Here is a 109,450-nt window from a genome sequence, read left to right as displayed (position 1 = left end):
GCCCTTGCGCATCTTCTCCGCGGTGCGGAGCGCCTGCTCGTGGTCGATGGTCTCGGCGGCCTTCTCGACCAGCGAGACGATGTCGCCCATGCCGAGGATGCGGTTGGCGACGCGGGCCGGGTGGAACTCCTCCAGCGCGTCGACCTTCTCGCCGACGCCGACGAGCTTGATCGGCTTGCCGGTGACGGCGCGCATGGAGAGCGCCGCGCCGCCGCGGGAATCGCCGTCCATCCGGGTCAGCACGATGCCGGTGACGCCGAGCCGCTCGTCGAAGGCGCGGGCGGTGTTGACCGCATCCTGGCCGGTGAGCGCGTCGGCGACGAGCAGCACCTCGTGCGGCCTTGTCGCGGCCTTCACCTCGGCGGCCTCGGCCATCAGGCCCTCGTCCACCGTGGTGCGGCCGGCGGTGTCGAGCATCACCACGTCGAAGCCGCCGAGGCGGGCCGCGTCCATGGCGCGCTTGGCGATCTGCACCGCCGACTGGCCGGCCACGATCGGCAGGCTCTCGACGCCCACCTGCTTGGCCAGCACCGCGAGCTGCTCCATGGCGGCCGGGCGGCGGGTGTCGAGGGAGGCGAGCAGCACCTTGCGCTTCTCGCGCTCGGAGAGGCGCCGGGCGATCTTGGCGGTGGTGGTGGTCTTGCCCGAGCCCTGCAGACCGACCATCAGGATCGGCACCGGGGCGGGGGCGTTGAGATCGACGGTCTCGGCGTCGGTGCCGAGCATCGCCACCAGCTCGTCGTTGACGATCTTCACGACCATCTGGCCGGGCGTCACCGACTTGAGCACGACGGCGCCGACGGCCTTCTCCTTCACCCGGTCGGTGAAGCCGCGGACCACCTCCAGGGCGACGTCGGCCTCCAGCAGGGCGCGGCGCACCTCGCGCATGGCGGCGGTGACGTCGGCCTCGGTGAGCGCACCCCGGCGGGTGAGCCCTGAGAGGATGCCGGAGAGGCGGTCGGACAGGCCTTCGAACATGATCCTGACGCCCCGCCGTTACTGTTCGAGCCCGGCGCGCTCGACGCGGCGCGCCTGAAGGGCGGCCTCGAAGCTGCGCACCGCCTTGGCGAACTTGTCCCGGCAATCCGGGTTGCAGAAGCCCACCACGGCGCCGCTGTAGAGGGTCAGCGAATCGGCCGAGATCGGCTTGCCCGACCACGGGCAGCTCTCGTTGATCGCGTCCTCGATGTTCAAGGTCTGCTGATCTGGCGTCATGCGATTGCCTCGGCCGGCGGGGCCCGTCGCGGCGGATCGGCCCAACGCCCATCGCGCCCGAGGGCGCGGACGCGCTGTCGGGCGTTGACCTCCGGCCTCACGGGACCGGTCGGCTTGGCATCGGTCGATCTGCTACGGATCGGGAGGGCGGGGCGTAGCCGCGATGGGTTGGAAAGTCAATTTTTACGCTCCCGCACACCGACGAGGGCCGCGCCGCGAGGGAGGCAGCACCGTAGGCTTTACCGATCGTTAAGCATGTTCGGATTGTCATCGACGGGTATTCGCTCAGGACGCCGCCGATGTCGGAACCCGCCCGCTCCACACAGCCGATCGATGCCGGCGATCGCCCTGCGCCCGGTCCGCTTCGGGACTGGCTCGCCGCGATGAAGACGCAGAGCCCGGCCGAGGTGCGCGGCGAGGGACGGTCCGAGGAGCGACGGTCGGAGAAGGTCGCCCGCACCGGCGAGGCGACTTGGTCGCCGCGCATCGTTGACCCGGCCCAGCCGTCGTCGGCGGCGGGCGAGGACGCGGATCTCTCGGAGCTGATGGCCGAGAACCTGATGCTGAAGGCGAAGCTGCGTCTCGAAGCCGAGCGTCAGGACGAGCTTCAGGCGATTCTGGCGGAGGAGATCCGGTCGCTGCGCGAGCACATCCGCGAGGAGATCGGTTCGCTCGAGGATCTGCGGGCCGAGCAGGAGGACGTTCGCGCCGCGCGCGAGGACCTCCAGCTGGAACGCGAGCGGGTCCGGGCCGAGGCCGAGGCGATGCGGGCCGAGCGCGACCGTGCGACGGCCGAGCGCGACGCTCTGCGGGCCGAGACCCTGAGCCTGACCGGCGAGCGCGACGCGCTGCGGGAGGAGCGCGATCTGTGGCGGGCACGGACCGAGGCGCTGGCCCAGCCCCTGTTCCAGATGCAGAAGCGCTGATCGCGCCGCACATCCTTTAGAAAGCCGAAGGGCCACCCGAGAGGGTGGCCCTTCCATTGCCGAACCGTGATGTCCGGCGGAACTGTCCCGAGATCGGGTCTCTGACGCGTCTTAGAGCGACGCGCCGGAGGCGACGGTCCAGGTCCGAGAAGCCGAGACACACGGCTGATGACAATGAGACACTGGATCACCTCCTTTCGTTGGTTGCGGGTGAGGCGAAGGTAGGTGCCCGCGCCGGCCTTGTGAAGCCCCGCGGCTGCGCCCGTTTGTCCTCCCTGGCGCCGCGCTTCCCCGCTCCGGTCCCCGGGCGTATGACGGGCGCTCCCAGGTCAGCCCGAACCGCCTTGAACGCGCCCTTCACGAACCCGCAACGGCCCGCCGACGAGGCCGCGCTCGATCCCGACGCGATGCGCCAGCCGCTCGGGAGCGCGTGGTACTGTGTCGGTCAGTCCCGCGGACTCGCCCGAACGGGCCTGCGCGCGGTCGAGCTGAACGGCGAGCAGATCGTGATGGGGCGCGCTCCGGACGGCAGCCCCTTCGCGCTGCGCGATCGCTGTCCCCACCGCGGCATGGCCCTGTCGAAGGGGCGGTTCGACGGCGACGCGCTGATGTGCCCGTTCCACGGCTGGCGCTTCGGCACGGACGGGCGCTGCCGCGACGTGCCGACGCTCTCGGCGCACGATGCGGCCGATTTCTCCCGCATCCAGGTCCAGCGCTTTCCGGTCCGCGAGAGCGCCGGGTTCCTCTGGGTGAACCCGCATGTCGGACCCGACGTAGGGGACGTGCCCGCGGTGCCGGAGCTGGATTTCGAGCCGGCGGGATCCCTCGTGGTCGAACTCGTGGTCGAGGCGTCCTTCGATCTCACCACCCTGAGCCTCGTGGATCCGGGGCACGTCGCCTTCGTCCACGATTCCTGGTGGTTCCGGCCCTCGAAGCAGCTTCGCGAGAAGGTGAAAACCTTCCAGCCGATGCCCCATGGCTTCGTCATGACGAGCCACGCCACCACGACGAGTTCGCCGGTCTACCGCCTCCTCGGCGGCGTGCCCGAGGTCGAGATCGAGTTCCGCCTGCCCGGCGTGAGGCTTGAGCGTATCCGCGCAGGCGAGAAGCGGGTGGCGAACTACACCTTCGCGACCCCGTTGACGCCGAGCCGGACCCTGCTGACCAATGCCCTCTACTGGAGCATGCCGGCCCTGAACCTGCTCAAGCCCGTTGCGCGGCCGCTGATGCGCCAGTTCCTCACTCAGGACCAGCAGGTGCTCCAGCACGCGCAGGCCGGCCTGGACCGCAAGCCCACCATGGTCCTGTTCGGTCAGGCCGACCTGCCCTCGCAATGGTATTTCCGGTTGAAGCGCGAGGCGCTGGAATCCGCCCGTGACGGGCGGCCGTTCGCGAACCCGCTGGAGCGGCGGGAACTGCGCTGGCGCTCCTGAGGGCGCTCGCGGGAGAGCGGCGGCGCTGCCTCCACCCGCATGAGACGCGGGATCCCGGTGCGATCCCGATCCCAAGTGTCTGAACGCGAGCCGAGGAGTAGCGGCGAAATCCGATCTCGCCCGGCACTTAAGACCTTATTAACCATACATAGAGCAATCCTGACGAAGCATTACCTCTCATTGAGACGCTTCGCGCCGATGCCCCGCTTCTTCATCGATCTGCACGACGGCTCGCAGCCGATCCGCGATGAGGTCGGCTTCGACCTGCCGGACCTGTCGGCCGCGCGGTCCAAGGTCACCCGCATCATGTCGGCCATCGCCCGCGACATGCTGCCGGACGTCGAGCGTCAGGATTACGTCGCCTGCGTGCGCGACGGCGTCGGCAAGGTGGTTTACCGGGCGCGCCTCTCGCTCGCCGCCGAGGCGGTCGACTGAAAGCTTCCCTGAGGCGCCCGGCCGCGCCCCGGCGGAGCTTGACCGCTCCGGTGCGGCGGCCATCTGTGATCCATGAAACGGCGCAGCCTGCTCACGGTCGCCAGCGCGGCCACGGTGATGACGCTCGGCGGTGTCGGCTACGCCGCCCACCGGCGCGGCAGGAACCCGTATTACAGCGGGCCGACCTCCGATCATTTTGACGGACTGCGGTTCTTCCTGCCGGATCAGGCGACCGACAAGTCGCTGCCGGACGTTCTCCGCTGGCAGGCCAAGCGGCAGCGCGAGCCCTGGCCGAAGAGCTTCCCCAGCCCCTATCCCGCGGACCGGCCACCCGAGCGCGTTGCGGGCCTACGGGTTACCCTGATCGGCCACGCGAGCTATCTCGTGCAGGTCGCCGGCCGCAACCTCTTGATCGATCCGGTCTTCGCCAAGCGGGCGAGCCCGGTCCGCTTCGCCGGACCGAAGCGCGTCAACCCGCCGGGCATCGCCTTCGCAGACCTGCCGCCCATCGACGCGGTGCTCATCACCCACAATCACTACGACCATCTCGACGGGCCGAGCCTCGCCCGGATCTGGCAGGCGCATCAGCCTTTGATCGTGGCCCCGCTCGGCAACGACGCGATCCTGCGCGGCTATGACGACACGATGCACGTGGAGACGCGCGACTGGGGCCAGTCGGTCGACCTGGGGGAGGGGCTGCAGGTCCACTTGGCGCCGGCGAACCACTGGTCGGCCCGGGGCGTCAACGACCGGCGCATGGCCCTGTGGTGCGCCTTCGTGATCACCTCGCCCCGGGGCGTGCACTACCACGTGGGCGATACCGGCTTCGGTGACGGCGGCCTGTTCCGCGCAATCCGGAGCCATTTCGGACCTCCCCGCCTGGCGACGCTGCCGATCGGCGCCTACGAGCCGCGCTGGTTCATGCGGGCGCAGCACGTCAATCCCGCCGAGGCCGTGGAGGCCTACGGGCTGCTCGGCGCCGAGCAGGCGCTCGGTCACCACTGGGGTACTTTCCAGCTCACCGACGAGGGTATCGAGCGGCCGGCCGAAGCCCTGTCGGCGGCGCTGGGAGAAGCCGGGATCGCGCCCGAGCGGTTCCTGGCGCTCCGGCCCGGCCAAGTCTGGCAGGCGTGACGCTGTCGAGGTCACACGTCGTCTGGCTCGGCATGATGCGTGCATCATTCTGCATGCAGCATGGAGACGCGGCTCAGGGGGCGCCGCCGCGCGCCTGAGGGGCGTGCGCCGTTCCGTGCGGCGCATCCGCCTTCAGCCGAGAGACACGATGAACCCGATCAAGCCTACACGCCGATCCCTGGTGGCCGGGGGCGTCGCCCTGGCCGCGTTCGGGGCGGCGGGCCGGGCCCGCGCGCAGGGGGCGGTCCCCGGCAGCCTCACCTACGGCATCTCCATGACCGACCTGCCGCTCACCACCGGCCAGCCGGATCGGGGCGCCGGCGGTTACCAGTTCACGGGCCTGACCCTGTACGACCCGCTGGTGGCCTGGGAGCTCGATGTCGCCGACAGGCCGGGCAGGATGGTCCCCGGGCTTGCCACGTCGTGGGAGAGCGACCCGGCCGATCCCAAGGTGTGGACGTTCCATCTGCGCGAGGGCGTGGCCTTCCACGACGGCTCGGTCTTCGACGCCGACGCGGTGATCTGGAACTTCGACAAGGTGCTCAACAAGGAGGCGCCGCATTTCGACCAGCGGCAGGCCGCGCAGGTCCGCCCCCGCCTTCCGGGGGTGGCGAGCTACCGGAAGCTCGACGCGAAGACCGTCCAGGTGACGACCAAGACCCCGGACAGCCTGTTTCCCTACCAGATGCTGTGGTTCCTGATCTCCTCGCCCGCGCAGTACGAGAAGGTCGGGCGCGACTGGGCGAAGTTCGCCTTCGAGCCTTCGGGCACTGGGCCGTTCCGCATGGGCCAGCTGGTCCCGCGGGTGCGCCTCGAACTCCTGCCGAACGCCGGCTACTGGAACCCGAAGCGGGTGCCGAAGCTCGCCAAGCTGACGCTCACCTGCGTGCCCGAGGATCTCGCCCGGGTGAACGCGCTCCTGTCGGGCAACGTCGACCTGATCGAGGCGCCCGCGCCCGACGCGGTGCCGCGCCTGAAGGCCGCCGGCATGCGCGTCGTCGGCAACGACACGCCGCATGTCTGGAACTACCACCTGTCGATGCTGGAGGGCTCGCCCTGGCGGGACTTGCGCCTGCGCAAGGCCGCCAACCTCGCCATCGATCGCGCCGGCGTCGTGGAATTGATGGGCGGCCTCGCCCAGCCGGCGGTCGGACAGGTGCAGCAGTCGAGCCCGTGGTTCGGCAAGCCGAGCTTCCAGATCAAGACGGACGTCGATGCGGCCCGCAGGCTGGTGCAGGAGGCCGGCTACTCGGTCCAGAAGCCCGTGAAGGCCACCGTCCTCATCCCCACCGGCGGCACCGGGCAGATGCTGTCCCTGCCGATGAACGAGTACGTGCAGCAGAGCTGGGCCGAGATCGGCATCCAAGTCGAGTTCAAGACGGTCGAGCTGGAGGTGGCCTACACCGCCTGGCGCCAGGGGGCGGCGGATCCAAGCCTCAAGGGCGTCACGGCGGGCAACATCGCCTACGTCACGTCGGATCCGTTCTACGCGATCCTGCGCTTCTACGATTCGCGGCAGATCTCACCGAACGGCGTGAACTGGAGCCACTACCGCAACCCGGAGGTCGACGCCCTGTGCGACAAGGTCAAGGCGAGCCTCGATACGGATGAGCAGAACAGGCTGCTCGCGCGCATCCACGAGATTGTCGTGGACGATGCGGTACAGGTTTGGGTGGTGCATGACACCAATCCACACGCTCTGTCGCCCCGGGTGAAGGATTATGTTCAGGCTCAGCACTGGTTTCAGGACCTGGCGACGCTCGCCTGAACATCTCCGAAACATCGGATGCGGCGGCCAGGACGGGAGGCTGTCGGAACTATCCTTGAGGCGATCGGTTGGATCCCCCAACGTACGAAGGAGTGTTCCATGAAGACCCTGCTCGCCGGTGCCATCCTGGCCACCTCCGTCGCGACCGTGGTGCCCGCAGCCGCACAGCGCATCGACATCGGACCGAACGGACCAAGCGTGGATCTGCGCTCCCGCAGCCAGCGTGAGCGCGACTTCCGCCGCGAGGACTATCGCCGGGATCGCGCCTACGACGAGGACCGCTACTACCGGCGCCAGCGTTTCGAGGATGACCGACCCGTCGTCCGCCGCGGCTACGGATACTGATCCGATCTTCGGAGGATCATCCGAGGACTGCGCATACACAGGGGGGCCGGCATCCGCCGGCCCCTTTTTCTGTGCCCAATCGCGGACAGACATGGAACGCGACGCCACGGGATCAATTTCGCACTTGCAGCAAGGCTGGCCAGGGCCTAGGAAGATCGAGCATCAAGTTTCGGGAGCTTTTGGCAATGACCCTTCGTATCCTCAGTGGCTTCGCCGCGGCCGCCCTCGCCGTTTCCACCCTGGCGGTTCCGGCCGCGATGGCGAAGCCGACGGGCGGCGCGAGCGCCGTCAAGATGATCGACACCGACAACGACGGCACTGTGGACATGAAGGAAGTGGAGGCCGTGGCCTCGGCGACCTTCGATCGCCTCGAGAAGGATGCGGACGGCACCCTCGATGCCCGCGAGCTGAAGGGCCGTCTGAGCGCGGCCGGCGTGAAGCAGGCCGATCCGGACAGCGACGGTACCCTCGACAAGAAGGAGTACCTCGCGGCGGTCGGCGAGCGCTTCAAGCTGGCCGATCCGGATGGCGACGGCACCCTGGATGCCAAGGAGCTGAACTCGAAGGCCGGCAAGGCGCTCCTCGCCCTCATCAAGTAAGATCGCGCGGCATCCGCTCAGGATCGTTGTCGCGATCGAGGCCCCCGTGGATCCGTCCACGGGGGCCTCGTCGTTTGAAGGCGGCGGACGCGCCCCGCGATGGCCGGCCCTCAGGTCCTTCAGCCGCCGCGTCCGCCGTTCCGCCCGAGGAAGGCGCAGAGATAGCTGCCGGCGGCCGCGGCACGCTCCACGGCCAGCAGATGGGCCGCGCGCGGCAGCACGACGAGTTCGGCCTGGGTGATCCCAGCACAGATCTCCTCGGCCATCGCCGGGGGCGTAGAAGGATCATCGCGCCCGGCCATCACCAGGGTGGGCGCCGTGATCGCCGGGAGGGCGGGCCGCAGGTCCATGCGCCCGATCGCGCCGCAGCAGACCGCGTAGCCGGCCGGGTCACAGGCGAGGAAGCGGTCGCGAATCGCCTGGACGGCCTCGGGCGCGCGGCGGGCGAAATCCGGGGTGAACCAGCGCCCAAGCGTCGCCTCGACAACCGCGCCGGTACCGCCGGTCCGGACGGTCTCGGCGCGCTCGTTCCAGGACTGCGCGCTCGGCAGATGGGCGGCCGTGGCCATCAGGGTGGCGCTGAGCGGCCGCCCGGGATCGGCGCTCGCGAGCGCCTGCACGGTCATGCCGCCGAGCGACAGTCCCACCAGATGGGCGCGCGCGATCCCGAGGGCGTCGAGCAGCGCCGAGAGATCTCCGGCCAGATCGGCGATCTCCGTGGGCGCGTCGCGGGTCTGCGTGCCGCCATGGCCGCGGGTATCGTAGCGCAGCGTCCGGAACCGCCCGCCCAGTGCCGGCAGCAGCGGATCCCACATCTCCAGCGTAGCGCCGAGGGAATTCGAGAACGCGACGACCGGTGCATCCTCCGGTCCTTCGAGGATGTAGCGGAACTTGAGTCCGGCGATGGCGATCTGCGGCATGCGAAATCCTGTGTCGGGTCCGGACCGGCGCCTCGCGCCGGGACGAAGCCGGTTCCGTCCAGATAGGCGTCGCACCGGCGTGTCGAGGCTCCGTCCCAACGTTCCGCGCATGGACCTCACGATCGTGCGATCGGCCCGGTATGCGCGCGGGCGGACCTTCGCCGTCAACATGTGTCAGTGCGGCAGCGCGCGAATCCCCCGACAAGGCTCTTCAATCGCGGAAGGGAGCGAGGGATGCACGAGCCACCCGGTCGAGAGCCGGCGATCCGCCCGGCGGACTTCTGGGACACGGTTGCCGGGCTAGTCACCGCGAAGGTCGAGCCGGTGATCGGACGGGGTGAGAAGGTGCGCAGCCCCGTCATCGACTACCTGCGGGACCTGGAGTCCCTGGCGCGGCGCCAGTGCAGCAGCCGCGAGACGGTCCAGATCATCGCCTCCGGCCGGCGGCTGCTCGGGGACCGCAGCGAGATCGGCCCGCTCGACGGGCCCTTCGCGCAGAGCTGAGCGCGCCGGGCTCGCGCCCGTGTCAGACCGAGCCGCGCCGCGACGGTGCCGTCGCGGCGCGGGCGATCCGTGACCGGATCAGGAAGATCGCCGCCGCGACAGCCCAGGCCGTGCAGGTCGGCGCGACCCATTGCTCCAGGTTCGGGATCGACCAGCCGTACAGGAACTCGGCGCCGAGATGCGCCTGAACCGCGTCCCAGCCGGCATGTTTGATGTCGTGCTCGCGCTGCCCGGCTTCGCGGCCGTAATAGTAGGTCGAGACCAGGAGCGCGGCGGTGACTTCCGGTCGGGGGCCGCGCAGCGCGATCATGACGGTCGCCACGCCGGCGGTCTCGAGGATCGCCGTCAGCGCGTGGCTCGTCGCCGGGTTCGCGACCATGAAGGCGACGAGGGATCCGAACATGCACCCGCGCATATACGAACCCGGCCGGCGGATCAGCGGCAAAGTGCGGCCCGAATGGCCGTCGCAGCGTTGACGCTTCGCCGCATCGAGGAGTCCGTCGATGGGAGACGTGTACGATCTCAGCCGCTTCATCGCCGCACAGGAGGGCGTCTTTCCGCGCGCCCTCGCCGAGCTGCAGGCCGGGGAGAAGCGCAGCCACTGGATGTGGTTCATCTTCCCGCAGATCGCCGGCCTGGGTTCCAGCCCGATGGCGCGGCTCTACGCCATCGCGTCGCTGGACGAGGCGAGGGCCTATCTCGGCCATCCGATGCTGGGCCCGCGTCTGCGCGCCTGCACGGACGCGGTGAACGCGGTGTCCGGGCGCTCCGTCCACGCGATCTTCGGCGCGCCCGACGACATGAAGTTCCGCTCCAGCATGACGCTGTTCAATGCCGCGGCCCCCGACGAGCCGTCCTTCGCCGCGGCGCTGGCGCAGTATTTTGCCGGCTCGCCCGATCCGCTGACCCTTCGCAAGCTCGGCCCGGACTGAGGGAAAGGCCGTCATTCCGGGGCGCCGCAGGCGAGCCCGGAAGCCAAAGTCGCCGAAACTGCAAGGTCTTGGCAAGATCTTGGCAAGGTCCTGAGCGGTCGGCGGTTATGGATCCCGGGCTCCGCTGCGCGGCCCCGGGATGACAGGCTGATGCGGCTCGAGGAAGGGGAGCCCGAAGGAAATAAAGCGAGGGCCGCACGCGCTTTCGCGACGGCAATTCCACAGCTTCTGACGTTGAGGTATCCCGAAGAGGGTTGCGTTTCATAGGTCCGGGTTTGCGAAGCCGGTGGTCGCCGCATCATGCCCGACCGAACGTTTCGACACGGCCCCTACCGACCCCAGAGACCGACGCGCTCGGCGCGCGCCTGCTCCTCGGCGCCGAGCAGGTCCGGCGGCGCGTCCTCCGAGGCGCGCGCGCCGCCGGCCGCCAGGATCAGCGCGGCGAGGTCGTCGCCCTCGATCCGGCAGCGCGCCGTCGCGCTGTCCGACACGCCGGTGCAGACCACTTCGCGCCGCCGCAGGTAGCTCGCGAGCTGGCGGGCGAGGTGGCCGCGCTCGCCCTCGACGCCGAGGAGCCGGACCGGTCGGCCGCGCAGGTTCAGCGTCCCGGTGTCGATCACCTCGGGCACGCCCCGGATCTCCCCGGCCGGCGCGGGGCTGGCCGCGGAGGCCGCCGCCCGGGCCGGCTCGGCCCGCTCCGCCGAGGGGCGCGGCTTGCCCTTGGCGAGCTTGTCCGCGGCCCGCTGGACGAAGTCGTGGAAGATCCCCGCCGGCATCTCGCCGCCGAACATCCGGTTCATCGGGCTGTCGTCGTCGTTGCCGACCCAGACGCCGACCACGAGGTCGGGCGTCATGCCGACGAACCACGCGTCCCGAAAATCCTGGCTCGTGCCGGTCTTGCCGCCGATGATCTGGCCCGGCACCCGCGCGGCCCGGCCCGTGCCGGACTCCACCACCGCCTGGAGCGAGTCGAGCATCATCGTGCGCGGCTCCTGGGCGAGCGTCGCGCCGGCTGACGGGTCGGCGTGAACGTAGAGCGGCTGCGGAGTCCCGCCGCGGATGGCGTGGATCGCGAAGGCCTCGAGCGGCGTGCGGCCGGACAGGACCGAACCGTAGGCCCGGGTCATCTCCAGCAGGCTCACGGCGCCCGATCCCAGGACGAGGCTCGGCACGTTCGGGAGGTCCGACTGGATCCCGAGCTTGCGCGCGGTGGCGATCACCGCCGGGATGCCGACCTCCTGGCCGAGCTCGGCCGCCACCGTGTTGATGGACAGCGCGAAGGCGGTCCGGAGCGGTACCGACCCGCGATAGCGCCCGTCGTCGTTCTCCGGCTCCCAGTCGCCGATCTTCACCGGGCGGTCGACCACCACCGAGTCGGGCGTGTAGCCCTGCTCGTAGGCTGTCAGGTAGACGAGGAGCTTGAACAGGGAGCCGGGCTGGCGCTTGGCCTGGACCGCCCGGTTGAACTGGCTGTCCTCGTAGTCGCGCCCGCCCACCATCGCGAGGATCGCGCCGTCCTTTGACAGCACCACCATGGCGGCCTGGCCGACCTTGCGGCGCGTGCCGTCCTTGTCGAGGCGGCGGCCGACCACGCCCTCGGCCAGGCTCTGGAGGTCGAGGTTGAGGGTCGACCGGACCGTGATGTCGCCGTCCTTGCCGGCCAGCCGCTTCACGTCGCCGGCGATCATGTCGAGGAAGTAGTTGGTGCCTGGGGGCGCCTCGGGCGGCGTCTTGAGCGTGACGCTCTGCTTGCGGGCCGCATCGGCCTCGGCGGGGGTGATCGCCCCGGATTCCACCATCGCCTGGAGCACCACGTCGGCCCGCTCTTTCGCGCCGCCGAGGTTGCGGGTCGGGGCGAGCTGCGAGGGCGCGCGCACCAGCCCGGCCAGCATGGCCGATTCCGGGAGGTTCAGCGCCTTGGCGGGCTTGCCGAAGTAGCGCCGGGCCGCCGCGTCCGCCCCGTAGGCGCCGGCGCCGAAATAGGCGGTGTCTAGGTAGCCGAGCAGGATCTCGTCCTTGCTCATCGTCGCCTCGACGCGCAACGCCAGGAACGCCTCCTGCACCTTGCGCCAGAGCGTCTTCTCCTGGTTGAGGGAGGTCAGCCGCGCATATTGCTGCGTGATCGTCGACCCGCCCTCGCGAACGCCGCCGCCCGTGGCGTTGCGCCACGCGGCCCGCGCCAGCCCGCGCAGATCGATCCCCCAGTGGCTGTAGAAGCGCCGGTCCTCGATCGCCACGATCGCCTGGGCGAGGTGCGGCGGCAGGTCTGCGGCGGTGAGTTTCTGGCCGCGGAACGTGCCGCGGGTGGCGAAGACCCGCCCGTCGTCGGCCTCGACGGTGATCGCCCGCTGGCCTGTCTCGACCACGGCGCCGCCGAGCGGCGGCAGCGTCAGGAGAGCGGCGAGCAGGTAGAGCGCCAGGGCCACGGCGGGGGCCAGGACTGCGATGGCTGCAATCAGGAGGAGCGGTCGCCCGCGCAGACGCCGTGCGGCCGCGGGCAGCTCGCGACCGGCCGGCCGGGCCGTGCGAGACGCGGTGGGGGATACCGGCGGAGGCGCCGATGAATGCGCCGGCCCGGCGTCTGGCTCTGGCCGGGCGCGCACCCGCGCCATCAGGGTGCCGGACCGCGCGACGACACTGCGCCCGAGTCGCGCGAGGCCGAGGCCGGACGCGGCGATCAGAACCCACAGATGGCGGAAGAAGTCGAGCGCAGCCCGCCGGGCTTCCCGGGCCGCTAGGCGCGGGTCCGGAGCGGCGGGCCCGGATCCCGGATCTGACGATGTCGGCTCGGCGGCCGGGGCGCGTTCCGGCGCGTCGGGCTTCATCGCGTTGCAGCTTCCGGGACCGGATCGACCGGTCGACGGCGTGTCTTAAGCCTCATCCAGGCTCCTGTCCCGTGCTCCCGGCGACGAAACGCGCCGGCGCGGATCGCGCCGGATCACCGCGCGACCGGCGGGCTCGCCGCGCCGTGCCGGCTCCGCAGCTTGAACGCGAGGATCAGCAGGAGCACGCCGAACGCGAAGGTGTAGGAGCCGATCCACCACGTCAGCACCAGGGCCGACATGCCTGGATTGATGAGGAGCGCGGCCCCGAACAGGATCGAGACGAGCCCGCCGAGGACGAGCCACCAGCGTCCGTAATGCAGGTGCAGACGGAACGCCGCGGCGATCATCAGGCCACCGGTCACCAGCGCCCAGGTGGCCAGCAGCAGCACGAACGCCCAGACGGCCGCCGCCGGCACCAGCACGGCGGCGATGCCGACGATGATGTCGACGATGCCTTCCACGAGGAGGAAGCCCCAGCGCTCGTGCCGCTGGGCTGCCCGGACGGCGCCGACGATCGCGAAGACACCGTCGGCCAGCATGTAGGCCGCGAAGAAGAGCACCAGGGACAGGACGAAGGCGCCCGGCGCCACGAAGGCGATGGCACCGAACAGGATGGCGATGACGCCGCGCAGGGCGACGAGCCACCAGTTGCGGGCGAGGACCGCGCTCATGGCATCGAGACGCGCGGTGCCCACGAGCGGGACGCCGGAGGGTGAGGTGGCGGTCGGACCTGGGTTCGGGCTGCTGGTCATGGCTGAACTCCAAAACCTGATGGCCGTGAACGGCAAAGGTTCCGCCGCAGAACGCCGCACTGTGGCAACCGTTCCTCCGTCCAGTTCTTCAACTCGGGAACCTTGGGCCGGCGCCCGACTTTTGAAGGTCGAGGCGGGCGATGTGCAGCGCCCGGTCACCGTTAGGTGGCCGGCCCATCGGGCGACAATTTCCCATGTTTGACGAACAGCGGCAGGCCCCCGAGGCGGAGGCGCGTGCCCGGCCGGCCGATGGCCGGAGCGGCGCGGTCGACCGGGATGTCCTGGACCTCGGCAGGGAGATGCCGGCCCGGGACCGCGAGGCTGCCCGAAAGCCGGGGGGCGACGAAGCCGAGCCCGACGAGGATCAGGACGGTCAGGCCGACGAGGCGGGCGAGGAGGACGAGGACGAGCAATCCGACACGCGGCGCCCGAACATCCTGCGGCGCCACCCGTTCATGTTCCTGCTGTGCGGCCTCGCCGTGCTGGCCCTGTGTGTCGGGATCTTCTTTTACTGGCTCCTGTACATGCATCCGTACGAGAGCACCGACGATGCGTTCGTCGACGCGCGCAGCATCGCGATCCAGCCGAAGGTGGGCGGCTACCTGGTCGACGTGCCGGTCACCGACAACCAGCACGTCGAGGCCGGTCAGGTGCTGTTCCAGATCGATCAGCGGGATTACACCATCGCCCTCGAGCAGGCGAAGGCGCAGGTCCAGGCGGACGAGGCCGCGATCAAGAACATCGACGCGCAGATCCAGGCTCAGAACGCCAACATCGACGTGTCGAAGGCGCAGGTCGCCACTGCCGAGGCGGCGCTGAAATTCGCCCAGGAGGATGCGGCCCGCTACAAGGACCTCGCCGAGCGCGGCTCCGGCTCGATCCAGCAGTCGCAATCGGCGACCTCGACCCTGCAGCAGCGGCAGGCTGCGCTGCAGAGCGCCAATGCCAGCGTGGTCGCCGCACAGAAGCAGATCGGTTCGCTTCAGGCGCAGAAGGCCTCCACCGAGGCGCAGATCGCCCGCGACCGGGCGCAGGTCGAGCAGGCTGAGCTGAACCTCGGCTACACGACGGTCCGGTCGGTGCAGCCCGGCCGGGTCGTCCGGCTCACCGGCGGCATCGGCCAGCTCGCCCAGGCCGGGCAGAGCCTGTCGATGTTCGTGCCCGACGACATCTGGGTAACCGCCAACTTCAAGGAGACGCAGATCACCGATATGCGTCCCAACCAACCCGTCGATATCGAGATCGACGCCTATCCGGGCCGCAAGATCCACGGCACCGTCGCCTCCGTGCAGCCGGGCTCCGGCACCGCCTTCAGCCTGCTGCCGGCCCAGAACGCCACCGGCAACTACGTGAAGGTGACGCAGCGCATCCCGGTTAAGATCGTCGTCAACGACTGGCCGCAGGACGTCTCGATCGGCCCCGGCATGTCGATCGTCCCCACCGTCACGGTACGGTGAGCGCCATGGCCGGCGGAGCTGGCGCGGCCGCACCCGGGCGCAAGCCGAATTCCGGCAAGCGGCGGACGGGCAAGAGTGCCTCCGGCAAGGCGCCGGGCGGGCACAATCCCTGGCTGATCGCCGGCGTGGTTGCGCTGGCGACCTTCATGGAGGTGCTCGACACCACCATCGCCAACGTGGCGCTGCGCTACATCTCGGGCGGCCTCGCGGTCGGTCCCGACGAGGCGGCCTGGGTGGTGACGAGCTACCTCGTGGCCAACGCGATCACGCTGACGGCCTCGAGCTTCCTGGCCAAGCGCTACGGGCGCAAGGCCTTCTTCATGTGGTCGGTGGGCCTGTTCACGATCTCCTCGATCCTGTGCGGCTTCGCCTGGAGCCTCGAATCGCTCCTGTTGTTCCGGGTGCTGCAGGGGCTCGGCGGCGGCGGCATGGCGCCGCTAGCGCAGTCGATCCTGGCCGATTCCTTCCCGCCGGCGAAGCGCGGCCAGGCCTTCGCGCTCTACGGCGTCGCCATCGTGGTCGCGCCGGTGATCGGCCCGACGCTGGGCGGCTGGCTCTCCGACAACGCCTCCTGGCACTGGTGCTTCCTGATCAACGGGCCCGTCGGCGTGATCGCGCTGGGCCTGATGTACTGGCTGATCGAGGACAGCGAGGCGGCCAAGAGGGAGCGCCGCGCGCTGGTCCGCAAGGGCATCCGCTTCGACATCGTCGGCTTCGTGCTGGTCGCCCTGTTCCTCGGCTCGCTGGAGGTGATCCTCGACGAGGGCCAGCGGAAGGACTGGTTCGGCACCTCGACGCTGATGAACGTGTCCGGCGTGCTGATGATCATCTCGTTCGCGGCCATGATCCCGTGGCTCCTGAACACGAAGAACCCGGCGGTCGACCTGCGGCTCATCGGCACCCGCCAATTTGGGTCCTGCTTCGTCGTCATGATGTTCACCGGCGCGATCCTGATCTCGACTACGCAGTTCATTCCGCAGATCACGCAGGAATATTACGGCTACACCGCCACCCTGTCGGGCCTCGTGCTCGGCCCCGGCGGCATCGTCACGGTGGTGATGATGTTCCTGACCGGCCGGGTGTCGGCCTACGTGCAGCCGAAATGGCTGATCGCCACCGGCATGACCATCGTGGCGCTCGGCATGTACGACCTGACGCGGATCGACGGGAGCACCACCTTCTCGTTCTTCGCGTGGTCGCGCGTCTGGATCGGCATCGGCTTGCCGATGGTGTTCCTGTCGATCACCTCGGCCTCCTACGAGGGGATCCGCAAGGACCAGACCGACCAGGCCTCCGCGCTGATCAACGTCGCCCGCAACGTCGGCGGTTCGATGGGCGTCTCGCTGGCGCAGAACATCCTGGCCTACCGCAGCCAGTTCCATCAGAGCCGGCTGGTGGAGAGCGTCAACCCGGCGGCGCCCGCCTACCAAGAGACCATGCGGCAGGCCACGCAGTACTTCTCCGAGCACGGCTACGCGGGCGTCGAGGCCCAGAACCAGGCCACCGCGTGGATCGGCAGCGTGCTGAGCACCCAGGTGGCCTACTGGGCCTATATCGACGTGTTCTGGGTACTCGGCCTCGTCGCCGCCTGCGCGGTCCCGATCGCGCTGAGCCTGAAGAGCGTGAAGCTCGGCGGAGCGCCGGCCGGGCATTGAGGCGCCGGTTCCGGCTGTCTGTCCTTCCTGCGAGCTCGCGGATCCACACGTCTCACACCGCGCCAACGGGAGCCGCGAAGAAAGCCCCTCTTCCCGCGCGCGGGAAAAGGGGGAACGTCGCGTGTCTCAAACCCTGACGTGTGAACCCGCTAGCGCCCGCTGGAGGAGGCCCTGCGCGTCACGCGGCACTCACACACCGTCCGGCGGCAGCGCCTCGGTCACCTCGACGCGGCGATTGCCGGCAGCGGAGGGCGTCTCTTCGCTCGTGGCGACGTCGGCCTGAGCCGGCGCCTTGTCGAGGGCCTCCGCCACCGCCGACACGCCCTGGTAGCGGTTCAGGCGCCGGTCGATCATGCCGTCGATCCGTCCGTGCAGTTCCGCCACGGTGAGGCTGCGGCGCTTGCCACCCGCCTTCTCGGTGAACAGGCTACGGTTGGCCCGGGCGGCGCTGCGGAACTCGCGCCCCGCGACCTCGTCGGGCTTCTCGGAGGAGAGCGACAGGAAGCGCCCGGCGCTGGCGGTACCGAGGAAGTGGGCGAGGTAGAGCTCGGTCGTGGTCAGCGCCCGGCCGACGCGGGCCTCGATGCGCTCGCGGTCGCGCTTGATCAGCTCGGCCGCCATCAGGGCGGCCACGCGCGGGTCGTTGCGCAGGCCGAGCACCCGGGTGCGCATGTTGCCGGCGACGGTGATCGCGGAGCCCCGGCCCTTCACGGCGGCGGCCTCGTCGGCGAGCCCGTAGCGGGCGCCGTAATCGCGGATCATCTCCAGCCACGTCCGGGCCACGAACTGGAACAGGCCCTGCGCCGAGGAGGTCGCGGCCTTCGCGTCCGTGTCGAAGCTCGATTCCTTGTCGGCCAGCGCCATCATGTAGACGGGATCGACGCCGGCCTCGTCGGAGGCCTTCACGATCGTGTCGACGACCTTGCGGGGGACGCTGCGCTCGCCGAAGCGCACGGCGGCCTCGCCCTGCTCCTCCGTGACGCGCGGCAGGGTCGCGAGATCCTCTTGAATCAGCGCCGTGGTGGCCGGCTCCTGCTCCGGAACGGGCAGGCCGTTCCAGTCGGATGCGGCCGACGCGGTCTCGGCCGGCGTCTCCTCGGCGGGGGCTTGATCGAGCGTCGACCGGAGCGACAGTCCCTCAGCCGAAGTGTCGGCCGTGGTCCAGGCCTCGGCGGCCAGCGCCTGGGCGGCGCGCGGGCTGGTGTCGACCCGATCGTGGGCCTGCGCGGCGGGCGCGAAGTAGGCGGGCGCGAAGGCCGCCTGCGGCAGGCCAAACCCGGCGACGAGGCCCAGCGCCAGCGTTCCCGGAAGGCGCCGGATCCCGCTCCGGCCTGTGCGGCGACGTGACCGGCGCTCCGTCTTGCGCCCGGCCCGCGGCAGCCACGCCACGGCTTCATCCTCGAAATGGCTCGCGTTCGGCACGAGTCGGCTCACGTCGTCGGCGCGACGCGCCGGCTCCGGGATAACCCCCATCACTGGTCCTCTTCAGATTGGTCCTTGTGTCGGCCCGGCGTCTGGCGTCCGGGTTCCTTGAAGCGGCGGCCGTATCGGCGCCGGCCGTGACCAGAATGGGACGGCGCCGTGATCCAAGCGTGGCACGGTAAGCGGAGGATTAACCCTGCCCCTTAAGGCCGCGTTAACGCCGCGATCCGGTCACGCCCGGTGCAACGGAGGCGCAAAGTTGTCGCATTCGGCTTGGAACGCCGCACCGCCGAGCCAGTTAGGTACGGCCCGGGGGGGCAGACCTTTTGGTCTCAGGACACCACCCGTCAGACGCCACCCGCGTCCCCACAAGGACACCAATTTCCGATGAGCATGCAGTCCGGTCGCCGCGTCGGTGTCGCGTTCGTTGGCATGGGTGGCGCCGTCGCCACCACCGCCATCGCCGGCATCGAGATGATCAAATCCGGCTCGAACCGGCTCGACGGGCTGCCGCTCGCCGGCCTCTCCGTGGCGGGCATGGCCGACTACAAGGATCTCGTCTTCGGCGGATGGGACCTCAACGGGGACGATCTCGCCTCGGCCGCCAGTGGCCACGGGGTGCTTTCGAAGGACGACATCGAGAACGGCGCCCAGGTCCTGAAGGGCATCACCCCCTGGCCGGCGGTCGGCAGCGCCAAGTTCTGCAAGAACATCGACGGCCAGAACCGCATCGTCGCCAAGGACCATCGCGAGGCGGTCTCGGTGATCGCCAACGATCTCCGCCGCTTCCAGAAGGAGAGCAACCTCGACGACGTGGTCGTGGTGAACCTCGCCTCCACCGAGCGCTGGCCCGACCTCAACGATCCGACCCTGAACTCCACGGCCGCCTTCGAGAAGGGCCTGGACTCGAGCGACGAGGCGATCTCGCCGGCCATGCTCTACGCCTACGCGGCGATCAAGAGCGGCATCCCCTACGCCAACTTCACCCCGAGCGTGGCGGCGGACGTCCCGGCGCTCCTCGACCTCGCCAAGGAGCTGAACGTGCCGGTCGCCGGCAAGGACGGCAAGACCGGCCAGACCATGATGAAGACCGTGCTGGCCCCCGCCTTCAAGGCGCGCGCGCTGCATGTTGACGGCTGGTTCTCGACCAACATCCTCGGCAACCGCGACGGTCTGGCCCTGAACGACCCGAACTCGCTCCAGTCGAAGCTCAACACCAAGGGTACGGTGCTCGACTCGATCCTCGGCTACCCGGTCGAGGACCACCTCGTGCACATCCACTATTACCGGCCGCGCGGTGACGACAAGGAAGCCTGGGACAACATCGACGTCACCGGCTTCATGGGTCAGCGCATGCAGGTGAAGGTGAACTTCCTCTGCAAGGACTCGATCCTGGCCGCCCCGCTGGTGATCGAGATCGCCCGCGTCCTCGACCTCGCCAACAAGCGCGGCGATGGCGGCGTCCAGGAGCAGCTCTCGACCTTCTTCAAGGCCCCGATGGTGAAGAACGGGCACGGCCCGGAGCACGCCTTCGGCAAGCAGGAGCAGATGCTGCGCGACTGGCTGGGCGTGCACTGAACGAAGGCTGAGGTCTCAGCACTGCACGAACTCTCCTCGCCCTTGCGGGGAGGAGTTGGAGGTGGGGGTGGTTCAGGACCAGGCGGAACGGTGCCTTCTGCACCACCCCCACCCCTGACCCCTCCCCGCAAGGGGGGAGGGGATCCGCGTGCGCATGCCCCAAGGTCGGCGGTTCTGCATGTGGTCCCCGTCCGAACCGCGACTGACTGCCTGAAAGAAACGATGCTCAGCGAGAACCACCCGTCGCAATCCGGTGCCGCCGCGCCCGAGGCGTTGCGCGACCTGCTGGTCGAGATGAACGACCTCAAGCGCGTCCGCTCGGCCGGCCGTCAGGGCTCGATCGCCGAGCGGCTGTTCGCGCAGGGCTGGAGCCTGCTGACCGGCGGTGCATCGTCCGACGACGTTGCCCTCGACATCACCGCCGTGACGCTGGCGGCGACCCGCCTCTGCGACCTCGACGCGGCCTTCCTGACAGCCGCCGGCCTGTCGGAGGAAGCGGCGTCCGCCGTGCTGGTGGCAGGCTTCGACGCCGTCACCGGCGACCTCGATCCGGATCTCCGGACGCGGCTGCGCGCGCGGCTGGCACCGCGGCCTCTGGGCCAGCCCGGCCCGCTTCCGAGCTTCGTCGGCGCCCTGGCGCAGCAGCCGCGGGCGGGCGTGACCTGCCCGGGCCGCGCCCGGATCCTGCTGGAGCCGCCGGAGAACCACGCCGAGCACTGCCTCATCGTGGCGGTCTACGGCGTCTGCCTCAGCCCGTTCTACCGGGCCGATCCCGGCGCCGTGTTCCTGGCCGCGATGGCCCATCATTTCCACAACGCCGCGATGCCGGATGCCGGCTTCACCGGAGAGATGCTGCTCGGCGACCATCTCGGACCGATCATGGCAACCACCACGGCCTGGGCACTGGCCGAACTCGCCGAGCCCCTGAAGGCCCAGGTCGAGCGCGCCCGCGCGATCCTGCCGGACGACGCCACCGCGGAGGGCCGCGCCTTCCACGCGGCGGATTGCATCGACCGGGTCCTGCAGATCGCCCAGCATCTGCGCGGGGCCTCGACCACGATGGGGATGGTGCTCGACGAGTGGGAACTGGTCCATGCCGGCCCGGTGAAGGGTTTCCACGATCGTGTCCTCGCCGACATGCGCATCCCTTGATCGCCGAACCCGGCCGCCCATCTGCCCCGGCGGTCCCGAGAGCCATGATCCCGTTCCCACTCCGATCGCCGGTTACCGGCAACCCGCTGAAGGCCGACGGCCCGCACGCCCTGCGCGACGCGGAGACCGGCGCCCGCTGGCCCGTGATCGACGGCATCCCGTATCTGCGGGTGAACCGAGAGGCTCTGGTCGAGCGGGTCCTCGCTCATCTCGACGCGGGTGAGCCCGACGAGGCTCTCGCCGCCCTCTTGGTCGATCAGGATGATTGGTGGAATGGGCCGCCGGCCGATCCGGCCGGTATCATCCGCCTGATCAAGGAGCGCCGCACCGCGACCCTGCGCGATGCGGTCGAGCTTCTCGGCTGGGGCCGGGTCGGCGACTATTTCCTGCACCGCTGGAGCGATCCGACCTTCCTGGCCGGCCTGTCGCTGCTGGAGGCGCACTGGAACGAGCCGATCTGCGTCTTCGAGTTTGCCTGCGGCATCGGCCACTATTTGCGGGAGCTGCAGCGGCGTGGCTGCAAGGTCGCCGGCGCCGACGTGGTCTTTGCCAAGCTCTGGGTCGCCCGGCACTGGGTCGTGGCCGAGAAGGCGCAGCTCGTCTGCTTCGACGCGGGTTCCCCGCACTGGCCGATCCCGGAGGCGCCTGTCGATCTCGTCGTCTGCAACGATGCCTTCTACTTCCTCGACGACAAGGCGGCGCTGCTCGATTGCCTGCGCCAGAATGCGGGCGACGATGGCTGGCTGGCGTTGAGCCACATCCACAACCGAGACTGCCCGGGCTTCTCGGCAGGCCGCGCGGTGACGGCCGAGGAGATCGCCGAGCTGTTCCCGGATGCCCTGGTGTACGACGACGCGGAGCTGACCCGGGCGCTCGTCGAAGCCCGGGCACCGAGCCCTCAGGAGCCCGCCGCCCTGCGGACCTGCGAGGCGTTCTCGGTGGTGTGCGGGCCCGGCATGCGCCCGGCGCCGCGCGCGCTGGTCGACGGCCTGACCCTGCCGAAGCCCGGCACCGTGCTGCGGCTCAACCCGCTCTACCGGCCCGAGGGCGACGGCTACGTCATCCGCTGGCCCTCGGAGCGCTACGAGGCGGAGTACGCCCCCCGCGCCACCTATCCGATACGCTCGCCCGGTCCCGAGACGCTGACCTTCGACGGCATTGTCGAGAGCGGCGTCGCGCCGGAGACGCAGCGCGTGCGCGTGCGCGAATTCGTCGACCTTCCGGAGCGCTGGTGATGGACGCGGTCGGCTGGGGCATCGTCGGCTACGGCTGGGTCGCCCGCGACTACATGGAGCCCGGCATCCGTGCCGCGGGACACCGCCTGATCGCGGTCTGCGACCCAAATCCGGAATGCCGCGCCGCGGCCGAGCGGACCGGCGCACGCGGCCTTGCCGACCTTGCCGGCCTCATTGCCGAGCCGGAGGTCGAGGCGGTCTACGTGGCGACGCCCAACCACCTCCATCGCGGCGCCGTCGAGGCCCTGGCCGCCGCCGGCAAGGCGGTGCTCTGCGAGAAGCCCATGGCGGCGACGCTCGCCGACGCCGAGGCGATCGCGCGGGCGGTCGAGTCGGGAAAGATCTTCTACGGCACGGCTTTCGATCAACGGCATCATCCGGCCCACCGGGCGATCCGCGCGCAGGTCGAGGCCGGGCGGCTCGGCACCGTGACGGCGGTGCGGATCGTCTACGCCTGCTGGCTCGGGCGCGACTGGTCGGAGGCCGGCCAGCCGAACTGGCGGATCGACGCCGCCCAAGCCGGTGGCGGCGCGCTGATGGACCTCGCCCCGCACGGTCTCGACCTCGTGGACTTCCTGCTCGGCGAGCCGATCGCCGACCTAGCGGCCCTGACCCAGACCAAGGCCCAGGATTACACGGTCGATGACGGCGCCCTGCTGATCGGGCGGACGGCGGGCGGCGTGCTGGCGAGCCTGCACGTCGCCTATAATTGCCCCGACGCGTTGCCCCGCCGCCGCCTGGAGGTGGTCGGCACGAGGGGCCTGCTCGTTGCCGAGAACACGATGGGCCAGACAGCCGGCGGATCTCTGACCTTCATCGACGGCGTCAGCGGCCGAGCGCAGCCGCTCGCCTTCGACGCCGACAGTTCGCCCTTCACCGAGCAGGTGCGCGCCTTCGGCTCAGCCCTGCGCCGGCGCGAGGAGCGGGCGGCGTACTCGGCGGCGCGGGACCTTCACACGATGCGGCTCGTCGCCCGCGCCTACGGGCAGGGGTAGCGACAAGACAGGACGATCAATCGCCGAACTCGGATCCGGCATATCCCATCCATCCCCTCATCCTGAGGTGCCCGCGTCAGCGGGCCTCGAAGGAGGCCTCCAGGGATCGCGCGGCCGGCTGGAGCCTCCTTCGGGGCCTCCGCTACGCTTCGGCACCTCAGGATGAGGGGCGGGTGGGACACGGCGGCGGAACAGGCGGACACGAGAGGGACGGGACCGAACCTTGACCAACCCAGACGCCTTCCACGACCAGGACGACCGCGCCCGCCACGAGCGGATCAAGGCGCCGCGCCCCTACCGCTTCGGCGCCCAGCGCACGATCGAGGGGCTGCCCGGGATCCTGCCCGATCCGGTGAAGGCCTATCTCGACGTCCTGCCGGAGGGCCGCGTCGTCGGCTTCCCGCTGGCGCCGCTCGACCGCACCGGCATCCCGGTCTGGTTCGTGGCCCTGTTCCTCGACGATCCGTTCTTCGTGGGCGCGATGCCGTCGGGCATCGGCTACGGCGCCACCGACGACGAGGCGCTGATCGGCGCCGTCGCGGAGATCGCCGAGAACCTGATGCCCTCCCTGGCGGTCCTGCCCCGAGCGAAGGAGCGGGCGAGCTACAACGATCTCGCGCGCGTCTACGGCGCCACATCCGTCGCCGACCCGCTGACGCTCTGCCTGCCCGCCGGCTCCCCCGTCGGCCGCGACACGGTGCTGGAATGGACGCCGAGCGTCCGGCACGCCACCGGGGCGATCGTGCTGATGCCGCTCGACATCGCGGCGACCGATTATTTCGAGCTGTCGCAAGGCTACAAGCCCTTCACCAACCTGATCACCAACGGCCTCGGCGCCGGGCCCGACGTGCCCTTCGCCCTCGGCCATGGTGTCTTGGAGCTGCTGCAGCGGGACGGCAACGGCCTGCTGTTCCGGGCGCTGGACCAGGGCGTGATGCTCGACCTCGACGGCATCGGCCCGGAGAACGCCGCCATGCTGGCCCGGCTGAAGGAGCTGGGGATCCGCGCGCTTCCGAAATTCGCCACCGACCAGTTCGGCCTCACCAACCTCTACGTCGTCGGCTACGACGAGGATCCGGCGCGCACCCCGGCGCCGATCGCCCTCTCGGCCTGCGGCGAGGCCTGCGACCCGGACCGCGAACGGGCGCTGCGCAAGGCGCTGCTGGAGTTCCAGGCCGCGCGGGTGCGCAAGACCTTCGGCCACGGCCCCCTCGACATGGCCGCCACCGTGACCCCGCCGGGCTACGTCGACGCCTTCATCCAGAAGGCGCTGCCCAGCCTGGACCTTGAGGAGAGCCGCGCCCTCCAGGCGATGCTCGAATGGATCGAGATGCCCGCGGCCGACCTGCGCGGCGTGCTGGCCGACACCGTGTACTCGGAGCGGAGCACCAAGCGCTTCGCGGAGCTGCCCTCCACACCGGCCGCCGACGGCCATGCCCGGGGCAAGATCGCCTGCGACCGGCTCACCGAAACCGGGTTCGACGTGCTCTACGTCGACTGCACGCCGCCCGGCGGCGGTGTCGGCGTCGTGAAGGCGATCGTGCCGGGGCTCGAGGTCGAGACCATGAGCTACTACCGGATCGGCGAGCGCAACACGCGGAAGCTCCTCGACCGCGACCATCCGCTGATCACGTTCGGCACCGCGAGCGAGACGCTGCGCCCGGTACGCCTCACGCCGGAAGCCCTGGAGCGGTTCGGCGGCCAGCCGCTGTTCGACGTCGCTCTGGCCGAAACGATCGTGGGCCGTCACTATCCGCTCTACCGCGAGCCGGAATCGCATCACGCGCCGTTCCGCCTCGCAGAGCGGAAGGGGAGGGCGGCGTGACGCTCCGGTTCGCCTACAACACCAACGGCGCGGCCAACCACCGCCTCGACGACGCGATCCACCTGATCAAGGCTGCGGGCTACGACGGCGTGGCCCTCACCCTCGACATCCACCACCTCGACCCGTTCTCCGAGACCTGGGCCGCGGAGGCCGGACGGGTGGCGAGCCTGCTCGAGAAGCTGGAACTGACCTGCGTCATCGAGACGGGCGCCCGCTTCCTCCTCGACCCGAGCGCCAAGCACGAGCCGACGCTGGTGACGGCCGACGCCGCCGGCCGCGCCCGCCGGGTCGGCTTCCTGAAGCGGGCGATCGAGATCGGCGCGATGCTCTCCGCCGAGGCGGTCTCGTTCTGGGCCGGCGTGCCGAAGCCCAGCGTCGATCATGGGGAAGCCCGCCGCTGGCTGACAGACGGCCTGCACGAGGTCGCGGCCTTCGCCGCGGATGCCGGCGTCGTGCCGTGCCTGGAGCCCGAGCCCGGCATGCTGATCGAGACGCTCGACGATTATGCGGCCCTGGCCGTGCCGGGGCTGAAGCTCGCCCTCGACACCGGCCACTGCCTGGTCACCGGCGAGCGGGAGCCGGCGGCGGCCGTGCGGGAGTTCGCCGACCGGATCGGCACCGTGGCGATCGAGGACATGAAGCGCGGCAGCCACATCCACCTGCCCTTCGGCGAGGGCGACATGGACGTGCCGGGCGTGCTGGAGGCGCTGGAGGAGGTCGGTTTCGGCAAGCTGATCTGCGTCGAGCTGTCCCGTGAGAGCCACCGGGCCGACGTGATGATCCCGCAGGCGCTCGACTACCTCCGCGGTTGTCGGCGGGCCGGCCCGGTGCTGGCCGGCGGGCAGGAGACGCGGCGGCAATGGCAGTGAGGGCGAATGCGAGACTCTCCTCCCCTTTGTGGGGAGGAGCCGGAGGTGGGGGTGGTGCAGGAGGTACCGCGGCGATCAGACCTGAACCACCCCCACCTCTAGCCCTCCCGGCAAGGGGGAGGAGACACCGTCCAGACAGCACCCCGAACTGCTTGCACCGATGAGAATCCTCTTCCTAAGCCGCCGCTACTTCCCGGCAATCTCCGGCATGAGCGTCTACGCGCAGAACCTGCTGCGCGAGCTGGTCGGGGCCGGCCACGACGTGACGATGATCTCGCAGTATCGCGGCGACGCCTTCGGCACCCGGGTCTATGGCGGCGGGCCGCCGCCGCCCGTGCCGGGCGTGCGGGTGATCGGCCTGGAGCAACTCGGCGAGCAGACCTCGGGCGACTTCGAGCGCGACATCGCCACGATGGTGGACGCCATCTGCCGGGAGCATGCCCAGCATCCCTTCGACGTCCTCCACGCGCAGTACGGCTACCCCACCGGCTGGGCGGTGCTGCTCGCCGCGCGCAGGCTCGGGGTGCCGAGCGTCGTCTCGATCCAGGGCGGCGACGGCCACTGGGTCGGTTCCTGCTGCGAGACGCACCGGGTCGCCATGTGCACGGTGCTGGCCCACGCCAACGCGCTCCTGATCGGCGGCGCCTCCTTCGTGGACGAGGTCTGCGGGCGGCTGGGATCGGATCCGGCCCGCTTCACCATCGTGCCCGGGGCGGTCGATACCGACCGGTTCGCACAAGGCACGCCCGATGGGCTGCCGGTGCCCCATGCGGGGCCGGTGCGGCTGTTCTATCACGGCCGCGTCGACCGTCGGAAAGGCGTGCTCGACTTCATCAACGCCCTGGCGATCCTGCGCCAGCAGGGCACGCCCTTCGCGGCCACCGTCTCGGGGATCGGGCCGGATGTGGACCCGGCCCAGACTCTGGCCGCGGATCTCGGGTTCTCCGAGCGTGAGATCGCCTTCACAGGCTACGCCGAGTACGGCTCCGTGCCCGACCTCTATCGCCGGGCTGACGTGTTCGTCTCGCCGACCTACGCGGAGGGGTTCTCCAACACGATCCTGGAGGCGCTGGCGGCCGGGCTCGCCACGGTCTCCTGCCACGCGGTCGGCGTGTCCGACTGCCTGCGCGATGGGGAGAACGGCCTGCTGGTCGATCCCGGCGACGTGCCGGCGCTGGCTGCCGCCCTTACCCGGATCATCACCGATGCGGAGCTGCGCCGTCGCATCGCCGCGGCTGGGCTGGAGGAGTGCCGGCGCGTCTATTCGTGGCACGCGGTCGGGCGGCAGATCATGGAGGTGTATGCCCGGGTGCGCCACGAGAAGCCGGCCACCGACTTCGCGCCGGACCTGCCCGACGATCCCAGCTGCAGGTTCCGCGCCGAGCCGCATCTGCTCTGAGGCCATTCCCCACTCGGGATGTCCCATCCTGTGCCCTCATCCTGAGATGCCCGCGCCCGCGGGCCTCGAAGGAGCCCTCCAGAGGCCGCTGCGATCCCTGGAGCCCTCCTGCGGGGCCTCCGCTGCGCTCCGGCACCTCCGGATGAGGTTCAGGGTTGAACCCATCGAAACCGCAGCACCCTGAACCATGCCCACCGCGCTCGCCCTGTCACCCCATCTCGACGACGCCGCCTTCTCCTGCGGCGGCCTCCTGGCGAGCCTCGCCGCGGACGGCTGGCACGTGGTCATGGCGACGCTGTTCACCGGCAGCGTCCCCGACCCGACGGGCTTCGCGCTGGCCTGCCAGCTCGACAAGGGGCTGCCGGCGGAGGTCGACTACATGGCCCTGCGCCGGGAGGAGGACGTCGGGGCCGCCGCCGCGCTCGGCATCGCGCCGCCCGTCCACCTGCCGTTCCGCGAGGCGCCGCACCGGGGCTACGGCGCGGCGACGGAACTCTTCTCCGACACCCGCGCCGACGACGGGATCGCGGCCGACCTCGCGCCAGCCATCGCGGACCTGATCGCCGCCGAGCGTCCGGACCTGATCCTCGCCCCGCAGGCGATCGGCGGCCATGTCGATCATGTCCAGGCGGTCCGGGCGCTGCGCGGTCTCGCGGTCGAGGCACCGGTCCTGTGGTGGCGCGACTTCCCCTATACGGTGCGCGAGGCCACGCCGAAGGAGCCCCTCGCCGGCCTGTTCGCCGCCCTTCCCGAGCCGCTGATACGCCTCGATCCGGACGCGCAGGCCCGCAAGCGGGCGTCCTGCGCGGCCTATGCCAGCCAGATCGGCTTCCAGTTCGGCGGGCCGGCAGGCCTCGAAGCCCGGCTTGCCCGGGAGGAAGGCGCCGAGCGCTTCCGCCTGTCCGGCCACCTCGGTGCCCCCATCCCCGGCCTCGATGTCGGCTGAGCCGCAGGCCCCGAAATCGCTCGCCGATCCGGACGCTCTCGCGGCCCGCCGGGCGATGATCGGGGCGCCGCACATCGCGCCGATCCGGGCCCTTGGCGCGCGGATCTCGGCGGAGCGCGCTGCTCCCGTGCCCGCACCCGACCCGCTGGACGGTGGCGTCGCGGCGCGGATGCTCCTCCTCCTCGAGACGCCTGGCCCGGCGGTGTTGCGTACCGGCTTCGTCACCCGCGACAGCGCGAACGGCACCGCCGCGAACCTGTTCCGCTTTCTCGCCGAAGCTCGAATCGCCCGGGCCGACACGCTGATCTGGAACGCCGTGCCCTGGCTCATCCACGCGGCGGGCGCCCTCAACCGCGCGCCCCGCCGCGCCGAGGTCGCGGCCGGCGCGCTCTACCTGGCCCCGCTCATCGACCTGCTGCCGCGCCTCGCCGTGGCTGTTCTGGCCGGCCGCTTCGCCGGCGAAGCGGCGCCGACCCTCGCGGCTCTGCGCCCCGACCTGCCGGTGATCCGGGTTCCCCATCCGAGCCCGACCTACGTCTGCACCTCGCCGGAGGTGCCCGCCCGGATCCGGCGCGGCCTCGCGGAGGCGGCTGAGATCCTCGATCGCGAGACCGCCTGAGGATAGAAAGCCCGTCACGGCCCTGCCTTCCCTGGCCTTGCGCGCCGGTTCGGCCTACATGCGGGGCAACGGGCCGCGGTCCGGGAGATTCCGGCACGGGCTGACGGCCTTCGGCCGGGCCGCGCAGCCGGAAGGGCGGACGCCGAACGGCATGAATTTTCAGGGACAGCACCGGAGCGCGGCCGAGAAGGCCGAGCCGGTCCAGCACGACCCCGCGGGCTCGAAGGGGAAGAGCCGACGCAGCCGCTACGCCTGGATCGGCACGGCCGCCAGCATCGTGCTGGTCGCGGTCTCGCTCGGCGTGCTGTGGAAGCTCGTCCAGAGCGTGAGCTGGGCGGAGGTGCGCACCGCCATCGCGGCCGCGACGGGCGAGCAGCTCGGCCTCGCCTTCCTGTTCGTCGCGATCAGCTACCTGTTCCTTACGGGCTACGACGCGCTGGCCCTGCGCCAGCTCAAGATCAAGGTCCCCTACCGGATCACCGCGCTCGCCTCGTTCACCAGCTACGCGGTGAGCTTCACCCTGGGCTTCCCGCTGCTCACCGCCGGCACGATCCGCTACTGGATCTACGCCCGCCAGGGCCTCTCGACGGCCAAGATCGCGGCGCTGACGGTGATCGCCGGCTTCACCTTCTGGCTCGGCATGGGCGTGGTCCTGGGTCTCAGCCTGATCATCGAGGCGGGCCAGCTCGCCGGGCTCGCCTTCACGTCGATCCGGATCAACCAGGGCGTGGGTCTCGCGGCGCTCGCCCTGGTGCTGGGCTACCTCGCCTGGGTCTCGGCCAAGAAGCGCAGCATCACCGTGAAGCAGTGGCGGCTTGAGCTGCCCGGGGCCTCGGTCTCGATTGGCCAGATGATCGTCGGGATCGGCGACGTCTGCGCGGCGGCAGCCGTGCTCTACGTCCTGCTGCCGCAGGAGACGACGCTGGGCTTCACCACCTTCCTGGCGATCTACGTGCTCGCCGCCATGCTGGGCATCGCGTCGAACGCGCCGGGCGGGATCGGCGTGTTCGAGGCGACGGTGCTGCTCGCCCTGTCGAGCCTGCCGCGCAACGAGGTGCTGACCTCTCTGCTCCTGTTCCGGGGCTGCTACTACGTCGTGCCGTTCGTGACCGCCCTGGCGATGCTCGGCCTCTATGAGATCGTCAAGCGCGCGGGCGGCGCACGGGATTCCGGCCCCCCGGAGGGTACTGCGGGCCCGTCCGGCCGGGCGTGGCGCGACGAGTCCGAGCCGCGCTGACCCGATTGCCGCGCCTGCCATGCCCGGCCGTCTGCGCACCTCTCCTGCCTGGACCGGCGCCGCGATCGGCACGGGCCTGCTCGCGCTGGCGCTTGCCGTCGCCGGTCGCCTCGATCTGCCGCTGATCCTGATCGGGCTGGGTGCAGTCTGCGTGGGCGGCTGGCTCGGGGGACGCGGCCCCGAAGCCCCGGTGCCGCGACCGGCCGCCACCGCGCACCGGCACGCGGTGGCGGAGGCGCTGCTCGCACACGTGCCCGACCCGGTGATACTCGTGGATCGTCGGACTCTGGTGGTCGAGGCCAACCCCGCTGCCCGCGCGCTGCTGCCCGCCCTGCACCAGGCCCGACCCCTGTCCTTCGCCCTCCGCGATCCGGAGGTTCTCGACGGCGTCGAGGCGGTCCTGAGTTCCGGCATGCCCCGACGCGTCGCTCTCGCGACCCGGATCCCGCTGGAGCGGACCTTCGAGGTGCAGATCGGAGCCCTGCCGATGCCCGACGGATCCGGCGTCAGCGCGCTGCTGTTCCTGCGGGACCTCACGTCGGCCCGGCGACTGGAGGCGATGCGGGTCGACTTCGTCGCCAACGCCAGCCACGAGCTGCGCACGCCGTTGGCCACCCTGATCGGCTTCATCGAGACCCTGCAGGGGCCCGCCCGCGAGGATGCGCAGGCGCGCGAGCGCTTCCTGGAGATCATGCGGGTCCAGGCGCTGCGGATGACGCGCCTCATCGACGACCTGCTCTCGCTCTCGCGCATTGAGCTGCGGGAGCACGTAGCCCCCACCCTGATGGTCGATCTCGGGGCGCTCGCGCGCCAGATGGTCGACGCCCAGGGGCCGTTGGCCGAGTCCCGGGGCGCCACGATTCGGTTGGACGACGGGGCGGGGCCCTACAGGGTGCCGGGCGACGCCGACGAACTCGCCCGGGTCATCGAGAACCTGATCGAGAACGGCGTGAAGTACGGCGGCGGCCGGATCGGCGTCGGGCTCGCACGGGAGGACGATCCCCGGCTCGGTCGCCGGATCGTCCTGTCGGTGACCGATGACGGGCCGGGGATCCCGCCCGAGCACATCCCGCGGCTGACGGAGCGCTTCTACCGGATCGACGTCGTCTCGAGCCGCGCCCGCGGCGGCACCGGGCTCGGGCTCGCCATCGTCAAGCACAGCCTGAACCGTCATCGCGGTCGCCTCACCATAGAGAGCACGATGGGGCAGGGGACGACGGTGCGGGTCAGCCTGCCGGAATATGGGGCCACCGCCGCGCCGCCACTGGTGGCCGATCAGTCGTAGGGGCCGATCCCGAGCCCGGATTCGACGCGCCCGATCCAGGCGCGGACGGCCGGGTAGGCCGCGAGATCGAAGCCGCCCTCGTGCGCCATGCGGGTGTAGGCGACGAGGGCGACATCGGCGAGTGTCAGCGCATCGCCCGCCATGAAGGTGGACCGTCCGAGGGTGCCCTCCATCAGGCGCAGGGCGTCCGCGCCGCGCTCGGCAAGCTTCGGATCCAGATCCGCCGGAGATCGCCTCAGGTAGTGGAGTTGATAGCGGCGGACCGCGATGTACGGCTCGTGGCTGTACTGTTCCCAGAACATCCATTGCAGCATGCGGGCGCGGTCGAACGGTGCCTGCGGGATGAGGTGCGAGCCGTCCGCAAGATGGACGATGATCGCGTTCGACTCCGACAGGATCGCGCCGTCGGGGAAGACCACGATCGGCACGCGCCCGGCCGGATTCAGCGCCAGGAACGCGGGCGTGCGCGTCCCCCCACCCGGCACGTCCACGTCGTGCCAGGTCGCCGGGATACCGAGATGGGCCGCGACCCACTTGACCTTGAGGCAGTTCCCGGAGCCCGGATCGCCGTAGATCGTCAGGGGTTCGGTCATCCGTGTCCTCTTCGGCCCGACGGTCGAGGAGCTTGGCCGGACCGGGGCGATTCGACAACCGTTGCGGCGGAGTCTGCAGGGCTGCGAACTCAGGTTGGCGAGACCTGGCTCCGCCTCAGACGGACAACCCCGTCATTCCCGGCTCGCCTGCGGTGCCCAGGAATGACGGAGTGGTTGTTACACGGCAACTCCTACACGAAATAGTTGCAGCTCCTCAGTCCGTGTTCGCGGCCCTCGCGCAGCCTAGCTGTCCCTGAGGCGGCGCCCACTGGCGCGCCGTGCGCGCGGTGCGAGGGCTGGCGCGATGTTCAGGCTCGGTCCCGGCCGGTTGCCGCGAAGCGGCACGCCACCTGGAACCCTGCCGGGAACGCGGTGCATTGGGCGCCCCTTGACCTTCCCATGATGGGAACCCCCATCTCTCAGGGCATGGGACCTTTGAACGGAACCGCCGCCATGCCGGACCCTGTCACCTTGACCCTTCCCGTGGAGGGCATGTCCTGCGCCTCGTGCGTGGGTCGCGTCGAGCGCGCTCTCCGGTCGCTCCCCGGCGTCCGGGACGTGGCGGTGAATCTCGCCACCCACCGGGCCAGCCTCGTTCTGGGTGGGGCCGCGCGCCCGGCCGACGCCGCGGCCGCGCTGGCGGAGGTCGGCTATCCGGTTCCCGAGACGGAGACCCTGCTGGCGATTGAGGGGATGTCCTGCGCGAGCTGCGTCGGCCGCATCGAGCGGGGGCTCGCCGCCGTACCCGGTGTCACCGGTGCCAGCGTCAACCTCGCCATCGGACGGGCCGCGATCCGCCACCCCGAGGGCGTGGTATCGACGGACGATCTCGTCGCGGCCGTTGCGGCGGCGGGCTACGAGGCCCGACCCCTGGAGGCGGCCGATCCGGCCGATCCGGCGGCGCGCCAGGACCAAGAGGGTCGCGCCCTGCGTGGCGACCTGATCGCGGCGGCGTTGCTCTCGACCCCGGTGGTGGTCCTCGACATGGGCGGGCATGTCCTGGGACGCCTGCACGGCGGATCTGCGACGGCGGTGGTCCAGGCCGTCCTGGCCACCCTGGTCCTCGCAGGGCCAGGCCGGCACTTCTTCCTGCGCGGCGTGCCGGGCCTGCTGCGCGGCCACCCGGACATGAACGCCCTCGTCGCCCTCGGTGCCGGCGCGGCCTACCTCTATTCCCTGGTCTCGACGCTGGCGCCCGCACTGCTGCCGGCGGACGCGGCGCATCTCTACTTCGAGGCCAGCGTGCTGATCGTCACGCTGATCCTGCTCGGCCGGACCCTCGAGGCCCGGGCGCGGGGCAGGACCGGACAGGCGATCGCCCGGCTGATGGATCTCACCCCCAAGACCGCCCGGGTGCTCCGCGGCGACGCGGAGGCGCAGGTGCCCCTCGCCGGGCTCCGGATCGGCGACCTGGTCCGGGTGCGGCCGGGGGAGCGCGTGGCCGCCGACGGCGTGGTGGTCTCCGGCACGGGCCACGTCGACGAGAGCATGGTCACGGGCGAGCCGGTGCCGGTGCACAAGGGGCCGGGGGACCGGATGGTCGGCGGCACCCTCAACGGTCGCGGCAGCCTCGACCTGCGGGTCGATGCGGTCGGCAGCGCCACCGTGCTCGCCCAGATCGCCGCGATGGTCGAGCGCGCCCAGGGCGGCAAGCTGCCGATCCAGGCGCTGGTCGATCGGGTCACCGGGCGCTTCGTGCCGGTCGTGATCGGCATCGCCGGGGTGACCTTCCTGGCGTGGCTCGTCCTCGCGCCGGCGCCCGCCCTTGGCACGGCGCTGGTCAACGCGGTGGCCGTCCTGATCATCGCCTGCCCCTGCGCCATGGGTCTGGCGACGCCGACTGCCATCATGGTCGGCACCGGGCGCGCGGCGGGACGCGGCGTGCTGTTCCGCGACGGTGCGGCGTTGCAGCGCCTGCGCGACGTCCGCGTCGTGGCCCTCGACAAGACCGGCACGCTCACCGAGGGCCGTCCCCGCGTCACCGACATCGTCACGGCCAGGGGCGTCCCGGAGGAAGACGCGCTGGCGCTGGCCGCCGGCCTGGAGAGCCGCTCCGAGCATCCTCTGGCGGGCGCGGTGGTGGCGGCGGCGCGTGACCGCGGCCTCCGGGCGCCCGAGGCGGACGGCTTCGAGGCGCTGGAGGGTTTCGGCGTCGCCGGCCGGCTGGCGGGCCGGGCGGTGGCCCTCGGCGCGCCGCGCTATCTCGACCGGCTCGGCATCGCGGCGGATCCCGACCTCGCCGCCCGCGCCGAGCGACTGGCCGGTGAAGGCCGGACCCCGATCCACCTCGCCCTTGATGGCCGCCACGCGGCCGTCCTGGCCCTGGCCGATCCCGTGAAGGCGGGCGCCCGGGAGGCGGTGGCGTCGCTCCAGGCGCGCGGTCTCGCCGTCGCGATGGTCACAGGTGACGACCCCCGCACTGCGGCCAGCGTCGCCCGGAGCCTCGGCATCGACGACGTGGCCGCCGGGGTGCTGCCCGGCGGGAAGGTCGAGGCGGTCCAGCGGTTCCGGGCGGCGCACGGGCCCGTGGCCTTCGTGGGCGACGGCATCAACGACGCGCCCGCGCTCGCCGAGGCCGATGTCGGCCTCGCCATCGGGACCGGCACCGACATCGCGGTGGACAGCGCGGACGTGGTGCTGATGTCCGGGAGCCTCGACTCCCTGGTCGAGGCGCTGGCGCTGTCGCGCGCGGTCATGGCCAATATCCGCCAGAACCTGTTCTGGGCCTTCGCCTATAACGCCGCGCTGATCCCGGTGGCGGCAGGCGTGCTGGTACCCTTCGGCGGACCGACGCTGTCACCGATCCTGGCCGCGGGGGCGATGGCGTTCTCCAGCGTCTTCGTCCTGGGCAACGCCCTGCGGCTGCGGCGGGCAGGCGGCGGGTCCCCACCCTCAAAGGCTCCCGCGCTGAATCCGAGGCCGGCATGAGCGCGGTTGTCCTCACCATCGGCGAGGCGGCGCGCCGCACCGGCGTCTCGGCCAAGATGATCCGCTGGTATGAGACGACCGGCCTGCTGCCCACGGCCAGACGCTCCGAAGCCGGCTACCGGCATTACGGCGAGGCCGACCTTCACACGCTGCGCTTCATTCGACGCGCCCGCGACCTCGGCTTCAGCGTGGACGCGATCGCGGACCTCCTGGCGCTCTGGCAAGATCGCGCCCGACCGAGCGCCGGCGTCAAGGCGATCGCCCGGGAGCAGATCGCGGATCTGCGCCGCCGCATCACGGAGCTTGAGGGGATGGCGCGGACCCTGGAGTGCCTGGCGGAGGCCTGCTGCGGCGACGACCGGCCCGACTGCCCGATCCTGGACGACCTCGCCGCGCCGGACAGGCCGCTGCAGCCGCGTCGCCGCCCGGCACGCGGACTGTCGGAACGGGGACGGCGCGCTTCCTGATCCGGGCCACACTGCTGAGTGGCGACAGGGCTCCGTTGCGGCCGTTGACGGCGGCTTTGGCCCCAGCTTTGCTGGTCCGGCCGACCCCAAAGGCCACGAGAGCGCCGACCCGATGCCCGTCCTCGAACGGATTTGCGACTTTGCCGACACGATGCAGGCGTGGCGGCACGATCTGCATGCTCATCCTGAGCTGCTGTACGACGTCGAGCGAACCGCCGGCTTCGTGGCGGACAGGCTGCGGTTCTTCGGATGCGACGAGGTGGTGACCGGAATCGGTCGCACCGGCGTGGTGGGCGTGATCCGCGGCAAGGGCCGGGCGTCCAACCGTGCCATCGGCCTGCGCGCCGACATGGACGCCCTGCCGATCCAGGAAGTCCGCGACCTGCCCTACCGCTCCACCGTGCCGGGAAAGATGCACGCCTGCGGTCACGACGGGCACACGACGATGCTGCTCGGCGCCGCCAGGTACCTCGCCGAGACCCGCGCCTTCGACGGCGCCGCCGTGCTGATCTTCCAGCCCGCCGAGGAGGGCGGCGGCGGCGGCGAGGCGATGGTCGAGGACGGGCTGATGGAGCGGTTCGGGATCGAGTCGGTCTACGGGATGCACAACATTCCCGGCATGCCGGTCGGCACCTTCGCGATCCGGCCAGGGCCGATCATGGCCTCCACCGACCGCTTCACGCTCACCGTCGAGGGACGGGGCGGCCACGCGGCCCTGCCGCAGAACGCCGTCGACAGCGTGCTGGTCGCGAGCCACGTGATCATCGCCCTGCAGAGCATCGTGTCCCGCAACCTCGACCCGCTGCAATCGGCCGTGGTCTCGGTCTGCGCCCTCGAAGCCGGGGAAGCCTTCAACGTGCTGCCGCAGACCGTGACCCTAAGGGGCACCGTGCGCACCCTGTCGCAGGCGGTGCGCGCCGAGATCCGGGGACGGATCGCAGCGCTGGTGTCGGAGATCGCGGCGGGCTTCGGTGCCACCGGCGTCACCGAATTCGGCGGCAGCTACCCGGTCACCGAGAACCACCCCGCGGAGACCGCGTTCATGGCCGAGGTCGCCGAGGCCCTGGTCGGTGGGGAGAACGTCGATCGGGACGTGGCGCCCATGATGACCGCCGAGGACTTCTCCTACATGCTGGACCGCCGCCCCGGCGCCTACATGTTCATCGGCAACGGCGACAGTGCCTCGCTCCATCATCCCCATTACGATTTCAACGACGCCGCAACGCCGTACGGGGCCTCCCTGTGGGCCCGCCTGATCGAGACGGGGCTGCCGCTCACCGCCTGAGCGCGCCGACCCTCGCGCAGGCCGTCCCGGTCTGGCTGCGGGTGGCGGCCCTGTCGTTCGGCGGCCCGGCCGGCCAGATCGCCGTGATGCACCGCATCCTCGTGGAGGAGCGGCGCTGGATCTCCGAGCGGCGCTTCCTGCACGGGCTCGGCTTCTGCACGCTGCTGCCCGGGCCGGAGGCGCAGCAGCTCGCGACCTATATCGGCTGGCTGATGCACGGACCGGCCGGCGGCCTCGTGGCGGGCGGGCTGTTCGTCCTGCCGGGGCTGCTGGCGCTCATGGCCCTGAGCTGGCTCTACGTGCTGTACGGCCACGTCGACGCGGTCGCCGGGCTGTTCTTCGGGCTGAAGGCGGCGGTGCTGGCGATCGTGCTGCACGCCCTCTGGCGCCTCGGCGGTCGCGCCCTGCGCGACCGGGCCGACCGGCTCGTGGCCCTCGCGGCCTTCGTGGCGATCTTCGCCCTCGGCGTGCCGTTCCCGCTCGTGGTGGTCGCGGCCGGCATCGTCGGTCTCGCGCGCGGCCGGCGGCCGGCCGTCGAGACCGCGGACGGCCCAGAGGAGGAGGCGGGCGTGCTCATCGGCGAGGCAGCGCTGCCGCGCGAGCGCGTCCGCGCCGCGGCCTCGCTGCGGACGGCCGTCCTGTGGTTCGCGATCTGGCTCGTGCCGGTGGCGGCGCTCTTCGTGCTGCCGGGCGTGCCGCCGGTCTTCGGGCAGGCGGCCCTGTTCTTCTCCAAGATGGCGCTCGTCACCTTCGGCGGAGCCTACGCGGCGCTCGCCTACGTGGCCCAGCAGGCGGTGGAGCATTACGGCTGGCTGAAACCGGGCGAGATGCTCGACGGGCTCGGCCTCGCTGAGACCACCCCCGGCCCGCTGATCATGGTACTCCAGTTCGTGGGTTTCCTGGCGGGATTTCGCGCACCCGGATCCCTGCCGCCGCTGGTGGCCGGGACGCTGGCGGGGCTCATTACCACCTGGGTCACCTTCGTGCCCTGCTTCCTGTGGATCTTCGCCGGTGCACCCCTGATCGGGCGCCTGCGCGGCAGCCGGCGGCTCGCGGGCGCGCTCTCGGCGATCACCGCGGCAGTGGCCGGCGTGATCCTCAACCTCGCGGTCTGGTTCGGGCTGCGGACCCTGTTCGCACAGGTGGAGACGGTGCCGGTCGGGCCGCTGCGCCTCGACCTGCCGGTGCCGGCAAGCCTCGATCCGGCCGCGCTGGTTCTGACGGCGGCAGCCATCCTGGCGGTGTTCCGGTTCGGGCTCGGAACGCTGCAGACCCTGGCGCTCTGCGCTGGGGCGGGGATGCTCCTGCGGCAGGCGGGCTGGAGCTGATCGGCCTCGTCATCGCACCCCGTCATCCCGGGGCCGCGGAGCGGAGCCCGGGATCCAGAGCCTCCGAGGCCTCCGGTCTTGCGCCGACGGCGTCTCTGGGTTCCGGGCTCGCCTTCGGCCTCGGAACGACGGGGTGATACGGATCGCGCGCGGGCACAGGGACGGTTCGCCAATATCCGCGCGTTCAATGGACGCGCAGACCGCATCAGTCCCCGTAGCGCGCCTTCAGCAATGCGTAGGTCAGCCGCGCGGTCTGGACCTCGCCGCCCTCCGGACGGCCCGGCTTGGTCGACGGGTTCCAGCCGTACAGATCGAAATGGCCGTGGGCCTTCGTCTTCGGGACGAAGCGGCGCAGAAACAGGGCCGCGGTGATCGCCCCCGCGAATGGGCCGCCCGAGACGTTGTTGAGATCGGCTACCTTCGAGTCGAGCAGGCTCGCGTAGGGCGCGTGCAGGGGCATCCGCCAGACCGGGTCGACAGCCCGATGCCCGGCCTCCGCCACCGCGCCGGCGAGGGCCTCGTCCTCAGTGAAGAAGGCCGGCAGGTCCGGACCGAGGGCCACCCGCGCCGCGCCCGTCAGCGTCGAGTAGTCGAGGATCAGCTCCGGGCTGTCCGCGTCCGCGAGAGCCAGGGCGTCGGCTAGGATCAAGCGCCCCTCCGCGTCAGTGTTGCCGATCTCGACGCTGAGCCCGGCCCGGCTCGGAAGCACGTCGCCCGGGCGGAAGGCGTTGCCGGAAACCGCGTTCTCCACCGCGGGGATCAGGACGCGCAGACGCAGATGCAGACCCGCCCCCATGACCATGTCGGCAGCCGCCAGCGCTGCGGCGGCGCCGCCCATGTCCTTCTTCATGAGCAGCATCGCGGCGGACGGCTTGATGTCGAGGCCGCCCGTGTCGAAGGCGACACCCTTGCCCACCAGGGTCACCCGCGGCGCTTCCGCCGGGCCCCAGGTCATGTCGATCAGCCGCGGCGCCCGCGGCGAGGCGGCGCCGACCGCCTCGATAAGCGGAAACTTCGCCGCCAGAGCGTCGCCCTGCGTGACGGTGATGGCCGCGCCGTGGCGCGCGGAGAGCGCCCGGGCAGCGGCCTCGATCTCGGCGGGCCCCATGTCGTTCGCCGGTGTGTTGACGAGGTCGCGACCCAGCGCGACGGCGGCGGCGATCCGCGCCACCTCGGCGGCGTCGATGCCCGCCGGTGCCGCGAGCCGCGCTTTGCCGCCGCCGGCCGATCGATAGCGGCCGAAGCGATAGCTACCCATCAGCCATGCGAGGGTGGCCTCGGCGGGATCGGGCGCATTTTCGAGGCGGAAGCTGCCCTCGGGTAGAAGACCTGGCAGCTTGCCGACGAGCAGCCGGTCGTAGGCGGCGCTGTCGGGATCGCCGAGGCCGAAGAGGACCCGGCCGAGGCCTCCATCCGGGCCGGGCAACAGGGCGAGGCTGCCGGCCTTCGGCTTGAAGCCGAGGGCGCGTGCGAAGCTGCGCTGAGTGAGATCCAGGCCGGCCTCGACCTCCGTCCAGGACGCCGCTGTCACCAGGGTCACCGGCACGGCCTGCGCCTCCTCGGGCAGCAAGGCGGTCGGGGTCTCCGGAGTATCGGGCTGCGTCATGGGCCTCTCGTGCGCCGGTCGGGCCGGCGGCTTAACCGGTGATTAGGGTTAACGCTCTATCACCGCCCGGCGGGAAGCGTGAAGCGCGCCTGCCGGTCCTGCCCGCGGAGCCTACCATGATGACGGCCCTGACCCGTGTCGCCACCACGTCGGCCCCCGCGGGGCGCCGCGCCGGTTTCGCCGCCGCGCTGGTGATCGCGCTCGGCCTCGCCGGCTGCAACACCCGCTCGCCCGAGACCACCGGCTCGATCGGCGACCTCAGCGCCAAGTCGTCCCCGTCCCGCAAGGATCTCGAGGCGCTGGCCGAGCGCTACAATGCCAATCCCGGGGACGCCCGGGCGGCGATGGCCTATGCCCGCGTGCTCCGGGCCACCGATCAGACGAGTCAAGCGAGCGCGGTCCTTCAGCAGGCCGCCCTAAGGAACCCGCGTGACACGGTGATCCTGGGCGCCTACGGCAAGTCCCTGGTCGAGGTCGGCCGCTTCCGAGAGGCGATCGACGTGCTCGCCAACGCCCATTCCCCGGCCGCTCCGGATTGGCGCGTCCTCTCGGCGCAGGGCTCAGCGTCGGCTCAGCTCGGCGAGCAGACCCGCGCCCAGGGCTTCTACGAGGCCGCCCTGAAGATCCGGCCGAACGAGCCCTCGCTCCTGTCGAACCTCGGCCTGTCCTACGCCCTGTCGCGCAACCTCGATCAGGCCGAGCAGACCCTGCGCCTCGCCGCCGACCAGCCCGGCGCTGACGCCCGGGTGCGGGCGAATCTTGCCCTCGTGCTCGGCCTCAAGGGCCGTTTCGCCGACGCCGAAACGGTCCTGCGCCGCGACATGAGCCCGGAGGAGGCCGCGGCCAACGTCGCCTCCCTGCGTAAGCTCGCTGCCCAGCCGGACCGGTTCAAGGCGCTGTCCGGCAAGGCTGTGCCTGGGCAGGGGTGACGGTTCCGCGGGCTTCTCCCCACAGAGTGAGGAAGGCGAAACGCGGCAGCCGCTTGCGCTGAGTCTTCAACGAGGTTTCGTGAAGAGCGCTGGCCCACGACAGCCAGAGGGCGGATGCCCCGATCCGCCGCCGACCCTCCGACAGGAAAACGCACCCGTCATCACGACCCGGTAGCGGCCAGATTCGAAAAGTTCTATATCCCTCCCTGGCTGCGCCGCGCGGCATCACGGGCGTCCAAATCGCCCCCGCGCATCGTCCTGCCCGGGCACTCCCGGGGCGGCGCGCGCCCGTCGGGCGCTACACAGGCCGAACACAGACTTCGTAGCGCAGGTCTTGCCTGCGCGTGTTCGACAACCCGCAGCGAGGATAGAACCAGCCGTGCCCTCACTCGACAGCTTCAAGGCCCGCCAGACGCTCGAAGCCGGCGGCAAGACCTACACCTACTATTCCATTCCCGCGGCCGAGAAGAACGGCCTCGCCTCGGCGGCTTCGCTGCCCTTCTCGATGAAGGTGCTGCTCGAGAACCTGCTGCGCTACGAGGACGACCGCTCGGTCAAGAAGGCCGATATCGAGGCCGCCGTCGGCTGGCTCGACCAGAAGGGCAAGGCCGAGGTCGAGATCGCGTTTCGCCCGTCGCGCGTGCTGATGCAGGACTTCACCGGCGTGCCGGCGGTGGTCGACCTCGCGGCCATGCGCGATGCCATGGTGGCGCTCGGCGGCGATCCGCAGAAGATCAACCCGCTGGTGCCGGTGGACCTCGTCATCGATCACTCGGTGATCGTTGACGAGTTCGGCACCCCGAAGGCGCTGGCCGACAACGTCGCTCTGGAATACGAGCGCAACGGCGAGCGCTACACCTTCCTGAAGTGGGGGCAGTCGGCCTTCGACAACTTCTCGGTGGTGCCCCCGGGCACCGGTATCTGCCATCAGGTGAATCTGGAATACCTGTCGCAGACGGTCTGGACGAAGTCCGAGAACGGCTCCGACGTGGCCTACCCGGATTCGCTGGTCGGTACCGATTCGCACACCACCATGGTCAACGGCATGGCGGTGCTGGGCTGGGGCGTCGGCGGCATCGAGGCCGAGGCGGCCATGCTCGGCCAGCCGCTCTCGATGCTGATCCCCGAGGTCGTCGGCTTCAAGCTGTCGGGCAAGCTGCCCGAGGGCACCACCGCCACCGACCTCGTGCTCACCGTCACCCAGATGCTGCGCAAGAAGGGCGTGGTCGGCAAGTTCGTGGAGTTCTACGGCCCCGGCCTCGACGACATGGCGGTCGCCGACCGGGCCACGATCTCCAACATGGCGCCTGAATACGGCGCGACCTGCGGCTTCTTCCCGGTCGACCAGAAGACCATCGACTTCCTGAAGGTCACCGGCCGCGCCGACGACCGGATCGCCCTGGTCGAGGCCTACGCGAAGGCGCAGGGCATGTGGCGCGATGCCAGCACGCCCGACCCGGTCTTCACCGACACGCTGGAGCTCGACATGGGCGAGGTCCGGCCCTCGCTCGCGGGCCCGAAGCGCCCGCAGGACCGCGTGCTGCTCGACGGCGCCAAGGCGGGCTTCGCCGCCTCCATGGAGTCCGAGTTCAAGAAGGCCGCCGACATCGCCCGCCGCTACCCGGTCGAGGGCACCAACTTCGACATCGGGCACGGTGACGTGGTGATCGCCGCGATCACGAGCTGCACCAACACGTCGAACCCCTCGGTGATGATCGGCGCGGGGCTTCTCGCCCGCAACGCCGTCGCCAAGGGCCTGCGCTCCAAGCCGTGGGTGAAGACCTCCCTGGCCCCCGGATCGCAGGTGGTCGGCGAGTACCTGGAGAAGTCCGGCCTGCAGGAACCGCTCGACGCGCTCGGCTTCAACCTCGTGGGCTTCGGCTGCACCACCTGCATCGGCAATTCCGGCCCGCTGCCGGAGGCGATCTCGAAGGCGATCAACGACAACGACGTCGTCGCGGCGGCGGTGCTCTCGGGCAACCGCAACTTCGAGGGCCGCGTGAACCCCGACGTGCGGGCGAACTACCTCGCCTCGCCGCCGCTGGTCGTCGCCTACGCGCTCGCCGGCTCGCTCCAGATCGACATCACCACGGAGCCGCTGGGCCAGGGCTCGGACGGCAAGCCCGTCTACCTGAAGGACATCTGGCCGTCCTCGGCCGAGGTTCAGCAGTTCATTGAGGAGAACATCACCTCCGCGCTGTTCAAGTCGCGCTACGCGGACGTGTTCGGCGGCGACCAGAACTGGAAGGACGTCGAGGTCACCGAGGCCGAGACCTTCGCGTGGAACCCGGGCTCCACCTACGTGCAGAACCCGCCCTACTTCGTCGGCATGGAGAAGACCCCGAAGCCGGTGGAGGACATCGCGGAGGCCCGGATCCTCGGCCTGTTCCTCGACTCGATCACCACCGACCACATCTCGCCGGCGGGCAACATCCGCGCGGCCTCCCCGGCCGGCGCGTACCTGCAGTCGCATCAGGTGCGCGTGCAGGACTTCAACCAGTACGGCACAAGGCGCGGCAACCACGAGGTGATGATGCGGGGCACCTTCGCCAACATCCGCATCAAGAACCAGATGGTCCGCGACCCCTCGGGCAACGTGGTCGAGGGCGGCTGGACGCTGTTCCAGCCCTCGGGCGAGAAGATGTTCATCTACGACGCGGCGCAGAGATACGCCGCGGAAGGAACGCCGCTCGTCGTCTTCGCCGGCAAGGAGTACGGCACCGGCTCGTCGCGCGACTGGGCGGCCAAGGGCACGAAGCTGCTCGGGATCCGCGCGGTCATCGCCGAGAGCTTCGAGCGCATCCACCGCTCGAACCTCGTCGGCATGGGCGTGGTGCCGCTGGTGTTCCAGGGCGACACGAGCTGGGAGTCGCTGGGCCTCAAGGGTGACGAGACCGTCACCATCCAGGGGCTGGCCGGCGAGCTGAAGCCGCGCCAGACGCTGATCGCGCAGATCAAGTCCGCCGACGGCTCGGTGAAGGAGGTCCCGCTGACCTGCCGCATCGATACGCTCGACGAACTGGAATACTTCCGCAACGGCGGCATCCTGCCCTACGTGCTGCGCTCGCTCGCGGCCTGAGTTCCCCTGATAGGGCGCTCATCGGACTGCCCGCAGCAATCCATGAGGCGGCGCCCACCCGGCGCCGCCTTATTTGTTTCACAGGCCCCGCATTTCACTTGCGCGCAACCTTGTTCGAAGGGGCCAGCGCCCCATAACCCGGCTCCTGAAGCGAGCACGGGACTTTCGATGAAGCACCTCAGCAAGACCCTCGTCGTCGCCGGCCTGTCAGCGCTGCTGTCGAGCGCGGCCTTCGCCGCTCAAGTCGAGCGCGTCCGCGGCACCATCGACAAGGCCGACGGCAGCACGCTCACGATCAAGACCGAGGACGGCAAGACCGAGACGGTGGATGTCGGCGGCGCAAAGTTCGCCTGGGTTGTTCCGTCGAGCCTCGACCAGATCAAGGACGGCGTGTTCATCGGCACCGCCACCAAGGGCGAGAACCCGATGACCGCCCTGGAGGTAGTCCTGTTCCCCGAGTCGATGCGCGGCACCGGCGAGGGCCATTACGGCTGGGATTCGATCACCGACCAGACCGCAGGCGCCGGCGCCAAGGTGAAGAGTTCCATGACCAACGGCACCGTGAAGGCCGAGAGCTCCGGCGCACCCAAGGTGAAGAGTTCGATGACCAACGGCACCGTGAAGGCCGACAAGGCGGCGTCCGGCGGCGAGCGCACCCTGACGGTGAGCTACGGAAAGGACGGCTCCAAGGAGATCGTGGTGCCCTCTTCGGCACCGATCGTCGCCTTCGAGCCCGCCGACAAGGCGATCCTCAGCCCCGGCTCCAAGGTCTTCGCGGTGGTCGCCAAGGACGGCGCGAAGGCCGAGGGCAAGCTCGTGGCGGTCGGCAAGGACGGCCTGACTCCGCCGATGTGAGGCAGCACGGCGTCGCCGCCGTCGCCGATGCGTCGGAGCAGACGACGGCCGCCGCGAGCCAGGTGCTCGGGGCGGCCTCGGAACTGTCGAGCCGGTCCCGCCGCCTCAGATCCGAGGTGGTCCGGCTTCCCGTCGGTGTGCGGGCGGCCTGACCGGCCCGCCCGCCGGTGGACGCCGCCGCTTGGCGGCCTCCCGCAAACCCCCGATCAGCCCTTCAGCGCGACCGTGTAGTCCGCCTCGGTCTTCGCGCGAACCTCGTCCTCGGAGACGCCGTCGGCGAGCTCGATCAGGCGCATGCCGCCGTCGCCCTTCTTGTCGATCTCGAAGACGCCGAGATCGGTGATCACGAGGTCGACCACGTGGGTCCCGGTCAGCGGCAGATCGCAGGCCTTCAGCAGCTTCGGGCTCTCGGTGCCGTCCTTGTTCTTGGCGACGTGCTCCATCACCACGACCACGCGCTTGACCCCCGCCACGAGGTCCATGGCGCCGCCCATCCCCTTCACCATCTTGCCGGGGATCATCCAGTTCGCGAGGTCGCCGTTGCCGGCCACCTGCATGGCGCCGAGGATCGACAGGTTGATGTGCCCGCCGCGGATCATCCCGAAGGAATCCGCCGACGAGAAGTAGCTCGTCGTCGGCAGCGCGGTGATGGTCTGCTTGCCGGCGTTGATCAGGTCGGGATCCTCCTCGCCCTCGTAGGGGAAAGGGCCCATGCCCAGCATGCCGTTCTCCGACTGGAGCTGCACCGACATGCCGTCGGGGATGTAGTTCGACACCAGCGTCGGGATGCCGATGCCGAGATTCACGTAGAAGCCGTCCTCCAGCTCCTTGGCGGCGCGCGCCGCCATCTGCTCGCGGGTCCAGGCCATCGTTCTCGCTCCCTTCCCGATCGTCAGTGGGTGCCGCCGCCGGCCGCAGCGGCCGGGGTGTTGTCGCCGCGCTTGCGGGTCGTGCGCTGCTCGATGCGCTTGTCGCGCTGCCCGACGTCGATGATGCGCTTCACGAAGATGCCCGGCGTGTGGATCGTGTCCGGATCGATCTCACCCGGCTTCACGAGGTGCTCCACCTGCGCCACCGTCATCCGGGCGGCCGTCGCCATCATCGGGTTGAAGTTGCGGGCGGTCATCCGGTAGCGCAGGTTCCCCTCGGTGTCGCCAGTATGGGCGTGGACGAGGGCGATGTCGGCGAACAGGCCGCGCTCCATCACGTACTGCTCGCCGTCGAACTCGCGGACCTCCTTGCCCTCGGCGACCTTGGTGCCGACGCCGGTCTTGGTGAAGAAGGCCGGGATGCCGGCGCCGCCGGCCCGGATCCGCTCGGCCAGCGTGCCCTGCGGGTTGAACTCGATCTCCAGCTCGCCGCCGAGATACTGGCGCGCGAATTCCTTGTTCTCGCCGACATAGGACGAGATCATCTTTCGCACTTGGCGGGTATCGAGGAGCTTGCCGAGGCCGACGCCGTCGATGCCGGCATTGTTCGAGACGACCGTGAGACCCTTGACGCCCGAAAGGCGCACCGCCTCGATCAGCTCGTCGGGAATGCCGCATAGGCCGAAGCCGCCACACATCACCATCATGTCGTCGCGCAGGAGGCCGGCCAGCGCAGCCGCGGCATCCGTGTAGACCTTCTTCATCGAACCGTCCTTCTCGCGCCGGGCCCGGCCGGCCGAAACTTTGGAAGCGCGTTTCCTCGCGCCTCCTGTTCCCGATTCCCCCGTCGAAATCCAGTGCCGGGCGTTGCGTCTCCGCGCGGTCTGCGACGATCCGTAACCCGCGCTCCCTGGGGAACAGGCCAGGGTCCCGCGTGCAGCCGGCAGACAAACCGCGCTGAGAGGGCTACAAGGCTCCGACGACGAGCAGAGCCTGCCGGGCCCGCGCCGGCTTGAGGGGGCCTGGCGCGGCACCCGGCTTCCGCCGCACCCGCGGCCCGTCCGGAGCATGATGTCGCTGCGCCGCCCGATCCTCATCCTCGCCCTCGGGAGCTTGGTCGTTGCCGGTCTCGGCCTGCGCGACTGGCCGGTGGATGGTGCCCGGGCGACGACCTTCGCCGATCGGGCCTTCGAGACATACGGACTCTCCGTGCGCGTCGAGGGCGCGGCGAGCCTGACGCTGCTGCCCCTGCCGCGTCTCACCCTCAACCGCGTCCGCGTGGCGACCGCATCCGGCGGGCCGGCCCTGGCGGAGGACGGACGCCTCGTCCTCGACCTCGATCCCCTGAGCCTCCTTGCAGGGCGTGCGGCGGTTGGCGGGCTTCGCCTGGACGGCGCGCGCCTGTCGGCCGATGCCGACTGGCGCGCGCCCGTCTCGCGCCTCGCCGAGCAGGCCCGTGCCGGCGCGACGGTCCGGCCGCGTCGGCTCACCGTGAGCGGTGCCCGCCTGGCCGGCGGCGACGAGGCCAGGGACATTGACCTGGACCTTGCCTGGCCGTTCTGGAGCGCATCGGCGGAGGGCAGCGCGAGTCTGACGTGGCGGGGCGTGCCCACGCGGATCACCCTCGCCAATCTGCGTCCGGCCGAGCTCGTCCAGGGCCGGCGCAGCCCCTTCACCGCGGAGGTCACCTGGGCCGGCGGTAACCTGGCGGCAGAGGGCACGGTGGCGGCGCCCGGCACGGGCACGGCGCTGCCGGTTCTCGCCGGCCAAGTGCGTGCCGAGACCCGGTCGCTGCCCGAATGCCTCGCCTGGATCGGACGGGACGTGCCGCTCTCGCCGCTTGCCGGCGCCTTCTCGATCGCCGGGCGGTTCGAGACGACGGATCGGTCAGTATCCTGGCCGAGCCTGCGGATCGGGCTCGGCCGGAACGTGTTGGAGGGGGCGGGTGCCGTCGCCCTGGGGCCGGGTGATGCGCCCCGCCTCTCGGTCCAGGCGACGCTGGCAGCCGAGTCGCTCGACCTCGCGCCGCTCGTCGGCGATCTACGGCAGGTCCTCGATCGCAAGCCCCGGCCATTGGCGCTGGGCCCATTCACCCGGGGCGATCTCGACCTGCGTCTATCAGCGGCCGAGGGGCGCGCGGGTCCGGTCCAGGTCCAGGATCTGGCGGCCAGCGTCCTCGTGCGGAATTCCGCCATCGAGGTGGCAGTCAACCGGGCCCGGATCCAGAACGGAACCTTCAAGGGTCGCGTGATCCTGGCGAGCGGGTCCGACCCGGCCGCGACCGAGATGCGCGCCCAGGGAAGTCTCGACCGCCTCGATCTCGGCAGCCTGCTGAGCGACATCGGCGCGGCGCGCTGGCTGACAGGCCCCGCGCACGGTCAGTTCGCGCTGGAAGCCAGCGCCCGTGACAGCGCCGCCCTCCTGGCACGTCTCGGCGGCCGGGCGAGCCTTGCCGTCGAGGGCGGGACGATCACGGGGCTCGACCTCGCCGATGTCATCCATCGCAACGGCGCCGTCGCCTCCGGGGCCCTCGCACGCCGGAACGGCCGGACGGCGTTCGAGCGCGCCGCCATTACCCTGCGCTTCGTCGACGGCATCGGCGAGATCGCCGAGGCGGGTTTGATCGGGCCCAGCGTCGGGGCGAGCCTGCACGGGCAGGTGTCGCTGCCCGAGCGCCGCGTGAGGGCCCGGGGCAGCCTCGCCCTGCGGCCCTCGAGCGATCCGCTGCGCGGCCTCGTGTTCGAGATCGCGGGCCCTCTGAGCGCGCCGACCGCTCAGACTGTCGCGCGCGGAGAGGCCGCCGAGCCGGCCGAGCGGGCGGGGGAGGCGCTGCTGACTGACGCCTTCAAGGAGCCCGCCGCCCTCGGAATTCCCGGAACGGCCCGCGCCTACGCCCCGTAAGCCCCGATGGCGCCCACGACGGCCAAGCTCTAAGATCCGGCACCGAACGCCCCTATGATCCCCATGCGCCGTCTGCTCATCGAGGAACCCGTAACACGCGCGGGGCCGCTGGCCCGGCGGCTCGCCGTGTTCTCCATCGTCGCCACCGGGATCGCTCTGGTGCTGGTCCGCGATCCGCGCGCCGATACCGACGCCGCGCTCACCGCCTTGGCGGCCGGTCTCGGCATCGCCCTCGCGGCGGCACTGGCGGCCTTCTTTGCCTTCGTGCGGGTCTGGCGCGAGGGCGCGCGGGGCCTCGGGCCGGCCGTCGCCGGGCTGGTCCTGGCGCTCCTCGTCCTGGGCTATCCCGCCTTCCTGGGCCTGCGCAGCCTGCGGCTGCCGGCCCTGTCCGACATCAGCACCGACATCGACAATCCGCCCGCCTTCTCGCGCTCGCGAGCGGCCTTCGCGGCCCGCGGTGGCCGTTATCCGGCCGATCCCGGCCCGGCGCTTCGCGAGCGCCAGCGCGGTGCCTATCCGCAGATTGCCCCGCTGACCCTCGATATCGGTGCCGACGAGGCTTTTGAACTCGCCCGCAAGGCGGCCCTCAAGCGGAACTGGCAGATCGTCGAGGCGATCCGCCCCGGCGGGCGCACCGGCAACGGCCGGATCGAGGCGGTGGCGCGCGGCCTGATCCTGAACCTGCCCGACGACGTGACCGTCCGGATCCGCCCTCGCGCCGACGGAGCGCGGATCGACGTGCGGTCGGCCTCGCGGCTCGGCGGGCGCGACTTCGGCAGCAATGCCGACCGGATTCGCGCGTACCTCGACGACGTCGCCAACTTCGCCCTCGCGGTGAAGTGAGCCGTCCCGGCGGCGCGGCGTCTCAGGCGAGGGCGTAGGCGGCGTCCAGGGTCGGTGCGCCGTCCGACGTCGCGAGCCCGCGCCCGACCAGATCCTCTAAGTGGGCAAGGACCGACAGGGCCGCGGCACCTTTCAGGCGCGGGTCGAGGCCCTGGTAGATCGCCGCGACGATGTCGGCGATGCGCCGGTCCCCGGCCGCGAGCCGCGCCCGGATCGCGGCCTCGCGGTGGCGTCGGTGTCCCGCGAGGCCGCGCAGGAAGCGTGCCGGATCTCGGACCGGCCCGCCATGGCCCGGCCAGTAAATCGCCTCGGTGCGGCCGCGCAGCTTGTCGAGGGACGCCATGTAGGCCCGCATCTCCCCGTCCGGGGGCGCCACGATGGTGGTGGACCACGCCATGACATGGTCGCCGGAAAACAGGGCGTCGGCCTCCGGCAGCGCGAAGGCGAGGTGGTTCATCGTGTGACCCGGCGTTTCCACGGCGACGAGCGTCCAGCCCGGCCCGGAGATCGCATCGCCCTCCGTCATCACGCGATCGGGCGCGTGCGCCCGGTCGGCGCTGGCGTCGAGCCGTGGGGCCTCCGCATCGGTCAGCGCCCGTGAAGCCCGGTGCGGACCGCAGCCGAGGATCGGCGCGCCGATTCGGGCTGCGAGCAGCCGCGCCCCGGGTGAATGATCGCGGTGCGTGTGCGTGACCATGATCGCCTCGACCGTCTCGCCGGAGAGATCCCGCATCAAGGCGTCGATGTGGGCAGGATCATCCGGACCGGGGTCGAGGATTGCCACACGACCATGGCCGATCACGTAAGTGCAGGTACCGGTCGCCGTGAACGGGCCGCCATTCGACGCCACGCGACGGCGGATCAGAGGTGCCACAGACTCGAGAGGTCCGGCTGGCGGCATCGATGGTTCGAGGGTCAGGCTAATCTCGTCGGCGTCCGCCATCGCTGCTCCCGCGCGATCTGGTGGCGGTTCCTAAGGCCTGTCCGGGCCGCGTTGCAATCGGGGATCGCCGCGGGCCGCGCTACGGATTGCTTCAACCCGCACGGCCGGTGCGACGGGCACGCACGCGCACCGGCACGGGGGCCGGAACCGGAACGAGACCGAGGGCTGCGGCGCGCAGGGCGTCGCCGGCTCTCTCGATAGCCGCGGCGAGGCTGGCCGCGGTCGCGGCGACCTTCGATCGAACGGTGTTCTTCACAGATTGCAGCATCGCGGATCCCGGCTTGAACCTGAAGACCTCTCTTCGAACGCTAGCGTCCCCGTCCCGTTCCGTCCCTCATTGCCGCGGCCCGGTCGTCGAGGCCGCCCGGCACACAGGACTTTGTCAAGGTGGCGGAACCTGAGCGAAACCTTGGCGTTTTCGTGGTCAGAACGACGCGGCCCGCCCGCGTTGATACTTTCGAAGGATACGAACAATGCTCGGTTGGGCCGTAACTTTCCTCGTCGTTGCCCTCGTGGCCGCTCTGCTTGGTTTCGGCGGCATCGCCGGTACCGCAATGGAAGCCGCCAAGCTGGTGTTCTTCGTGGCGATCGTTCTTTTCGCGATCTCGGCCGTCGTCGGCCTGATGCGCGGCCGTTCGCCCACACTTTGACGCGTAGCGCGGGACGCTGGTCCTGTTTCTGGACCGGTCTGATTACACGAAGAGCCGCCGCCGACCGCGGCGGCTCTTTCCGTTCCAGCCGCACGACTGCATGCCCCGCGCTGGAGGGCCTAAAGCTCAGGACTTTGACAGACCGTCGGCAAATCGATCGGGCCCTCGTTCAAGAGGAGCGGGTGAAACTGGTCACAGGTCGCGGTGCGCCGCAGATCATCCCGATCAGGTGCTCTCGCGGTCGCCGCTGTCGAGTTTCGCGATAAGTTCGGCGAAGCGATCCGGAACGGGCTGCTGCGCAATCGTATCGTACATAGTCCGCAGCTGCGCTGCGAGACGGGTGCGGGTATGGTCGCTCAACCCGCCGCGAGCGGCAGGCTTGGCGGAAGGCGGCGAAAGCGGATCGGTGCTGCTGTCTTGGGCGTTTGAATCGGCGTGTGGCGTGTGATCGGAAGCAGTTCCCGAGCGCGTAACACGCGCGGGGAGAGCCGCCTCCTTCCCCTGGTCCACCATCAATACGCCCCTTGTTGCCGAACTCGGCCCGGCCGCATTGTGCTGCGGCTCGACATACGCCATGGCTGCGGCGGCAACGCCTGCCCGCCGGGATCGGTTCCGCCGGGGGGTGGAACGGAGTGCGGGCCGCCGCGTTGGGCGGTAGGCTGCGCAGGACACAAAGCCGGCCCCGGCAGGCCCTCGGTAAAAGGATCGAGGCGATCGCGGCCGGGCAACACGGCGAGGCACAGGGGATCGAATGTCGACATCGCAACTCGTGGTACAGCACCTGCCGTACCTGCGCCGCTACGCGCGTGCGCTCACGGGGAGCCAAGTGGCGGGTGACGCGTACGTCGCCGCCACCCTGGAGACCCTCGTCAACGAGCCGGACACGCTGGGCCGGAGCACCAACATCAAGGCGGATCTGTTCCGGGTCTTCACGCGGATCTGGAATTCCCTGTCGGTGAACGGCCGCAGCGAGCAGGTCCAGCACGATCTGCCGGCGGAAGTTCGCCTCGGCCAGATCACGCCGCTGCCGCGGCAGGCCTTTCTGCTCTCTTGCCTGGAAGGTTTCTCCGAGGAGGATGCAGCAATCATCCTGGGTGTCGACGTTTCCGAGGTGCGCGACCTCGTGGACGAGGCCGGCCGTGAACTCGCCGCCGATATGGCCACCGAGATCCTCATCATCGAGGACGAGCCGCTGATCGCCATGGATCTCGAGGCGCTCGTCGAAGGCCTGGGCCACAACGTCATCGGCGTGGCCCGGACCCGCAGCGAGGCCATCAAGATCGCCGGCGAGGGCGGTAAGCGTCCCGGCCTGATCCTGGCAGACATCCAGCTCGCCGACGGCTCTTCTGGCCTCGACGCGGTGAACGACCTGCTCAAGACGTTCGAGGTGCCGGTGATCTTCATCACGGCCTATCCGGAGCGCTTCCTCACCGGCGAGCGGCCCGAGCCGGCCTTCCTCATCGCGAAGCCGTTCCAGCCCGCCAACGTCTCGGCGGTGATCAGCCAAGCGCTGTTCTTCCAGCAGACGGCTCGCCGCCGCGAGGCGAAGACGGCCTGACACGACTGGCTGTATCGCCCGACCCGCCGATACCAGCAGGTCGGCAAATGCAAAACAGCCCCGGCGAAAGTCGGGGCTTTTTTGTTGTCGACCTCGTCACGGCACAAAAAAACGGGCCGGAGGGACTCCAGCCCGTCGCAGAGGTTCCGGCCGATGCACAAGGGGAATGCGGGGAGGACCAGGTGGCCGGGTGTTTAGGAAACGGCTGCGGGAGCGAAGGGTTCCAGCAAATGCACTTTTTCAATGGACGTGGCGCTGAAGACACAGGGGTCGGTTGTGGACGGCGCGCGTGCGCGGGCGCACCGGCGCCCGGCCTGCGATCGAATACTGAGAGCTTCTAGGCGCGACACAGTCTAGGAACCTGCGATTGCAGGCCGCGTTATCACAACATCCTGTCAAGCTCTCGCGATGAGGTCGGGGCTATGCTGCGGTCTGGTTTCATTCTGGGCGTGAGTGCTCCCGCCGCTCTTCTCACTGTCCTCGTGCAGCCGGTCGTGCGTGACACCGCCGACCATTGGAAGGCTCCGGTCCCGGTGATGCAGGTCATCCAGGCCCCGCTGCCCGGCATGCGGCCCGTCTCTCTCTCCATCAGCCCGACGCGTGTCGCGGGTGTTCAGAGGGCCGAGCGCGGCATCGCTCCGGTCGCCGGCGAGGCGCAGGATTTGAACATTCGGCCGATCCTGAAGCAGCCGGCGCGTCGGATGGTCCGCGAGGGGTGTGAAACCGCCCTCAGCTCACTGGTGGGCCCCGAGGCGCGGCGCATGACCCCAGGCCGCTGCATCTCCTGATTTCGGCCTTTCCGACTCCGACCTACAAAAGGCCCCGCTGGTCAGGCGGGGCTTTTCGTTGTGCGCGTCTCACCGCGCATGTTTCCACCAAACGAAGGCGGCGCCGGTCCAGAGGACGCGGCGCCGCTACGCATTACGACGGGATGGATGCGTCACTCGGCGCGGCCGGTACCCGTGGATTGGCCACCCTTACGCCCAGCGGAGGAGGCGAGTTCGCGATCCTGAGAGAATGAGCGCTTCTCGGCGGGCACGCTGCGTCCGCCCTTGCTGGCGATCTCGCGCTGCCGCTCCAAGTCCATCGAGGCAAAGCCTCGCTTCGAGGTCGAGTTTCCGGATGCCATCAGTTCCTCCTCAGGCTTCGCTTCACCCCGCAACAACCTTCAGCAATAACCAAGGTTCCTGTCCCGAGACCTGCTCAAGCTTCTAACAGCTCAGCTTGGCGGCAACCTGCGTCTTGTGCACGGCGTTGGACCAGGAACGACCTGGGTTGGTCTGCGCACATGCCCTCCGGCACGCCCTGGAAGGGTCAGCGGAGCGGCTTGGGGATCGTGGCGCAACGTCGTCCCTCGATGCCGAACGGGGAAAAGGGCTTTCTCGCATGACGAATCGCAACATGGTGAAGGATGGCGCGGGGCGGAGCCCGGCGTTGGAGCCAAACACGCCGCCCCTGCCGCCGATGCCGGCACCCGAGGATTCCGCCCGGCCGACGACCCGTGAAGAGCCGGTCGATTCGCCTCACCTGAATGCCAGCCTCAAGCGTGAAGCGCCTGAGCCGGGCGAGCAGGGCCTGTCGACGAAGCGCTGATCCGGGTAGCAGCTCAACCCGCTCGCGTTCGCGCGCGGCGGGTAAGCCCCAGAATGAGCAGGCCGATGGCTAGGATCGTCGCGATCCCGGCTATCGTGAGGATGCGCTGGATCAGGGGCGTGTAGATGCCGCGCGCTGCGTCGAAACCGTAGCAGAGAAGGGCGAGCCGATCGGTCAGGCTTCCGACCCGGCCCTCACCCGCCTCCGTGAGGGCGAGGCGGAGATCCCGCCCGGTGAGGGCCAGTGGCGAGAGCACCCGGGCGACGCGCCCGTCGCCTGCAAGCAGCAGGGCGGCGGCCGGGTGGGCGAAGCTATCCGTGCCCGCGTCGTAGAGGGCGGTGTAGCCAAGGGCGCCGCTAAGCTGGGCGAGGGCGGGTTCTGTGACGATGAGCATGATGGGGCTGGTTGCCGTCGCACGGTCGCTCAGGGTGTCCGCGATCATGCGACGAGCGGCCGCGGCATCGTCGCGCGGGTCGATCCCGACAAGCACCAGGGCGTAGTCGGTCTGGGCGAGACCGGTGGCCGCCAGGGCGTCGGCCGACATGGAGACCATCGGATCGCAGACGTTGCCGCAGGTGTAGTCCACCGGCAGCAACAGGGCTGGCTTGCCCCCGAGCGCCTGCCCAAGGGTCGTGGCCTGCCCCGTCAGCGCGTCCGTAGCTGTCAGGTCGAGGGGCGCACGCGCCCCCGGTGGTGGGGCGACGGCTACGCGGGCGAGGTCGGCTTGGGCGAGGCGCGCCTGGGCCGAATGGCCTGCCGTGCCCAAGGCTAGGACCAACCACAGAACCAAGCCGATTGCGGGGCGTGCGGCAAGGCTGCGGTGCGGCCGCGAGGGCGATGCGTCGGGGTCGGGGCTGGACAAGTGCTTGACGAACCGCATGGATAGGCGGGCCCGTCCGGCCCCGCCGTCCTGGGCTTGAGACCCGTCGCGGAGCCCCCGTATGACCCTCGACACCGAGGTTTCCTCCCTGAAGCAGGTGCCGCTGTTCCGCGAGGTGGAGCCGGCGCGCCTGAAGCTCCTGGCCTTCACCAGCGAGCGTGTGCATTTCGAGCCGGGGCAGCGGTTCTTTGCCCGCGGCGACGTGGCGGATGCGGCCTACGTGATCCTTCAGGGAACCGCGGAGGTCAGCATCGATGGTCCCGCCGGCCCGGTGCGGCTGGCGCTGCTGGGCCAGGATGCCCTTGTCGGCGAGATGGGCATCCTGGCCGAGCAGCCTCGATCCGCCACTGTCACGGCAGAATCCGCGGTCACGGCCCTGCGCATCGATCGCGGCGTCTTCCTGGAATTGCTCGCACAGTTTCCACAGATTAGCATCGCCCTTATGCGGGTGCTGGCGCTGCGCCTGGAGCAGACCAACCAGGCGCTCGCCGAGAGTCGGGCCTGACCGCGCCTGTGCCGCGTCACTCCAGCGGATAGGTGATGAATTCCAGCAGGGAGCCGTCCGGATCCCGGAAGTAGACACTGATGCCCGCGCCCGCGGCGCCGTGCCGCTCGACCGGACCCAGTTCGACCGGGACGCCCGATGTTTGGAGATGGGCGATGGCTTCCTCGATCGTCCCCGACCAGCGGAAGCAGAGATCGCTGTTGCCGGGCATCACGGGCTTCTCGGCCACCGGCGTCGCCGCGACGCCCGGGCCGTGGCAATTGAGCTGCACGCCGCCGAACCGGTAAGCGAAGCCCGCGCCGCGCTCGATGATCTCGGCGCCCACCACGTCGCGGTAGAAGGCATTGGACCGCGCCCAGTCGCTCACGTGGATGACGCAATGGTCGAGGTGGATGGCCGGGCTGAGGATCGCAGTCGGCGCCTCTGGCGCAACATCGGCAAGTGTCTGGGTGTCGGGCATCAATCCCCTCCGCGGTGACCGTACCGAAGGTCCGCCTCGATTCTGAATTAGGGCGCAACCGTGGCCGCGGGAGCGGGCGCTCGCGGTTCGATGCGGCTGAAAAGCTACATCGTCGCCGGCCGCGAGACGGTAGTCATGGGCTCGAGAACCGGCCCGAGAACCGCAGCCCGCATGACAGGACCCATGATCGCGACCAATCCCTCGGCCTGGAGCCGCGTTCGCCGGATCCTCCTCTCGCGAATCCTGCTCGCCGTCGTGGCGATCGCACCCCTGGCGGCCTGCCAGACCCGACCCGTCCAGGTCGCGCAGGACGACGACTCGGCGTGGTACATCGGGACGAAGGCCGACAAGCCCTACGACATTCCCCTGGTCGACACCCAGCGGCTCGATCCGAAGTACCGCCGCCAGCAGGTGAGCTATAACGGGCCCGAGCAGCCCGGCACGATCGTGGTCGACATCGACAAGCGCCAGCTCGTCCTCGTGCAGGCGGACGGTACCGCGATGCAGTACGGCGTCGGCGTCGGCAAGGCCGGCTTCTCCTGGAAGGGCGAGGCGCGCGTCGGCCGCAAGGGCGTCTGGCCCGACTGGAGCCCGACTGTCACGATGGTCTCGCTGAATCCGGACCTGCCACGGACCCGCAAGGGCGGCGTCGACAATCCCCTCGGCGCCCGCGCGCTCTACCTCTACCAGGGCAACCGCGACATCCTCTTCCGCATCCACGGCACCAACGAGCCGTGGAGCATCGGCGAGCAGCTCTCCTCGGGCTGCGTGCGGATGCTCAACGAGGATATCGCCGACCTCTACGAGCGCGTGCCGGTCGGGACCCGAGTCCTCGTCAAGCGCAACGGCAAGTACCGGACCTGAGGTAAGCGAAGACGGCGTGCTTGGTCGCGTCCTTGTCGCGCCCTAGCCGCACGCGAATCGCGCCGACCTCTTCTCAGCCAGCAGGCGTACCCACCGATGCCGCCTGCTTCCCGTCGGAGATGCTCCCCGTCAGGCGGCTGAGGGCCGCGCGATCCAGCGCCGGTTCACCCGGCCGGCCGTCCGGCGCCATGCCGTCACTCGCGAGCACCGCTGCGGCCGTCAGGCCCGGCGCGGTTTCAGCACCCGGCCGCGTCGGCCCGATCGCGTAGCCGGCCCAGACGATAAGGGCGAGGCAGACGGCCAGCGCAGTCAGCAGGGTTTTGAGGAAGGTCATCCAGCTGAACGGTTGGTCTGAGCCGCCGTTCCGCGACGCGGAACACTTTCGCAACCCGCGCGCGATAGCGTCTGCCACCTACGACCGGCAATTGTCCGCTCCGGCAAAATCGCCACATTGGCCGCGCAGCTTGGCGGCCCCAGCAGCCTTCTCGTCAGAACGATCGCCTCCCGCGTGGACATCCTCCGATGATCAGACCGATGCTTGCCCTGTTCCTCCTCTGCGGTCCCGCGGTCGCTGCCGGGACGGTCAGTGGCCCGGCGACTGTGGTCGACGGCGATACGATCGAGGTGCAGGGCACCCGCATCCATCTCTACGGTATCGACGCCCCCGAGACCGCGCAGAGCTGCGAGACCGCGGCGGGGCGGGAATACCGTTGTGGCCGCGAGGCCATGCAGGCGCTGAATGCCAGGATTGCCGGGGCCGTGGTGACTTGTGAGCGGCGCGAGGGTTCGGTTGCGGGACGCGTCGCGGGAATCTGCCACGCGCATGGCGAGGATCTGTCCGCCTGGATGGTCGGACAGGGATTGGCGCTCGCCAGCCGCCACGTGACGACGGCCTACAACCGCCAAGAGGGCCGCGCCTGGGCGACCCGCCGCGGCATCTGGGCTGGCACGTTCGAGAAGCCGGCCGACTGGCGCCAGGACCGGCGCCGGGTCGAGGCCTCGGCCGGGACGGGCGCGGCCGATTGATCGGCGTTCGGACGGCTCAGGCCGTTTGATCGTGGCCCTCGGTGAATTCGCGCCACAGCAGGACCAGGGCAGCCATCACGGCAGGCCCGACGAACAGGCCGAGCAGCCCGAAGGTCTCGACACCCCCCAGAATGCCGAGCAGCACCCATAGGAAGGGCAGCTTCGTCGTGCCGCCGATCAGGGCCGGCCGGATGAAGTGATCGGCCACGAAGGTCACCACGAGTCCTGCCGCCGCGACGACCAGCGCCGCCTTCGCCGAGCCGGCCGCCACCAGCAGCAGCGCGGCGATGGCGATGGCGACGGCGGCGCCGAACGGGATCATCGCCGCCACTGCCGTGAAGGCGCCGAGTAGGACCGGGTGCGGCACGCCGGCGAAGTAGTAGACGATCCCGAGCACGAAGCCCTCGCCGAGTCCCACCAGCACGAGGCCGTCGACGGTCCCGTGCACCGAGGCCACCATCTGGCGGGCGACGCGCTCGCCGCGGGGTCCGAACAGCCGGTGGCAGGCGGTGAGCGACTGGTCCCGAACCGTGCGCCAATCGCGGAACAGGAAGAACAATGCCACGAGGCTGAAGCCGAACAGCACGATCCGGTGCACGATCTCGCGGCCGACATTCCGCGAGGCGCCGATCACCGAGTTGTTCTCGAACCGGCGCAGCAGGTCGGAGCCGGCCTGGGCGTGGCCGAGATTGTCGTTCCACCACGCAGTCGCCTGAGGCGCGCCGTAGGGCAGGTGCTGGAGGAAGTCCGGCGCCGGGATGCCGTTCGCCTCGGCGTTGCGCACGAACTCGGCCACGTCGTGGGCTTCCCGGGCGGCCTGGATGCCCAGAACGGCGAGCGGCGCGAGGAAGACCAGCGCTACCGCCACGGTCATCAGCGTGGGCAGCAGGATGTTGTGCTTGCCGGGTGGGAAGCGCCGCTCGAGGCGCGTGTAGAGCGGCCACAGGGCAATCGCCAGAACCACCGCCCAGGCCAGCGCCGGCAGGAACTCGTGCAGGATCCACAGGCCGAGGGCCGAGAGCGCCAGGACCAGCAGGACCCGAGCCGCCCCCTGCGAGCGCGCCCGCTCGTGAGGCGGAAGCTCCTGCGATGGACCCTGATGGTGCGGCAAGGGCGTCTCGACCGGCACCGGCGGGGTGCCGGGTTTGATCATCGGTTGCATCCGTCAGGTCTCCTGGGCACACTCGGCCGCCGCGCCTTGCACCTAGGGTCGGCGCCGGACGACGGAACGCGCGTCCGCACACACGATTGCGCGTGCGTGTGGACAAGCCCTCAAACGCCGGGGGAACCGTCGCGGTTGCCGCCTCTGACCCCCTCGTGTAGAGGTCGCCGCCATTCGACGGGGCCGCGTACGGGGCCCGTAGACGCGTTGGGCGGCCGCGCGGGACGCGAGCACCGGGCCGCCCGGCGGCGAGGGGGCTCCCGCACGATCGACCGGAATTCGAACAGCCCGCGAGAAGATATGTCCGACGAGCCCGCCCACGGCAGCGCCACCTTCGAGCGCGTGGCCGACATCATAGCCGAGACCGCCGACATCCCGCGGGACAAGATCACGCCCGAGAGCCACGCCATCGACGACCTCGGCATCGACAGCCTCGCCTTCCTCGACATCGCCTTCGCGGTGGACAAGGCCTTCGGTATCAAGCTGCCCCTGGAGCGCTGGACCCAGGAGGTCAACGAGGGCAAGGTCCCGGCGGAAGAGTACTTCGTTCTCAAGAACCTGTGCGCGCGCATCGACGGCTTGGTGGCCGAGAAGGCCGCCAAGGTCTGACTCGGGTAGCCCGGTCCGCCATGCGCCTCGAATACTTCGAGATGATCGATTCCGTGCGGCTCCTGGACCGAGCCGCCGGGCGGATCGAGGCGCTCGCCCGGGTGCCTCTCCAGAGCCCGGTCTTCGAGGGGCATTTCCCCGGCCATCCGCTGGTGCCCGGCGTGCTGCTCACCGAGACCATGGCGCAGGCGTCGGGCTACCTCGTCCTCGCCCATCTCGATTTCGCCCGGATGCCTTTCCTCACCGGCGTCGACAAGGCCCGGTTCCGCTCCTTCGTCGGTCCGGGGGCCGACCTCGTCGTGACGGCGAGCCTGGAGCATGACGGCTCGGGCTACGCGGTGACGAAGGCCGCGATCAGCCATGCCGGCAAGGCCCTGTGCGACGCCGAGCTGCGCTTCCGCACCATGCCGTTCCCCGACGGGCTCGACGCGCCCATGCGCGCGCGGGCCCGATCCATCGGGCTGCTTCCGGCGGTGGACCAGCCGGTGGGCCAGCCATGAGCCGACCGGTCGTCGTCACCGGCCTCGGCCTCGTCTCCTGCGCGGGCGAGGGCGTCGAGGCGCATCTCGCGGCCCTCGATGGCGGCGCGGCGCCCCGCACCGACACCGAGACCTTCGCGCCCTATCCGGTGCATCCGGCCCCGACGATCGCCTGGGATGGACAGATCCCGAAGCGCAGCGATCAGCGCCAGATGGAGGCGTGGCAGCGCCTCGGCGTCTACGCTGCGGGGCTTGCCCTGGAATCCGCCGGGGTGAAGGACGAGGCCGGCCTGAAACAGGCGCTCCACCTCGTGGCGGCGGCGGGCGGCGGCGAGCGCGACTACGCGGTCGATGGAGCGATCCTGACCGGCCTGCGCGACGCGCCGGACCCCGGTGCCTACCTGAACGAGCGGCTCCAGAACGACCTGCGCCCGACGCTGTTCCTCGCCCAGCTCTCGAACCTGCTCGCCGGCAACATCGCCATCGTGCACGGGGTCACGGGTGCTTCGCGCACCTTCATGGGTGAGGAATCCGCCGGGGTCGACGCCCTGCGGATCGCACGGGCGCGGGTGGCGTCGGGCCAGATCGACGCGATCCTGGTCGGCGGCTCCTACAGCGCCGAGCGGCCGGACGTGCTGGTGATCCACGAGATGGGCGGCTATCTCGCCCGCGACGCCTATCGGCCGGTCTTCGCGCGCGGCGCGGCGGGCGGCTTCATCCTCGGGAGCTGCGCGGCCTTCCTGATGCTCGAGTCGGAGGCGCATGCCGCCGCCCGCGGAGCCCGAGCCCTCGCCCGGCTCGACGCGGTGGCGAGCGACCGGACCCGGCGCGCGCCGGGCAGCGTCGCCACAAGCCTCGACGGCCTCTGGCGCCAAGCCGGGATTGAGTCGCCCGACCGGGTTCTGTCGGGTGCGACCGGCGTCGCGCCGATCACCGCGGAGGAGGAGGATGCCCTCGCGCGGCTGGCACCGGGCGCCCGGATCCACGCCCTCGGCGACGTGGTCGGGCACGGCCTCGAGGTGGCGGCGCCGGCCGGCGCGGCTCTCGCTGCGGCCCTTGTCGCCCATGGCCGAGCCCGCGAAGTCGCCGTGACCGCGGTGGGGCATCGCCGCGGCGAGGGCGTGCTGCGCGTGGTGCCGGCCTAGAGCGTGCTACGATCTCAGGGGACGTCAGCACGCTCTCGGGGACTGGCATTGCACGAGGACCCCGCGAGATCGGATTTCGCGTTTCCAAACCGTACTTTCTCAGGGGCCGCAGCGGCCGGCTGGAGGACTCGCTTGAGGCCTCCGCGGCGCTCCGACGCCTCAGGGACAGGGTCGGAAGGGCGGCCGGAGGCTTTCGAGGTCGCGTGTCGTGTCCCGTATGACTGGCCGGCGCAGACTTGCTGGGTAGGCAGCGGCGCGCCAGCCCGTGGGAGCGTGATCCAGGGAGCGCTTTCGTCTCCGAGGCGCCCCGGGCGGACGCCCGCGGTGACAGAATTCGTCAGTTCCAACCACGATTTACACCCGTATCGTGGCGGCAAATTTCCTGACCTGCGGCGGTTCAACGCGATTGTCGGGACGGAATTCTCCGGCGGAACCGCCCCAGCGCCGAGAGAAGTATTTCCTCAGGCTTGCCAAAAAACCGTCGAGGGTCTATTCCGACGCAATCGGCACGTGTCCGGATATTTTGGACCGTTACGCCTTCGCAGGGCGGTTCTAACTTTCCTATCGCTAGCGGTCGATGCCGGTACCAGCTCGGTCGAGCGGGTGCCATCTCTCACTTTTCCTGCGAAGACCAAGGACTTCCATGAGCACCGGAACCGTCAAGTGGTTCAACGAGACCAAGGGCTACGGCTTCATTCAGCCGGATGACGGCGGCAAGGACGTGTTCGTCCACATCTCGGCCGTCGAGCGCGCCGGCCTGCGCAGCCTGAACGAGGGCCAGAAGGTCTCCTACGAGCTGGAGACCGACCGTCGCAGCGGCAAGCAGTCCGCCGGCCAGCTCCAGACGGCCTGATCGCCGTCCGCCAGGTTTCCCGTGAAGCCGCTCCTCCCGGAGCGGCTTCTTCGTTTCTGCAACCCTATCCGCGGCGTCGGCCTCTGCCACGCCCTGACCCGGAGTGTTCGTGAGCTTTCTCAACAAGCAGGGCGTCGTTGATCGCCTCGAGACCGCCGCCAAGGCGCGGTCCGAGATGCTGGCCCGGTTCCGGGCGCGACCGCGCGCCGATGACCCGGCGGTTCTCGCCCGCCAATCCGCCCGCCGCGCCGTGATCGACGCCCGGGAAGCCCGCGCCGCGGAGCGCGAGGCCGCGCGTCAGGCCGAGATCGCCCGTGCCGCCGCCGCTGCGGAGGCCGAGCGCCTGGCCGAGATCGAGCGGAAGCAGGCCGAGCAGCTGGCCGCACAGGAGCGCGCCAAGGCCCTGCAGGCGGAGCAGAAGGCGCAGCGCGACGCGCGCTATCTCGCCCGCAAGGCGAAGGCCCAGAAGCGGCGCTGAACCGCCATCGTGACGACACCCCAGGAGCCCGCCATGTCGCACAAGTTCAAGGTCGGCCAGCGCGTCTGCCGGCCCCGCACCGGGCTTCCCGAAGATAAGGGGGCGGGCGAGGTGTTCGAGGTCCTGCGGCTGATGCCGGAGGATCAGACCGGCGAGCCCTCGTATCGAATCCGCACGCAGGGCGGTGAGCGCGCGATTCGCGAAGGCGACCTCGTCGCGGCGCCATAGCGCCGACCGCTCACGAGGTCAGAGCGTCCGGAACATCACGAGCGCATCGACGAGGCCGAGGCTCGGATGCCGGAACGCCCCTGGCAGCCGCCCGACGACGGCGAAGCCGAAGCTCTCCCATAGCCGTACCGCCCGCACGTTGGCGCTGACCACGAAGTTGAACTGCATCGCCGTGAAGCCGCGCGCCCGCGCCCGGTCAAGGCTGTGCGCGCACATGGCCCGTGCGACGCCGCGTCCCGTCGCCTCGGCGCCGGTCATGAAACCGCAATTCGCGACATGGGCGCCTCCGCCGGCCTGATTGGCGCGGAGGTAGTAGGTGCCGAGCACCACGCCGTCCGACGCGGCCACGAAGGTCTCGCGGTCCGCGCCGGTCCAGTAGGCGAGGGCCTCGGCCTCGCCGAGGTCGGGATCCAGCGCGTAGGTCTCCCCGGCCCGGATCGTCGGCAGAATGATGTGCGTGATCGCCCCACGATCCGCCGCGCAGGCGGCCCGGATGTTCAGGCTCATCCGAACTGCTCGCGCAGGATGCGCTCGTCGAGGCTGTGGCCGGGATCGTGCAGCAGGACCAGTTCGGTCGCCCGGTCGAGGGAGGTCTCCACCGTGCAGACACGGCGGAACTCGGTGTGATCGGCCACAGCCGCCACGGGCCGATGGGGTGCGTCCAGCACGTCGATCCGGATCCGCGCGTAGTCCGGCAGCAGCGCGCCGCGCCAGCGCCTGGGCCGGAAGGCCGAGATCGGCGTGAGCGCCAGCAGCTTGGCATCGAGCGGCAGGATGGGTCCTCCCACCGACAGGTTGTAGGCGGTCGAGCCCGCCGCGGTGGCGACCAAGACTCCGTCGGCGATCAGCAGGTCCAGCCTTACGTTTCCGTCGACGGCGATCTTCAGCTTGGCCGTCTGGTGCGTCTGGCGCAGCAGGTAGACCTCGTTGATCGCCCGCGCCCGGTGGGACCGGCCCTCGGTGTCGAGCACGTCCATCAACAGCGGGTGGATGACGCTGCGCTGGGCGGCTTCCAGATGCTCCAGCAGGTCGTCGTCCCGGAACTCGTTCATCAGGAAGCCGACCGTGCCGCGGTTCATCCCGTAGATCGGCTTGGGGTTGTCCATGAACCGATGCAGCACTTGGAGCATCAGCCCGTCGCCGCCGAGGGCCACGACAACGTCCGCCTCTTCGGGCGGGACATGGTCGTAGCGCCGCATCAGGGCGGCGGCGGCCTCGCGGGCATGGCCGGTGGGGCTCGCCACGAAGGCGATCTTCTTGACGTGCGGCATCGCTCAGGCGCAGCTTGGCGGGCGCGTCGGGGTGGCGTCGGCGTTCACGTCACGGCTCCAGTCTGATGAGCGAACCGCCCGGTTGACGTCTCGGCCCGGCCTGCGCCTCACTGCCGGGAAAGCTGCATACCGGAGGCATAGCATGGAGCGTCCGCTCCTCGTCTACACCACCTTTCCCGACCTCGCCTCGGCCCTCAACATCGGCGAGGCCCTTGTCCGCGAGCGGCTGATCGCCTGCATCAACGTGCTGCCGGGGATGCAATCGGTCTACAGCTGGAAGGGCGCCGTGGAACGCGGCGAGGAGGTTGCGGCGATCCTCAAGAGCCGCGAGGGCCTCGCGGACGCCCTGTCGGCGGCGCTGAAGGCCCGCCATCCCTACGAGACGCCGATCATCCTGCACCTGCCGGTCGCCGGCTCCGATGCCGACACCGCGGCCTGGATCCTGGCGGAGACGGGCGCCGCCGGGTCGGTCGGTGCCGCCGGCGATCCGGCCGCGGGTTGAGGCGTGGGGCCGCTCCGCTGGGCACGATTCCGCCGGCGGATCCGTCGACAGGGTCAGTGCCCGCTCACCGGATAACTCCGACCCTTCCAGGTGGCCGCACCCGCCCGCTCCCGGCGCAGCAGGACGTTCCACTGAATCGCCAGGGCGACCAGCACCGCGGCGGGATGGAGCGGGATCGTCGCCAGTGGCGCCCGTACCGCCAGGGTGATTGCCGTCCGGGTCGCGAGGGATAAGAGGCAGGCCGCCGCCGCGAGGACCAGGACGGTGGACGACGCGAGGCCGCACAGGCCGGCCAGGACGAGGAGCGGCGGCAGGACCTGGCCGCAGCCGAGCAGCACGGTCCAGACCGGCAGGGCGCGCGGCGTCGCCATGCCCTCGTGGGCGTTCTTGGAGAAGCCTGCCCAGGCCTGGGCGAAGCCCTCGTACATCCGGCAGGTGGCGAGCGATGCGGCCGCGACGAGGTCGGTCCTGTATCCGGCGGCGCGAAACAGCCGCGGCAGGCGTACGCCGTCGTGGAGGGAGGTGCGGATCGCGCCGTGTCCTCCGGTTGCCACATAGGCCGCGCGATCGATCAGGATGAGCTGGCCGCAGGCTGCCCCAAGGGCCGGGTCGCGCAGGCGGCGCATGAGCGGCACCGGCAGGTAGCCGAGGAGCAGGAAGTCGATCATCGGCACCGTCAGCATCTCGCCGACGGTTTCGGTCCGCTGGCGTGGCACGCCGCTGACCAGGGCCGCCCCGGTGCGCCGCGCCTGCGCGGCGAGGCAGGAGGCGGCCTCGGGCGCCAGACGCACGTCGGCGTCGATGAACAGCAGGTCCCGGCCGGTCGCCAGCCCGGCCATATGGGCGCAGGCATGGTTCTTCCCGGTCCAGCCCTCGGGCAGGGCTGGCACGGACACGAGCCGCAGGCGCGGATCATCGACGGCGCGCACGATCTCCGGGGTCGCGTCCGTCGAATGGTCGTCGCCGACGATCACCTCGACCGGGACGCCGGTGCTGGCCAGCGCCGCCCGCACGGTCTCGGCGATGTTGCCGGCCTCATTGCGCGCCGGGATCAGGATCGAGACGGGCTCGGCCTCCGCCGCCGGGGGCGGCCTGCGCAGCACCGCGAGGTTCACCGCCGCCATCACAGCCGGAACCAGCGCCGCGATCAGGCAGAGGAGGGCTAGGGCCGTCGCGATCGCGGTGAACGGGTCGGTCATGCTCCGGCCTCGGGAGTGGCGCCACCGGCTGCAGGCATCGCACGCGGACCTGTTGGAGCGAAAGGCCTCATGGGGTTGGACCGGAGCCGTCGGACGCGCGGTGCGACGGATCGAACCGGCGCCCGGAGAGCCGGGCTGCGGCGCGCCGCCAGACGTCGTAGACCCCGCCGACGCCCTTGCGGCCGGTCACCAAGACCCGAAAGCGCTCCGGGTCGCGGCTGATCACGTCGGTGCCGAGGCGGTCCAGGGTGGCGGTGAGCTCGGTTTCGAGGCGTGCGAGCCGCTCCGGCCGGGGCAGGGCGGCGAGTTCGGCACCCGCGATCCCCGGACCGAACGCCGCGAAGGCGCCGGCACCGCGCTCGTCCCAAAAGGTGTATTCGAGAGCGAGGGGAACGAACAGGGCATCCGGCGCAATCTCGGCGAGCCGCGCGACGCCGGCCCGGAGGTTGAGGGGGCGGGCCCGCACGTCGGCGAAGCGGCCCTGGGCGGTGATCCAGAGCATCCCGTCCGGTCCGGACAGGATCGAGCGGGCGGCGGCCAGGAACTGCGCGGCGCCACGGGCACTGTCGAGATCCACCCCGAATGCGCCGATCCGTTCGAAGATGCGGTAGCGCGCCAGCATGGCCGCGTCGAAGGGCGCGCGGCTCGTCCGGCCTGGGTAAAGCCGCCCTGCCAGCACGATGATGAGGAGCGCGTCCCACCACGCCGGATGGTTGCTGTAGACGACGATCGGCCCGGGGTGGTCGGCGGCCGGGAGCGTGCTCCAGAGCGGCAAGCGCAGGGCATCGAAGTGGCGATGCAGGTAGCGCGCGAACCATGCCACCATGAACGCGCGGATCGGGGGGGAAACGGGAGGAAGCTGCGCGCGTCTCCCTCCTCCCGCGTAGGAGGACGTATCCGGCTCCGCATGCCTCACGCAGAGGCGCGCAGCGTGCCGCGGGCGTCCTGATCGTGGGCGTCTGCGGCGATCCAGCCCGACATCATGACCATCGGCATGCCGGGTCCGGGGTGGGCGGCGCCGCCCGCCAGATAGAGCCCGCGCACCTGCCGCGAGCGGTTGCCCGGCTTGAACGCGCCCATCACCCGCCCGTGCGAGGCGAGGCCGTAAATCGCGCCGTTGAGGACCTTGTAGCGCTCGTGGATGTCCTGCGGCGTCAGGTGGCGCTCGACCACGATGCGCTCCTCCACATCCGGCATGCCGGCGGTCCGCTTGAGCTTGTCGAGGATCGTCCGGCGGTAATTTTGGAACAGCGGCCCGTCCGGGCGCCAGTCGTGGTGGGGCCGGAGATAGGGCGTGTGCACCAGGACGTAGAGCGCCTCGCCGCCCTCCGGCGCCACGCTCGGATCGGTGGAGGAAGGTGCCGCCAGGTAGGCGGTCGGGTCCGGGGCCGGCTCGCCCTTGTTGTAGATGTAATCGAACTCCTCTTCCGGGTCCCGGGAGAAGACGAAGTCGTGGTGGTTCAGGTGCTCGTAGCGCTTGTTCAGGCCGAGATAGAGCACCACGCCCGAGCAGGCCGGCTCGGGGTTCTTCTTGGCGTAGGCCTTGGCCGCCTCGCCGCCGACGAGCTCGCGGTAGGTCCGCACCGAATCCATGTTGGAGATCACCGCGTCGAACGGTGTGACGCCGTCGGCGGTGCGCACGCCCCGGACCGCGCCGTTGGCGGTCTCGATCCCCGTAACCTCGGTATCGGTCTTGCAGGTGGCGCCGAGTTCCTGGGCGAGCTTCGCCAGTCCTTCCGCCACCGCCCGGGTGCCGCCCATCGGATACCAGACGCCGTCCGCGGTCTGCATGTGGGCGATGGCGCAGAGCACCGCCGGTGCGCCGTAGGGCGAGGAGCCGACATACTGCACGAAGTGGTCGAGCATCTGCGCGAGCCGGGCGTCCTTGACCTTGCCGCGGATGGTCGAGGCGACGGAGGCGTGCATGCGCAGGGACAGCACGTCGCGCAGCGTGCCGGGATTCATGTTGGCGCGGATGTTGATCGTGTCGAACAGGTCCTCCACCGGCTTCCAGAAGAAGAACCGTTCGGAGACGCCGTGGAGGTGCTCCGAGATCGAGATGAACTTCTTGTAGCCCTCGCCGGTGCCGGGCGCGAAGCGCTCCATGTCGCCGGCCATCCGCTCGACGTCCTGCATCAGGTCGATATGGGTGCCGTCGTCGAAGAAGCAGCGCCATTGCGGGTCGAGCCGGCGCAGGTCCATATAGTCGTGGACCGAGCGCCCGGCCTCGGCGAAGATCCGCTCCAGCACCCGGGGTACGGTCAGGATGGTCGGGCCCATGTCGAAGCGGAAGCCGCCCTCGTGCAGCACCGCCGCCTTTCCGCCGAGCCAGCCGTTCTTGTCGTAGACCGTCACGCGGTGGCCCCGCGCTGCGGCGACGCACGCGGCCGCGAGTCCGCCGAGCCCGCTGCCGATGACGGCGACCGTGGAATCCTGGCTCATCCTGAAGGATCGCTCCCCGAGCCCTCAACGGCGGGGCCCGCGACTGCGAAGCTAGACCCAGGGGCGGGCGGGTCAACGCGCCACCCGGTCGCGGCGGGGGCTTGTCAGGCCTCGCCTGTGGACAGCCGCGCCAGAAAATTGCCGATCTCGCGGCGGCGAAGGCCGGCCTCCAGCACCTCCGGGCCGACACCGTGGCGCCAGGCCAGCCGGTGGGCGGCGTCGGTTTTGTCGTCCTGGAGCGCGGCGATCTCGTTGGCATAGGCCGCCACCGCTGCGGCATCCTCGGCGAGGCCCGCCTCGACGATGGCCGTGTCGCAGAGGCGCAGCATCGCGGCGAGTTCGTCGAGGTCGAGTTCCGGATGGTACTGCGTCCCCCAGAACCAGCCGGCCCCGTACCGGATCTCGAGCGCCTGGATGCCCAGGATCCGGTTGCCGGCCAGCACCCGGGCCCCCGGGGGCGGCGCCAGCACGGCATCGGAGTGGATCGCCGGGGCGTCCCACGACGCCGGACGCCCCGCCAGGAGGGCATGGGTCCGGCCCTCCTCAGTGGCGCTGATCGCCCGGGCGAAGCCGTATTCCGGGCCCCGCGGGTTCGCGGCGGCCCGGCCGCCGGTCACCGTGGCGGCGACCTGTACGCCCCAGCATGAGCCGAACACCGGCAGGCCTGCCTCCAGGGCCGACCGCATCAAGTCGAGCTGCCGGGTCACCGCTGGCGTGCCGTCGGCGACCTTGAGAGTCGAACCGGTGAAGATCAGCCCGTCGAAATCCGGCAGGCCGGCCGGCAGAGCGGCGTCGGCATCGGCCGGGCTGATGAGGCGGCAGGTCGCGTCCGGCGCGAGGGCCTGGACGACCGCCGCGTAGGACTCAGCCGACGTGCGGCCGGTCGCGGCGACGTGCCGGTCGCGGGCCGCGCGATCGTTGCCGTCGGCGATGAGCAGGCGGAGCATGGCGTGATCTCGAGACAAGCGGAGCCGGACCGTGCCCGATCGCGCCGCCGGTGTCCGCGCGCAGCTGGTCGCAGGGCCGGCGCGGATCGTCGCGGCCCGAGGCCCGCACCCCTCGACGTCGCCGCGCGACAGAACGCGTCCCGCCGCGACGGTCCCCAGGCCATGACGACCCCCAAATAGAGGATGTGCCGCAACTCGCGGCGGTCGTATTCAGGGATTACCGGAAATCTCGGGTTGCGATCGTCGCGGAGGTTGCGATGCCGGATCTCGCTGAGATGGAGCTTTACGGCACGGAGGCGCGCGGGCTGATCGCCCGCGCCGAGGACGCGGTGCGTCGTCTGGAACTGGCCCGTGCCTGCGAGGGGCACCGCCTGATGGCGATGCAGGGGCTTGCGGCAATGCGGCATCTCCAGCGGACCATCGAGCTGCACCGCAACCGCTTGGTCTTCGAGGCCCTGCCCGATACCCTGAGCCTGGGCGTTCCGCCCCGGCGGACTTGGTTGTCCGCCGTGCGGCATCACCTCTCGATCGGCGGTCCGCCGCTGGAGATCCGGGCCTGACAGGTCCCGGCGAGGGGTTCATGCCCGCGTCAGCACAGCCGGGTGGCACCCGATGCCGCAGGCACCGCCGAGGCCGCATCGGCCGTCAACGTCATCGGCCGGAGGTTTGCAATCGGGGCGTAGGCCCTTGGTGCGTCGGGGGAATCGGTCCGCTGTTTCGGTGAGGCGAGGGCATGAAGAGAGCCTTCCTGATCTGGCCCCTCCTCGTGTTGCTCGCCGCCACGCTGCCCGCCATGGGGAGGCGATCGCCGCCGATCCTACATCAGGCGCTGGAGATCGAATCGCTCGTCAACAGGGCGGCCGAGTTCGTGGAGGAACGCGGCACCGATGCGTTCGCGGACTTCAGGCGGAAGGGGAGCCCGTGGCGGTACGGCGACGTCTACCTGTTCGTCGTCGACATGCGAGGGATCGTTCTGTTCAACGCCGCCCAACCCAATCGCGAGGGTCGGGACCTGCTCGACGAGCGCGATGCCGACGGCAAGCTATTTCTCCGGGCCTTCATCGACACCGTCCACCGGTTCGGCTCCGGCTGGGTCGATTACATGTTCCCGAAGCCCGGACACTCCGCCCCTACGGTGAAATGGAGCTATGTCTGCGCCACGCGGGTCGCCGGGATGGAGGCCCTGATCGGGGCGGGCGTCTACGTCGAGTAGGCCCGCCTCACGGCCGTCAGATGGTCCGCCGCGCGGCCAGCGCCACCGCGAGGCCCAAGCCCGCGAGCATCAGGGCGCCCAGAACCGCCAGGGCCGGCGCCGCGGCGGCGAAGCCTTCGCCCAGCGCGGTCTGATAGGCCTCGATCGCCCAGGCGTTGGGCGTGAGCCAGCCGGCCTGCTGGAGCCAGGGCGGCATCAGGAAACGGGGGACCATGGAGCCGCCCACCGCCGAGAGCAGCAGCACGCCGAAGGTCGAGACCAGGTGGGCCTGTTGGCGCGAGCCCGCGAGCGCGCAGGCGGCGAGTGCCAGACCGGCTGCCATCGCGGAGACCAGAAGGCAGGTGGCCAGGAACGTGGGCCAGTGCGGCCCGATCTCGACCCCATAGAGCAGGGCGGCCGCCAGGAAGATCAGGCCGGCCTGCACGAGGCCCTGCAAGGTCAGGAAGCCGAATTTGCCTAGGACCACCACCGGCAAACCGCCGGGCCCGGCCATCAGTCGCTCGGCCAAGCCGGATTCGCGCTCCTCGACCAGGGACATTGCCCCCTGCATGGCGGCGAACAGCAGGAACACCGCCGTGATCGCCCCCGCGTAGTAGCTTACCCGGGCGTTTCCGGTCCCGGCGGCCGTGCTGCGCCGCTCCACCATATCGGCGAAGCTGAACGGCTCCTTCTTCGCCCGCTGCTCCGCGAAGGCCTCGTCAAGGAAGCGGCGCTCGTCCGCGCCGATCTTGCCCGTCCGCTCCACATCGGCGACGATCCGCGACAGGACCACGTCGGGCAGCGCCTCGTTCAGCACCCGCTGGAGCTGACCCAGGGCGATCGGCGTCGCCAGCGCCTTGGCGGGGTTCTCCACGAGGACGACCGGTTGATCTGCGGTGCCGGTGGCGCCACCCGCCGGGGCGGCGATCAGGTCGCCCCGCAGGACGAGCGCTACGTCGACCTCGCCGGAGCGGACGGCGTGCGCCACGTCGGCGAGGTTCGCCGCCGGCAGCCGCGAGACCCTCAGCGACGGGTCCGCCGCCAGCGCGTCGGCGAGGCGTTCCGTAGCCGCCGTCCGGGCGAGATCGGCGAGCCCGAGATGGATGCGGATCCGGTCGCCCGTTGCCCCCGAGAAGATCGCCGCGAAGATCGAGAAGATCACCGTGGGTAGGACGAAGGCCATCACCAGCGCGGCGCGGTCGCGCACGAGGCTCAGCGCCATGACCCTGAACGCGGCGCCGATCACCGCGCCGCTCCCAGGCGGCGCGGGGCGGACGCGTCGCGATCCGCGACCTCCCGAGGCCGGAGCGCGTCGAGGTAGAGCGCCTCCAGGCGCGGCGCCCGCACCCGCACCTCGGCGACCGGCACCCCCTGCGCCCGCAGGGCGCCGAGCAGGGCGGCGCCGTCGAGGCCGGAGCGTTCAACCGAGCGCCACGAGAGGCTGTCCGCATCGGCCGGCGCGAAACCGGCGCGGCGCAGCACGGCCTCGGCGGCGGCGTCCGCCGGCACGGCGAGGCTCAGCTCGCGCTCCGGCGCGCCCGCGCGCAGCTGCGCCAGGAGATCGGAGAGTCGCCCCTCGCGCACGACCCGGCCGTGCGCAAGGAAGGCAACACGGGACGCGAGCCGCTCCGCTTCGCCGAAATCGTGGGTGGCAAGGAGGATCGCCGTACCCGCCGCCTTGAGCCGGTCCAGAACCGCGTGGATTGCGGCCCGGGCCGCGAGATCGACGCCGCTGGTCGGTTCGTCGAGGAGGACGAGGCGGGGCCGGTTCATCAGGCTCGCCGCGATGTTGACCCGGCGCCGGTAGCCCCCCGACAGGACGCCCACGGGGCGGCGCGCCACGTCGGCGATGTCGGCCATGGCGAGGGCGGCCTCGACCGCCGCCTTCCGGTCGCGCCGGGGCACGCCCGCCAGCTGACCGAAGACGCCGAGGTTCTCCGAGACGGTCAGCCGCGGGTAGAGGGCGATCTCCTGCGGTACCCAGCCGATGGCCCGCCGTGCATGGCCGTCCCGGTACGGATCGGAATCCGCGACGCGCACCGTCCCGGCGCTCGGGGCGAGGCGGCCCGCCACCAAACGCATCAGCGACGACTTGCCGGCCCCGTTCGGCCCCAACAGGGCCAGCGTCTCGCCGGCGGCGAGGGCGAGATCGACGCGCTCCAGCACACGCCGGCCGCGGATGTCGAGGCCGACGCCCGCGATCCGGACGAGGGGAGCGCTCATGCCCTCAGCGCCGCGGGAGGGCGCGGGCGAGGCGCACCCGCACGGAGCCCCCCGGCTCCCGGAGCACGAAGGCGGCTTCGGAGAAGTCTGGTCGCGCCCGGCGCCCGGCGGCCCCCGAGAAGGCGTAGGGCTCCAGCGGCAGGCCGAGACCGGTGCGGTCGAGGCGGCCGTTGCCGTTGGCGTCCTGGTAGGCCGCCACCGCGTAGGTTCCCGGGCTCACGCCCTGAAATGTGAACAGCGCGCGGTCCGCGGTGGCGCTGGCGTCGTCACCGCGCAGACAGGCGCTTTCCGAGAGCCCACCCTGACAGAGCGCGACGCGAACCTGACCGCCGCCGGGTTCGATCCCGTCGACCTCGACCTGAACGGTCGCGGCTGCCGCCGGCTCGACGGGGCCGCTGAGCCCCGCCGCGAGGGCGCAGAGCCCCGCCGCCAGGGCGATCCGGCTGGGCGGCCTGCTCACGAGGCCTCGCCGGAGGTGGCCAGCGGCGCGGTTTCGGGGATGCCGGCCTGCGCGGCGGCGCGGGCGCCGGCCAGTTCCTCGATCAGCAGCCGGGCGGAGATTCGCGCACCCTCGTAGATCACCGGCAGGCCGGAGCCCGGATGGGTACCGCCGCCGACGATGTAGAGTCCGGGCCCGAACCGGTTGTGCGGCCGGAAGTACAGCATCTGCATCAGGTCGTGGGCGAGGTTGAAGGTGGCACCTTCGTGGACGGCGAAATCCTCCTCCCACTGGGTCGGGTCGATGATCCGCTCGTAGCGAATCCGGGACTCGATATCGCCGAGTCCGAGGAGCTTCAGCCGCTCCAGGATCAGAGCCCGGTAGGTCGTGCGCACGGAACGCCAGTCGATCCCGGCCTTCAGGTTCGGCACCGGCACCAGCACGTAGAGGGCCGTGTGGCCCGGAGGCGCCATGCCGCCATCCGTGTAGCCGGCGTGCTGCACGTAGAGGGAGGGCTGCATCGGCAGCGTGCCCTCGGTGATCTCGCGGATGTTTTTCTCGTAGCCCTCGGCCAGGAGGATCGTGTGATGCCCGAGGCTGTCGGGCATTTTCCCCTCGAGTCCGAGGTAGAGCATGAAGGTCGAGCAGGAGAGGCGGGCCTTCTTGATCTTGGAGTCGCGCCAGCGCGGGCGGTGCCGCTCGGGCACCAGGGCGCGCACCACCTTGGCGAAGTCGCCGTTGATCAGCACGGCGTCGGCGTTGAAGACCTCGCCGTCGGCCACCACGCCACTGGCGCGCTTGCCCTCGAACAGCACGCGCTCGACGTTGCTGTTGAGCCGGAGGTCGACGCCCATGCGGGTGGCCAAGCCCGCCATCGCGTCCGAGACTGCGCCGCAGCCGCCCACCGGGTGGTAGACCCCATGCTCGTATTCGAGGAACGACAGGATCGTGAACAGGCTCGGGCACCGGAACGGTGACATGCCGAGGTACTTGGTCTGGAATGAGAAGGCGAGGCGCACCCGCGGGTCGGCGAAGTGGCGTTTCAGGTCGCGGTCGACGCTCCGTCCGGGATGGAGGTAGGGCAGGGCGGCCAGCATCGCCGGGCTCGCCATGCTGCGCAGCGTGTGAAAGGCCTGCTCCAGCACCGGCTTGAAGTATTGCAGCTTGGTGCGGTTCTCGGCGAAGAACGCTTTGACGTTCCGGGCATCGTCCGGCGCAACGCCGGCGATCTCGCGTTCCAGGCGCTCGACATCGCCCGTAGCGCGGATCGTTCCCGAAATCCCGTCGGGCCCCTCGAAAACGAGGTGATATTGCGGATCGAGACGCTCCAGCTTGACGTGATCCTCGAGCCGCTCGCCGCAGCCCGCGAAGATGTCCGCGAGAATCTGTGGATAGAGGAAGAAGGTCGGCCCGATATCGAAGCGGTAGCCCCCGGGGGCCTCCACAGTCTTGGTCCGGCCGCCGACCTGCGCGTCCTTCTCGAACAGCGTGACGTGGATACCGGCGCGCGCCAGGATCAGGGCGGATGCGAGTCCGCCCGGCCCGGCCCCGACTACGGCCACCCGGCGTCCGGTCAGCGCCCGCAACCCATCACCAGACTGAAGCAACGCGACTGCCTCCTCGCAGAATCCCCCGCCACCTTGCGGCCAAGCTAGCCTCGCATCTCCGCACGGCAATTGCAGCCGTTTGTCGCGCGCAGACTGACGGACGAAAACGGACTGGGTTGCCAAGTTGTCAAGAATCGTACGGTTTCGGCAGCCCGTGGTGGTTACGGAGACGTTCGATGGCACGCCGCCCTGCGGACGCAACGCCGCGACCACGTCGCGGATGCGCCTGTACCGGCACAACGGACCTTGGCCCTCTGCCCGTCCCGGCTTTCCAGATTGGCGGCTCACCCGGTCCCGCGCTCGGTGCCACCGGTCGAGGCCTCACAGCCCGTCACCGAGGCGTCCCTGGCTTCGGGCTATGCTGTGCAGGGCGATCCCCGCCGCGGTGGCGACGTTGAGCGAGTCGAAGCCTGCCGCCATCGGGATGCGCACCGGCCGCGCCCGGGCGAGCGTCTCCGGGTCGAGCCCGGGACCCTCGGTGCCGAGCAGCAGGAGGGCCCGCTCGGGCGCCGCGGCGGCGTCCAGGGTTTCGTCAGCTCCGGGACTGAGGGCCAGCGGCGTGAGGGAGAGCCTTCGCGCCACCTCAAGCCAGTCCTGACCCGCTTGCAGCCGGGCGAAGGGCTGGATCAGCGCGGCCCCGGCCGACACCCGGATGCTCTTGCGATAGAGCGGATCACAGCTTCCCGCATCGAGCAGCACCGCGTCGGCCCCGAAGGCGGCGGCGTTGCGGAAGGCGGCGCCGACATTGTCGTGGTTGGTCAGGCCGGCGAGCCCCAGCACCAGGGCCGGCGCGGGCGGCGGCGGCACGATCGCGGCGGCGTCCGGCTCCGCGCCGCGCAGACCGATCGCCAGCACGCCGCGGTGGATCGGGAAGCCCGTCACGGCACTCATCACGGCCTTAGCCGCAAGATACACGGGCGGCGGCTCCGGACAGGCGGCGACGGCATCCGCCAGCCCCGGCCAGCGTTCCCGCGCGAGCAGGATCGACTCGGCCCGGAAGCGGCTGCGGCACCCGAGCAGCAGCCGCAGGGTCACCTCGCCCTCGGCGACGAAGCGGCCGGCGCGGCCGACGAGGTCGCGCTCGCGCATCCGCGCGTAGGGGGCGATGCGGGGATCGTCCGGGTCGGTGAGCGTCTCCGGCTCCGCGGGCACCTCAGCCCTGCTGTCGCTCGGTGCGGCTCGCGAGCGGGTCGGCCTCGGCCTTGGTCGGCACCTTCACCAGCGCCTCGCCGTCGAGGACGGTCTCGCCGGCCACGGAGCACTGGCAGGCGAGGCGCGCCCGGCGCCGCTCGGGCATCAGCTCGGCCACCGTGACGGTCACCTCGACCACGTCGCCGATCCGAACGGGCGCGCGGAAGTTGAGGGTCTGCGAGATGTAGACGGCGCCCGGTCCCGGCAGTCGGGTGCCGAGCACCGCCGAGATCAGCCCGGCCGTGTAGAGGCCGTGCGCGATGCGGGTGCCGAAGGGCGTGCGGGCCGCGAAGTGTTCGGACAGGTGGATCGGGTTGCGGTCGCCGGTGATCTCGGCGAAGCCGACCACGTCCGAGGAGGCGATCGTCTTCGACAGGGTTTCCGACAATCCGACCTCGAGATCCTCGAAGTAGAGCACGCGCAGTTCGGGCAGCATGGCTCGGCAGACCTCCGGTTGCGGCCGGTCTCCCGTCTCGCGCGGCCGGCTCCGGCAACCGCCTCGCACGATCGCGGCGCCGAATCCACCCGGACGAAGGCGTAAGGGCCTCGAACTTTCTTGAGGCGCGGACAGGGTTTTCTCAACAGCCCTCGACAGGCGGCCCGCGCTCGGCGATGAGGCGCCCCGTGACCCCCGATGACGCCGCCCGGCCCGCGCCGCCCGCCCTCCGCCCCGTCGTCGCCCGCGTGGCGGCGCTGAACCTCGGCTATTTTTGCATCGAGATCGCGGTGGCGCTCGCCATCGGCTCGGTGGCACTCATCGCCGACAGCCTCGATTTCCTGGAGGACGCGGCGATCAACCTGCTGATCTTCGCGGGCCTCGGGTGGAGCGCGCGCAGCCGCGCCCGGCTCGGCACAGCCATGGCGGGCATCCTGCTCCTGCCGGCCCTGGCGGGGGCCTACGCGGCCTACGAGAAGGTCTCGGACTTCGCGGCGCCGGCCGCGCTGCCGCTGACGCTCGCGGGAATCGGGGCGCTCGCCGTGAACCTGACCTGCGCGCTGATGCTCGCCCGGCACCGGCACGGCTCCGGAAGCCTGACCCGGGCGGCCTACCTCTCGGCCCGCAACGACGCCTTCGCCAACATCGCGATCATCGCGGCCGGGTTGGTGACGGCCCTTTACCCGTCCCCGTGGCCGGACCTCGTCGTGGCGGCCGGGATCGCGATCCTCAACGCCGATTCCGCCGTCGACATCCTCCGGGCCGCCGCGGCCGAGCGGCGCGCCGCCCGGTAAGCACAGCCATGCGCATCTTCCCCATCTCGGACCTGCACCTGGAGCGGCGACGGCTCGACCTGATCGCATCGCCCCTGGAGCCCTTCGACGTGCTCGCCTGCCCGGGCGATCTGTACGAGGGACATCCCGAGCGGGGCCTCGCGGCCCTGCTGCACCTCGCGCAGGGGCAGCCCGTCGTGCTGGTGCCCGGCAATCACGAGCGCTACGCCCCGACCGGGGATCCCCGGACCGCGCCGGAGCTGCTCGCCGCCCTGGAGCGGGAAGTCGCGCGGTTGAACGGGGCGGGGGCCCGCATCCACCTGCTCCAGAAGGCGCAGGCCTGCGTCATCGACGGCGTGCGCTTCGTCGGCACCACCCTGTGGAGCGACTGGAGCCTCGCCGGGCGCTGGCTCGCCCCGGACACGCCTGACCGGCCCGACGACCCTGTCGCCTACGCGGCCGCGCGCATGACCGATCCGGTGACCGGATCGCGGGAATATCTCGGGTCGATCCGCAAGGGCGACGGCCGCCCCTGGCAGCCCGCGGACGCGATGGCCGAGCACCGGGCCGAGCGTGCGGGCCTGCACGCCGCGCTTCGCCGTCCTCATGACGGCCCGACCGTGGTGGTGACGCACCATCCGGCGAGCCCGCTGGCGGCGGACCGGTTCCGGGACGCGCCCGGCGTGCCCTGGTGGGTGCCGGCCTTCTACGCCTCCACGGCCCTCGACGATCTCGCCGACCCGGAGCGGCCGGCGCTGTGGATCTCCGGTCATTTCCACGCGGGCCACGACATGGCGGTCGGGCGCTGTCGATGGGTGTCGAACCCGGTTGAAGGCGCGACCTACCGGAGCGGTTTCGTCGTGGAAGTCGCGGGTCGCTGATTTAGTCCCGCCGCAAGAGTTCGTCCTGTCGAGCCCGTGCCGTTGCGCACGACTTGGCCGTACAGCCGGGATGCAGCCGGAGTGAACGCCCGTCCAATCCTGATCGGCCCCGGCTCCCGGGGCCCTGATCCGGGATCTCCATGGCTGGTTTCACCCTGACGTCACGCAGGATTGCGGGGACGTTTCTTGCCGCCACCATCACGTCCACCGTCATGTCGGCCGCAACGCCCACCCTCGCCGCATCCGCGGCGCAGCCGGGCCAGACGGTCGGTCTGCCGGTGGGCGATCAGCTGCCGGTCGGGCTGTACTTCGTGAACCTGTCGAGCTTCGGGACGCGCAGCACGCAGCCCCGCGACTCCTCGACGAACGTCAACCTGCCGACCTTCGCCTGGGCCACCCCCTGGACCGTCGCGGGCGCGCGCCTGCAGTTCTTCTTCACCCAGCCGGTCGCGGCGGCGAGCAGCCAGGGCGCGCCCTATCAGAGCGGGATCGGGCAGCAGCTCCTCGCGGCCCAGCTTGCCTGGGACCTCGGCGGCGATGTCGGCGTGAGCTATCTCTTCGGCGGCTACCTGCCGATCCAGACGCGCTTCCTGACCCAGTCGGCCTCGCTTAGCCATCGCTTCGCGCTGAGCTACACGGGCGACGGCTGGAACCTCACGTCGAACCTGCTCTACGGCGTCTTCCTCGACACCCGTTCACCGTCCGGCACCCTCTACCCGGACTACCTGAACCTCGACCTGACCATGACGAAGAAGTTCGGCCAGTGGCAGGTCGGCGCGGTGGCCTTCGGCTCGACCGACCTGCCCACCGGCGTGGGCAGCTACCGCCCGCAGGGGCAGATCGCCGTGGGCGGCTTGGTGGGATACAATTTCGGGCCCGTGAACCTGCAGGCCTACCTGACCCACGACGTGATCGAGCGGAACTACCGCGGGCGCGAGGTCCGCGGCTGGCTGCGCGCGATCGTGCCGCTCTACCAGGACAAGGCGGAGGTCGAGCCAGGCCGCACCCTGGTGACACGGCGCCAGGCCGAGTAGCCGGTGCGGAAAACCGCGCCCGCCTCACGCGGGCGCGGAGCCGAGGCCTCAGCCGTGCACCAGCACGTTGCGGAACTGCCAGGGGTCGCTGGTGTCGATGTCCTCCGGGAAGAGGCCCGGCCGGTCGGTGAGGGGCGTCCAGTCGGTGTACACGCCGACGACCGGGCCGAGATACGGGGTCTGGACCTCCAGGCAGCGGCGGAAATCCATCTCGTCGGCCTCGACGATGCCGGCCTCCGGATTCTCCAGCGCCCAGACCATGCCGGCGAGCACCGCCGAGGTGACCTGCAGGCCGGTGGCGTTCTGATAGGGCGCGATCCGGCGGGTCTCCTCGATGGAGAGCTGCGAGCCGTACCAGTAGGCGTTCTTCTTGTGGCCGTAGACCAGCACGCCCAGCTCGTCGATGCCGTCGACGATCTCGGTCTCGTCGAGAATGTGGTGCTGCTCCTGCACCTTGGCGGCGTTGCCGAACATCTCGTGGAGAGAGAGCACGGCGTCGTCGGCCGGGTGGTAGGCGTAGTGGCAGGTCGGCCGGAAGACCGGCCGATCGCCCTCGCGCACCGTGTAGTAGTCGGCGATCGAGACGGCCTCGTTGTGGGTCACCAAGAAGCCGAACTGCGCGCCGGCGGTCGGCACCCAGGTGCGCACGCGTGTGTCGGCGCCCGGCTGCAGCAGGTAGATCGCGCAGCGCGAGCCCTTCTCCTGCTCGCGGGCGTTGGCGGGCTTCCACGTCTCGTGCGTGCCCCAGCCGAGCTCGGCCGGCTGGTTGCCCTCGGAGACGAAGCCCTCCACCGACCAGGTGTTGACGAAGACGCCGCGCGGCTTCGGGGTCTTGGCGCGCTGGGTGTCCCGCTCGGCGATGTGGACGCCCTTGACGCCCAGGTCCTTCATCAGGCCGGCCCACTCGGCCCTGGTCTTGGGCTCGGGCCGCTGCAGGCCGGTATCCTGCGCGATGTTCAGGAGCGCCTGCTTGACGAACCACGAGACCATGCCGGGATTGGCGCCGCAGCAGGAGACCGCGGTGGTGCCGCCCGGCTTCTGGGCGCGGGCGTCGAGGATATCCTGACGGAGCGCGTAGTTGGTGCGGTCGCCCTGGCTCTTGGTCTTGTCGAAGTAGAAGCCCGGCCAGGGCTCGGCCACGGTGTCGATGTAGAGGGCGCCGAGCTCGCGGCAGAGCTCCATGATGGCGCGCGACGAGGTATCGACCGACAGGTTCACGCAGAAGCCCTGGCCCCCGCCCTCGGTGAGGAGCGGGGTGAGCACGTCGCGGTAGTTCTCCTGGGTCAGCGCGACCGTCTCGAAGCGCAGCCCGTGCTTCTCCGCGAGCGACCGGTGGGTGTCGACCGGGTCGATCACGGTGAAGCGGGCCTTGTCGTATTCGAAGTGGCGTTCGATCAGGGGCAGGGTGCCGCGGCCGATCGAGCCGAAGCCGATCATCACGATGGGGCCGGTGATGCGGCCGTGGACCGGGTGATGGGTCGGCTGGTCGGTCATGCGGGGAGATCCTCGTTGGCGGACGCGTCGCGGGTCCGCAGGTCTGGCTCGCGGGCGGGGTATGGCGCGCGTGTGACAGTGCGGCGACAGGCCCGCGTGGCGGTGCCGATGCGGTTCGAAGTTCAAGTCGCCGAAAGCGCGCTCAATGGCGGCTGGACCGCCCAAGGTCAACCGCACTGCGAGAGCGCGTGGGGCTGCGCATGCGGGTGGCTCACGCGTGGACCCGCCCAAAGACTGAGTTCTGTGCTGGCTCACGGCTCGCCGTCCAGCATGTTCCGAGGGTCGGTTGAAGGGCTAGCTGAGACGAGGCTGTTCGGTAGGTCGCGTGCGCGTCAGCGAAGCCGCATGTGGGATCCGGCGCAGGATGCGACTGACGAGCCTCGCGCCGTGGCGTGGGGGCAAGCAGTCTGATCGTTAACGCAGGGTTGACGGATCGCCGCCGCTGCATGCGTCAGATGCATGTGTCGTGCGCGCCCGGCCCGATGGAAGGCGCTTATGGCAGGGCTCATATTGCGATGCAGCAAGGCCGCGAAGTCGGCCGGATGCGACAGGGACAGTCGAAGCGCCCGAGACCTCGCAACTCGGAGTCCGCCATGCTCGCGCTCATCACCTCCCGGATTCCCGGCCCGGCCAACGAAAGCGCCGACCGCGACCCCGGTTTCATCACGCTCCTGTTCACGATTGCCCGCGCTGCCCGCAACGGAGCGGAAGGCGCGTTCGCGCGCCGGTGCGCCCTGGCTCGCGCCGTCGGCGGCCCGAACCCGCTCTGATGCGGCGGTCGTGGCGTGCCGGTCCGCGGATCGGTCACGCCATTGGTCACGCTCGGGAGATTGCGTCACCCCCCGTTGGGCAGTAGGCGGCTCTGCCGCTCCATGGCCCGGGGGTTCGTGATTCCATGCCGTCGTTCCCAGCGCTCGCGCGCATCAGCCTGATCGCCGCGCTGCTCGCCGTTCCCTTGACGCCCCGCGCGCAGGACGCCGAACCCGGGGAGGCGCCCGCGGCCGAGGCGGCTCCGAAGGCCCGTACCAAGCCGAAGCCCAAGCCGGCTGCGCCGAAGCCCGTGGCCAAGCCCGCCGAGGCCGCGACGCCCGCCGCCCACGGACCAGCGCACGCCGCGTGGCCGACCGGCGCGAGCACCGTCAGCGAGAGCTACGGCGACTGGACTATGACCTGCACGCGCCCGAACGAGAAGATCACCTGCATCGTGGCCCAGTCGCAGGGCGATTCGCAGACCGGGCGGCGCAAGTTCGCGGTCGAGCTGCAGACGCCGGTCGATGGCCGTTCCCAGGGCCTCGTGCTGATGCCCTTCGGCCTCTCCATCGAGCCCGGCGTTACCTTCAAGCTCGACGAGCAGACCCTCGGCAAGGGCGCGCCCTACACGTCGTGCGGCGTCGACGGCTGCTTCGTGCCGATCAGCTTCCCGACCCTGGCGCTCGACGGCATGCGGACCGCCAAGAAGCTGTTCGTGACCGGTCAGAAGGCCAGCGGCAGCGATCCCGCCACCATCGCGGTACCGCTGGAGGGCTTCCCGCAGGCGCTGGACCGTGCTGTCGCCCTGAGCGGCTGAGGGCAGGTTCGTTCCGCCGGAACCCGGTCGATTTTCGAGGTACGGTTAAGGCAGCGTTAGCTGCCCTGCCTCAGGATCCCGCCGAGATGTGGCGCCGTGCGCCGCGGCCCCGCCGGTGCCGCGCGCGCCGGGATGGGTCGGCGAGGCGATGGCAGCGGTGGGCGGGCGACCCCGGATCGGTCGAGGGTTCGGCGCGTGGATGCTGCGCGCGTCTCTGCCCGTGCTGGTCCTGCCGGTTGCCTATCTGGCGGCGATCGATCCAGCCCTTGCGGCCAAACTGACTGGCGCAAAGGGCAGCGAATCGGGGACCGGCCCGGGCGGCTACGGCCGGATCGTCCTCACCTTCGACAAGCCCGTCTCGGTGAAGGCCAAGCTCGCAGGCGGCATGCTGCTGCTCGGCTACGGCGAGCGCATCGCGGCCGGCCCCGAGCGCCTCGCCGAGGAGATGCCCGTCTACGTGTCGAGCGTCCGGCGCGATCCGGACGGGACCGGCCTGCGGGTCGCCCTGCAGAGACCCTACCGGATCAACCTGCAGACGGCGGGCGAGCGCGTCTTCGTCGACCTGTTGCCGGAGGGGTGGTCCGGCCTGCCGCCGCCGCTGCCGCCCGAGGTGGTGGCGGAACTCGCCCGACGGGCCCACGCCGCCGAGGAAGCGCTCAAGACGCGCATCCCCGAGCCGGTGCGCAAGCCCCTTGCCCTGGAGATCGCGCGGCTTCCGACGCTGACGCGTCTGTCGCTGCGCCTGCCGAACGAGGCGGTCACCACGGTGACCGCCGAGGGGACGGCGACGCGCCTGCGCGTGGTCGGGTCCTGGACGATCGACCCGGGCGAAACCCGCGGGCGCCCGCGCCCCGGCATCGCCAAAATCGCGACCGACGCCGATTCGACCTCGGCCAGCCTCCTCGTCACCCCCGAGGACGGGTACACGATCGGGACCGAGCGTGAGGACGGGGCCTTCTTCCTCGACGCGGTGCGGCGCAAGGCCCCCGAGACCGCCAAGACCGTCGTCGAGGTGCCCGGACCCTCGGCGGAGCCGGCCGCTGCGGCGCCCCGGCCTGCGCCCCCGCCCGTGCCGCCTGTGCGCGCCGCGGCAGCAGCCGTCCCGGAGCGGCCGCCCGAGGCTGCGCCGACCCGCAAGGCGGGCTCGGGCCTTGTCTTCCCATTTCACACCCTGCCGCCCGCCGTCCTGTTCGAGCGCGGCGGCATCGCCACGCTGGCCTTTGAGACCGCCGAGCCGGTCGCCGTGCCGGCGACAAGCCAGGGTCTGGCCCCGGCGGGCGCGCCCGAGCGGAGGGGCCCGCTCACGATCCTGCGCTTCCCGGTGCCGCTTGGCCGCCTCGTCGATCTGAACGCCGTCGCCACCGGGAATGGGCAGGCCTGGGAGCTCTCGGCGGGCGAGGCCCTCAGCCCAAGCGACACCATCGATCCCGTGCGCAAGCCCGACCTCTCGGGCCGGATCGCCGTCTCGCTGGCCTTGCCGCGACCCGGCTCGGCGACGTGGCTCGACCTCGACGGCGAGCGCATCGCGGTGGTCACCTCGGCGGCGCAGCGACCCGTGGGGAATCCGAAGAGCCGACGCTTCGTGGATTTCGAGATCCTGCCGAGCCGGCACGGCCTCGCGGTGCAGGCCGGCGCCGACGACCTTGAGGTCCGGCCCGACCTCGACGTCGTCACGATCGGCCGGGCAGGAGGCCTCGCCGCGTCCGCGACTTTACGGAGGCCCGATCCCATCCTCGCCGAGACCGGGACCCTCGCGGTCGCGCCCGAGGCCTGGGAGCGGGCGCGTATCGGCAACGTGCGCGAAACCCTGCGCGGGCTGGCCGCCGCGGCGGCCGCCGCGACGCCGTCCGAGCGCGGCCCGGCGCGTCTCGCCCTCGCCCGCGCCGAGTTCGCCAACGGACTCGATTCGGAGGGGTTGGCGGCGCTCGAGGCCGCGGCCGCCGACGACCCGCTGCTGGCCGCGCAGCGCGACATCGCGCTGCTGCGGAGTCTGGCACTCGTGCGCCTCGGGCGGCACGCGGAGGCCTTGAAGGTCCTGACGGTCCCGACCCTCGCCGACGATGCCGAGGCCGCCCTTTGGCGCGCCATGGCCTCGGCCGGACTCGGCGACTGGAAGGCGGCCGAGACAGGATTCCTCAAGGTCCTGCCGCTGGCCAAGAGCTATCCGGCGGATCTCGCGCAGACCATCCGGGCCGCCGCGGCCGAATCGGCCATCGAGACGGGCGACGTCGAGACTGCGGCCGCCCGGGCTGAGGCGGAGCGTGACCTGCCCCCCTGGATCCGGGACCGGCTCGCCCTGGTCCGAGCCCGCGTCGCCGAGGCGACCGGGCAGACCGAGGCGGCCCTGGACGCCTACGCCCGCCTGGACCAGACGGCCGTGCGCCCGGTCTCGGTGGAGGCGAGCCTGCGCGGGGCGCTCCTCGCCCGGGCCGCCGGCAAGCTCACCCTCGATGCCGCCGTCGAGCGCCTGGAGCGCCTCGCCCTGACCTGGCACGGCGGCCCGGTCGAGGATGCCATCACCGCCGGCCTCGCGCGCCTCTACCTCAGCGCTGGCCGCTGGCGCGACGCCTTCACGGCGGTGCGCCGGGCCAATGCCTTCGCGCCGAACGCCTCGACTTCGGAGGCGCTGTCGCGCGAGGCTCAGGCCGCGTTCGAGAGCCTCTACCTCACCGAGAAGGGCGACAGCCTCCCGGGGGTCCAGGCCGTCGCGCTGTTCTTCGACTTTCGTGAGCTGAGCCCGATCGGCCGACGCGGCGACGAGGTCGTGCGCCGGCTCGCCGACCGTCTGGTCGGTCTGGACCTGCTCGATTCCGCCGCCGACCTGCTCCAGTATCAGATCGACAACCGGCTCACCGGGCCGGCGCGCGCGGCGGTGGCCGCCCGCCTCGCCACGGTGCGGCTCATGGACGACAAGCCGATGCGGGCGCTGCAGGCGCTCGACGCCACCGACCTGCCCGAGCTTCCCGGCGAGCTTAAGCGGGCCCGCGGCCTGATCCGGGCCCGGGCCCTGTCGGATCTCACCCGCACCGACCTCGCCCTGGAGACGCTGGAGGGCGAGAGCGGTCCCGACATCGAGCGCCTGCGGGCCGACATCTACTGGGGCGCCCGCCGGTGGCGCGAGGCCGGGGAGGCGCACGAGGCGCTGCTCGGCGAGATGTGGCAGTCGGGCCAGGCTCTCGATGACCAGTCCCGGACCGACGCCGTGCGCGCCGCGATCGCCTACGACCTCGCCGGCGAGTCGATCGGGCTGGAACGGCTGAAGGCGAAGTTCTCGGAGGCGATGGCGGCGAGCCCGGACGCACGCACCTTCGCGCTTCTGACGGGCGCGAACCCGACCCGGGCGCCCGGCTTCCGCGCCATCGCGGCCCGCGCCACGAAGGCCGAAACCCTCTCGGCCTTCCTGGCCGAGTATCGCAAGCGCTACCCGGAGGCTGCGACCCCTGACCGGGGCCGGCCGGAGGCCGTCGGTGAAGGAGCACCCGCCGAGCAGCAGAGCAGCGCCGCCGCCACCGCGGCGCCGCCGGGGTGAGCCCCGTCGTCATCGATCCGGACGCCTTCCTGGAGATCGAGGGCGTCCGTGTCTGGACGCCGGAACGGAGCGCCGAGGCGTGGCGGCTGGCCCGAGAGGCCCTGCGCGCGGCCCTGCGCACGGCTGTGGCCACCGGATCGGTCCGAGGGGTGGTCGTCGTCTGCGGCCTTCAGGGGGCGGGCAAGTCCACCCGGATCTCCCGGCAGGAGCGGGACACCGCGACGGTCTACGTCGATGCCGTGCCGACGAGCGCGCGGCATCGGGCACCCGTCATCGCCATCGCGCGCGGGTTCGGCGCGCCCGCGGACGCCGTCTGGATCCGAACGCTGTTGCCCGTCGCCCTGGAGCGGAACCAGCAGCGCCCCCTCGACGGGCGCGTCCCGGAGGCGAGCATCCGATCGGTGGACCGCCTGTTCGAGCTGCCGACCTCCGCGGAAGGCTTCGCGTCGATCCGGATCGTCGAATCCTGACGCGGACCCGTCCTAACGCGTCAGGTGCGCCACCTGTAGGGCCTGATCGAACATCGCGTTGAGCGCCGCCGTGATGTCGCTCGGGCTGTTGGCCGTGTAGAAGAAGCCCGGCGACGCGCAGCTTTGGAGCGGGGTCGCGAGGGTCGGGCTGAAGCCGTTCACGCGGTTGTTCTCCCAGGCGATGCCGCCGCCGTAATCCGTGAAGCTGATGATGTTGTAGGGGATGTAGAGGACCGAGATCGTCGCGCCCGCAGTCTTCAGCGCCGAGCAGAGCGACGGATCGATCTGGGACGGCTGTGAGCCGTCCCAGTTGCCGGCCGCGTAGCCCGGGAAGGTCGAGGGGTTGCCGGGATAGTAGTATTTTCCGTTCTGGTTGATGGCGAAGTGCTGGCCGTTCTGCATGCCGTCGGTGACCAGGAAAACGAAGGGCCGCCGCACGAGCGCACTGGAGCCGTCGCCGAAGCCGCCCGCTGCCGTGATGGTGGTCTTCATCTGCGGCAGGACGACCTCGAAATGCGTCCCCCCGGCACCCGTGCCCGTGCTCGGATCACTGAGGCTGTAAAGCTGGGTGGTCCCGGTATCGAGGAGGTTCGTCAGGGCGAGCGGCCAGGTTTGTCCGCATTGAGCTTTGCTGTTCAGCGTCGCGATCGAGCTGTTGATGTCGGCGAGCGTGCCCATCTGGTTGATGAACGGGTAGAGGCCGACCCGATACTGGTTCGCCATCGACGGGTTGGAAGCCCGGGTGATGAGGGAGCAGACCGCGTTGTTCAGTGCGTCCGACCGCAGCTGGATCTTGCCGGCCGCGAGATTCCAGCCGGTATAGCCCGGGAAGTGGCAGGCGAACTGGCAGCCCTGCTTGTAGTCCGACCACATGTCCCTGTTGCTGGCGGCGAGTTGCGTCATGCCGGTGCTCGTGGCCGGCAGGCCCATGGAGCCGGACACGTCGAGCAGGAGGTAGAAGTCGAGGTAGCTGGGCAGGTCAGCCGAGGCCGTGACCGTGTTGCCGATGGTCGTAGTCGGCGTCCGGAAAAGCTGGCCGAAATTGTTCTTGATCGTGGCCGTGTAGCTGACCGTCGACTTGATCGTCTGGCCGGTGCGGCTGAGCTGCGGTGTCTGCAACTGCACCTGGGCAAACGGCACCGAGCCGGCATTGACCGTGAACGCGTTGGTCGCCTGGGCGGTGCCTGCCGCGAAGGCGTTGGCGGTGAGGTTGCTCTGGATCGGGTTTGTCGCGAAATAGGCCTTGGCCGAAACGACTCCCGCGATGGCGGCCGCGTCCGCGGCGGCATCGAGCTTCGCCTTGTCGGTGATCGCCACGCCGTAATCGACGCCGTAGCCGATCAGGCCGACCATCGGCAGCAGGCTGAACGCGAACAGAATCGTCACGTTGCCGGATCGCGCCCGGAGCAGGGACGCCGCCCGGTCACGGAGGCGGCGGACCGGGTTCAGTAGCCGGGACATTTCGTGGCGATTCCATCGTTGCCCGTCGGGTCGAAGTTGACGAGCGTGGCGTAGCGCGGCTGCACGTACATCGAGCGGGCGATCCGCACGGCCGGGATGAACCGCGCGCCGAAGCTCGGCTTGAAGTTGAAGACAACGTCGACCGCAAGGAGGGAGCCCGGTCCGAAGACCGAACGGGGCAGCGTCGTGCGGCTCGGCGGTGCCGCGTTGTCGGCCGGAAGCTGGGTGGGCGTGCAGGGACGGTAGTTGCCGCCGCTGGTCCCCGTGCTGGTCCAGACGACGTTCGCCGCAAAGCAGTTGCTCTGGTCGCTCGTACTCGGGCAGTTTGAGGCGGTCGGTTGGAAGGTGACCGACGCGAAGGTGATGGTGATGTCCTGCCACCATTGCAGGCCCTGCCGGGACGCGTCCTTCATGAGGTACGGGAACAGGACGAGGGACGAATCGAAGCTGAAATGCAGGTCCGCGGCGTTGACGGTGGCGACCGTGCCGTTCTGCGGCGGCTGCGCCTGCGACAGCATCTGGCTGATCGACTGAGCGATCAGCTCCACTTTGCGCGTCGCGTTGATGTAGGTGACGAGCTGCGTCCCGGCGATCATGAGGATCAGCAGCACCGGGAAGATCAGCGCAAACTCGACCGCCGACACCGCCCGCGTGTCCGCGCCGAAGCGGCGCGCCGGCGAGGGGATCGCGCCAACCATCAGAACAGCTCGTTGCGGAAGGCCGCCGTGGAGACCGTCAGGAAGGCCGGGGAGCCGTTGTAGGTCGCGCCGCCGAGGATCGACGCGAAGGCCGCCGGCAGGAACGTGATCGGGTAGACAACCAGCAGGAACTGATAGGCGCCGCGTGAACCCAGCGTGTACTGGCCGGAGCCCGGCGTCAGGGGCGGCATCTGCAGGCCACTCATGTCCGACTTGACGTAGCTGTAATAGCCGCTCGGCGAGGTTCCGGTCGGCACGACGTAGAGGTTGATCACCACGTTGCTGCACTTCACCATCGACGGCAGGTAGCCGCACAGCACGGTCCGGAAGCCGGCCTGGTCCATGGTGCTGGCTTGCGCCGCGCCGGTCATGATCTGCCGCGACGCGCGGGTCGCCGCGTAGTCGAGGGACTGGTTGATGAACAGGATCAAGGCCACCGTCATGACGAACAGGATCGTCATGATCAGCATCGCCGCGACGAGGGCGAACTCGACCGCTGCGGCACCCTTCCGATCGCGCGTATATCGACGTAGCAAAAGCATGCGGCATGCTCGCACGAGAGTGCTAAAGGTCCATTAAAGACGACCTGAAGACTCCGCTATGTCATCGCAAATTCGTTATCCGCCGTAACTCTGAACAAGAGATCCCGCCACCAAGGTCCACCCGTCGACCAGCACGAAGAAGATCAGCTTGAACGGCAGCGAGACTGAGGCCGGCGGCACCATCATCATGCCGATGGCCATCAGAACCGAGGCGACCACCAAGTCGATGATCAGGAACGGGATGAACAGCAGGAAGCCGATCTCGAAGGCGCGGCGTAACTCCGAGATCATGAAGGCCGGGGTCACGATTTCGAGCCCGATATCGTCTGGTCCCTTCGGTACCGGCACCTTCGCGAGATCGAGGAACAGCTTGAGGTCCTTTTCGCGCACGTTGCGCAGCATGAACGTCTTGAGCGGCGCCGACGCGCGCTCGAAAGCCTGCGTCTGGGTGATCCGTCCCGCAACCAGGGGTTCGATGCCGGCGCTGTAGGCGGCCCGGCCGGTCGGCGCCATCACGAAGGCGGTCAGGAACAGCGCCAGGCTGACGATCACGGCGGTCGGCGGCGCCGTCTGGGTGCCCAGCGCCGAGCGCAGGATCGAGAGCACGACCACGATCCGTGTGAAGGCCGTGGTCATCACGAGAACCGAGGGCGCGACCGCCAGCACGGTGATCAGCGCGACGAGCTGGAGTGCGCGCTCGGTGGTGCCACCGGCACCCAGGTCGAGGGTGACGCTCTGCGCAAGCGCCGGCCCGGTTGTGAGCGCCGCGCCGGCCAGCGCGGCCAGCCCCGCCAGTCCGAGGAATCGGGACCGGCGCCGCGCGAGGCACTTCGGACGGGTCGGCACGGCGGGCATCGGCGTCACGGACGGTCGCAGGTCGGGGTCGCCGCGCGCACGCCGGCGCGCCGCGCCTCCAGGTTCTGCCAGACGAGGAGCGCCGGGAGGCCCAGCACCACGTCGGGCACGCGGCGGGCGAGCGACAGGGCGATTGCCGTGCCGGCGTCGATGCCGAACAGGCCGCAGACCAGCACGAGGCCGCCCTCCTGCACGCCGAGCCCGCTCGGGACCAGGAAGGCGGCGGCCTTGATCGCTTGGCTGAGCGCCTCGATCACGAGGATGTCCGACAGGCTGACGGTGTCGATCCCGATGCAGGTGAGGACGACGAAGACCTCGGCCGTGCCGAGGAGCCAAGCGAGCGCGTGCAGGGCGAAGGACTGGGCGAGATGCCCGCGCCGCCCCGGCGCCCAGACCGCGTCCAGGGCGCCCTGGATGCGCCGGGGTGGCTCCGGGCGCGCCTCGGTCTCGCGTACGAAGCGCCGGCCGAGGGCGCTGACGCGGTCCTCGATCATCCGCACGATCCCGGTGCGCTGGAGTACGAAGAAGGCCGCGACCGCGAAACCCGCCGCGGCGAGCGCCCGCAGCGTCCAATCCGCGAGTTCGGCCGCCGCCGCCCCCTCGACGCGGCTGAGCAGCGCCGCCCCGAGCCCGGCGAACAGGGCGAGCGTTCCAACCTGGAACAGCAGGTCGGCGAGCACCGAGGCGGCCGCCAGCGACCCGGCGACACCCCAGAAGGTGAGGAGCCGCGCGCCGAGGACGTCGCCGCCGACCGACGCGACGGGCAGCAGGACGTTGATGCCCTCGCGCACGAAGCGCAGGATCAGGCAGGCCGCTGCGGGTGCGGGCGAGAGCCCGTCGAGGATGCGCGCCCACGCGATGCCGCACAGGATCACCACGAGCGCCCGCACGAGGGTGACGCCGACGAAGCCCGCCATGCCGATCCGTCCGAACGCCGCGGCCACGGACCCGAGATCGTTGGTCGCCACGAGCCAGACCGCGAGGCCGAGCCCGACCAGGGTGCCGAGCAGCGGCAGGCGGCGCAGCGCGGCCCGGGCGACCCGGCGCGTCCAGGATGCGCGGTCTCCGCTCACGGCCGGGGCGTGCGGGTTGCGCGTCGGGAGGTGGGCAAGCGCGGGCGCTCCAGGTTCGGGCCGGTCAACGGATCGGAGGCGATTCGTCAGAAGATACCGCCGCTAGAGCGGTAATGGGGCCGAATTCGGGGACGGACCGGCGCGCAGGATCGGGGGCCGGCGCGGGCGGCAAGGCGGGGCCGAGGATCGCCGCCAGAGCCTCCTGCGGGCTGGAATCGGGATCGAGCAGCATGACTCGGCCGGCCGCGAGGCTCGCGCCGGTGGCGACCGCCAGCGCCCGCTTGGGGCAGGGGCCGAGGCAGCCCGCTTCGACGATGCAGAGCTTCCTCCTGGGTCCGGACTTCGCATCCGCGGCGCACTTTCCGGCGTGCTTGCTGGCCTTCTTCAGGCGCTCGCGAACGGTCCGCACCCGCAGGCCCTGCCGCTTGGCGCATTTGCGGCACACGACCACGACGTCGGTGAGTTTCGTCTTCGCAGAGCGGCCGGATGCGCGGAGGGATGGGCGAGGCGCGGCGGCGCCCGCGGGACGTGGGTCTGTCATCATCCAGAGACTGTAGGCCGCGATAGACGGGCCGGGCTACGTCGCCCGTCGCCGCGGTACGGCGGCCAGGGCGAACGCCATAAAAAGGGCCTAAAAGAACAGGAAGCCGGTAACGCGCACGGGCCGTCTTCGGCCGGCGCCGCAGCAGCGGGACCGGCGCAGATCCAGGAACAATGAGCGGATGAACTTCGACGACGTCAAGGACGACACGCGCGAAGCCGAACTCGTGACGTTCACCGCCTCGCCGCTGCCCGAACTCCGGCGCAGCGCGGAGACGATCCGGCCCGTGCCGGAGAAGCGTACGGCCCGGGCGCTGGTCGCCTCGGTCCGGTCTCGCCTGGACTGGACGCGGCTGCCGGGCCTGCGCCCGCGCCGGGAGGATACATCGAGCTACGCGTCCCGGCTGATCCGCCGCGTCAGCCTGTTCGTGCTGCTTCCGACCCTCGTGGTCGGTTTGTACCTGTTCGCCTTCGCGTCCAACCAGTACATCGCCGAGGCCCAGTTCGCCGTGCGCGGCAACGTCGAGCCGATGGAGAACATCGCGCTGGGTCAGTTCACGAACCTGATCCAGAAGCACAACAGCCAGGACAGCTTCATCGTCCGCGACTATATCACCAGCCAGACCATGGTCGAGGCTCTGGAGAAGAGCATCGGCATCTCGAAGATGTTCTCGCGCCGCGAAGGGGATTTCTGGGCACGCTTCAGCGCGAACGACCCGATCGAGGATCTCACCAAATACTGGCGCAAGCACGTCGACGCGCATATCGACTCGATCTCGGGCGTGATCCGCCTGTCGGTCCGGGCCTTCACGCCCGAGGACGCCCTGACCATCGCCCGCGAGGTCGTGAAGCGCGCCGAGGCGCTGATCAACGACATCTCGAAGCGCGCGCAGGCCGACATGGTGACTCAGGCGGAATCCGACGCCAAGACCGCCCAGGATCGGCTCCGCCAGGCCCATCTCGCGCTGCAGAACTTCCGCAATCAATGGGGCGTGATCGACCCGGTCAAGACGGCCGAGGGGACGATGACCACCATGATGCTCCTGCGGAAGGACAAGCTGAAGGCCGAGAACGAGCTGCAGGTCCTGCGGGGATCGAACCTCGACGAGCGGTCCCGCTCGATCCAGGTCCTGGTCTCCAACGTCGCGGCCATCGAGCAGCAGATGAAGACACTGCAGGCCGAATTGACCAATGCCAGCACGGCGGGCGGCCAGAACCTGACCGAGGCACTGGTCCAGTACGAGGGGCTGATGGTCGAGCGGACCATCGCCGAGAAGCTGGAGGAATCGGCCCGCATGCTGCTCGACCGGGCCCGGGTCTCGGCGACGAAGCAGCACATCTTCCTGGCGACCTTCGTGCCACCGGTCCTGCCCACCGACAGCCTCTATCCCGAGCGGTGGCACACCCTGATCGTGTCGTTCTTCTGCTTCCTGGTGATCTGGAGCTCGTCCTCCCTCCTGATCGCGGGCATCCGCGACCAGCGGATGTAGGCCGCTGCCGCGCGCGGGATCTGGATCCCGCGCGGCCTCGTCTGTAGAGGGAGGCGGCCCGGCGGTCCGGGCGGCCCGGTGGAAGAGCGAAGTCTAACCGTCCATGTCGGATTTCTCCGATCTCGTCGCGAAGGCGATCCAGCCCTCGATGACCCGGGAGGAGCGCGAGGCGGTCTACTCCGTCGTGCGGCAGGCCGTGCTCCGCCTGCAGGAGCGCGAGGCGCTGTCCCCCGGCGATCCGCGCGTGGCCCTCCAGCGACATCTCGTCGAGGAAACGATCCGCGACATCGAGGGGGACGTCGCCCGCTACCAGTCGCTCCGCAAGCTCGAACAGGCTTTCGCGGTTCAGAACGCGGACGACAAGGCCGCGCAGGGCCGGCGGCGCTAGGTCCGACCCGGCCCGCGCGGCTCGGACTGGCACGCCGGATCGGCGCGCCGTCTGCCTACCCGAAGGCCGCGCTCGCCCGCACGCTGCCGGGCTCGGCGACTTCCAGGCCCGCCGAGACGTACTCGTTGAGCTTGTTGCGCAGGGTCCGGATCGAGATGCCGAGGATCTTGGCCGCGTGGGTGCGGTTGCCGAGGCAATGGTCGAGGGTGTCGAGGATCAGGTCGCACTCGACCTGCGCCACCGTCCGCCCCACCAGCCCCCGCGTCGCCGCCTCCGCGGCCTGGGCGGCGCGGGCCGCCGGCCCCTCGGCGGCGAAGGCCTCGCCCTCCGGCGAGAGGATCGCCTCCGGGCCGATCGCCTCGCCCGAGGCCAGCAGCACCGCCCGGTGCAGGGTGTTCTCCAGCTCCCGCACGTTGCCGCGCCAGGGGTTCTTCACAACCACCGACCGGGCCTCGGCGGAGAGCGGGCGGGGCGGAACCCCGTTCACCGCGGCGTATTTCCGGGCGAAATGGTCGGCGAGCTCGAGGATGTCGGCCGGCCGTTCGCGCAGGGGCGGCAGCTTCAGCGAAACGACGTTGAGCCGGTAGAACAGGTCCTCGCGGAACGTGCCCTTGCGGACCTCCTCCACGAGGTTGCGGTTCGAGGTGGCGAGCACGCGGATGTCGACCCGCACCGGGGCGGTTCCGCCGACACGATCGATCACCCGCTCCTGCAGGGCGCGCAGCAGCTTCGACTGCAGGCGCACATCCATCTCGGAGATCTCGTCGAGGAGCAGGGTGCCGCCATTGGCCTCCTCGAAGCGGCCGATCCGCCGGGCGACGGCGCCGGTGAAGGCGCCCTTCTCGTGGCCGAACAGCTCGGATTCGAGAAGCGCCTCGGGGATTGCAGCGCAGTTGACCGACACGAAGGGCTTGGAAGCCCGATTGGACTTCTGGTGGACGTGTCGGGCCAGGACCTCCTTGCCGGTGCCGCTCTCGCCGGTGATCAGCACCGAGGCCTCCGAGCGCGCGACCTGCTCGGCCAGCTTGACCACCCGCTCCATGGACGGATCACGCCACACGAAGGCGGCGCGGTCGGTGGTGACCGCCTCCAGCACCGCGGCGATCATCTCGGGGTCGGGCGGGAGCGGGATGTACTCCTTGGCGCCGGCCCGGATCGCCGCCACGGCGGCCTGCGCGTCCGCCGAGACCCCGCAGGCGACCACCGGCGTACGGATCCGCTCCGCCTCCAGGGCGGAGACGAGGTCCCGGATCGGCAGCGAGACGTCGATCATGATCAGGTCGGCGCCGCGGGCGCGCAGGACGTTGAGGCCCTGCGGCACGGCATCGGCCTGCGTCACGGTCGCGCCGCGCTGCATGGCGATCTTCGAGGCGGTGATCAGCTCGCCGTTGAGCCGCCCGATCATCAGGAGCCGCATGGTTCGTCCCTCTCAAAGCGCGAGGCGCGGTCGGCCGTCACCGGCGCCGCTGCCGACATCTCATTCACCCTTGACGATCTCGGTCATCGTCACCCCGAGCCGGTCCTCGACGAGGACGACCTCGCCGCGGGCCACCAGCCGGTTGTTGACGAACACGTCGATCGCCTCGCCGACCTTGCGGTCGAGTTCGAGCACGGCCCCCGGCGCCAGCCGGAGCAGGTCGCCGATCGGCATCCGGGCAGAGCCCAGCACCGCCGAGACCATCACGGGCACGTCGAAGAGCTGCTCCAGGTCGGAGGCGGTCTTCGGGGTCGTGGGCGCGTCGCGGATCGAGTCGCCCACGTAGTCCGGGTCGTGGTCGCCGAGCTGGGGCAGGCTGAAATCGTCGGACATCCGGGTTCCTTCAGGGGCTCGGGGCCAGGCCGAGGGCGTCGAGGACGGACGCCTCGATGCGGGCGCGCTCGCGAACGATGCCGCCATCCGCCCACTCGATGCGGGCATCGCCCGCCGCCATGTCGGGGTCGCCCAGGACCACGAGGCGACCCTCGTAGCCGCGCTCGCGGGCGAGGCGCTTCACCAGGGTCTCGGCCTCCTCCACGAGGCCGTCATGCACGCGCACCACGAGGTGGGGCACGCCGCGCAGGTGCTGGAGCGCCGTCCGCGCGGCCTCGCCGATGCCGGCCAGCGGGGCGGCGTCGAGGGCGTCGCCCGCGACCTTGCGGGCGATCAGCATGGCGACCTCGACGGCCTGCGCCTCGCGCTCGGCGTCCCGGGCATCGGCCTGGGCGAGGAGGCCCGCGGCGGCCAGCGCCAGCCGGGTCATCGCGTCGGCGAGCCGACCCTGCGCCTGCGCCTCGGCCTGGGCACGGCCCTCCTGAAGGCCGCGGGCATGCGCCTCCGCCTCGGCGCGGGCGGAGGCCTCGGCGACGCGCTGCGCCTCGGCGCTCGGGCGGCCGCTGCGGAAGTCGGTCTCGAACAGGAACGGCTTCGCGCTCCGGGCGGTCTGGGGGCTCAATAGACCAGCTCCTCCTCGGCGCTATTCTTGGCGATCATGATCTCGCCCTTCTCGGCGAGGTCCTTGGCGATCTCGGTCATCCTGGCCTGCGCCTCATCCACCTCCTTGAGGCGGACCGGGCCGAGGGAGGCCATCTCGTCGGTGAGGTTCTTGGCGGCGCGGGCCGACATCTGCTTCATGAAGAAGCCCCGGGTCGTCTCGTTGCCGCCCTTGAGCGCGCGGCACAGGGTCTCGTTGTCGACCTGGCGCATCAGGGTCTGGACGCTGCCCGGATCGAGCTTCAGCAGATCCTCGAAGGTGAACATCAGCTCGCGGATGCGCTTGGCCGAGCCGCGGTTCGCCTGGTCGAGGGCAGCGAGGAAGCGGCCCTCCGTCTGCCGGTCGAAGGCATTGAACACGTCGGCCATCATCTCGTGCGCGTCGCGGCGCTGGGTCTGCGCGATGGTCGAGACGAACTCGACCCGCAGCGTCTCCTCGATGTGGCGCAGGGCCTCCTTCTGCACCGTCTCCATGCGCAGCATCCGGTTGAGGCAATCGATGGCGAAATCCTCGGGCAGGATGGTGAGCACCTTGGCGGCGTAGTCGGCCCGCACCCGCGAGAGCACGACCGCGACGGTCTGCGGGTACTCGTTGCGCAGGAACGAGGCGAGGATCTCCGGGTCCACCTGGGCGATCGAGGCCCAGACGCGCTTGCCGGAGGCGCCCTTGATCTCCGCCATGATCAGCGAGACCTGATCGCTCGGGAAGATCTTCAGGAGCAGCGCCTCGGTCCGCTCGAAGTTCGACGAGATGCCGCCGCTGTTGCCGAGCTTCGTCACGAACTCGATGATCAGCTTCTCGACCGTCGCCGCCTCCAGCGTCCCGAGCTGGACCATGGCGTGGCTGACCTTCTTGATCTCCTCCTCTTCCAGCATCTGCCAGATCGGCGCGCCTTCCTCCTCACCGAGCATCAGGAGGAGCGCGGCGGCGCGCTGCGGGCCGGGCATCGACGCGAACGAATCGCCGCCCACGGCCGTCAGGGTGTTCGCCAGACCTAGTGCTCCCGCCGCCATCGTGCTGCCCTCGAATCCCTACGCGTCACTCTTCCTGGATCCAGGTGCGCAGCACCTCGACGGTCTCGGACGGGCTCGCCCGGACCATGTCGACGACGCGCTGGACCGTCTCGGCCTGGACCTGGCCGTTGATCTTGGCGAACTCCATCAGCCGGGCGGTCGGGTTGTCGCGGTCGATGACCGTGACGGTCCCGCCGGGGCTCACGGTCACGGCCGCGTCGCCGGGCAGGCTGATCCCGGCGCCGGCGAGCGATGGCGGCGCCGGCACCGGCGCCAGCACCTGCCGCACCAGCGGCCGCACCACCGTCAGCAGGACGATCAATGTGAGGAGCGCGAGCACGGCGAGCTCGGCCATGCGCAACACGTCCTCCTTGGTGGGCGCGAGCAGCGACTGCATCAGCGTCGGCTCGGTGAATTGCGGCACGCTCGGGGCCTCGGCGAAGCGCAGGTTGACCACTTCGATCTGGTCGCCGCGCGCCTTGTCGAAGCCGACGGCGCTGCGCACGAGCGCGGTGATCCGCTCGATCTCGGCGGGCGCGCGCGGGCTGTAGGTCTGCTTCCCGTCGGGCGCGGTGGCGTAGACGCCGTCGACCACCACCGCCACCGACAGGCGCTTGATCCGGCCGCCCTCGGCGATCTCCGTCTTGGTGACGCGGGAGATCTCGTAGTTCGTGGTCTCCTCGTTCTTGTTGGTCGCGTCCTTCGGCGCCGGCGCCTTGTCGCCACCGTTCGCGCCCGGCAGCTCGTTGCCGACGCTGACCTGCCCGTCGGCGTTGGCGGTCAGCGCCGACTCGGTGCGGGTCTGGGCGGAGCGGACCACCCGGCTCTCGGGATCGAAGGTCTCGGAGCGGCTCTCGATCCGGTTAAGGTCGAGTTCGGCATTGACCTGGACGCGGGCCCGGCCCGGGCCGACGATGCCGGCGACCACGTCCTCGATCTGGCCGCGCAGGCGCCGCTCCAGGCCGACCTGCCGGTCCTCGAACCCGCTGGCGGCGTCGGCCTCGGCACCCTTCGCGCCGTCGGCGAGCAGCCGGCCGCGCTCGTCCACGATGGAGACGCGGTCGGGCTTCAGGCCCTCCACCGCGGAGGCCGCGAGGTGGCGGATCGCCCGGACCTGCCCGGCATCGAGGTCTCCCATGAGCTTCAGCACAATGGCGGCGCTCGGGGTCTCCCGGTCGCGCTCGAACAGGCGGCGCTCCGGCAGCACGAGATGGACGCGGGCGGCCTGGACCCGGCCGATCGCCCGGATCGAGCGGGCGAGCTCGCCCTCGAGGGCGCGCAGGTGGTTCACGTTCTGCACGAAGTTTGTGGACGAGAACGCGTCGCCCTTGTCGAAGATCTCGTACCCGACGCCACCCTGCACCGGCAGGCCCTTGCCGGCGAGGTCCATGCGCAGCTTCGCGAGGTCGGCACGCGGCGCCATGATGGTCTGACCGGCGTCGCCCTTGGTCTCGTAGCGGATGCCGCGGCTGTCGAGTTCGCGGACGACGGCGGCCGAATCCTGCATCGACAGGTCGGAGAACAGCACGCCCAGGTCGGGGCGCGAGACCCGAAGGATGATGAAGGCGAAGAAGCCGATCAGCGTCAGGGTCACGGCCGCCATGGCGGCGATCCGGGCCGGTCCGAGCTTCGTGACGAGATCGAGGACCGGCTTCACGGGAGGGTTCGCTGCACTCGAAACGCGGGGCGGGCCCCTGCGGCCCGCCCGGCAGAATTTGCCCAGGACGTGGTTAGCGGGGCGTTAATGCCGGGCCTCGACGGCGGCCCGGAACGCGAAAAGCCGCGCCCGGGGTGCGGACGCGGCTTCGTGAGGGAGACCATTCCGTCGGTCCAGGCACTGCCGCGGCGGTCCGGAACGAGGGACGCGGCGGAAACGCCGTGGCTCAGTGCCGGTAATGCTGGATCCGCGTCGTCCGAAGGCCGGCGAGCCCGTGCTGGTCAATCGAGAACTGCCAGCTCAGGAATTCCTCGGTGGTCAGGGTGTAGCGCTTGCAGGCCTCCTCCAGGCTGAGGAGACCGCCGCGCACGGCGGCTACGACCTCGGCCTTGCGGCGGATCACCCAGCGGCGGGTGCTCGGCGGCGGGAGGTCCGCGATCGTCAGGGGGCTGCCGTCGGGCCCGATCACGTACTTCACTCTCGGGCGGCTCGGTTCGGTCATGATACGCTCTACACTCGACTGACCTGTCGAGCGTTGAATGTACTTGCGCCCGCTTAAGAGATGTTGAAGCGAGTCACTCGGATGTGATTCGTTAAGTGCCACTTGTGGACAACCCGATGGTCTGCACGCTGGACAGGGGCACTTTCTGCGAGCCGATCATCAGGATCGGCGTCGTTCCGCTGAGATCGACCTCGTCCACCGTGCCGGTCAGGCTCGTGTCGACGGCGACGCTGGCGCCCGTGGCGTCGGTGGCCGAGACCTTGATGGAATAATTGCCGGCCGCCGAGGTGAGGCCGGCCGAGGTCTTGCCGTTCCACGTGTAGGTCTGGCTTCCGGCGGCCAGCGACGTGGTCTGCGTGGCCACGACGTTGTTCTTCGAGTCCAGGATCGTGATCACGGCCTTCGAGGCGGCGCGGGCCGGGGTCAGACTCCACGAGGCCGAGCCGTTGGATAACTGCGACGTGCTGCCGTCCGCCGTGATGGTCTTGCCGATGTAGCTGGTGGCCGAGGCCGAGCTCGCGGATTGAGACGCGCTCAGGATGCTGTCGAGCCGGTCGTTGGTCTTGAGCTGCTGCTCGACGCCGGCGAACTGCACCAGCTGCTGCGTGAACTGGTTGGTGTCCATCGGGTCGAGGGGGTTCTGGTTCTTGAGCTGCGTGGTGAGCAGCGTCAGAAACTGCGTGAAGTTGCTGGCGATCTCGGTGGCGTTGCCGCTGCTGGCCGCCGAGGATGCCGCCGTGGCCGTAGTGGCTGTGGTGCTCGATATGCCGGTCGTCACGCTGCTCTCTCCCGTGCCAGGTCGGTCCGCGCTGTCCGCGCGTCAAAGTCGTTGCCTTGCAGGAGGGCCGGGGGCCGCGTCCCGCGTCCAATGCCCTAGATCCGGATGTCGACGCCGCCGTAGCCGCGCAGCCACCGGGTCGGGGCGATGATCTCCTGCGGCGCCTCGGCCTGATCCCGGTTCCATGAGACCGCGCCGCCGCGGGGCGCGTTGTCCTGCTGGCTGCCGCCGCCACCCTGGGCGCTGCCGTCGCCGCGCAGCGACAGGTTGAGGCCGCCGCCCGAGGGGTCGAGGCCGGCCTGGGACAGGGCCTGCTGCAACTGGCCGGCGTCGCGCTGGAGCATCGCCAGGGTCTCGGGCCGGTCGACCACGAGGTGGGTCATGACCGTGCCGTGCGCCTTATCGATCGCGAGCTTGACGTCGATCCGCCCGAGCTCGGCCGGGTCGAGCCGGATCTGGAACTCGTTCGAGCCGCCGAGGGAGCGCAGGCCAATGGCCATCGGCACCTGCCCGATGGGGATGGCGGCCTCCGTCTGAACCGGCGCGGCGGTCTGCGGCGTCGCGGCGGCCTGTCCAGTGGCCGAAGGCCCGGCGGACGCCGCCGTGGGGCCGGTCGGCGGCGGCGAGCCCTGGACAGGCGGCGCTCCCTGGGGGGGGGCGGCCGGACCCGCCGCGAGGCTCTGACCGCCATCCTGGCTGGCCTCGGCCAGGGCCGCGAGAAAATCCGTGCCCTTGGTGGCGGCGGTTTCGGCGGCGTCGCCCGACGCGGCCGGAGCGGCCTCGACGGGCGCGGCGCCCTTGCCGGCCTTGCCCTGAACCGCAGCCACGGGGGTCGTCGCGGCGGTTCCAGGCGCAGCCGCCTGGTTCGCGGGAAGGCCACTCGCCGCGCCACCGATCGGCAGACCCGATAGGGCCGGGAGGGATGGACCTGCGCCGCCCGCCTTCGGTGGGCTGACCGACCCGTCCGCGGGGGCGTCTTCCGAACCGGTCTCGGTGGCATCGGTCGCAGCGACGGCCGTGCGGACCGGGCCGCCTTCGCCCAGGGTCGCGAGCAGGGCGAGGAGCGCGGCAGCCGGATCCGCAATCACCGGTGCCGGGACCGGATCAGGCGGCTGCGGCTGGTTGGCGTCGGCCTGTTGCGAAGACATCTCCGAGTCGGTCTGGGCCGTGGCTTGGGTGTCGGCGGCGGCGGGAGCGGCGGCCGCTTCCCGGGCCGGCGCGGTCGCATCGGAGGGCGGCGCGGCGGTTCGCTCCGTGGGACCGGGCTGCGGTATGGCCGTCGTGTCCTTCTTGTCCGCCGGCGCGCCGGCCTGGGCGGACGGCGCGCCCGCCTGCGCGATGCTCTGTGGGCGAACCGGCGCACCGGTCGCCGGCTTGGCGGCGTCGGCCCGACGGTCAGAGGCCCGGGCGTCGGCCTGGACGGAGGCATCCCGCGCGCGCGCCGACGCCGCGCGGCTCACGTCGGCCTGATCACGCTGGAGCGCCTGCCGGGCCTGCGTCGTCGCCGCCGCGTCGCGCTGGCTCGCCGCCCGGGCCCGGGTCGCCGCCGCGTCGTCCTGCGCCTGCGCGGCGCTCAAGGCCGCGCCGAAGCGGTCCTGCGCGGACGTGCCGGACCGGGCCTCGACGCCCGCTGCCTCCCAGCTCGATCGCGTGGACGGCCTCCGCGCGGACGGAATCCCCGCGGTGACATCCAACCGATCCGCCGCACCGCTTGCCATGCCGGGCTCCTCTCCGCCTGCCTCGCAGCAAGGCACGCGCCATCCGGCTTCACGTGCAAGGTATTGCGGTATATGCGTTTTCTCTGCGGAGGCCGGCCCTCGATGCGGACGAAGCTGCCGCGCGCCCGGCAGGATCTGCCGGGTCGGTGATGCCGGCAGGCCCGGCTGCCCTGGAAAGCCGGACGAAGTCTCGCTATAGACGCACCGTGCAGCCGGGAAGCTTCCGGGCCGGAGGCTGCGGATCCTCGCGATGAACGCCCTCGATCTTCCCAAAGCCCCCCACCAGACGCGCGTCGTCGTCGCCATGTCGGGCGGCGTCGATTCCTCCGTGGTGGCGGGTCTGCTGACGCGGCAGGGCTTCGACGTGGTCGGCGTGACGCTCCAACTCTACGACCACGGCGCGGCGACGCACCGTAGGGGCGCCTGCTGCGCCGGCCAGGACATCAATGACGCGCGCGCGGCAGCCGCGCATCTCGGCATCCCGCACTACGTCCTCGATTACGAGGATCGGTTCCGCGACGAAGTCATCGAGAAATTTGCCGAGAGCTACCTCGCCGGCGAGACGCCGATCCCCTGCGTCGAGTGCAACCGCACGGTGAAGTTCCGCGATCTGCTCGGCCTCGCCCGGGACCTGAACGCCGACGCGCTGGCCACCGGGCACTACGTCGCCAGCCGCGCGCTGCCGAGCGGCGGCCGGGCGCTGCATCGCGCCCTCGACCCCGCCCGGGACCAGAGCTACTTCCTCTACGCCACCACCGCCGAGCAGCTGGACTTCCTGCGCTTCCCGCTGGGCGAGATGGAGAAGGCCGAGACCCGCGCGCTGGCGAAGGACCTCGGCCTGTCGCTGGCCGAGAAGCCGGACAGCCAGGACATCTGCTTCGTGCCGCAGGGCCGCTACAGCGACGTCATCGCGCGCCTGCGCCCCGACGCTGCCCGCCCGGGCGAGATCGTCGATCTCGCGGGCCACGTGCTCGGCCGGCACGACGGCATCGTCCATTACACGGTCGGCCAGCGAAAGGGCCTCGGCCTGTCCGGGCCGGAACCCCTCTACGTGGTGCGGCTCGAGCCGGATTCGGCCCGCGTGGTCGTGGGCCCGCGCACGGCGCTCGCCACCACCCGCATCCGCCTCTCGGACCTGAACTGGATCGGCGAGGACTCCGCGGCGTCGGTGCGCGACCTGCCCGTGGCGGTGCGCGTGCGGTCCACGCGGCCGCCCCGCCCGGCGACGCTGACGATCGGGCCGGACGGCGCGGCCGAAGTGGTGCTCGCCGAGCCCGAGGACGGCGTGTCGCCGGGCCAGGCCTGCGCGATCTATGCCGATGACGGGCCCCGCGCCCGGGTTCTCGGCGGCGGCACCATCCGGCGCGTCGACGCGTTGTCGGCCCGGCCCCGCGAGGCCGCCTGATCTCAACCTCTGGAATCTTCGAACGATGCTGAGCGAGCCGCAGACGGCCGGGCCGAGCACGGCCCTGATGCGCAAGGCCTACGCGCGCTGGGCCCCCGTCTACGACGTGGTCTACGACAAGCTCACCGAGCCCGCCGCCCGCGCGGCTGTCGAGGCTGCCGCTGAGCATGGGCCGCGGATCCTGGAGGCCGGCGTCGGCACCGGACTCGCGCTGGGCTACTATCCGAAGGCGAGCTTCGTCTGCGGCGTCGACCTCTCCGAGGACATGCTCAAGCGCGCCCGCGCCAAGGTCCGCCGCCGGAACCTGTCCCACGTGAAGGGCCTGCAGGTGATGGATGTCTGCCACCTGGGCTATGCCGACGCGAGCTTCGACGCCGTGGTGGCGCAGTTTCTGATTACCTTGGTGCCGGATCCCGAGGCGGCGATGTCCGAGTTTCTGCGGGTGGTCCGCCCGGGCGGCGGCATCGTGCTCGCCAACCATTTCGGCCAGAGCGACGGCCCGGTCGCCCGCGTCGAGGAGATCGTGGCACCACTCTGCACCAAGATCGGCTGGTCCTCGGACTTCAAGGCGACCCGCATCGAGGCCTGGGCGCGGCGCAACGGCGTCGAGGTAATCGGGCTGAAGCCGACCTTCCCGGGCGGGTTCTTCAAGATCCTGCGGATGCGCAAGCCCGGGTGAGCGAGGCCTCCATGCCGGTCGCCGAGGGCCGCTGGAAGCGCCTGCGGCGCTGGCTGCCGCTGGTCCTGCTGCTCGCGGTGTCGGCGACTGTCCTCGTCTCGGGCGCCGCCCAACTCCTCAGCCTCGACCGTCTGCTCGCCTCGCGGGACTGGCTGCAGGGCTTCGTGGAGGCTGGCTATTGGCGCGCGCTGGTCTCGGCCTACTGCCTCTACGTCGGAGCCGTCGTGGTGTCGGTGCCGGCCACGCTGATCCTGACGATGATCTGCGGCTTCCTGTTCGGGATCGTGCCGGGGGCGCTCACCGCGGTCTGCGCCGCCACCACGGGAGCGGCGCTCGTGTTCGCCATCGGCCGTGGCCCCGGCGCCGACCTGCTCCGCCGGATGGGTGGCACGCGCCTCGCCGGGCTGGCCGAGGGCTTCCGGCGGGACGCCTTCGGCTACATCGCGGTCCTGCGGCTCCTGCCCCTGTTCCCGTTCTGGGTGACCAACCTCGCGCCCGCCGCCTTCGGGGTGAAGCCGCGGGTCTTCGTGCTCGCCACCTTCCTGGGATTGCTGCCGGGCGCCGTCGTGTACGCCACCACGGGGGCGGGGATCGAAGACGTGGTCGCCGCCCACGAGACCGCCAAGGCCGCCTGCCTTGCCGCGGGCGCGGGCGGCTGCGACAACGCCTTGACCCTGCGGGCGCTGGTGACCCCGAAGATGGTGGCGGGTCTGGCGATGCTGGCCGTCTTCGCCCTCGGTAGCCTGCTGCTGAGCCGGCGTGCCCGACGGAAATGATATCCATAATTCAAAGCCGGCAGGCTTTTCCCCCGGTGTGGGCGACATCCGTCCGCTTCCGGGTAAATATCGTATAGTGCTCACCGGCCAGAGGTTGTATTCCCGCTAGAGAATCTGTGGCTTGTGAACATGTCTCCCGCGACGGCCGACCTCGGCTCGAGCAATCTCAATCCTCACTCCGCCGATCCTCGTCCGCGATGCCCGCGCGGAGTGTGACCGGCGTGCCTGTCCAGGTTGATCCGACCGCCGCGCCGGCGGCTACCCAGAGCCGCGACTTGGCCGAGCGGCGCGCGACGCGCCTCGGTCTGTCCGGCCGGCTGTTCCTCGTCACCGTCGCCTTCGTGGTGGTGGCCGAGGTGCTGACCTACGTGCCGGCGGTGGCCAACTACCGGGTCGAGTGGATGTCGGACCGGCTGGCGGCCGCGCAGGTCGCGGCCCTGGTCCTCGACGGCCGGACGGGCGAGCCGGTCTCGGAGGCTCTGGAGAGCCGCCTGCTGACGGGCGTCAACGCCCGCGCCATCGCGGTCCGCGGCGGCGGCGCCCAGCGGCTGCTCGCCATCGAGCCGATGCCCGAGCAGGTCGCCGACACCGTCGATCTGCGCGAGGTCACCGCCCTGTCGGCGATCCGGGGCGCGTGGCGCACTCTGGTGGCACCGGTCCGCGAGCCGATCCGCGTGGTCGGGGAGGGCGGTATCGGCTTCGACCGAGTCGAGATCCTGCTCGACGAGGCGCCGCTCCGGGCCGCGATGATCGATTATGCCCTCCGGCTCCTGGTCTCGTCGCTGATCATCGCGGCGGCGGCGGCGGGCCTCGTCTTCGTGGTGCTGCAGGTGCTGATCGTGCGGCCCGTACGCCGGCTCGCCACCAGCATCACCGCCTTCTCGGACGATCCGGAGGATGCCGGCCGGATCATCGCCCCGTCCCGCCGCAGCGACGAGATCGGGCAGGCCGAGCGGGCGCTCGGGCGGATGCAGCGCAGCCTCGCCGACCAGCTCCGCCAGAAGCGGCGGCTCGCCGAGCTGGGGCTCGCCGTCAGTAAGATCAGCCATGAGCTGCGCAACCTGCTCACCGGCGCGCAGCTCCTGGGCGACCGCCTGGAGGGGACCGACGATCCGACCGTGCAGCGGGTGGCGCCCCGCCTGGTGGGCACGCTGGCCCGGGCGATCCGCTTCTGCGAGGCGACCCTCGCCTACGGGCGCGTCGCCGAGCGGGCGCCGCTACTCGCCAGGACGCCGCTGGCGCCGATCTTCGCCGAGCTGCCCGATCTCGCAGCGCTGGCGGCTCACCCCGTCGCCGTCCAGGTCTCGGCGGGCGACCTGTCGGTTCAGGCCGATCCGGAACAGCTCGGCCGGGCTTTGGCCAACCTCGTCCGCAACGCCGTGCAGGCGCTCGACGGCGCCCAGGTGGCGGACGCCGCGGTTCGGGTCGCAGCCAGCCGCGACGAGCCCGGCCGGGTGACCATCCAGGTCATCGACAACGGCCCCGGCCTGCCGGCCCGCGCCCGGGAGAACCTGTTCGCGCCGTTCCAGGGTTCCATGCGCTCAGGGGGCACGGGACTGGGGCTCCCGATCGCCGCCGAACTGATCGCGATCAACGGCGGCACGCTCAGCCTGGACGATTGCGAGACCGGGGCGTGCTTCCGGATCATGCTGCCGGAGGGCTGAAGGCGGTCGCGCCGGCTCTGGCCCGTCACCCCGCGCGAAGCGCAGGGCCTCGGGGCACCAGTGGCTCGACGCCGGGAGGCGTGGCGTCGCCGACCCTATTCGGCAGCCGCCAGGACCGGCTCGGCGACGGGGATGCCGAGATCGGCCAGGAGGGCCGCATCCGCATCCGCCTCGTTGTTGGCGGTGGTGAGCAGCCGCTCACCGTAGAAGATCGAGTTGGCGCCTGCGAGGAAACACAAGGCCTGCGCCTCGCGGCTCAGCGCCCGGCGACCGGCACTGAGGCGGACACGCGCCCGCGGCATGACGATGCGGGCCGTCGCGCACATGCGCACCATATCGAACGGGTCGATCGCCTCGGCAGCGTCCCCGAGCGGCGTGCCCGATACGGCGGCGAGCGCATTGATCGGCACACTCTCCGGATGCGGCGCTTGATTGGCGAGAACCTGCAGCATCGCCACGCGATCGCTCACGCCCTCGCCGAGGCCGATGATGCCACCGCAGCACACGCCGATGCCCGCCGCGCGCACCCGCTCCAGCGTGTCCAGCCGATCCGCGTAGGTGCGGGTCGAGACGATCTTGTCGTAGTAATCCGGGCCGGTATCCAGGTTGTGGTTGTAGGCGGTGAGCCCGGCCTCCGCGAGGCGCTCGGCCTGGCTGGCCGTCAGCATGCCGAGTGTCACGCAGGCCTCCATGCCGAGGCCGCGCACGCCGCGCACCATCGCGAGCACCGCGTCGAAATCCGGCCCATCCTTCGGGCTGCGCCACGCCGCGCCCATGCAGAAGCGGGTTGCGCCAGCGGCCTTCGCGGCGGCGGCTTCGGTGAGCACCGTTTCCACCGGCATCAGGCGCTGGCGGGCGAGGCCGGTCTCCTTGTGGTGGGCCGATTGCGAACAGTAGCCGCAATCCTCGGGGCAGCCGCCCGTCTTGATCGAGAGCAGGCTCGCCCGCTGGACATCGGCCGGATCGTTGTAGGCCCGGTGCAATGTCGCGGCCCGATGCACGAGGTCGAGCAACGGCAGGTCGTGGATCGCGCGGATCTCGGCCACGCTCCAGTCGTGGCGGATGTCGGTCGCGTGCGGGTCGGCGGCTTCGTTCATGGTTCCCTTGAGTGGGATCGGCGCGGAAAAATCAAGCGTCGTGATGGGCATTGAGCCGGAGCCGCTTCGCGGCCGGTTCTCGTACTGGATCCCGGGCGCATGCCGCTTGCGCTGCATATGCCCGGGAGAAGGGTCAGCCTTGATCCGCATCGCCCTGTCCCGGACAGGTGAAGTGTCAGCGGGAGCTAGTCCGGGATCCAGCACACCGCTCGCCGCGAAGCGGCTCGGAACCCGCCCTCAGGCCGGAACGGCGCTCAGTCCGTCGGCTTCCCGGCCGACACCTTGGCGGTCCAGTCGTCGAAGGCGATGACCTTCTGGCGCTGCTCGCCGAGCCGCTCGATCCGCAGCACCATCTCGTCGCCGGCCTTGAGGTAATGCGGCGGCTTCATGCCCAGACCGACGCCCGGCGGGGTGCCCGTGGTGATCACGTCGCCGGGCTCCAGCAGCATGAAGTGCGACGTGTAGGCCACGAGCTGGGGCACGTCGAAGATCATCGTCGCCGTGGAGCCGGTCTGGCGGCGCTCGCCGTTCACGTCGAGGCTCATGGCGAGGTTCTTCAGGTCGGGGATCTCGTCGAGGGTCACCAGCCAGGGGCCGAGGGGGCCGAAGGTCGGCGCGCTCTTGCCCTTGGTCCAGGTCGGGCCGCGGTTCATCTGCCACTCGCGCTCGGAGACGTCGTTGCAGATGCAGGCGCCCGCCACGTAGCTCAGCGCCTCGTTGGCGTGGACGTAGCTGGCGCGCCGGCCGATCACCACGGCGAGTTCCACCTCCCAGTCGGTGCTGTGCGAACCCTTGGGGATGATCACCGTGTCGTTCGGCCCGCACAGGCTCGACGGCGCCTTGTTGAAGATGATCGGCTCCGCGGGGATCGGCGAGCCGGTCTCGGCGGCGTGGTCGGCGAAGTTCAGGCCGATGGCGACCACGTTGCGGGTTCCGCCGACGCAGGGGCCGAGCCGCACGTCCGGCGCCAGCTTCGGCAGGGTCTCGGGATCGAGGGCGCGCAGCCGCGCCAGGGAGTCGGGCGCGAGGGCCGGACCGGCAATATCGCGCACGATGCCCGAGAGATCGCGCAAGCCCCCGTTCGCATCCACGAGGCCGGGCTTCTCGTCACCGCTCGGGCCGTGCCGGAAGAGCTTCATCGCCGCGACTCCTCATCCTTCCCTGTGACCGGTCTGCGCCGGATGCCGGGACCATGGCCGCGCGCCCATCCCGGCGCAAGCGTCCAGATGAGTCCGTGGCACGCCGGCGAATGTCGCATTCGGGCAACAACGTGGCGGAAAAGTGCAGAATGGCTCTGTTCAGGATCTATTATTCATGCCCGCCAATGTTTGGGCGAATGCAGTTTTCGCTCGGGAAAAATCGAATAACCTAGAGATGCACGTGTCGATTGGCCGACGAATGGGGCCTATCAACAACGCTTCGACTTGGTGCCGAAAACGGGGATGATGATTGCGGTCTCGCCCCTGGAAACGGCACCATGCGCGCAACGGCGCGGCCTCGACGGGTCTCGAATCAAATCTGCGCTGGGGAAATCGTAACGGCTTGGGGGTCGAGATGGGGGGGACAATGCGCGCGGCGATGCTCGCGGCCACGGCGGTGATCCTGTGCGCCGGGCAGGCGCATGCGGGTGCGTTTGGGATCCGGGAGCAGAGCACGCAGGCCCAGGGTCTGTCGTACGCGGGGGCGGCGTCGGGCTCGGGCGGCGTGTCGTCGATTTTCTGGAACCCGGCCACGATCACCATGAACCCGGGCTTCGTCTCGGAGCAGAACCTCACCTTCATCGGCCTGTCCTCCGAGATCCGGCCCGCGCCCGGCACCAACCCGGCCTTCGCCGGCCTGGGCGGCTCCGGCGACATCGGCCAGGGCGCCGTCGTGCCGGCGGGCGCCACCTCCTACCAGCTCAGCGACCGCCTCTGGCTCGGCCTGTCCACCGGCGCCCCCTTCGGCCTCGTGACCAAGCCGCGCGACGTGTGGGCCGGCGAGGTCTACGGCCGCTCGTCCCGGATCTTCTCGCTGGCGTTCAACCCGGTCATCGGCTTCAAGGTCAACGAGTGGCTCGCGCTCGCGGCCGGGCCCAACATCGAGTACTTCCGCCTGACCCTGCGCCAGGCGCTGCCGATCCCCGGGATCTCGCCGGTCGCCTACCCGAGCGGCTTCCTCAAGGGCGAGTCCTGGGGCGTGGGCTTCACCGCCGGCGCCACGATCACGCCGCGCGACGGCACCGTGCTGGGCATCGGCTACCGCTCCTCGGTCCACCACGACATCGACGGCTCGATCGGCGTGCCGCTGCTCGCGCTGGCGCCGCTGGCCGGCCAGGTCCGCGCCAAGCTGAACACGCCCGACAAGCTGAGCGTCGGCCTCACCCAGGCGATCACCCCGGTGGCGCGGGTCAACCTCGGCTTCGAGTGGGACAACTGGTCGAGGCTGGGCTCGATCGGCATCGTGTCGAAGACGCTCGGCCTGCCGGTCAACAACCTGCCGCTCAACTACAAGGACGGCTACACCTACGCGATCGGCGCCGAGTACGACGCCTCCGCCAACCTGACCCTGCGCACGGGCTTTGCCTACGAGACCTCGCCGATCGACTTCTCCAACCGCTCGGTGCGCCTGCCCGACGGCGACCGCTACATCGCCTCCGTGGGCGCCAGCTACCGCTGGAACCAGCAGCTGACCCTCAACCTCGCCTACTCGCACTTCTTCCTCGACCGCTCGCGGATCCTGGCCGGCATCGGGCGCGACTACAACGTCGGCAACATCGCCTTCGCGGGCGTGGTCGATTCCAGCGCCGACGTCGTCTCCGTCGGGTTCCGCTACGTCTTCGGCGCACCCCAAGCCCCAGCACCCGCACCCATCATCCGGAAATACTGA

At 70.6% G+C, this 109,450-nt stretch carries 109 protein-coding genes (1 of these 109 cut by a window edge); 61 read left to right on the top strand and 48 right to left on the bottom strand.

Going from position 1 to position 109,450, the window contains the following annotated elements; all coding sequences use genetic code 11:
- Both ffh and ACLBX9_RS10895 read right to left on the bottom strand, forming a co-directional pair.
- Positions 1-978 carry the 5' portion of a signal recognition particle protein gene (gene ffh / locus ACLBX9_RS10900; RefSeq protein WP_447718945.1) on the bottom strand. It extends 600 nt beyond the left edge of the window, so the window shows 978 of its 1,578 coding nt (coding positions 1-978); it begins with the start codon at positions 976-978; its stop codon lies beyond the left edge, outside the window.
- Positions 979-996: 18 nt separating this feature from the next.
- Positions 997-1,215, bottom strand: a complete 219-nt coding sequence (locus tag ACLBX9_RS10895; RefSeq protein WP_447718944.1) for a glutathione S-transferase — start codon at positions 1,213-1,215, stop codon at positions 997-999.
- A 299-nt stretch (positions 1,216-1,514) separates the two neighbouring features.
- On the opposite strand from ACLBX9_RS10895, the gene ACLBX9_RS10890 reads away from it, so the two are divergent.
- The 7 genes from ACLBX9_RS10890 (at position 1,515) to ACLBX9_RS10860 (ending at position 7,855) form a co-directional block, all read left to right on the top strand.
- On the top strand, positions 1,515-2,141 hold the full coding sequence (locus tag ACLBX9_RS10890) for an ATPase (RefSeq protein WP_447718943.1): 627 nt from the start codon (positions 1,515-1,517) through the stop codon (positions 2,139-2,141).
- A gap of 407 nt (positions 2,142-2,548) precedes the next feature.
- Positions 2,549-3,574, top strand: coding sequence for a Rieske 2Fe-2S domain-containing protein (locus ACLBX9_RS10885; protein WP_447718958.1), 1,026 nt, complete (start codon positions 2,549-2,551; stop codon positions 3,572-3,574).
- Positions 3,575-3,772: 198 nt separating this feature from the next.
- Complete coding sequence (locus ACLBX9_RS10880) at positions 3,773-4,009, top strand: DUF6894 family protein (RefSeq protein ID WP_010683635.1); 237 nt, start codon at positions 3,773-3,775, stop codon at positions 4,007-4,009.
- 72 nt (positions 4,010-4,081) lie between these two features.
- Positions 4,082-5,143: an MBL fold metallo-hydrolase gene (locus tag ACLBX9_RS10875; protein ID WP_010683636.1), complete on the top strand. Its 1,062-nt coding sequence runs from the start codon at positions 4,082-4,084 to the stop codon at positions 5,141-5,143.
- A gap of 148 nt (positions 5,144-5,291) precedes the next feature.
- Positions 5,292-6,911 carry an ABC transporter substrate-binding protein gene (locus tag ACLBX9_RS10870; RefSeq protein ID WP_447718942.1) on the top strand — a complete coding sequence of 540 codons (1,620 nt, stop codon included), beginning with the start codon at positions 5,292-5,294 and terminating at the stop codon, positions 6,909-6,911.
- Between the two features lie 99 nt (positions 6,912-7,010).
- Complete coding sequence (locus tag ACLBX9_RS10865; protein WP_447718941.1) at positions 7,011-7,256, top strand: hypothetical protein; 246 nt, start codon at positions 7,011-7,013, stop codon at positions 7,254-7,256.
- A 185-nt stretch (positions 7,257-7,441) separates the two neighbouring features.
- Positions 7,442-7,855 carry a calcium-binding EF-hand-containing protein gene (locus ACLBX9_RS10860; protein ID WP_010683639.1) on the top strand — a complete coding sequence of 138 codons (414 nt, stop codon included), beginning with the start codon at positions 7,442-7,444 and terminating at the stop codon, positions 7,853-7,855.
- Between the two features lie 119 nt (positions 7,856-7,974).
- Here the strand turns inward: ACLBX9_RS10860 and pcaD are convergent, their stop codons facing one another.
- Positions 7,975-8,775 (bottom strand): 3-oxoadipate enol-lactonase, encoded by an 801-nt coding sequence (gene pcaD, locus ACLBX9_RS10855; protein ID WP_447718940.1) that lies wholly within the window; start codon positions 8,773-8,775, stop codon positions 7,975-7,977.
- A 234-nt stretch (positions 8,776-9,009) separates the two neighbouring features.
- On the opposite strand from pcaD, the gene ACLBX9_RS10850 reads away from it, so the two are divergent.
- Positions 9,010-9,279, top strand: coding sequence for a hypothetical protein (locus ACLBX9_RS10850; RefSeq protein ID WP_010683641.1), 270 nt, complete (start codon positions 9,010-9,012; stop codon positions 9,277-9,279).
- 22 nt (positions 9,280-9,301) lie between these two features.
- On the opposite strand, the gene ACLBX9_RS10845 is transcribed toward ACLBX9_RS10850, so the two are convergent.
- Positions 9,302-9,682 carry a hypothetical protein gene (locus tag ACLBX9_RS10845; protein ID WP_447718939.1) on the bottom strand — a complete coding sequence of 127 codons (381 nt, stop codon included), beginning with the start codon at positions 9,680-9,682 and terminating at the stop codon, positions 9,302-9,304.
- Positions 9,683-9,782: 100 nt separating this feature from the next.
- On the opposite strand from ACLBX9_RS10845, the gene ACLBX9_RS10840 reads away from it, so the two are divergent.
- A complete protein-coding gene (locus ACLBX9_RS10840) occupies positions 9,783-10,211 on the top strand; it encodes a DUF1810 domain-containing protein (protein WP_447718938.1) in 429 nt (142 codons plus the stop codon).
- A 329-nt stretch (positions 10,212-10,540) separates the two neighbouring features.
- Here ACLBX9_RS10840 and ACLBX9_RS10835 read toward each other — a convergent pair whose 3' ends face one another.
- Positions 10,541-13,036, bottom strand: a complete 2,496-nt coding sequence (locus ACLBX9_RS10835) for a PBP1A family penicillin-binding protein (RefSeq protein ID WP_447718937.1) — start codon at positions 13,034-13,036, stop codon at positions 10,541-10,543.
- Between the two features lie 113 nt (positions 13,037-13,149).
- Entirely contained in the window at positions 13,150-13,788 is a 639-nt protein-coding gene (locus tag ACLBX9_RS10830; protein ID WP_010683645.1) for an HdeD family acid-resistance protein, read from the bottom strand.
- A gap of 194 nt (positions 13,789-13,982) precedes the next feature.
- On the opposite strand from ACLBX9_RS10830, the gene ACLBX9_RS10825 reads away from it, so the two are divergent.
- A complete protein-coding gene (locus ACLBX9_RS10825; RefSeq protein ID WP_447718936.1) occupies positions 13,983-15,245 on the top strand; it encodes an HlyD family secretion protein in 1,263 nt (420 codons plus the stop codon).
- Positions 15,246-15,250: 5 nt separating this feature from the next.
- Positions 15,251-16,900, top strand: a complete 1,650-nt coding sequence (locus tag ACLBX9_RS10820; RefSeq protein WP_447718935.1) for a DHA2 family efflux MFS transporter permease subunit — start codon at positions 15,251-15,253, stop codon at positions 16,898-16,900.
- Positions 16,901-17,089: 189 nt separating this feature from the next.
- Here ACLBX9_RS10820 and ACLBX9_RS10815 read toward each other — a convergent pair whose 3' ends face one another.
- A complete protein-coding gene (locus ACLBX9_RS10815; protein WP_010683648.1) occupies positions 17,090-18,373 on the bottom strand; it encodes a transglycosylase SLT domain-containing protein in 1,284 nt (427 codons plus the stop codon).
- 336 nt (positions 18,374-18,709) lie between these two features.
- On the opposite strand from ACLBX9_RS10815, the gene ACLBX9_RS10810 reads away from it, so the two are divergent.
- The 11 genes from ACLBX9_RS10810 to ACLBX9_RS10760 all read left to right on the top strand — a co-directional run bounded on the left by ACLBX9_RS10810 (position 18,710) and on the right by ACLBX9_RS10760 (position 31,462).
- Positions 18,710-19,900, top strand: a complete 1,191-nt coding sequence (locus ACLBX9_RS10810; RefSeq protein WP_010683649.1) for an inositol-3-phosphate synthase — start codon at positions 18,710-18,712, stop codon at positions 19,898-19,900.
- Positions 19,901-20,122: 222 nt separating this feature from the next.
- On the top strand, positions 20,123-21,052 hold the full coding sequence (locus ACLBX9_RS10805; protein WP_447718934.1) for a hypothetical protein: 930 nt from the start codon (positions 20,123-20,125) through the stop codon (positions 21,050-21,052).
- A 44-nt stretch (positions 21,053-21,096) separates the two neighbouring features.
- Positions 21,097-22,287: a class I SAM-dependent methyltransferase gene (locus ACLBX9_RS10800; protein WP_010683651.1), complete on the top strand. Its 1,191-nt coding sequence runs from the start codon at positions 21,097-21,099 to the stop codon at positions 22,285-22,287.
- Positions 22,287-23,282 (top strand): Gfo/Idh/MocA family protein, encoded by a 996-nt coding sequence (locus tag ACLBX9_RS10795; protein ID WP_010683652.1) that lies wholly within the window; start codon positions 22,287-22,289, stop codon positions 23,280-23,282. The genes ACLBX9_RS10800 and ACLBX9_RS10795 overlap by 1 nt, the downstream gene beginning before the upstream one ends.
- A 223-nt stretch (positions 23,283-23,505) precedes the next feature.
- A complete protein-coding gene (locus tag ACLBX9_RS10790; protein ID WP_447718933.1) occupies positions 23,506-25,107 on the top strand; it encodes a YcaO-like family protein in 1,602 nt (533 codons plus the stop codon).
- Positions 25,104-25,976, top strand: coding sequence for a sugar phosphate isomerase/epimerase family protein (locus ACLBX9_RS10785; protein WP_447718932.1), 873 nt, complete (start codon positions 25,104-25,106; stop codon positions 25,974-25,976). The genes ACLBX9_RS10790 and ACLBX9_RS10785 overlap by 4 nt, the downstream gene beginning before the upstream one ends.
- Positions 25,977-26,136: 160 nt before the next feature.
- Positions 26,137-27,375 carry a glycosyltransferase family 4 protein gene (locus ACLBX9_RS10780; RefSeq protein WP_447718931.1) on the top strand — a complete coding sequence of 413 codons (1,239 nt, stop codon included), beginning with the start codon at positions 26,137-26,139 and terminating at the stop codon, positions 27,373-27,375.
- A 187-nt stretch (positions 27,376-27,562) separates the two neighbouring features.
- Entirely contained in the window at positions 27,563-28,321 is a 759-nt protein-coding gene (locus tag ACLBX9_RS10775; protein WP_447718930.1) for a PIG-L deacetylase family protein, read from the top strand.
- The gene (locus ACLBX9_RS10770; protein ID WP_447718929.1) at positions 28,311-28,940 is read left to right on the top strand and encodes a uracil-DNA glycosylase; all 630 of its coding nucleotides are present in this window, start codon (positions 28,311-28,313) and stop codon (positions 28,938-28,940) included. Before ACLBX9_RS10775 ends, ACLBX9_RS10770 begins: the two co-directional genes overlap by 11 nt.
- 151 nt (positions 28,941-29,091) lie before the next feature.
- Positions 29,092-30,177 (top strand): lysylphosphatidylglycerol synthase domain-containing protein, encoded by a 1,086-nt coding sequence (locus ACLBX9_RS10765; RefSeq protein ID WP_010683658.1) that lies wholly within the window; start codon positions 29,092-29,094, stop codon positions 30,175-30,177.
- A 19-nt stretch (positions 30,178-30,196) separates the two neighbouring features.
- Positions 30,197-31,462, top strand: coding sequence for an ATP-binding protein (locus ACLBX9_RS10760; RefSeq protein WP_447718928.1), 1,266 nt, complete (start codon positions 30,197-30,199; stop codon positions 31,460-31,462).
- On the opposite strand, the gene ACLBX9_RS10755 is transcribed toward ACLBX9_RS10760, so the two are convergent.
- The gene (locus ACLBX9_RS10755) at positions 31,453-32,055 is read right to left on the bottom strand and encodes a glutathione S-transferase N-terminal domain-containing protein (RefSeq protein ID WP_010683660.1); all 603 of its coding nucleotides are present in this window, start codon (positions 32,053-32,055) and stop codon (positions 31,453-31,455) included. The two genes, ACLBX9_RS10760 and ACLBX9_RS10755, sit on opposite strands and share 10 nt — an antisense overlap.
- Positions 32,056-32,508: 453 nt before the next feature.
- Between ACLBX9_RS10755 and ACLBX9_RS10750 the strand changes: the two genes are divergently transcribed.
- The 4 genes from ACLBX9_RS10750 (at position 32,509) to chrA (ending at position 38,063) form a co-directional block, all read left to right on the top strand.
- Complete coding sequence (locus ACLBX9_RS10750; RefSeq protein ID WP_447718927.1) at positions 32,509-34,983, top strand: heavy metal translocating P-type ATPase; 2,475 nt, start codon at positions 32,509-32,511, stop codon at positions 34,981-34,983.
- Entirely contained in the window at positions 34,980-35,450 is a 471-nt protein-coding gene (gene cueR / locus ACLBX9_RS10745) for a Cu(I)-responsive transcriptional regulator (protein WP_447718926.1), read from the top strand. Before ACLBX9_RS10750 ends, cueR begins: the two co-directional genes overlap by 4 nt.
- Positions 35,451-35,562: 112 nt before the next feature.
- Entirely contained in the window at positions 35,563-36,735 is a 1,173-nt protein-coding gene (locus ACLBX9_RS10740) for a M20 aminoacylase family protein (RefSeq protein WP_447718925.1), read from the top strand.
- Positions 36,693-38,063 carry a chromate efflux transporter gene (chrA, locus tag ACLBX9_RS10735; RefSeq protein WP_447718924.1) on the top strand — a complete coding sequence of 457 codons (1,371 nt, stop codon included), beginning with the start codon at positions 36,693-36,695 and terminating at the stop codon, positions 38,061-38,063. Before ACLBX9_RS10740 ends, chrA begins: the two co-directional genes overlap by 43 nt.
- A 205-nt stretch (positions 38,064-38,268) precedes the next feature.
- On the opposite strand, the gene ACLBX9_RS10730 is transcribed toward chrA, so the two are convergent.
- Complete coding sequence (locus ACLBX9_RS10730) at positions 38,269-39,669, bottom strand: leucyl aminopeptidase family protein (RefSeq protein WP_447718923.1); 1,401 nt, start codon at positions 39,667-39,669, stop codon at positions 38,269-38,271.
- A 119-nt stretch (positions 39,670-39,788) separates the two neighbouring features.
- On the opposite strand from ACLBX9_RS10730, the gene ACLBX9_RS10725 reads away from it, so the two are divergent.
- From ACLBX9_RS10725 to ACLBX9_RS10715, 3 genes are all read left to right on the top strand, one after another.
- The gene (locus ACLBX9_RS10725) at positions 39,789-40,598 is read left to right on the top strand and encodes a CDC27 family protein (RefSeq protein WP_010683666.1); all 810 of its coding nucleotides are present in this window, start codon (positions 39,789-39,791) and stop codon (positions 40,596-40,598) included.
- Positions 40,599-40,977: 379 nt separating this feature from the next.
- Positions 40,978-43,677 carry an aconitate hydratase AcnA gene (gene acnA / locus ACLBX9_RS10720; RefSeq protein WP_447718922.1) on the top strand — a complete coding sequence of 900 codons (2,700 nt, stop codon included), beginning with the start codon at positions 40,978-40,980 and terminating at the stop codon, positions 43,675-43,677.
- Positions 43,678-43,845: 168 nt separating this feature from the next.
- On the top strand, positions 43,846-44,532 hold the full coding sequence (locus tag ACLBX9_RS10715; RefSeq protein WP_010683668.1) for a hypothetical protein: 687 nt from the start codon (positions 43,846-43,848) through the stop codon (positions 44,530-44,532).
- Positions 44,533-44,738: 206 nt separating this feature from the next.
- On the opposite strand, the gene ACLBX9_RS10710 is transcribed toward ACLBX9_RS10715, so the two are convergent.
- Together ACLBX9_RS10710 and ACLBX9_RS10705 are read right to left on the bottom strand one after the other, a co-directional pair.
- Positions 44,739-45,401, bottom strand: a complete 663-nt coding sequence (locus ACLBX9_RS10710; protein WP_010683669.1) for a 3-oxoacid CoA-transferase subunit B — start codon at positions 45,399-45,401, stop codon at positions 44,739-44,741.
- 23 nt (positions 45,402-45,424) lie between these two features.
- Positions 45,425-46,165, bottom strand: a complete 741-nt coding sequence (locus ACLBX9_RS10705; protein WP_010683670.1) for a CoA transferase subunit A — start codon at positions 46,163-46,165, stop codon at positions 45,425-45,427.
- Between the two features lie 304 nt (positions 46,166-46,469).
- Between ACLBX9_RS10705 and ACLBX9_RS10700 the strand changes: the two genes are divergently transcribed.
- Together ACLBX9_RS10700 and ACLBX9_RS10695 are read left to right on the top strand one after the other, a co-directional pair.
- Positions 46,470-48,302, top strand: coding sequence for an AsmA family protein (locus tag ACLBX9_RS10700; protein ID WP_447718921.1), 1,833 nt, complete (start codon positions 46,470-46,472; stop codon positions 48,300-48,302).
- Between the two features lie 63 nt (positions 48,303-48,365).
- Positions 48,366-49,145 (top strand): DUF1499 domain-containing protein, encoded by a 780-nt coding sequence (locus ACLBX9_RS10695; RefSeq protein ID WP_010683672.1) that lies wholly within the window; start codon positions 48,366-48,368, stop codon positions 49,143-49,145.
- A gap of 22 nt (positions 49,146-49,167) precedes the next feature.
- Here the strand turns inward: ACLBX9_RS10695 and ACLBX9_RS10690 are convergent, their stop codons facing one another.
- Both ACLBX9_RS10690 and ACLBX9_RS10685 read right to left on the bottom strand, forming a co-directional pair.
- Positions 49,168-50,088, bottom strand: coding sequence for an MBL fold metallo-hydrolase (locus tag ACLBX9_RS10690; protein WP_447718920.1), 921 nt, complete (start codon positions 50,086-50,088; stop codon positions 49,168-49,170).
- A 91-nt stretch (positions 50,089-50,179) separates the two neighbouring features.
- Positions 50,180-50,356, bottom strand: a complete 177-nt coding sequence (locus tag ACLBX9_RS10685) for a hypothetical protein (RefSeq protein WP_447718919.1) — start codon at positions 50,354-50,356, stop codon at positions 50,180-50,182.
- 205 nt (positions 50,357-50,561) lie between these two features.
- Here ACLBX9_RS10685 and ACLBX9_RS10680 point away from each other — a divergent pair, with 205 nt between their 5' ends.
- A complete protein-coding gene (locus ACLBX9_RS10680; RefSeq protein ID WP_007568853.1) occupies positions 50,562-50,738 on the top strand; it encodes a DUF1328 domain-containing protein in 177 nt (58 codons plus the stop codon).
- Positions 50,739-50,963: 225 nt separating this feature from the next.
- Here the strand turns inward: ACLBX9_RS10680 and ACLBX9_RS10675 are convergent, their stop codons facing one another.
- The gene (locus ACLBX9_RS10675; protein ID WP_447718918.1) at positions 50,964-51,314 is read right to left on the bottom strand and encodes a NepR family anti-sigma factor; all 351 of its coding nucleotides are present in this window, start codon (positions 51,312-51,314) and stop codon (positions 50,964-50,966) included.
- Between the two features lie 175 nt (positions 51,315-51,489).
- Here ACLBX9_RS10675 and ACLBX9_RS10670 point away from each other — a divergent pair, with 175 nt between their 5' ends.
- Both ACLBX9_RS10670 and ACLBX9_RS10665 read left to right on the top strand, forming a co-directional pair.
- Complete coding sequence (locus ACLBX9_RS10670; protein ID WP_010683676.1) at positions 51,490-52,296, top strand: response regulator; 807 nt, start codon at positions 51,490-51,492, stop codon at positions 52,294-52,296.
- A 422-nt stretch (positions 52,297-52,718) separates the two neighbouring features.
- Positions 52,719-53,084, top strand: coding sequence for a hypothetical protein (locus ACLBX9_RS10665; RefSeq protein ID WP_010683677.1), 366 nt, complete (start codon positions 52,719-52,721; stop codon positions 53,082-53,084).
- 152 nt (positions 53,085-53,236) lie between these two features.
- Here the strand turns inward: ACLBX9_RS10665 and ACLBX9_RS10660 are convergent, their stop codons facing one another.
- Complete coding sequence (locus tag ACLBX9_RS10660; protein ID WP_010683678.1) at positions 53,237-53,425, bottom strand: con-10 family general stress protein; 189 nt, start codon at positions 53,423-53,425, stop codon at positions 53,237-53,239.
- A gap of 257 nt (positions 53,426-53,682) precedes the next feature.
- Here ACLBX9_RS10660 and ACLBX9_RS10655 point away from each other — a divergent pair, with 257 nt between their 5' ends.
- Positions 53,683-53,889 (top strand): hypothetical protein, encoded by a 207-nt coding sequence (locus tag ACLBX9_RS10655; protein ID WP_010683679.1) that lies wholly within the window; start codon positions 53,683-53,685, stop codon positions 53,887-53,889.
- Positions 53,890-53,902: 13 nt separating this feature from the next.
- Here ACLBX9_RS10655 and ACLBX9_RS10650 read toward each other — a convergent pair whose 3' ends face one another.
- Positions 53,903-54,667 carry an electron transporter gene (locus tag ACLBX9_RS10650; protein ID WP_447718917.1) on the bottom strand — a complete coding sequence of 255 codons (765 nt, stop codon included), beginning with the start codon at positions 54,665-54,667 and terminating at the stop codon, positions 53,903-53,905.
- A gap of 163 nt (positions 54,668-54,830) precedes the next feature.
- Here ACLBX9_RS10650 and ACLBX9_RS10645 point away from each other — a divergent pair, with 163 nt between their 5' ends.
- The gene (locus ACLBX9_RS10645; RefSeq protein ID WP_010683681.1) at positions 54,831-55,274 is read left to right on the top strand and encodes a cyclic nucleotide-binding domain-containing protein; all 444 of its coding nucleotides are present in this window, start codon (positions 54,831-54,833) and stop codon (positions 55,272-55,274) included.
- A 16-nt stretch (positions 55,275-55,290) separates the two neighbouring features.
- On the opposite strand, the gene ACLBX9_RS10640 is transcribed toward ACLBX9_RS10645, so the two are convergent.
- Positions 55,291-55,734: a VOC family protein gene (locus ACLBX9_RS10640; RefSeq protein ID WP_010683682.1), complete on the bottom strand. Its 444-nt coding sequence runs from the start codon at positions 55,732-55,734 to the stop codon at positions 55,291-55,293.
- A gap of 183 nt (positions 55,735-55,917) precedes the next feature.
- Here ACLBX9_RS10640 and ACLBX9_RS10635 point away from each other — a divergent pair, with 183 nt between their 5' ends.
- Positions 55,918-56,598 carry a L,D-transpeptidase gene (locus tag ACLBX9_RS10635; protein WP_039893095.1) on the top strand — a complete coding sequence of 227 codons (681 nt, stop codon included), beginning with the start codon at positions 55,918-55,920 and terminating at the stop codon, positions 56,596-56,598.
- A gap of 73 nt (positions 56,599-56,671) precedes the next feature.
- On the opposite strand, the gene ACLBX9_RS10630 is transcribed toward ACLBX9_RS10635, so the two are convergent.
- Positions 56,672-56,932, bottom strand: a complete 261-nt coding sequence (locus ACLBX9_RS10630; RefSeq protein ID WP_447718916.1) for a hypothetical protein — start codon at positions 56,930-56,932, stop codon at positions 56,672-56,674.
- 188 nt (positions 56,933-57,120) lie between these two features.
- Here ACLBX9_RS10630 and ACLBX9_RS10625 point away from each other — a divergent pair, with 188 nt between their 5' ends.
- Positions 57,121-57,624 (top strand): thermonuclease family protein, encoded by a 504-nt coding sequence (locus ACLBX9_RS10625; RefSeq protein ID WP_447718915.1) that lies wholly within the window; start codon positions 57,121-57,123, stop codon positions 57,622-57,624.
- A 16-nt stretch (positions 57,625-57,640) separates the two neighbouring features.
- On the opposite strand, the gene ACLBX9_RS10620 is transcribed toward ACLBX9_RS10625, so the two are convergent.
- The gene (locus tag ACLBX9_RS10620; protein WP_447718914.1) at positions 57,641-58,786 is read right to left on the bottom strand and encodes an AI-2E family transporter; all 1,146 of its coding nucleotides are present in this window, start codon (positions 58,784-58,786) and stop codon (positions 57,641-57,643) included.
- 300 nt (positions 58,787-59,086) lie between these two features.
- Here ACLBX9_RS10620 and ACLBX9_RS10615 point away from each other — a divergent pair, with 300 nt between their 5' ends.
- The 6 genes from ACLBX9_RS10615 to ACLBX9_RS10590 all read left to right on the top strand — a co-directional run bounded on the left by ACLBX9_RS10615 (position 59,087) and on the right by ACLBX9_RS10590 (position 62,578).
- A complete protein-coding gene (locus ACLBX9_RS10615; protein WP_010683687.1) occupies positions 59,087-59,395 on the top strand; it encodes an acyl carrier protein in 309 nt (102 codons plus the stop codon).
- A gap of 20 nt (positions 59,396-59,415) precedes the next feature.
- Complete coding sequence (locus ACLBX9_RS10610) at positions 59,416-59,895, top strand: 3-hydroxyacyl-ACP dehydratase FabZ family protein (RefSeq protein ID WP_447718913.1); 480 nt, start codon at positions 59,416-59,418, stop codon at positions 59,893-59,895.
- Positions 59,892-61,019, top strand: a complete 1,128-nt coding sequence (locus ACLBX9_RS10605; protein ID WP_447718912.1) for a beta-ketoacyl-ACP synthase — start codon at positions 59,892-59,894, stop codon at positions 61,017-61,019. The genes ACLBX9_RS10610 and ACLBX9_RS10605 overlap by 4 nt, the downstream gene beginning before the upstream one ends.
- A gap of 643 nt (positions 61,020-61,662) precedes the next feature.
- Complete coding sequence (locus tag ACLBX9_RS10600) at positions 61,663-61,872, top strand: cold-shock protein (protein ID WP_010683690.1); 210 nt, start codon at positions 61,663-61,665, stop codon at positions 61,870-61,872.
- A gap of 109 nt (positions 61,873-61,981) precedes the next feature.
- Complete coding sequence (locus tag ACLBX9_RS10595) at positions 61,982-62,350, top strand: DUF6481 family protein (RefSeq protein WP_039893160.1); 369 nt, start codon at positions 61,982-61,984, stop codon at positions 62,348-62,350.
- 33 nt (positions 62,351-62,383) lie between these two features.
- Complete coding sequence (locus ACLBX9_RS10590) at positions 62,384-62,578, top strand: hypothetical protein (RefSeq protein ID WP_010683692.1); 195 nt, start codon at positions 62,384-62,386, stop codon at positions 62,576-62,578.
- An 18-nt stretch (positions 62,579-62,596) separates the two neighbouring features.
- Here the strand turns inward: ACLBX9_RS10590 and ACLBX9_RS10585 are convergent, their stop codons facing one another.
- Together ACLBX9_RS10585 and ACLBX9_RS10580 are read right to left on the bottom strand one after the other, a co-directional pair.
- Positions 62,597-63,079, bottom strand: a complete 483-nt coding sequence (locus ACLBX9_RS10585) for an N-acetyltransferase family protein (RefSeq protein WP_447718957.1) — start codon at positions 63,077-63,079, stop codon at positions 62,597-62,599.
- A gap of 2 nt (positions 63,080-63,081) precedes the next feature.
- The gene (locus ACLBX9_RS10580) at positions 63,082-63,849 is read right to left on the bottom strand and encodes an NAD kinase (RefSeq protein ID WP_010683694.1); all 768 of its coding nucleotides are present in this window, start codon (positions 63,847-63,849) and stop codon (positions 63,082-63,084) included.
- A 142-nt stretch (positions 63,850-63,991) separates the two neighbouring features.
- Between ACLBX9_RS10580 and cutA the strand changes: the two genes are divergently transcribed.
- Complete coding sequence (gene cutA, locus ACLBX9_RS10575; protein ID WP_447718911.1) at positions 63,992-64,351, top strand: divalent-cation tolerance protein CutA; 360 nt, start codon at positions 63,992-63,994, stop codon at positions 64,349-64,351.
- A 53-nt stretch (positions 64,352-64,404) separates the two neighbouring features.
- Here cutA and ACLBX9_RS10570 read toward each other — a convergent pair whose 3' ends face one another.
- The 4 genes from ACLBX9_RS10570 to ACLBX9_RS10555 all read right to left on the bottom strand — a co-directional run bounded on the left by ACLBX9_RS10570 (position 64,405) and on the right by ACLBX9_RS10555 (position 68,939).
- Positions 64,405-65,550, bottom strand: a complete 1,146-nt coding sequence (locus tag ACLBX9_RS10570; protein ID WP_010683696.1) for a glycosyltransferase — start codon at positions 65,548-65,550, stop codon at positions 64,405-64,407.
- Positions 65,551-65,617: 67 nt separating this feature from the next.
- The gene (locus ACLBX9_RS10565) at positions 65,618-66,376 is read right to left on the bottom strand and encodes a lysophospholipid acyltransferase family protein (protein ID WP_447718910.1); all 759 of its coding nucleotides are present in this window, start codon (positions 66,374-66,376) and stop codon (positions 65,618-65,620) included.
- A gap of 86 nt (positions 66,377-66,462) precedes the next feature.
- The gene (locus tag ACLBX9_RS10560) at positions 66,463-67,992 is read right to left on the bottom strand and encodes a phytoene desaturase family protein (protein WP_447718909.1); all 1,530 of its coding nucleotides are present in this window, start codon (positions 67,990-67,992) and stop codon (positions 66,463-66,465) included.
- A 104-nt stretch (positions 67,993-68,096) separates the two neighbouring features.
- Positions 68,097-68,939 (bottom strand): type 1 glutamine amidotransferase, encoded by an 843-nt coding sequence (locus tag ACLBX9_RS10555; protein ID WP_447718908.1) that lies wholly within the window; start codon positions 68,937-68,939, stop codon positions 68,097-68,099.
- A 257-nt stretch (positions 68,940-69,196) separates the two neighbouring features.
- On the opposite strand from ACLBX9_RS10555, the gene ACLBX9_RS10550 reads away from it, so the two are divergent.
- Positions 69,197-69,499: a hypothetical protein gene (locus ACLBX9_RS10550; RefSeq protein WP_447718907.1), complete on the top strand. Its 303-nt coding sequence runs from the start codon at positions 69,197-69,199 to the stop codon at positions 69,497-69,499.
- Between the two features lie 173 nt (positions 69,500-69,672).
- On the top strand, positions 69,673-70,152 hold the full coding sequence (locus ACLBX9_RS10545) for a cache domain-containing protein (protein WP_447718906.1): 480 nt from the start codon (positions 69,673-69,675) through the stop codon (positions 70,150-70,152).
- A 16-nt stretch (positions 70,153-70,168) separates the two neighbouring features.
- Here ACLBX9_RS10545 and ACLBX9_RS10540 read toward each other — a convergent pair whose 3' ends face one another.
- The 6 genes from ACLBX9_RS10540 to croR form a co-directional block, all read right to left on the bottom strand.
- Positions 70,169-71,377: an ABC transporter permease gene (locus ACLBX9_RS10540; RefSeq protein ID WP_447718905.1), complete on the bottom strand. Its 1,209-nt coding sequence runs from the start codon at positions 71,375-71,377 to the stop codon at positions 70,169-70,171.
- The gene (locus ACLBX9_RS10535) at positions 71,374-72,354 is read right to left on the bottom strand and encodes an ABC transporter ATP-binding protein (protein ID WP_010683703.1); all 981 of its coding nucleotides are present in this window, start codon (positions 72,352-72,354) and stop codon (positions 71,374-71,376) included. Before ACLBX9_RS10535 ends, ACLBX9_RS10540 begins: the two co-directional genes overlap by 4 nt.
- A gap of 4 nt (positions 72,355-72,358) precedes the next feature.
- On the bottom strand, positions 72,359-72,793 hold the full coding sequence (locus ACLBX9_RS10530; RefSeq protein ID WP_447718956.1) for a DUF2141 domain-containing protein: 435 nt from the start codon (positions 72,791-72,793) through the stop codon (positions 72,359-72,361).
- 17 nt (positions 72,794-72,810) lie between these two features.
- Positions 72,811-74,400, bottom strand: coding sequence for a phytoene desaturase family protein (locus ACLBX9_RS10525; protein WP_447718904.1), 1,590 nt, complete (start codon positions 74,398-74,400; stop codon positions 72,811-72,813).
- Positions 74,401-74,721: 321 nt separating this feature from the next.
- On the bottom strand, positions 74,722-75,552 hold the full coding sequence (locus ACLBX9_RS10520) for a TrmH family RNA methyltransferase (RefSeq protein WP_447718903.1): 831 nt from the start codon (positions 75,550-75,552) through the stop codon (positions 74,722-74,724).
- 1 nt (position 75,553) lies between these two features.
- Entirely contained in the window at positions 75,554-76,027 is a 474-nt protein-coding gene (gene croR, locus ACLBX9_RS10515) for a 3-hydroxybutyryl-CoA dehydratase (protein ID WP_010683707.1), read from the bottom strand.
- 176 nt (positions 76,028-76,203) lie between these two features.
- On the opposite strand from croR, the gene ACLBX9_RS10510 reads away from it, so the two are divergent.
- The 3 genes from ACLBX9_RS10510 to ACLBX9_RS10500 all read left to right on the top strand — a co-directional run bounded on the left by ACLBX9_RS10510 (position 76,204) and on the right by ACLBX9_RS10500 (position 78,715).
- Complete coding sequence (locus ACLBX9_RS10510) at positions 76,204-76,821, top strand: cation transporter (RefSeq protein WP_051072171.1); 618 nt, start codon at positions 76,204-76,206, stop codon at positions 76,819-76,821.
- A gap of 8 nt (positions 76,822-76,829) precedes the next feature.
- Positions 76,830-77,681 carry a metallophosphoesterase gene (locus ACLBX9_RS10505; RefSeq protein ID WP_447718902.1) on the top strand — a complete coding sequence of 284 codons (852 nt, stop codon included), beginning with the start codon at positions 76,830-76,832 and terminating at the stop codon, positions 77,679-77,681.
- A gap of 140 nt (positions 77,682-77,821) precedes the next feature.
- A complete protein-coding gene (locus ACLBX9_RS10500) occupies positions 77,822-78,715 on the top strand; it encodes a transporter (protein ID WP_447718901.1) in 894 nt (297 codons plus the stop codon).
- 48 nt (positions 78,716-78,763) lie between these two features.
- Here the strand turns inward: ACLBX9_RS10500 and ACLBX9_RS10495 are convergent, their stop codons facing one another.
- Complete coding sequence (locus ACLBX9_RS10495) at positions 78,764-80,209, bottom strand: homospermidine synthase (RefSeq protein ID WP_010683711.1); 1,446 nt, start codon at positions 80,207-80,209, stop codon at positions 78,764-78,766.
- Positions 80,210-80,802: 593 nt separating this feature from the next.
- Here ACLBX9_RS10495 and ACLBX9_RS10490 point away from each other — a divergent pair.
- The 4 genes from ACLBX9_RS10490 (at position 80,803) to ACLBX9_RS10475 (ending at position 85,775) form a co-directional block, all read left to right on the top strand.
- Positions 80,803-80,979 (top strand): hypothetical protein, encoded by a 177-nt coding sequence (locus ACLBX9_RS10490; protein ID WP_447718900.1) that lies wholly within the window; start codon positions 80,803-80,805, stop codon positions 80,977-80,979.
- Between the two features lie 125 nt (positions 80,980-81,104).
- Positions 81,105-81,776, top strand: a complete 672-nt coding sequence (locus tag ACLBX9_RS10485; protein ID WP_447718899.1) for an invasion associated locus B family protein — start codon at positions 81,105-81,107, stop codon at positions 81,774-81,776.
- A 148-nt stretch (positions 81,777-81,924) separates the two neighbouring features.
- Positions 81,925-85,305: a hypothetical protein gene (locus tag ACLBX9_RS10480; protein WP_447718898.1), complete on the top strand. Its 3,381-nt coding sequence runs from the start codon at positions 81,925-81,927 to the stop codon at positions 85,303-85,305.
- Positions 85,302-85,775, top strand: a complete 474-nt coding sequence (locus ACLBX9_RS10475) for an AAA family ATPase (RefSeq protein ID WP_447718897.1) — start codon at positions 85,302-85,304, stop codon at positions 85,773-85,775. The genes ACLBX9_RS10480 and ACLBX9_RS10475 overlap by 4 nt, the downstream gene beginning before the upstream one ends.
- Before the next feature lie 12 nt (positions 85,776-85,787).
- Here ACLBX9_RS10475 and ACLBX9_RS10470 read toward each other — a convergent pair whose 3' ends face one another.
- The 6 genes from ACLBX9_RS10470 to ACLBX9_RS10445 form a co-directional block, all read right to left on the bottom strand.
- Positions 85,788-87,236: a TadE/TadG family type IV pilus assembly protein gene (locus ACLBX9_RS10470; protein ID WP_010683716.1), complete on the bottom strand. Its 1,449-nt coding sequence runs from the start codon at positions 87,234-87,236 to the stop codon at positions 85,788-85,790.
- Positions 87,221-87,934 (bottom strand): TadE/TadG family type IV pilus assembly protein, encoded by a 714-nt coding sequence (locus ACLBX9_RS10465; protein WP_010683717.1) that lies wholly within the window; start codon positions 87,932-87,934, stop codon positions 87,221-87,223. Before ACLBX9_RS10465 ends, ACLBX9_RS10470 begins: the two co-directional genes overlap by 16 nt.
- Positions 87,934-88,476 (bottom strand): TadE/TadG family type IV pilus assembly protein, encoded by a 543-nt coding sequence (locus tag ACLBX9_RS10460; RefSeq protein ID WP_010683718.1) that lies wholly within the window; start codon positions 88,474-88,476, stop codon positions 87,934-87,936. The genes ACLBX9_RS10465 and ACLBX9_RS10460 overlap by 1 nt, the downstream gene beginning before the upstream one ends.
- Positions 88,477-88,551: 75 nt before the next feature.
- Positions 88,552-89,331, bottom strand: a complete 780-nt coding sequence (gene fliP, locus ACLBX9_RS10455; RefSeq protein WP_010683719.1) for a flagellar type III secretion system pore protein FliP — start codon at positions 89,329-89,331, stop codon at positions 88,552-88,554.
- A 5-nt stretch (positions 89,332-89,336) separates the two neighbouring features.
- Positions 89,337-90,404: a flippase-like domain-containing protein gene (locus ACLBX9_RS10450; protein ID WP_447718896.1), complete on the bottom strand. Its 1,068-nt coding sequence runs from the start codon at positions 90,402-90,404 to the stop codon at positions 89,337-89,339.
- Between the two features lie 64 nt (positions 90,405-90,468).
- On the bottom strand, positions 90,469-90,849 hold the full coding sequence (locus ACLBX9_RS10445) for a hypothetical protein (RefSeq protein WP_244625593.1): 381 nt from the start codon (positions 90,847-90,849) through the stop codon (positions 90,469-90,471).
- Positions 90,850-91,126: 277 nt separating this feature from the next.
- On the opposite strand from ACLBX9_RS10445, the gene ACLBX9_RS10440 reads away from it, so the two are divergent.
- Both ACLBX9_RS10440 and ACLBX9_RS10435 read left to right on the top strand, forming a co-directional pair.
- The gene (locus ACLBX9_RS10440; RefSeq protein ID WP_010683722.1) at positions 91,127-92,434 is read left to right on the top strand and encodes an LPS biosynthesis protein; all 1,308 of its coding nucleotides are present in this window, start codon (positions 91,127-91,129) and stop codon (positions 92,432-92,434) included.
- Positions 92,435-92,537: 103 nt separating this feature from the next.
- Positions 92,538-92,822, top strand: coding sequence for a hypothetical protein (locus ACLBX9_RS10435; protein WP_010683723.1), 285 nt, complete (start codon positions 92,538-92,540; stop codon positions 92,820-92,822).
- 55 nt (positions 92,823-92,877) lie between these two features.
- On the opposite strand, the gene flbD is transcribed toward ACLBX9_RS10435, so the two are convergent.
- The 8 genes from flbD to ACLBX9_RS10395 form a co-directional block, all read right to left on the bottom strand.
- On the bottom strand, positions 92,878-94,239 hold the full coding sequence (gene flbD / locus ACLBX9_RS10430) for a sigma-54-dependent transcriptional regulator FlbD (RefSeq protein WP_010683724.1): 1,362 nt from the start codon (positions 94,237-94,239) through the stop codon (positions 92,878-92,880).
- Positions 94,240-94,299: 60 nt separating this feature from the next.
- Positions 94,300-94,632, bottom strand: coding sequence for a flagellar motor switch protein FliN (gene fliN, locus ACLBX9_RS10425; protein WP_010683725.1), 333 nt, complete (start codon positions 94,630-94,632; stop codon positions 94,300-94,302).
- 10 nt (positions 94,633-94,642) lie between these two features.
- Positions 94,643-95,254, bottom strand: a complete 612-nt coding sequence (locus ACLBX9_RS10420; RefSeq protein WP_010683726.1) for a FliH/SctL family protein — start codon at positions 95,252-95,254, stop codon at positions 94,643-94,645.
- Entirely contained in the window at positions 95,251-96,306 is a 1,056-nt protein-coding gene (locus ACLBX9_RS10415) for a flagellar motor switch protein FliG (protein ID WP_010683727.1), read from the bottom strand. The genes ACLBX9_RS10420 and ACLBX9_RS10415 overlap by 4 nt, the downstream gene beginning before the upstream one ends.
- Before the next feature lie 25 nt (positions 96,307-96,331).
- Positions 96,332-97,963 carry a flagellar basal-body MS-ring/collar protein FliF gene (gene fliF / locus ACLBX9_RS10410; RefSeq protein ID WP_447718895.1) on the bottom strand — a complete coding sequence of 544 codons (1,632 nt, stop codon included), beginning with the start codon at positions 97,961-97,963 and terminating at the stop codon, positions 96,332-96,334.
- Positions 97,964-98,189: 226 nt separating this feature from the next.
- Positions 98,190-98,465, bottom strand: a complete 276-nt coding sequence (gene sciP / locus ACLBX9_RS10405; RefSeq protein ID WP_007569077.1) for a CtrA inhibitor SciP — start codon at positions 98,463-98,465, stop codon at positions 98,190-98,192.
- Between the two features lie 91 nt (positions 98,466-98,556).
- Complete coding sequence (locus tag ACLBX9_RS10400; protein ID WP_010683729.1) at positions 98,557-99,243, bottom strand: flagellar hook assembly protein FlgD; 687 nt, start codon at positions 99,241-99,243, stop codon at positions 98,557-98,559.
- A 95-nt stretch (positions 99,244-99,338) separates the two neighbouring features.
- The gene (locus ACLBX9_RS10395) at positions 99,339-100,961 is read right to left on the bottom strand and encodes a flagellar hook-length control protein FliK (protein ID WP_447718894.1); all 1,623 of its coding nucleotides are present in this window, start codon (positions 100,959-100,961) and stop codon (positions 99,339-99,341) included.
- 250 nt (positions 100,962-101,211) lie between these two features.
- Between ACLBX9_RS10395 and mnmA the strand changes: the two genes are divergently transcribed.
- From mnmA to ACLBX9_RS10375, 4 genes are all read left to right on the top strand, one after another.
- Positions 101,212-102,366, top strand: a complete 1,155-nt coding sequence (gene mnmA, locus ACLBX9_RS10390) for a tRNA 2-thiouridine(34) synthase MnmA (RefSeq protein ID WP_010683731.1) — start codon at positions 101,212-101,214, stop codon at positions 102,364-102,366.
- 25 nt (positions 102,367-102,391) lie between these two features.
- Positions 102,392-103,045, top strand: coding sequence for a class I SAM-dependent methyltransferase (locus ACLBX9_RS10385; protein WP_010683732.1), 654 nt, complete (start codon positions 102,392-102,394; stop codon positions 103,043-103,045).
- Positions 103,046-103,056: 11 nt separating this feature from the next.
- Positions 103,057-103,821 carry a TVP38/TMEM64 family protein gene (locus ACLBX9_RS10380; RefSeq protein WP_447718955.1) on the top strand — a complete coding sequence of 255 codons (765 nt, stop codon included), beginning with the start codon at positions 103,057-103,059 and terminating at the stop codon, positions 103,819-103,821.
- A gap of 197 nt (positions 103,822-104,018) precedes the next feature.
- A complete protein-coding gene (locus ACLBX9_RS10375) occupies positions 104,019-105,485 on the top strand; it encodes an ATP-binding protein (protein ID WP_447718893.1) in 1,467 nt (488 codons plus the stop codon).
- Positions 105,486-105,580: 95 nt separating this feature from the next.
- On the opposite strand, the gene bioB is transcribed toward ACLBX9_RS10375, so the two are convergent.
- Together bioB and ACLBX9_RS10365 are read right to left on the bottom strand one after the other, a co-directional pair.
- Positions 105,581-106,582, bottom strand: a complete 1,002-nt coding sequence (gene bioB / locus ACLBX9_RS10370; protein WP_447718892.1) for a biotin synthase BioB — start codon at positions 106,580-106,582, stop codon at positions 105,581-105,583.
- Positions 106,583-106,836: 254 nt separating this feature from the next.
- A complete protein-coding gene (locus ACLBX9_RS10365; RefSeq protein ID WP_010683736.1) occupies positions 106,837-107,721 on the bottom strand; it encodes a fumarylacetoacetate hydrolase family protein in 885 nt (294 codons plus the stop codon).
- 427 nt (positions 107,722-108,148) lie between these two features.
- On the opposite strand from ACLBX9_RS10365, the gene ACLBX9_RS10360 reads away from it, so the two are divergent.
- Positions 108,149-109,450, top strand: coding sequence for an OmpP1/FadL family transporter (locus ACLBX9_RS10360; protein WP_447718891.1), 1,302 nt, complete (start codon positions 108,149-108,151; stop codon positions 109,448-109,450).

The sequence above is a fragment of the Methylobacterium sp. A49B genome, assembly GCF_053346215.1.
Note: the sequence above shows the minus strand (reverse complement) of the source record. Positions and strands in the feature narration are given on the sequence as shown.

What these genes read in the sequence shown, in the direction of transcription:
- ACLBX9_RS10560 (WP_447718909.1), bottom strand. Translation starts at nt 67,992, where the DNA reads ATGAGCCAGGATTCCACGGTCGCCGTCATCGGCAGCGGGCTCGGCGGA.
- ACLBX9_RS10385 (WP_010683732.1), top strand. Translation starts at nt 102,392, where the DNA reads ATGCTGAGCGAGCCGCAGACGGCCGGGCCGAGCACGGCCCTGATGCGC.
- ACLBX9_RS10690 (WP_447718920.1), bottom strand. Translation starts at nt 50,088, where the DNA reads ATGGCGGACGCCGACGAGATTAGCCTGACCCTCGAACCATCGATGCCG.
- ACLBX9_RS10730 (WP_447718923.1), bottom strand. Translation starts at nt 39,669, where the DNA reads ATGACGCAGCCCGATACTCCGGAGACCCCGACCGCCTTGCTGCCCGAG.
- ACLBX9_RS10850 (WP_010683641.1), top strand. Translation starts at nt 9,010, where the DNA reads ATGCACGAGCCACCCGGTCGAGAGCCGGCGATCCGCCCGGCGGACTTC.
- ACLBX9_RS10655 (WP_010683679.1), top strand. Translation starts at nt 53,683, where the DNA reads ATGACGAATCGCAACATGGTGAAGGATGGCGCGGGGCGGAGCCCGGCG.
- ACLBX9_RS10640 (WP_010683682.1), bottom strand. Translation starts at nt 55,734, where the DNA reads ATGCCCGACACCCAGACACTTGCCGATGTTGCGCCAGAGGCGCCGACT.
- ACLBX9_RS10845 (WP_447718939.1), bottom strand. Translation starts at nt 9,682, where the DNA reads ATGTTCGGATCCCTCGTCGCCTTCATGGTCGCGAACCCGGCGACGAGC.
- ACLBX9_RS10360 (WP_447718891.1), top strand. Translation starts at nt 108,149, where the DNA reads ATGCGCGCGGCGATGCTCGCGGCCACGGCGGTGATCCTGTGCGCCGGG.
- ACLBX9_RS10555 (WP_447718908.1), bottom strand. Translation starts at nt 68,939, where the DNA reads ATGCTCCGCCTGCTCATCGCCGACGGCAACGATCGCGCGGCCCGCGAC.
- ACLBX9_RS10890 (WP_447718943.1), top strand. Translation starts at nt 1,515, where the DNA reads ATGTCGGAACCCGCCCGCTCCACACAGCCGATCGATGCCGGCGATCGC.
- ACLBX9_RS10615 (WP_010683687.1), top strand. Translation starts at nt 59,087, where the DNA reads ATGTCCGACGAGCCCGCCCACGGCAGCGCCACCTTCGAGCGCGTGGCC.
- ACLBX9_RS10755 (WP_010683660.1), bottom strand. Translation starts at nt 32,055, where the DNA reads ATGACCGAACCCCTGACGATCTACGGCGATCCGGGCTCCGGGAACTGC.
- ACLBX9_RS10380 (WP_447718955.1), top strand. Translation starts at nt 103,057, where the DNA reads ATGCCGGTCGCCGAGGGCCGCTGGAAGCGCCTGCGGCGCTGGCTGCCG.
- ACLBX9_RS10695 (WP_010683672.1), top strand. Translation starts at nt 48,366, where the DNA reads ATGCGCCGTCTGCTCATCGAGGAACCCGTAACACGCGCGGGGCCGCTG.
- ACLBX9_RS10660 (WP_010683678.1), bottom strand. Translation starts at nt 53,425, where the DNA reads ATGGCATCCGGAAACTCGACCTCGAAGCGAGGCTTTGCCTCGATGGAC.
- ACLBX9_RS10490 (WP_447718900.1), top strand. Translation starts at nt 80,803, where the DNA reads ATGCTCGCGCTCATCACCTCCCGGATTCCCGGCCCGGCCAACGAAAGC.
- ACLBX9_RS10625 (WP_447718915.1), top strand. Translation starts at nt 57,121, where the DNA reads ATGATCAGACCGATGCTTGCCCTGTTCCTCCTCTGCGGTCCCGCGGTC.
- cutA (WP_447718911.1), top strand. Translation starts at nt 63,992, where the DNA reads ATGGAGCGTCCGCTCCTCGTCTACACCACCTTTCCCGACCTCGCCTCG.
- ACLBX9_RS10675 (WP_447718918.1), bottom strand. Translation starts at nt 51,314, where the DNA reads ATGGCGTATGTCGAGCCGCAGCACAATGCGGCCGGGCCGAGTTCGGCA.
- ACLBX9_RS10645 (WP_010683681.1), top strand. Translation starts at nt 54,831, where the DNA reads ATGACCCTCGACACCGAGGTTTCCTCCCTGAAGCAGGTGCCGCTGTTC.
- ACLBX9_RS10840 (WP_447718938.1), top strand. Translation starts at nt 9,783, where the DNA reads ATGGGAGACGTGTACGATCTCAGCCGCTTCATCGCCGCACAGGAGGGC.
- ACLBX9_RS10820 (WP_447718935.1), top strand. Translation starts at nt 15,251, where the DNA reads ATGGCCGGCGGAGCTGGCGCGGCCGCACCCGGGCGCAAGCCGAATTCC.
- ACLBX9_RS10865 (WP_447718941.1), top strand. Translation starts at nt 7,011, where the DNA reads ATGAAGACCCTGCTCGCCGGTGCCATCCTGGCCACCTCCGTCGCGACC.
- ACLBX9_RS10775 (WP_447718930.1), top strand. Translation starts at nt 27,563, where the DNA reads ATGCCCACCGCGCTCGCCCTGTCACCCCATCTCGACGACGCCGCCTTC.
- ACLBX9_RS10805 (WP_447718934.1), top strand. Translation starts at nt 20,123, where the DNA reads ATGCTCAGCGAGAACCACCCGTCGCAATCCGGTGCCGCCGCGCCCGAG.
- ACLBX9_RS10590 (WP_010683692.1), top strand. Translation starts at nt 62,384, where the DNA reads ATGTCGCACAAGTTCAAGGTCGGCCAGCGCGTCTGCCGGCCCCGCACC.
- ACLBX9_RS10635 (WP_039893095.1), top strand. Translation starts at nt 55,918, where the DNA reads ATGATCGCGACCAATCCCTCGGCCTGGAGCCGCGTTCGCCGGATCCTC.
- ACLBX9_RS10500 (WP_447718901.1), top strand. Translation starts at nt 77,822, where the DNA reads ATGGCTGGTTTCACCCTGACGTCACGCAGGATTGCGGGGACGTTTCTT.
- ACLBX9_RS10630 (WP_447718916.1), bottom strand. Translation starts at nt 56,932, where the DNA reads ATGACCTTCCTCAAAACCCTGCTGACTGCGCTGGCCGTCTGCCTCGCC.
- ACLBX9_RS10685 (WP_447718919.1), bottom strand. Translation starts at nt 50,356, where the DNA reads ATGCTGCAATCTGTGAAGAACACCGTTCGATCGAAGGTCGCCGCGACC.
- ACLBX9_RS10505 (WP_447718902.1), top strand. Translation starts at nt 76,830, where the DNA reads ATGCGCATCTTCCCCATCTCGGACCTGCACCTGGAGCGGCGACGGCTC.
- ACLBX9_RS10415 (WP_010683727.1), bottom strand. Translation starts at nt 96,306, where the DNA reads ATGGCGGCGGGAGCACTAGGTCTGGCGAACACCCTGACGGCCGTGGGC.
- ACLBX9_RS10510 (WP_051072171.1), top strand. Translation starts at nt 76,204, where the DNA reads ATGAGGCGCCCCGTGACCCCCGATGACGCCGCCCGGCCCGCGCCGCCC.
- flbD (WP_010683724.1), bottom strand. Translation starts at nt 94,239, where the DNA reads ATGCGGCTCCTGATGATCGGGCGGCTCAACGGCGAGCTGATCACCGCC.
- ACLBX9_RS10760 (WP_447718928.1), top strand. Translation starts at nt 30,197, where the DNA reads ATGCCCGGCCGTCTGCGCACCTCTCCTGCCTGGACCGGCGCCGCGATC.
- ACLBX9_RS10885 (WP_447718958.1), top strand. Translation starts at nt 2,549, where the DNA reads ATGCGCCAGCCGCTCGGGAGCGCGTGGTACTGTGTCGGTCAGTCCCGC.
- ACLBX9_RS10825 (WP_447718936.1), top strand. Translation starts at nt 13,983, where the DNA reads ATGTTTGACGAACAGCGGCAGGCCCCCGAGGCGGAGGCGCGTGCCCGG.
- ACLBX9_RS10470 (WP_010683716.1), bottom strand. Translation starts at nt 87,236, where the DNA reads ATGTCCCGGCTACTGAACCCGGTCCGCCGCCTCCGTGACCGGGCGGCG.
- ACLBX9_RS10810 (WP_010683649.1), top strand. Translation starts at nt 18,710, where the DNA reads ATGAGCATGCAGTCCGGTCGCCGCGTCGGTGTCGCGTTCGTTGGCATG.
- ACLBX9_RS10880 (WP_010683635.1), top strand. Translation starts at nt 3,773, where the DNA reads ATGCCCCGCTTCTTCATCGATCTGCACGACGGCTCGCAGCCGATCCGC.
- ACLBX9_RS10725 (WP_010683666.1), top strand. Translation starts at nt 39,789, where the DNA reads ATGACGGCCCTGACCCGTGTCGCCACCACGTCGGCCCCCGCGGGGCGC.
- ACLBX9_RS10495 (WP_010683711.1), bottom strand. Translation starts at nt 80,209, where the DNA reads ATGACCGACCAGCCGACCCATCACCCGGTCCACGGCCGCATCACCGGC.
- ACLBX9_RS10545 (WP_447718906.1), top strand. Translation starts at nt 69,673, where the DNA reads ATGAAGAGAGCCTTCCTGATCTGGCCCCTCCTCGTGTTGCTCGCCGCC.
- ACLBX9_RS10600 (WP_010683690.1), top strand. Translation starts at nt 61,663, where the DNA reads ATGAGCACCGGAACCGTCAAGTGGTTCAACGAGACCAAGGGCTACGGC.
- ACLBX9_RS10680 (WP_007568853.1), top strand. Translation starts at nt 50,562, where the DNA reads ATGCTCGGTTGGGCCGTAACTTTCCTCGTCGTTGCCCTCGTGGCCGCT.
- ACLBX9_RS10795 (WP_010683652.1), top strand. Translation starts at nt 22,287, where the DNA reads ATGGACGCGGTCGGCTGGGGCATCGTCGGCTACGGCTGGGTCGCCCGC.
- ACLBX9_RS10605 (WP_447718912.1), top strand. Translation starts at nt 59,892, where the DNA reads ATGAGCCGACCGGTCGTCGTCACCGGCCTCGGCCTCGTCTCCTGCGCG.
- ACLBX9_RS10895 (WP_447718944.1), bottom strand. Translation starts at nt 1,215, where the DNA reads ATGACGCCAGATCAGCAGACCTTGAACATCGAGGACGCGATCAACGAG.
- ACLBX9_RS10610 (WP_447718913.1), top strand. Translation starts at nt 59,416, where the DNA reads ATGCGCCTCGAATACTTCGAGATGATCGATTCCGTGCGGCTCCTGGAC.
- ACLBX9_RS10800 (WP_010683651.1), top strand. Translation starts at nt 21,097, where the DNA reads ATGATCCCGTTCCCACTCCGATCGCCGGTTACCGGCAACCCGCTGAAG.
- ACLBX9_RS10440 (WP_010683722.1), top strand. Translation starts at nt 91,127, where the DNA reads ATGAACTTCGACGACGTCAAGGACGACACGCGCGAAGCCGAACTCGTG.
- ACLBX9_RS10875 (WP_010683636.1), top strand. Translation starts at nt 4,082, where the DNA reads ATGAAACGGCGCAGCCTGCTCACGGTCGCCAGCGCGGCCACGGTGATG.
- ACLBX9_RS10670 (WP_010683676.1), top strand. Translation starts at nt 51,490, where the DNA reads ATGTCGACATCGCAACTCGTGGTACAGCACCTGCCGTACCTGCGCCGC.
- ACLBX9_RS10710 (WP_010683669.1), bottom strand. Translation starts at nt 45,401, where the DNA reads ATGGCCTGGACCCGCGAGCAGATGGCGGCGCGCGCCGCCAAGGAGCTG.
- fliP (WP_010683719.1), bottom strand. Translation starts at nt 89,331, where the DNA reads ATGCCCGCCGTGCCGACCCGTCCGAAGTGCCTCGCGCGGCGCCGGTCC.
- ACLBX9_RS10750 (WP_447718927.1), top strand. Translation starts at nt 32,509, where the DNA reads ATGCCGGACCCTGTCACCTTGACCCTTCCCGTGGAGGGCATGTCCTGC.
- ACLBX9_RS10830 (WP_010683645.1), bottom strand. Translation starts at nt 13,788, where the DNA reads ATGACCAGCAGCCCGAACCCAGGTCCGACCGCCACCTCACCCTCCGGC.
- croR (WP_010683707.1), bottom strand. Translation starts at nt 76,027, where the DNA reads ATGCTGCCCGAACTGCGCGTGCTCTACTTCGAGGATCTCGAGGTCGGA.
- ACLBX9_RS10550 (WP_447718907.1), top strand. Translation starts at nt 69,197, where the DNA reads ATGCCGGATCTCGCTGAGATGGAGCTTTACGGCACGGAGGCGCGCGGG.
- ACLBX9_RS10665 (WP_010683677.1), top strand. Translation starts at nt 52,719, where the DNA reads ATGCTGCGGTCTGGTTTCATTCTGGGCGTGAGTGCTCCCGCCGCTCTT.
- ACLBX9_RS10465 (WP_010683717.1), bottom strand. Translation starts at nt 87,934, where the DNA reads ATGGTTGGCGCGATCCCCTCGCCGGCGCGCCGCTTCGGCGCGGACACG.
- ACLBX9_RS10485 (WP_447718899.1), top strand. Translation starts at nt 81,105, where the DNA reads ATGCCGTCGTTCCCAGCGCTCGCGCGCATCAGCCTGATCGCCGCGCTG.
- ACLBX9_RS10580 (WP_010683694.1), bottom strand. Translation starts at nt 63,849, where the DNA reads ATGCCGCACGTCAAGAAGATCGCCTTCGTGGCGAGCCCCACCGGCCAT.
- cueR (WP_447718926.1), top strand. Translation starts at nt 34,980, where the DNA reads ATGAGCGCGGTTGTCCTCACCATCGGCGAGGCGGCGCGCCGCACCGGC.
- sciP (WP_007569077.1), bottom strand. Translation starts at nt 98,465, where the DNA reads ATGACCGAACCGAGCCGCCCGAGAGTGAAGTACGTGATCGGGCCCGAC.
- ACLBX9_RS10375 (WP_447718893.1), top strand. Translation starts at nt 104,019, where the DNA reads ATGCCCGCGCGGAGTGTGACCGGCGTGCCTGTCCAGGTTGATCCGACC.
- ACLBX9_RS10715 (WP_010683668.1), top strand. Translation starts at nt 43,846, where the DNA reads ATGAAGCACCTCAGCAAGACCCTCGTCGTCGCCGGCCTGTCAGCGCTG.
- ACLBX9_RS10705 (WP_010683670.1), bottom strand. Translation starts at nt 46,165, where the DNA reads ATGAAGAAGGTCTACACGGATGCCGCGGCTGCGCTGGCCGGCCTCCTG.
- ACLBX9_RS10700 (WP_447718921.1), top strand. Translation starts at nt 46,470, where the DNA reads ATGATGTCGCTGCGCCGCCCGATCCTCATCCTCGCCCTCGGGAGCTTG.
- ACLBX9_RS10480 (WP_447718898.1), top strand. Translation starts at nt 81,925, where the DNA reads ATGGCAGCGGTGGGCGGGCGACCCCGGATCGGTCGAGGGTTCGGCGCG.
- ACLBX9_RS10815 (WP_010683648.1), bottom strand. Translation starts at nt 18,373, where the DNA reads ATGGGGGTTATCCCGGAGCCGGCGCGTCGCGCCGACGACGTGAGCCGA.
- ACLBX9_RS10860 (WP_010683639.1), top strand. Translation starts at nt 7,442, where the DNA reads ATGACCCTTCGTATCCTCAGTGGCTTCGCCGCGGCCGCCCTCGCCGTT.
- ACLBX9_RS10460 (WP_010683718.1), bottom strand. Translation starts at nt 88,476, where the DNA reads ATGCTTTTGCTACGTCGATATACGCGCGATCGGAAGGGTGCCGCAGCG.
- ACLBX9_RS10535 (WP_010683703.1), bottom strand. Translation starts at nt 72,354, where the DNA reads ATGAGCGCTCCCCTCGTCCGGATCGCGGGCGTCGGCCTCGACATCCGC.
- ACLBX9_RS10740 (WP_447718925.1), top strand. Translation starts at nt 35,563, where the DNA reads ATGCCCGTCCTCGAACGGATTTGCGACTTTGCCGACACGATGCAGGCG.
- ACLBX9_RS10765 (WP_010683658.1), top strand. Translation starts at nt 29,092, where the DNA reads ATGAATTTTCAGGGACAGCACCGGAGCGCGGCCGAGAAGGCCGAGCCG.
- ACLBX9_RS10565 (WP_447718910.1), bottom strand. Translation starts at nt 66,376, where the DNA reads ATGGTGGCATGGTTCGCGCGCTACCTGCATCGCCACTTCGATGCCCTG.
- ACLBX9_RS10770 (WP_447718929.1), top strand. Translation starts at nt 28,311, where the DNA reads ATGTCGGCTGAGCCGCAGGCCCCGAAATCGCTCGCCGATCCGGACGCT.
- ACLBX9_RS10835 (WP_447718937.1), bottom strand. Translation starts at nt 13,036, where the DNA reads ATGAAGCCCGACGCGCCGGAACGCGCCCCGGCCGCCGAGCCGACATCG.
- bioB (WP_447718892.1), bottom strand. Translation starts at nt 106,582, where the DNA reads ATGAACGAAGCCGCCGACCCGCACGCGACCGACATCCGCCACGACTGG.
- ACLBX9_RS10570 (WP_010683696.1), bottom strand. Translation starts at nt 65,550, where the DNA reads ATGACCGACCCGTTCACCGCGATCGCGACGGCCCTAGCCCTCCTCTGC.
- ACLBX9_RS10870 (WP_447718942.1), top strand. Translation starts at nt 5,292, where the DNA reads ATGAACCCGATCAAGCCTACACGCCGATCCCTGGTGGCCGGGGGCGTC.
- pcaD (WP_447718940.1), bottom strand. Translation starts at nt 8,775, where the DNA reads ATGCCGCAGATCGCCATCGCCGGACTCAAGTTCCGCTACATCCTCGAA.
- ACLBX9_RS10620 (WP_447718914.1), bottom strand. Translation starts at nt 58,786, where the DNA reads ATGCAACCGATGATCAAACCCGGCACCCCGCCGGTGCCGGTCGAGACG.
- ACLBX9_RS10365 (WP_010683736.1), bottom strand. Translation starts at nt 107,721, where the DNA reads ATGAAGCTCTTCCGGCACGGCCCGAGCGGTGACGAGAAGCCCGGCCTC.
- ACLBX9_RS10395 (WP_447718894.1), bottom strand. Translation starts at nt 100,961, where the DNA reads ATGGCAAGCGGTGCGGCGGATCGGTTGGATGTCACCGCGGGGATTCCG.
- ACLBX9_RS10435 (WP_010683723.1), top strand. Translation starts at nt 92,538, where the DNA reads ATGTCGGATTTCTCCGATCTCGTCGCGAAGGCGATCCAGCCCTCGATG.
- mnmA (WP_010683731.1), top strand. Translation starts at nt 101,212, where the DNA reads ATGAACGCCCTCGATCTTCCCAAAGCCCCCCACCAGACGCGCGTCGTC.
- fliN (WP_010683725.1), bottom strand. Translation starts at nt 94,632, where the DNA reads ATGTCCGACGATTTCAGCCTGCCCCAGCTCGGCGACCACGACCCGGAC.
- ACLBX9_RS10780 (WP_447718931.1), top strand. Translation starts at nt 26,137, where the DNA reads ATGAGAATCCTCTTCCTAAGCCGCCGCTACTTCCCGGCAATCTCCGGC.